Source organism: Spirosoma jeollabukense (genome assembly GCF_054777855.1).
Genome location: NZ_BAAHAD010000002.1, coordinates 461,372 through 576,714, shown reverse-complemented (window position 1 = coordinate 576,714; position 115,343 = coordinate 461,372). Strand labels below are relative to the sequence as shown.

Sequence of the window (115,343 nt, the reverse complement as noted above, 5' to 3'; positions counted from 1 at the left end):
TGAGCCCTGATACGGTTCTGAACACCTATGCATTTCGATACCCTTGCCCTCCGTGCGACGCACCAATCTGACCCTATGACCGGGGCAGTGGTGCCACCCATTCATTTATCAACTGCATTTGCCCGTAATGAAGCCAATGAGTTGCCCGCAGGCTACATTTACACCCGACCCAATAATCCAACTCGCGAAGCCCTGGAGAAAGCGCTGGCTACGCTTGAAGGGGGCGCCGTTGGGATGTCGTTCGGATCGGGACAGGCGGCTACGATGACGCTTTTTCAGGCCCTTCGGCCAGGTGACCATGTGTTGCTGTCAACCGATGCGTATTATGGCACGCCCGCCCTGCTCGAACAGGTATTTCACCCGTGGGGACTCACTTATACACGTGTAGATATGACCAACCTCGATGCGGTGCAGGCATCCATTCACGAAAATACGCGCGTAGTTTGGTGCGAAACACCGTCTAATCCCATGCTAACTATTACGGATTTGCTGACAGTAAGCCGGATAGCGCATGACGCCGGGGCGATTTGCGTGTGCGACAATACCTGGGCCACGCCCGTCCTACAACGTCCCCTCGAACTCAACTGCGACGTAGTGATGCACTCCGCCACAAAGTACCTCAGCGGCCATAGCGACGTACTGGGTGGTGCGCTGATTTTTAAGCACGATAATGAGTTTACGCAGCGGGTTCGTCAGTTGCAGAGTTTATCAGGAGCGGTACCGTCGCCTTTCGATTGCTGGCTGATCAGCCGGGGCCTTAAAACGCTGGGGATTCGGGTGCGGGCGCAGACGGCTACCGCGAAAGTGGTGGCGGAGTTCTTAAACGGGCACCCTGCTGTAGAGACAATCCACTATCCGGGATTGTCAAATCACCCCGACCGTGTTCTGATTCAGCAACAAATGAACGAACCGGGGGCCATGCTGTCGGTGCAGGTGAAGGGCGGAGCCAAGGAGGCATTACAGTTTATTGGTAAGCTGAAACTCTTTACGCGGGCCACTAGCCTGGGTGGCGTAGAAAGTCTGATTGAACACCGCGCCAGCGTCGAAGGGCCAAACTCCAACACGCCCCAGAATCTGTTACGTATGTCAATTGGTCTTGAGCACGCCGAGGACCTGATCGCCGATCTGGCGCAGGCACTGAGGTAACATTTTTGCTGTATTTTGTCGTGCGGACACAGGAAGCATTTTCGGACAGTAGCTATTTTTCCTTGTCGAAGATGCTTCCAGCGTCAGCATACAAACAAAGCTGTGCTCTCCATGGCTTTGTGTTTAAAATTTCTTTCTCGGCAAGACTGGCTTCATGGGCTTTAGGAACTGCATTGGCGGCTCTTCTGGCTTTTCATAGTTCCCGTACGAACGTAGCATGGTATAATGTGTTGACGAATCAGGGATTTTGACTGGCATGTTATCCAACGTGGCACGCCTGGTTGATTGACCCGCGTGATACCGATAAAATGAATTATTGGGCCGGGCGTTGGGCATTCGATCCGGCGAATCCACGCGGGGCGGAAAGACTTCCGGCACAGAATCCCGTCGAACAGACTGTGCTGGAACCTGCGCGTATCCTACGTTCGTGAGAAACAATAAACAAAGTAGCTGTTTCATAACAAAAAGGCCTAATAATGACTTGATGTAAAGACCCCATAAATTTCACACAGGTTGCATCGTTTCTGCCTGCTGCTCCCGGAAACTAAAGGCTAAACGCTGGGGTTTTCTAACCAAATTGACCTGAATACAATGAAAATTACCCTGATTGCTACCTCACCGCGCAAGAACAGTAATTCGCTGCGCTTTGTGAGCTACCTCCAGCACCTTCTGGCTGAGGAGGGCCAGCATGACGTTACGATACTAGATTTTGAGCAGTACGATGTTCCATTTGTTGGCCAGGGATCTGTAAAAAGAGAGACCCTGACCCCCTTTCAGGCCCAGTTGATCAGCGCCTGGGAAGCGGCCGATCTGGTACTTTTCGCGATGCCCGAATACAACTGGACAGCGCCACCACAGGCCACTAATCTGGTTCACCAATTGGGAGGCCCAGCCTTCAAACACCTGTTTGAGAACAAGGTATTCGCCATGGCGGGTATCTCGAACGGACGCGGTGGGCGGCAACCAGCGCTGGATATGACAACCGTGGTAAACAAACTGATTAGTTTCACCAACAGCTACTCTATTGTATCGCCGAAATTATACGAGTCGCACGAGACGGATAAAAATTTAGATGAACAGGGCCATTTTGTTGGTCACGAAGTATATGAACGTACCGCAAAGGCGTTTTTGCACTATACTTTAAACGTGACACAACGCTGGATGGCTTCGAGTTTAGTGGAGAAATAGGCCTGGTGCAACAGCTTTTCGTTATGTTCAACGACAAAAGGGTGCTTAATGAAGGCACCCTTTTGCCGTTGAACGAAGTATGTATAGAGTGCTAAACAGGCTGTTTTTACAGCAGGCTCTCTCCTTACAGAGACTATAGCCTTTCAGTAAATATATTGATGCAAGACAGTTTAAAGTATGATCATTGCATTTATCTTTAATTGTTGGTAGAACACAATCTGTATGTTAAAAAGATGATGCTTCATGTTCTTCTCTGCAACCCATCCACACGGTCCTATCAGGGCATAAAAGCAGCCTTTGTGGGCCTGTTGATCTTGCTTACTCGCAATTAACATCCCGATAGGATTAGGCTGCTACCAGTTTTTCAAGCGTAATTTACCTGATAAACCCAATCGGGTAATTTCACTTTGTGCATATCTTTTTATACCAATCGACAGCGATTACCTTCCATGAAGATTGCCATACAATTTCTTCTATTTAGTTGCGTATACATCTGTGGACAACGCAGTTATGCGCAAAAAGCCAATAAAGAGCGAGATAGTTTACTTCAAATTTTGCCCAAACTTCCCCAGGATTCTGTACGATTTGAAGCGTTATACACCATTGGGAATAGCTACAAAGCCACAAATGCCTACAAATCCCGCCTGTATGCGATGCAGGCCCTGCAACTAGCCCAGCAGTTACATATGGATGTTGCCGAAGCGGACGCCTACAACCTTATTAGTGCTACGTATCGAATTGAAAGCAATTACCCGTTGGCCAAAACGTATCTTCTGCGAGCCATTCCTATTTGGGATCAGATGAAAAAACCAAAAGGCTTAAGTCAGGGCTATAACAACCTCAGCAATATGCTGATTGAAGGAGAGAAAAATTATGATCTAGCCCTTGTCTACGCGAAGAAAGCCCTGGAAATCAACACGAAGGAAGGGCTAACGAAGTATATTCCTGAGACCTATAATCAAATTGGGCTGGTTTATAAAAACAAGGGCAACCTCCAGCAGGCTCGCTATTATTTTCTTGAAGCGGCACGACTGACGGAGAAAGGCCCGGCAGAGAAACAGGCCAATCTGAGCATGTTTTTCAATAATCTTTCGAAAGTAACGCTTGAGCAGGGACAGCCTAAAGAAGCGCTTGCCTGGGCGCAACGGGCCACAACGATTAACCAGCGCTTCGACAATCAGCTCTCCATGACCTACAGCCTGGAAAATACAGCTCGCGTCTATGCCAGCCTTGGCAAATTGAAGCAAGCTGAAGCGCTATTTACCCAGGCACTTACGCTGGCGAATCGGTTGAATGCACCCAAACGAGTGCTGGATATTTACAAGACGATGAGCGACAGCTATCAGCAGGCAGGCAAAACGAGCCAGGCGTTAGCTGCCTACCAGCGGTTTCATACACTCAGCGATTCCGTATTTACTGTTGAACGGGGCCACCAGTTAAATGAACTGCAAATTCAGTATGAGACGACAGAAAAAGAACAACATATAAATCAGCTCAACCGGGAGAGCGAACTTCACCAGCGGCAGATGATTTATCTGGGTAGCGGCAGTGGACTGCTCTTGCTGTTATTAGGCTTTTCGGGCTGGCAATATAGACGTATCCAGCGTAGCCGCACCCGGATCAGCCAACAGTCCGATAAGCTAGAGTTACTCATCAAAGAACTACACCATCGGGTAAAAAATAACCTGGCGCTCGTATCCGGCTTATTGAATCTGCAATCCTACCAGCCCTATAATGAACAAACACTTCAGGTGGTCAGGCAACGTATTGAAGCCATGTCGCTCATTCACCAACGGCTTTATCAGACTGATTTATTGACGCAGGTCAATATCTTCGATTACCTGACAGATCTAACGGAAAGTCTGCTACGTGCCTATGGTTTTCAGCCCAATGAGCTTGACCTGACTATCGCCATCAAGGTAGAATGGCTGGATGTAGATCAGGCAATACCGCTCGGTCTGATAGCGAACGAGGTTATTACAAACGCCCTGAAATACGCTTACCAGAAAATTGACCATACTCCCTCTTTACACATATCCCTGACGAACGAGACAGCCCTTCTGTTTGAAGTAACCGACAACGGCGCGGGGTTCGATCCGGCAACATGGCAGAAACCCAACGGCTCATTTGGCAAACAATTAATTAAAGCGCTGTCTGCCCAGCTAGGTGGCTCTTATGAGCTTGATACAGGGCCAACGGGCACTCATTTCCAGTTGCATATGCCCAAAATAGCCTAACTTGCACTACCTCTTTACTCTTAATCAAAAACATGCTTACAACCTCTACTGAGCCGACTTCTATTCTGATTGTCGAGGATGAAGCAATCCTGGCCCTGGATCTTTGCGTTCGTCTTGAAGCCGAAGGCTATACCATCGTTGGCACAGCTACGACAGGCCGGCAGGCGCTGGCCTTATACGAACAACAACCTGCCGATATAATCATTTGTGATATTAACCTGCGTGGCGATTGGACTGGCATTGACACCGCCCGAAAACTGAAAGCTCACCGGCCCGTACCGATTATCTACCTGTCGGCCTTAACTGACCGCATGACGCTTGACCTGGCTAAAGATACCAAACCGGCTGCCTACCTGACCAAACCCGTTACGACCGATAATTTGCGCATTGCCATTGAAATTGCCCTGAGCAACTTTGCGGAACTATCGTCAAAACCTAAAACTCCGGATATACAATCGATTCCACTCACGGCACGCGAGGGAGAAGCGATTCTTCAGGTGGGAGAATATATCTTCATAAAACAGAACTACCAGTTCGTTCGTCTGCACCAGGCCGAAGTGCTTTATGCTGAAGCGGAGGATAAGTACACTACGTTGGTGACGACCACGCGAAAATTCGTTCTACGGCTGTCTCTGGCGGTTTTGCTGCAACGGCTCATGGATATGACACTGGTTCGCGTGCATCGCTCATACGCTGTAAATTTAGGCCGGGTAGACTCGTTTAATGATTACGAAATACAGGTTCCCGGACAGACACTACCCCTTGGGCGAGTGTATAAAGATGATTTTCTACGTCACTTTCGTGTACGCTAATTATGTCCAGCAGGTCTTACACCCAAAAATCAGCAGTTAGCTACGTGTTTCCCGTCGTTCACGGCATTTTTTAATCCAGATGGTAACTATAGATTATCTTTGATATATATCAGTTCATAAAACCGTCTTCTCTATGACCCTACTTTACGAGCCTACCCCCCGTATCTGGAAGCTTCCCCAGGCTTGCGTACCCGTTTATTCGGTGGTTCTGCCAGCATACAGCTAGCGGCTACGGCTGTTAATCGACGGCCAGCCCGAATCATAGACAACACGTTAACCTTTTATCGTGAGCGGGTGATCTTCCGATCTAGCTCGCCACTGGTTTGGGAAGGTTGCTTGATCTGGTCCTTCACGATGGTGTTACGAATGCAGCTCATCGACAGAAAAGCGTGCGTTTGAGATTTTTCAGTACACCATTTTTCAGCTTACCCAAAGCCTGTTTCATTTTCATTGAGTATGAAAAAAATAGTACGTACGCTTTTTACTTTATTGATCGTCGGGCTAATGCTGTGCTCCGTACATCAATCGTTTGCCCAGCGAACGCAAATCAGAGGATTTGTGGATGTGCTTAGTTACTATCAGGGTGGAAAATTAAATTTCGGATTGGGTGAACAGGATTTGTTCATTACGTCCGAATTGAACGAGCGTTTATCATTTCTTGGCGAAACGGTTTTTAAATATTCCGCGGATTCGCCAACGCTGTTTGATATAAGTATCGAGCGGATAATTATGAAATATAACTACGCCGGAAACCACAGTGTATTGATTGGAAAGCATCATACACCTGTCAATTACTGGAATGATACGTATCACCACGGACGCGTATTTTTTCCAACCATTGAACGGCCACTGGTTTTTTCAGAAGGGATTATTCCACTCCATACAACCGGGGTAAGTTTACAGGGGCAAAACCTTGGAAATATTCGCTTTGGCTACGATCTGATGGTGGGCAACGGACTAGGCTCGGGTGATCTGGCAGATAATGATAAATTCAAATCCGTTACAGCAGCCATGCACATAAAACCAGTTGATGGTTTACGGCTTGGCGCTTCTTTTTATCATGATGTTATCTCAGGTGGATCGGTTCTCCATAATCACGCGGGCGGACCACCAATGATCATGTCTCAGGTAAATCAGAATCTGATTACGGGATCGGTAGCTTATTTCTCAAAAAAATATGAACTGCTGGTTGAAAGCACGATGGCGATGAGTAAATCGGATTCGCTGGGCATGCAGAATACGATGGCAACCTACGCGTATGCTGGCCTGAAAGTCACTGAAAAGCTCATACCGTATGTTCGATTTGATGACATTCAATACAAAAACAAGGAAGTATACTTTTCTAATAATAATGCCCAATCGTTCATTGGGGGCTTACGTTACGAGCTAAACTATCTGGCTGTTTTAAAACTTGAATACCAGTATACAAAACGACAGATGTCTACTGACACGGATAAAATAACTCTTCAATTAGCCATCGGTTTTTGAACAAAAGTAGTAGCATATGAATTGGATTTACCAACTTTCGATCGGTATAGCGGTAGCTCTTTTGTACGATGGATTTTCGCCAAAATCACAGGACGTTAATCTGGCGATTATCGGTAATGCGAAAGGAGTGCCAGCAGAGATGAACATAAATCAACTGAAGTCAACGATGAAAGGCGAAAAACTTCGCTGGCCCGATGGCAGTAAAGTTGTTATAGCGCTCATGAAAACGAATACGCCAATAGGGCAGAATACGAGCAAAAAGATTTACAATATGAGTTCTGATGAATTGAATAAATACTGGCTCGCCTTAGTGTTTCAGGGCAAGGCAGACGCCCCTAATTTTTTCAATTCTGAAAGTGAACTGGAAGAATTCGTGGCGCAGACAAAAGGATCCATTGGTGTTGTTAATCAGGTTTCGCCCACAAACAGAGCTATACTAATTGACGGAAAAAAGTTTTTATGACACACAGGTAGTATTCAGACTAATAAACTAGTTAATGTCAAAAATTACAGGCATAATACACGAGATTCTTCTTGTTCGGAAGGTATTGCCCGTACGTTTAACTGTCAAAACAAAAATATGGATGACAGTCATTACAATTGTGTTGCTGTTTTCATTCTTTGTTTTACTATATCTGCCGGCTATTCAGGAACGTAGCCTTTTAAGCAATTTCAACAAAGAGGTACAAAATCATGCCAACACAGTTGCCCTGGGTGTGAAGATCGCCATGACTGAACAAAATTTTGAAGGGGTGAAAACCGCGATGGATTTTGTTAAAAAAGATCCGCATCTAGAGTTCGTAAGTTTACTACAAATTGATACTACGTGGAACAAGAATCATTCAGCTTATAAAATAAATAAAACTATTTTTAAAACATTTCCAGAAAATAAAAAGGTAGACCTGAATGCGTTGTCGAATGATTTAAGAATTGTAAAACGAGCCTCATTTATGACCCCATTAATGAATGGCGAAATTTTGCTAGCTTCATCGACAGAAGAAATTATTGAGACCAAAAAACAAATACGTGTTACGTCCTTACTTTTTAGTCTTTTAGTTTTCACCGTTGGCATTGTTATTGGATTTGGCTTGGCGAAGAATATATCAGTACCCGTACTGGAACTAAGAGATGCGGCTACGAAAGTAGGTAACGGTGACCTTACTCAACGAGTTAATAGTAAATCGAGGGATGAAATTGGAGAGCTTGGTATTGCTTTTAATAAAATGGTTGCCGATTTATCCAAGGCCAGAAAGGAAGTAGAAGATCGCACAAGTGAATTGGTTTTAGAAAAGAAAAAATCCGATGAATTGCTCGAAGACCTGAAGAAAACCCTAGTTGACCTCAACGAAACACAGGAGCAACTGATAGGCCAGGAGAAACTGGCGTCTATAGGTCAGTTAACGAAAGGCCTCCTTGATCGACTTCTCAACCCACTGAATTATATCAATAACTTTTCTGCCGTATCAAAAGATTTTTTAATAGAAAGCAAAGAGCTGATCGATGTAGAAAAATACGTATCAGATGAGATTATTCATGATGATTTAATCCCATTGCTGAATATGACTGAAGCTAACGTCGACAAAATACTCGAGCATGGGACTAGTCTATCCCGTATAATCAGAAGTATGAGTAAACTATTAAAGGTTAAGTCAACTATTTTTATTGATACTAATATTAATACGTTCCTTGACAACCAGATTGTCAAATATTTACAGGAAATAAAGCAGAATAACGATGATTTTTCTGCACAAATAATTACTGATTTTGCGGCTAGAAATTGTACCGTTAAGATATTACCGACTGAGATGGGTTCTGTTATTCATAGTATGCTAAATAATGCGCTTTACTCATTGAAGGAAAAAGCATCGACAGATAAAACGTTTGTACCAAAGCTAACCCTAAAGACAACCTGCGGAGGAGATTATGTCGAATTAAGAATAGAAGACAATGGAAAGGGAATTCCGGCCAATGAAATGAAAAACCTTTTCCTGCCATTCTTCACGACAAAACCAACGTCGAAAGGTACGGGCTTGGGATTATATATGAGTCAGGATATTATTAAAGCCCATAAAGGGAGTATATCTGTGGATACGCAGGAAGGTCAGTATACTGCTTTTCTGATTCGCTTACCTACCGTTTAATAGATTTTTCCGGGTTCCTTTTGCCTGCTCCTACCTATAACTCAAAATTTCAATCCTGCGCTTTTTCTTACACACAAAAGTTAGTAGTTTGCTCCTCTTAAACAGTCGTTCACGGCGTATTTCTCCCAGTCTACTCAGACACGCAGTAGATTTGATTACGCTAAAGCAGCAATAGGTGAAGCCAGATTTAAACGGTCGAATCTGTATAGGCTTTCTGCTTCTATTCGCATTTAATTTTAATATACTCTTTTTTAACCAGTCCTACTTAGTGTAGGCCAAACCACTTAATTAGTTTAAAATGACAACTACAGAAGTTAGCTCCGTAGAACACAACGTGCACGTTATGCGTACCATTGTTGAAAACAATGATGCCAGAACATTTTCAAATTATCTTCCTTTAGTAGCGGAAGATTTTGTAGGACACACCCATTTTGTACCTGGCGATCTGCACGGCAACCAGGCATTGAGCGATTTTTTTTACGTGACAGAAGAAGTGGCCTTTCCCGATGGTTCGCATGTTATTCATAACTGTTTCGGCGAGGGAGATATGGTCACGCTGGAGCTTTCCTACGAAGGTACTTTTACGGGTCCACTGCCCGACGGAACGCCACCAAACGGCAAAAGAATCAAGTTTCAGTATAACATCATGTGCCGGTTTGCCAATGGTAAACTGGCCGAATTGTGGTGGTATCCCTACGACTCCTATACACTCATGAAGGAACTTGGCATGATTTAAAAATCAATAAATCATGAATTTCAAGCAAAAACTTCATTCGGGGGAAGTCGCCTATGGATTAACCTTAACCATTGGTAATCCGCAAATCGCAGAATTGGTCGGCAATCTTGGTTTCGATTGGATTTGGATCGAGACCGAACATACAACAATGGGTCTGGAGACCGTATTAGCCCAATTACAGGCAATTTCGGGCACTGGGACAAACGCTGTTGTGCGCGTAGATTGCAATGACCAGACAACCATCAAACGGATTCTGGACATTGGGCCGGATGGCATACTTATTCCATCTGTCAATAGTCGGGAAGATGCCGAGAAAGCCATAAAATTCATCAAATACCCTCCCCTGGGTGAACGAGGCATTGGGCTGGCTCGTGCTCAGGGATATGGCCTTAAGTTGGGCAGCTACATAAAATCGGCCAACGACGAAGTGGCAACGATTTTTATGATTGAGCACATTCTGGCGGTTCAAAACATCGAGGAAATTCTGCAGGTAGAAGGCGTGGATGGTATCATTATCGGAGCGCTGGATCTGGCCGGCAGTATGAATCTTCAAAATGATCTGTCAAATCCGTTGATTGAAGTTGAGGTTCAAAAGGTATTGCTGGCCTGTAAAAAAGCAGGTATTGCCTGTGGCGCCTTTGTAGGCGATCCTAATCAGGCCAAAGCACGAATTCAGGAAGGTTTTCGCTTATTGACGCTGGGCGCTGATGTGCTGCTACTGGCCTCTTCAGCGAAGAATGTTCTTGATTCAGTGAAAAAAACCTGATATGAACATCTCCCATTTAAACAGATTAAGATAAGGTATTTAATCCGTTTAAATGGGAGCGATCAAGCGAGTTGACATTAAAAAATGAGCATACAGAGGCTGCAAATTAGCTTTTATACCTCATTTCTGATTCGCTTATACGCACCCTTGCCTAACTCACACCCATTAGCTCGTTGTTTACTCCATCAAAATTGTTGTTCACGGCAAATACGCCCATTGAATGAAAGAAAACCATAGCTTTGACCAAAAGAAAGATCTAGTTTTAGTTAAGTGAATGAGCGCAGACATGCGCCTTAACCTTCCTCTTATGAAAACATCCAGTTACGTTTCCACTCACACGTTAAGTCCGCCATAGCCATATAGAATCTGCTGGCTAATTAATCCGGTTTATATTGACCGTGGGCATATTGTGTCCTCAGTATTTGAGTGCATCCAGCCCCCGCATTGCTCTTATTTATCCTTTTTTATCAAAACTACTCTCTTTACATGTCAAAGAAAATTCTGGCTATCCTATCAGAATACGGATATTGGGGAATCGAACTGGTGGGGCCACTGACAAAACTCGAAGAGGCCGGGTACACCGTCGAGTTTATGACACCCAAAGGGAAGAAAGCAGAAGCCTTACCGCCCAGTTACGATACGACGTATGTAGATCCTCCCCTGGGCATGTGCGTTACCACGCCCCTTGCCGCCGACATGGTGAAGGCGTTTGAGGCAACGAACCGGCTGGAAGAACGTAAGAATATGTCGGAAGTAATTCCCGAACGGCCTTATTTCTCAGCGTCTGATTTCCTTCGGAAATTCGAAAAATACTTCAGTGACCTGAAAATAGCGCAGGAAGATCTAACTACCGAATACGCAGCTTTATTGCTCGTTGGTGGTAGTGGCCCAATCATCGACATCGTTAACAATCAGCGGGTTCACGACATTATTCTGGCGTTTCATAAGAAAGACATGCCGATCGGTGCTATTTGCTACGGGGTGGCTCCATTGATTTTCGCGCGGGATTTCAACGAACGTCGATCAATTATTAAGGGCAAACACGTTACAGGGCACTGCATTGAGTATGACTACCACGACGGTACGGGCTTTTTGCACACAGACCTGAATATGGGGCCACCACCCTACGTACTGGAATACATGCTGTCGGACGCTGTCGGGCCGGAAGGCCAGTATCATGGTAATTTTGGCAAGGAGACGTCGGTCATTGTCGATTATCCATTCATTACCGCCCGGTCATTACAATGCTCGTTTGAATTTGGCGATCAGTTTGTTAATGTTTTAGATAACGGACTGAAACGATATGGCTGGTAAGACTGGTAATCAGAAGGTTATCGAGCAGTTCCTGGCCGACGGTATGGACCACATGTTCGGTAATCCCGGCACAGTGGAACAGGGGTTTCTGGATGCCGTAGCCGAATACCCCGACATGAAGTACATCCTGACACTTCAGGAGAGTGTCGCCGTGATGATGGCCGATGGCTATGCCCGGGCTACTCAACGCCCAACGCTGGTGCAGCTTCACAGCTCCCCCGGCATTGGCAATGCGGTCGGGGCATTGTACCAGGCGAAACGGGGTCATGCACCCCTGGTCGTGATTGGTTCTGACGCCGGGTTGCAGTACATGAACATGGATGCCCAAATGGCCAATGATTTAGTGGCGATGATGGCACCCGTGACGAAGTACGCAACGATGGTACAATCCTCTAAATCGTTGCTTCGTACGCTACGTCGGGCGATCAAAATAGCGGGTACAGCGCCAATGGGACCGGTTTATGTGTGCATGCCTATGGATGTTCTGGACGAGATAAACGATGAGCCGGTGGTGCCAACCAGCTTTCCATCAACACGGGTGGCTCCCACATCGGAAGACATTGACGAGGCCGCCCAAATGCTGCTGGAAGCCGAAACACCGGTCATTTTTGCGGGGGATGGTGTAGCGTATTCCGGGGCTAACGATGCGCTCACCAGAGTAGCCGAGTTGCTGGGGGCCGACGTGTACGGTGTCGATTTCGGCGATGTATTTATCGATACGACGCATCCACTTTATAAGGGCACAACGGGTCACATGTTTGGCTCATTCAGTTATCCATTGACCAGCAAAGCCGATACAAACCTCATCGTTGGAACCTACATGGTGCCAGAGGTTTTCCCGCGTCTTGAAGACATTTATAAGCCGGGTGCCAGGGTGATTCACTTTGACCTCAACGCCTACGAAATCGCCAAAAATCACCACGTCGATCTGGGTATCGTCAGCGATCCTAAACTATCCCTGGAAGCTTTGGCGAAAGCGATTGAAGCAAAACAGACGGATGCGCAAAAATCAGCCGCCGAAAGTCGGTTGAAGGCCGCTCAGGAGTCGAAACAAACGCCCCCGAACGTAGCACAGCCCGAAACACCGTCGGACGTAGTAAAACCGTTGCAGATGGCCCAGTTTGCCGATGTACTGGCCCAGAAAGTGCCTGCCGACGTCATTATCTTCGACGAAGCGCTAACCAGTTCGCCTGCCGTTCAGCATGCCATTCCTCCCCGTAAGCCCGGCTCTTATTTTACGACCCGTGGCGGCTCGTTGGGTGTGGGATTTCCGGGTGCTATTGGTGTCAAACTGGTGCATCCCGACAAAACGGTTATTGGTTTCTCCGGCGATGGCGGCAGCATGTACACCATACAGGCTCTTTGGTCGGCGGTGCGGCATAATACGGGAGCCAAGTTTGTCGTCTGCAACAACGGTTCCTATAAACTGCTGCAACTCAACATTGATGTGTACTGGAAGGAACGTAGCATCGACAGCCACAATTACCCATTGTCGTTCGATCTCTCCTTCCCTCCTACCCGCTTCGACCTGATGGCCCAGTCGATGGGCGTTGACGCGGTTCGTGTCGAACGTATCGAAGAAATCGGACCGGCCATTGACCGGATGCTGGCCGACGACAAGCCGTTTTTAATTGATCTCGTGCTGGAAGGGAATCACCAGTCCGATTGGGTGAAAACAAATTGCTCGCAATAGCAGACAAGTAGTACAAACACAACTTTCCTCTTTTTTAATCACATTAGATTACGAATCAAGATGTTAACGAACGAATCAATTCAGAAACTAGCCGACGCCTGGTATAAAAAATTAGATGTTCATGCTCCAATGGTCGAGGTATTGCCTATGCTCGCCGACAAAGAGCTGGAGATGGTTTTCCCCGAAGCAACGATTTATGGCTGGGCGGGTTTCGAAGGCTGGTTTCAGCGGGTCATCCGCATTTTCTTCGACGAAGTACACACCCTCAAAGAAGTAACCCCAACGATTGACGGGGATAAGGCGACGGTCAAGGTGATCGTAAAGTGGGAAGCCAGTGTCTGGAATGCACCGGAAGCCAACAGCAAACGTATCATTGCCGACGCGTATCAAACCTGGGAAATGGGCGTCATCGATGGTAAAACGGTGATTACGAAATACGTAGTGGATGATTTGAAGTACTACGAAGGATCAGCCACTTTATAAACTCCGAAGCGCCATGACAAACGTACCAGACACTAAGCTCGGAGCGATGTACAAAGCTCATATTCAGTTCATTCTGGACAAGAATATTGAGGCTCTGCTGGATCAATATACCGATGATGCCCTGCTCATCAGCAGCTTTATGAAGACCCCGCTTTACTACAAAGGCAAAGAGCAGATTCGCGAACATATGCAGGGAATTCTGGGAATCGACGGGCTTGAAACAGACATTGTATTCTGGGCCGAGACCGAAAATCCCGAAACGATCATGATAACCGAACAGATTACCATGACCACCGCCGACGGCGAAAGCCATATGCGCTTTGCTGATAGCTGGGTACTACGTGATGGTCGAATTGCCATCCACTTTGCCGGGATGGTACAACACCCCGACGGATCACTGGCTTAATCTTACTACTGGCTTATTCCATCCTCTTTATGAACCTCGACTTACTCGTTAATCAGACTCCTTGCCAGCACGACGTAGCACCTAACACGCTGTTGATCGATTTTCTACGCGATGACCTTGCCCTAACCGGCACAAAATGGGGATGCGGTTCGGGGATGTGCGGAACCTGTAATGTATTGGTTGACGGCAAGACGACTAAAAGCTGCCAGATGTTGGCCGTTGAGGCCGACGGCTCTTCGATCACGACTATCGAAGGATTGGCAACCGACGTATTGCACCCGATTCAGGCCGCTTTCCAGGAAAATTTTGCCGTTCAGAATGGTTTTTCGACACCCGGTCTTGTAATGGCTGCTGTCGAATTGCTGAATGAAAATCCGAATCCCACCGAAGAGGAAGTCAAACTGTGGCTACGAGGCAACCTATCTCGTGAAAGCGGTTACCAGCCGGTCGTTAATGCCATCCTGGATGCGGCTGATCGTATTAGCGGCATCGACAATGGACACGCCCCTACCCCCGCCAACGGCCAAGGCATCGGAGAACGGGTAACGCCAAGAAAGACGACGGAAATATTGAATGGCAATGCCCAGTATATTGGCGATATGACGCTGCCGGATATGGTCCACGCGGCCATTCTGCAAAGTCCGCACGGGCATGCGATCATTAAAAATATTGATACCTCGGAAGCCGAAACCATGCCCGGCGTCATTCGGGTGTTTACGGCCAAGGACACGGAGCAGATCATGCCGATGCCGGTTATCTGGGTTCCGCCTTACGCCGAAAGTCACTTTTTGCCGCATCCATCAGGCATTGTTCCGGGGTCGCACCGGGTGTTTGCCACCGATCGGGTTCGGTTTGCGGGCGATCAGTTAGCCGCCGTTGTAGCCGAAACACGTGAACAGGCGTATGCTGCCTTAGAGAAAATCAAGGTTGATTATGAAGCCTTACCGGTTGTGCTCGATCCAGAGGAAGCACTAAAAGATGGGGCTCCTCTCCTGCACGAAACCGCGCCGAATAACCGCCTGATTCATGCCATGTTTGGCGATAAGGAGGCTACCGAGAAAGCCATTGCTGAGGCTGAAGTCGTGGTGGAGCAACGGATTTATAACCAGCGAATGATGCAGAATACCCTCGAAGTGCGGGGAGCCTTAGCTGATTATAATGCCAAAACGGATCAATACACGTTGTGGGCGAATACACAGATTCCGTATCCGCACCGCTTGCTGATTTCGCTTTACGTGCTTGGCATTCCGTATAATAACCTACGGGTAATCATTCCCTACATGGGTGAGAGCAACGGCTGCAAGGGGAACCTCTATCCCGATACACCGCTGGTGCTCTGGATGGCGAAACAGCTAGGTCGCCCGGTAAAGTGGGTCGATACGCGCGAGGGTTTCGCCCGGAACACGGCCCAGTCCCGCGATCAGGTTCAGTATGGAACGATTGCCGGGTCACGGGATGGCAAAATTTCGGCGCTCATGTGCCGGGCCTACAGCAACGTAGGCGCTTATCCGGTCATCAACGCGCCGGGTCAGCCATTGCCACTTATCGGGAAAAGCATCACGGGTGCCTACGTAATTCCGCATCCGTGCTATGAGGTTGATGTGGTCTATACCAACAAGGTACCAACCGCGCCCATGCGGGGCTCAGGCCGGGCCGAAGCCATTTTCTTTATGGAACGCATGATCGAAATGTACGCCCGTGAGATCGGCATGGACTCCGCCGAAGTGCGCCGGATCAACATGGTCAAACCCGATCAGTTCCCCTTCGACAACGGGCTGGGCTGGACCTACGATTCGGGCACCTACGAAAATCTGTTGAATCTTGTCCTGGAAAAAGCGGGCTATACTGACCTGGCGGCCATGAAGCTGGAAGCTAGTCAGCGCGGCAAATGGCTCGGTATGGGCATTGGTTCTTACGTAGCCGCAGCAGGCGTTGGCCCTTCCGCCAAGATGGGCGCCGAAGGGCTGCTGAGCGGTACCTGGGGCAGTGCTTACATTCACGTAGCGCCCTCGGGAGAAGTCGCCATCACAACCGGCGCGCAACCCCACGGACAGTCACAGGATACGACCTTTGTGCAGATTGCCGCCGATACGTTGCAGATTCCGATGGAGTACATCACGCTGAAGCACTCCGATACGTCGAACCCGATCTACTACGGCCAGGCCAGCTACGGCAGCCGGTCGCTTAGTGTGGAAGGCGCTGCCGTTAAGCAGGGCTGTCTGGCGATTATCCAGAAAGCACGGGAGTTTGCAGCCTATCTGTTCAAAATGCCCATTGACCTGATCGAATACAAAGACGGAAAAGTCATTGGTACGCCAGCCCCCGAACAGGCCGTAATGCCGCTGCAAGTAGTGGCGCTGATGCTCTGGTTCGGCTGGGACTTGCCCGAAGGCATGGCGCCCGGTCTGGAAACGACCGCGTATTTCGACCCGAAAAACTTCAATTTCCCCTTCGGTACGCACGTTGCCATTGTTGAAGTCGACCAGGAAACCTACAACGTCGAACTCAAACGATACGTAGCCGGCAATGATTATGGGGTTGTGGTCAATCCGGGGGTTGTGGACGGCCAGACCTATGGTAACATTGTTCTGGGCGTTGGTCAGGCGCTTTCCGAAGAAGGTCGCTACGATCCGGAAACGGGTATGGTGTTAACGACAGACTTCGATACGTATGCGATTCCGAGAGCCGACTGGTTCCCGAACATCGAGCTGATTCGCACCGAAACGCCATCACCAACTAACATTCTGGGCGCTAAAGGGGCGGGTGATGTGAGCAATCCGGGTGTTGCCCCAACGATTGTGAACGCCATTATTAATGCCCTGTCAGACTTTGACGTCAAGCACATTGACATGCCTGTTACTCCCGAGAAACTCTGGGATATTGTTCATACTCATCAATTCGAAACGGTATAAAATCATGATCGGAACACAACTTACCTACGAAGCACCCGACACGCTGAAAGGTGTGCTTGACCTGATCGGCCGTCAAGGGTATCAGGTATTAACCGCCGACCAATCGCTGGTCAGCACCCTGAAAAAAGGAGCAGCGTCTCCTTTGGCACTGGTTAGTCTGCGCAAAGTGCCGGGCCTGGCCACTATAGGGAACGAGTCTGGCGAGTTACACATTGGTACGTCGACCTCCTATGCCAGCCTGCTCAAACACGATGCCATTAGCCAGTACCCCATTCTGGCGCAGGCATTAGCCACCATTCAGGACCCGCATCTCCGTCACAACTGCACCCTTGGGGGAGCACTGCACTACGGCGGTCATGCACACGCGGCCGTTCTCGCTGCGCTGATGGCGCTCGACGCCAAAGCCGTTGTGCTAAGTCGGGAAGATGATACGCGGCTGCCCATCCACTCTTTTAGTCAGTATGGCAAGCGAGTGGCGCTTCCGACGGGCAAACTGGTAACGGCCGTCGTCGTTCCGGCGGCTCAGCAAACTACGGGCTGCTACCTGGAAATAGAGCAATTGTCGGGCCGTCAACCAGCGCATGGCATAGCGGTAATACTACGTTCCTCGGAGCGGGGCGTGGAAGAAGCCCGGATCATCCTGGCCGGTTTCACCGAGCAACCTATCCAGTTGCAGCCGATAGAGACGTCGCTGAATGGTCGGCCACTGAACCTGGCGCGCATCGACGAAGCCGTTGAGATGATTGATGAAACGACGTTGCCCGTTACGGTCGGCAATGCTCCGCAAGGCTATTATTACCAGCTGGCCAAAGTGCTGATCCGACGTTCGTTAACTCAATTAAATAGTTAATTATTAGCAGTAATGATTAAATTAAAGTTACCTTCCTCTTTTTAATTAATAACTAATGGATACGAAAGCATTTTATGATTACCACCTGGTGTTGCTGGCCAACAAGGATGCGAACGAACTGGTAGAACACGACTACCACGACGATGCTGAAATGATTTTATTAGTGGCCGACGAGCCGATTCATATCAAAGGGAAAGAAGCGCTGAAAAAGCAACTGGGCGATTACATCGAGTACATCTATCGCGGCTTTATTTCGACGGAGAAACTAGCTACTACCGATGACAGTATTTTTCTGGAAGCGACGATTAATACAGCCAACGGTCCCGCGAAAGTGTATGACGCCCTTTACCTGAAAGATGGAAAAATCCTCCGCCATTACTCGGGCTTAAAATAGCCATTCAACCGCATCTAACTTCCTCATCCTTAACCAGTACCAGAATGAACCCAACTCCAGAAACGGCCAAGGCTACTATTACAAAAGTAGAAAAAGGGCCCTATACAGTCCATAGTTACCTTAGCCCGGAATGGGCTGAGATGGTTTGCTCCCAGATTATCGAAACACCCGCGTCATTAATGATTGTTGATGTTCAACTGCTCAGGGAACAGGCTCAGGCAGTTAAAGACTATGCCAATAGCCTCGGCAAACCAATAAACAAAGTGATCATCAGCCACGGTCACCCCGACCACTGGGCTGGGCTGGAGGTATTCAGCGACGTACCGAGCTATGCGCTGGCCGAATCGGTTAATGAAATAGCGAACTACGGGCAGGGTATGCTAGACAGCAAAAAACCCTATTTTGGCGATGCCGTTGCCGCCACCGTTACGGTGGTGCCACAACCGCTCACCGTTGAGAACGAAGTGTTTGATGGCCTGGAGTTAGTCTATCACAAAAATTTCGGGACGGACACTACCTTCTCGGTCATGATCGAACTGCCGCAACTGAACACGCTGATTGCGCAGGATCTGATCTACAACGGCGTATACCCTTACGTTGGCGACCGCAACTACATGACACAGCAGGTTTCGTTTGACACCTGGATCGCTATCCTGAAGGACGTAAAAGCGAAAGGCTACGAAACGATCTTTCCGGGCCACGGCCTGCCAACAGATTCCAGCATCTGCGACACGATGATTGAAACGCTGGAATTTGCAAAATCAGCGTATGCTGAAGCAACTGATGGGAATGACCTGAAGGAGCGAATCATGAAGAAATACCCTGACTACAAAGTTGTTGATATGCTCGACCTGTCAGCGTATATGCTTTATAGTAACCCATACGGGGCCTAGTCTATTTAACTAAAACAACATCTCAATCTATTATCTTTTTGCAAATCATGAGCAAGAACGTATTAATACTAGCGTCTAATGTAGGGCTTTGGGGCGAAGAATTACAGGCTCCCTGGGACGCCCTCAAAAAAGCAGGATTCAATGTTACCTTAGCCACACCTAAAGGAATTACTCCCCTGCCGCTGCAATTGAGCATGGATAAGGAGTTTGTGGACCCTATGCAGAACTACAATGTTAATCCGGCCGAAGTAGTTGATCGGATCAACGAAATTCTGGACACGGGCGAGTGGGACACCCCTATCAAAATTGAAGATGCCAAAATGGAGGATTACGATGCGCTGGTACTTGTAGGCGGTCCGGGATCTCCACTCGATATAGTTGGGAATGCGTTCGTTCATGATCTGTGCGTGAAAGCGTACAATCAGGATAAAATATTAGGGGCCTTATGCTATGCCGTAGGAGCTTTCGTTTGGGCGCGTGATGTCGATACGTTGCACCGCCCGATCATTTACGGCAAAAAAATTGTGGCTCACCCCCGCGCCTGGGATTTTACCGGCCCCCTCAATTACCCACTCGTTCGAACCACGCCCGAAAATGCAGGTACGGATCTGGTAACGCAGGGCTTTGTATTCCCCTTGCAAGTGATTGTTGAAGATGCTGTTGGCCCAATGGGCAAGGTGTATTCTGATCCAACCACCAACCGGGAGAAACCTCAGGTTATGTACGACCATCCGTTCGTAACGGCCCTGTCGGTTGAGTCGTCGATTGCGTTTGGCGATAAAATGGTAGAGGCTCTATCGGCCTAGTGGACGGGTTTGTGGACAGCGTGCAGAGACCTGCTTAAATCTTTAGCTAATACCCCAATGAAACTAAGTGGCAAAAAAATCGGAATACTTCTCGAAAGCGATTACTTCGAGAACGAGATTTTCTATTACAAGTACCGTTTCCCGGAGGAAGGTGCCGAACTCCATTTCCTGACCAGGCTTTGGGGGAATGATCGTATTACGTTCCTTGGGCACGAATACCGGGCTCCGATGGAGTGTTCGGAAAGTTTCGAGAATATGACCGATGAGGAACTGCGAAGTTACTCGGCCATTATTGTGCCGTCGGGTATGGTATCGGATCGGTTGCGGTACACGGAAGATGTTGAAAAAATTCCGCCCGCCACCGAATTCCTGAAACGCGTATTCGCCGAAAAATCGGTTTTGAAAGGCATCATTTGCCACGGCCTTTGGCTGGTAGCCCCCGCCACGGAACTGGTCAAGGGTCGGCCCTTGGTTTGCCACAATAACCTTATCGGCGATGCCAAAGCCTACGGCGCTGTCTACACCAATCAGGACGTAGTAGTCGACGGCGATCTGGTAACTGGCCGGTCGGGAGGACACGCCCATTTGTTCGCCAAAAAAATTATCGAGCTTTTATCCACGCCTAACTAACATGGCAGATCTGGTTTTTTCGCATATCGCGCTGTCCTGCAACGACATTGCCGTAACCGAGCAATTTTACACGACGCATTTTGGTTTCCAACGATCGCGGGCGATTCCACTTGGCGAAGGCAATGAAATCGTGTTTCTGAAAAACGGGCAGTCGGTTTATCTCGAACTGTTCAAGGCCGAAGGGAACCGGCCCGAGGGAACACCCGAGGCAGTAGCCGACGGCCCACATTACACGGGCGTCCGGCACATTGCCTTTCAGGTGACGGACGTAGATGCCACCGTGAGTGCCATGGGCGATGCAGCCAACACTACGTTGGGGCCACTGGATTTCAGCGATTTTATTCCGGGGTGGAAAACAGTTTGGGTGAAAGATCCCGATGGCAACATCGTGGAGATTAGCCAGGGCTACCACGACTAGACAAATAAGTAGTAAGTTAATAAGTAGTAAGCGTTTGATTGTCAACAAAATAACCATACTTACTACTTGGTAACTTGTGACTTACAACTTAACTCCCTCTAAACCGATTTTACACTCTAAATCAAAATAGCATTCATGGAAACCGATATTACAAGTGTTGCGCCGGGTGCCGATGGGCAATCTTCCGCCACGAAAACCGCCAACATGCGGATCGACTTCACATTTTCCGATACTATTTCGGGCTACGTTGTTGAATTTATCCCATCCGAAAAAGCATTCATCCTTGAAACGTCGGATGGTCGCAAATTCAAACTTTATCTGATTGCCTCTACTTATGCCCGCTCAGCGCGCAACCTGGACGAACCCTATCAGGATGCTACGGGCGTGATGTTTGAGATGCTTTCCCAAAAAGGCCAGTACGTTCATGCCTATGGTTCGTTCTATCCAGGTATCGATACGTCGGAACCGGTGTTTGAAGTCCAGTGGATGATCTTCCCGGGCCACCATCCGCTGGAGTATCGGCACGAAGGGCAGGATTGGTGGATTCACCAGATCAGCTCCATCGCATCGAGCTACCTCAAATGGCAGTTCAATTACCCTGAAGAGCCAATCGATTATAGCAAATACCGGACTATGCTTCACCTGGCCGGGGCCAAAAAAGGCGATTTCCTGCAAGAGACGGATACGATCTCGCGGATGATTTACGGCTTTGCCTCTGCCTACATGCTCACCGGCAACGATGCGTATCTGGAAGGAGCCGAAAAAGGCACCGAATACCTGCGTGAGCACATGCGGTTCTTCGATCAGGACGCCGACCTCATTTACTGGTACCACGGCCTGAAACTGGATGGCGCGAAGGAAACCAAGCTGCTTACCTCAGAATTTGGCGATGACTATTATTCCATCCCGATGTATGAGCAAATCTACGCGCTGGCTGGCCCTACGCAGACGTTCCGCATCACCGGCGACAAAAAAATTCTGTTCGACATCGAGAAGACCATCGACCTCTTCGAGATGTATTATAAAGACAAAGAACAGGAAGGGTATTTCTCACACATTGATCCCATTGGACTCGATCCACGCGATGAATCACTGGCTCACAACCGCGCCCGCAAAAACTGGAACTCGGTGGGTGACCACGCGCCTGCGTACCTGATCAACCTGTACCTGGCCACTGGTGAGAAGAAATACGCCGACTTCCTTGAGTATACCTTCGATACCATCACCAAGTATTTTCCTGATTACGAAAACAGTCCGTTTGTCCAGGAGAAATTCATGGAAGACTGGAGTAAAGACCAGACTTGGGGCTGGCAGCAAAACAGGGCCGTCGTGGGGCACAACCTCAAAATTGCCTGGAACCTGATGCGTATGCAGTCGCTGACACCCAAACAGGAATACCTGGATTTCGCCAAGAAAATTGCCGAACTCATGCCCGAAGCGGGCTCCGATCAGCAGCGCGGTGGCTGGTACGACGTAGTGGAACGGAAACCGATCCCCGGCAGCAAGCGTCACCAGTTCGTATGGCACGATCGCAAAGCGTGGTGGCAACAGGAACAGGCGATTCTGGCTTACATGATCCTGTATGGTCTTTTAGACGACAAAGAGTACGAAAAACAGGCGCGCGAAGCAGCTTCGTTCTATAACGCGTTCTTCCTCGATACGGACGATGGTGGCGTTTACTTTAACGTTTTCTCGAACGGAATGCCGTACCTGATGGGCAACGAGCGCTTCAAAGGCAGCCACTCGATGAGCGCCTACCACAGCACCGAGCTATGCTACCTGTCAACGGTGTATACGAACCTGCTGATCACCAAGAAGCCGACGTATTTCTACTTTAAGCCCTACCCCGATTCGTTCAAGGATAACATTCTGTACGTATCGCCGGACATTCTGCCTAAAGGCAGCATATACATCAGTGAGTGTTTCATTGACGATCAACCCTATACTGATTTCGATGCTCAGGCACTGACCGTAAAACTGCCTGATACCGACAAGCAGGTGCGTGTGAAAGTACTGATCACACCGGTGTAAATAGTTACTAAGTGGAAAGTCATTAAATTGTAAGTAGATAAGTCGTAGCTAGATTGGTTAATATCCAATTATAACTTACTCACTTACAACATACTCACCCACGACTTATCACTTAGTAACTTGACAACTTATCTAAACTCTACTACAGGTATGAACGTAACGTCCAGCACGGTTGACTCCATTATTCTTATTGAGGCATCCGGCAGTATTGATAGTAAAACTGCCCCTGAATTTGAGCGCACCGCCATGGCGGCCGTTCAGGGGCAGAAAGAAGTAATCATCGACTTAACGAACGTCGAATTCCTGTCGAGTGCCGGTCTGCGGGTTTTGCTGATGATCTATCGGCAGGTGAAAGCCAAGAGTGGAAAGGTGGTTCTGGTAGGCACGTCCGAAGAAATTCAGGACATCATGGCCAATACCGGATTTCTGTCCTTTTTCAGTACGGCCGACACTATGCAGGAAGGCATCGACATCCTTAAAGCCACCTAGTCATGACCGAATCGAACAGGATTGATTACTATCCTACTCACGAACACGAGGGTATTAAATTCCGTCGGGGGCATTCGCTGCCATTTGGGGCAACGATGGTCGCGAATGGCGTGAATTTCAGCATTTTTTCCAGTGCCGCTACGGCCTGTACCCTGGTTTTGTTTGAGCGGGGCGCCGATCAGCCGTTTGCTGAAATTCCATTTCCCGATGAATTTCGCATCGGGAACGTATACAGTATGACGGTATTTGAGCTGGATTACGAACGGCTTGAATACGGCTATCGGATGGATGGCCCGTTCGATCCGGGTCAGGGTTACCGGTTCGACAAATCGGTGATTCTCAGCGACCCTTACGCCAAAGTCATTGGCGGTCGGGATACGTGGCTAGCCAAACCGAACTGGGATAATGTATACCCTTATCGCTCCCGGTTGGCTTTCGAAGATTTCGACTGGGAAAACGACCATCCGCTCGAAACACCCGCCGAGGATTTGATTATCTATGAGATGCACGTTCGGGGGTTCACCCAACATCCCTCGTCGGCGGTGAAAAACCCCGGTACGTTCAGCGCTATTCGGGCGAAGATTCCGTACCTCAAAGAGCTGGGGATCAACTGCATCGAACTGCTCCCGATCTACGAATTCGACGAGTGGGAAAACAGTCGTCCAAGCCCCACAACGGGCGAAGTCCTGGTCAATTTCTGGGGCTACAGCACGGTGAACTTCTTCTCGCCTAAAGCGGGATATGCCGCCACCGGGAAGTTCGGTATGCAGGTCGATGAGCTGAAAACGCTCATTAAGGAACTGCACAAAAACGGCATTGAAGTGATGCTGGACGTGGTGTTCAACCACACCGCCGAAGGTGACCAGCGGGGACACACGATCTCGTTCCGGGGCATTGACAACAAGACGTATTACATGCTGACGCCGGAGGGCTATTATTTCAACTTCTCCGGAACGGGCAATACGTTGAATTGCAACAATCCCGTGGTACGTAACATGGTGCTCGACTGCCTACGTTACTGGGCGGCTGATTACCACATTGATGGGTTCCGCTTTGACCTGGCCTCAATTCTGGGCCGGTCGGCCGATGGCACTCCACTGAGCAATCCGCCTTTGCTGGAGTCGCTGGCCTATGACCCCATTCTGGCCAAGTGCAAACTGGTGGCCGAAGCCTGGGATGCGGGCGGTCTATATCAGGTCGGCTCGTTCCCCGCCTATGGACGTTGGGCTGAGTGGAACGGAAAATACCGGGACACGATGCGCAAATTCCTCAAAGGAGATCCCGGACTGGTGGGCGAAATGATTCAACGGCTCATCGGTTCGCCGGATATGTACAGTCAGCGTGGGCCAACCGCCAGCATCAATTTCATCACCTGCCACGATGGGTTCACGTTGTATGACATGTTTGCCTACAACAACAAGCACAACGAGGCAAATGGTGAAAACAACAACGACGGCGCCAACGACAATAACTCGTGGAACTGCGGCTGGGAAGGCGAAACGGACGATCCGGACATTAACTTCCTGCGGCACAAGCAGCTCAAAAATGCGCTTACCTTATTAATGGTCAGCCAGGGCGTGCCCATGATTCTGATGGGCGACGAAGTGGGCCGCACCCAGAAGGGCAACAACAATACGTACTGTCAGGACAATGAACTGAACTGGCTGGACTGGTCAGCGAAAGAGACCAACGCCGACATCTTCAACTTTGCCCGGCGCATCATCCGGTTCCGGCACGATCACCCTGTATTGCGTAGCCCCGTTCATTTTCGTTACTGGGACTACGCCGGCAGTGGCTACCCCGACATCAGTTTCCACGGCACCAAAGCCTGGAGCGTCGACCAGTCAGCCTCCAGCCGGGCGTTTGCGTTCCTGCTCGATGGCGATCACGCCAAAGAGGGCATTGTTAAAGACGTCATGGTCTATGTGGCCGTAAACATGTACTGGGAAGGACTCCATTTCGAAATCCCTGGCTTACCGGCCGAGAAAAAATGGTACCTGGTCAGTAATACGGATGTACCGGCCCCAAACGATAGCTTCGATGGCGGGAAGGAACCGCTGCTCGAAAATCAGCATGAATTTCTGGTTGGCGCCCGTAGTACGGTGGTGTTGATTGGTAAGTAACCCGAAAAATTTCACGTTAAAAACAAGTCTTAAAATGAGTTTTCACATACTCTCAGAAGCCAAAAAAATTGCCAAGATCACGTTGGTGGGCGAAATCGATTCGCTGTCGGCCCGTGAGTTTCAAAAGGAAATTGAGAAACTGGCAACCGGATCGCCAGATGAGCTGATTCTCTACGTTGAGAACCTCACCTTTATTTCGTCGGCAGGGCTGCGCGTCCTGATTTTCGCCAAGCAGAAAATGGGTACCAACCTGGCTATTTACATCGTCAAGCCCCAGGAATCGGTTCTGGAAACGCTCGAAAAAACGGGCCTTCAGCACAGCGTCAATATCGTGGATCAGTACCTTTAAGGCCGAACCATCTGGGTTCGGCCCGGTGGGAGCGTATTCGTCTGGCTGTGGCACAGTTAAAGAACGGTACTGATAATTAGCATTCACTGCTTCGGCAGTTGTCACCAAGCCACAGTTAAAGCGAATTAGCTCCCACTGCAGTAATCCGGGTTAGTATCCATTTTCAATCCTACTACGATGGAACGCAAAACGTTTCCGGGTACCCTCGATTCACTCGAGGGTATCCGGCAGGAGGTAAAAGAAGAGTCGCAGCGGGTTGGATTGTCTAAAAAGGCGACGTACAACCTTCTGTTGGCCATTGATGAAATTGCGACCAACATCATCATGCACGGCTATGAAGAAAATAACAAGTCGGGCGTGATTGACCTGCAGGTCGACCACAAGGACAATCAGATTGAGGTAGTTTTGGAAGACGACGCCCCCCCGTTCGATCCATTTCAGCATACATTACCCACGGAGGAATTCTTCAACAAGCCGCTTGAAGAACGACCTATTGGAGGCATGGGCATTCATTTGACCATCAATGCCGTTGATAAATTTCGTTACGAATTCGCGAACCACCGCAATCGAAATATCTTCGTTGTTAAGGTGGGGGACGCTTAATACCAGAGGGTTGTGACTTTGAGAAAACGATTCGGGAGGACGATATGACAGAAGTCTACAACAAGGTTACCTATACCAATCCCTTTCCCGGATTAAGGAGTTTTGAGCTTAAAGATTCGTATCTGTTCTTTGGGCGCGACAATCAGATTCGTGATTTGCGGGATCGGCTGACGAATTCCCGCTTTTTAGCTATCATCGGGTCGTCGGGTAGCGGCAAATCGTCGTTGGTCAAGGCGGGTCTTATTCCGCAATTGATCGAAAATCGGCTGATTGCCTCGGCTTTCAATACGTGGCAGATTGCCTTCTTCAATCCGGAGGCCACGCCAATCCGGAATATGGCCCGCGCCCTGCATCAGGCATTTAGTGCGCGGGATCATACGTTTGCAGCACACGTCTCGCCCGAATTCGTCGAGACGCTGCTGTTAACGGACCCTGAAGCACTCATGAACTGGTGCAAAGATGCTAACCTGCTGATTATCATTGATCAGTTTGAGGAGCTGTTTCGCTACCATCAGGCAGAGGATAATCGGGAGGAAGTCGCCCGGTTTATTGACCTGATGCTGGATTTCACCCGTAGACAGGAATACCCGGTTTACGTAGTCCTGACCATGCGCTCCGATTACCTGGATGACTGCACAGACTACGAGGGGCTAACGGAAGCCATCAACAAGGGCTATTACCTGCTCCCCAAAATGAATCAGGAGGAGATTCGACAGGCGATCACAACGCCCATTAACGTAATGGGCGCGCGCATTTCCCCTGACCTGACCGACCGGCTGCTCAAAGACTTGGGCAGCAAATCGGATCAACTGCCCATTCTGCAGCATGCGCTGATGCGTACGTGGAATTACTGGCTGTTCAACAAGAAAGGCGACGAGCCCATTGAGGTTTGCGATTATGAGGCCATTGGCACCATGCAGAAAGCCATTACGGTGCATGCCGAAGAAGTGTACGCCGATTTGCCGGGTGACAAAAGCCGACTCATCGCCGAGAAACTGTTTAAAGCGTTGCTCGTGCTGGGGTCAAGTAATTCGAGTGCCATTCAACCCATACCCGTTAGTACCCTTATTGAGCTGACAGGCATTGATCCTGATCAGCTTATCGACGTATTGAATCGATTTCGGGAGCCGGACGTAGCGTTTCTAACCCCGTCTACCACTATTCAAACGGAATTGGCACTCATTATCGATATTTCCCACGAACGGATTATGGTGCTGTGGGAACGGCTGCGGACCTGGGTGCGGGAAGAGACCGAATCGGCCAAATTCTACAAACAGATCAGCAATTCAGCGACCTTGTACCACGAAGGTAAAAGCGGCCTGTGGACCAATCCCGAATTGCAGATTGGCCTGAAATGGCTGGCAGAAAATCGCCCGACACAAGCCTGGGCCAATCGGTATGATCCCTACTTGGAACGGGCGATCAATTTTCTGGAATATAGCCGCGATCAGCATGATTTCGCCATTCAGAACAAAGAAGACCGCCAGCGAAAGGAACTGAAACGAGCGCGCAATTTTGCCATTTTCCTGGGCATCGGCGCTTTAATTTCCCTGATGTTTCTAATCATTTCAGCTGTGTTGCGAAAGCAGGCGCAGCAAAGTGAGGAAGAAGCCCTTGCCGAAAAACGGATTGCTCTGTTCGAGCGGGCACGCGCCGAGAACCAAACCCGCGAAGCCGTTACACAGAAGAAAATTGCCGAGCAGCAGGAGATCATCGCCGAGCAGCAAAAAGGGCTGACGGAAGAGCAGCGGGTCATTGCCGTACGGGAACAGCAAACGGCTGAAGAAAAGCGCCAGGAAGCGGAGGCCGCCCGCCAGATGGCCGTTAGCCAGAAGCAACGCGCCGAAGAAGCCCGTACCGAAGCAGAAGCCCAACGCCTGCAGGCCGAAGGAGCCCGAAAGAATGCACTCCAGCAACAGAATCGGGCAGAAATCGCCCAGAAAGATGCCGAAACGCAACGTAGTAAAGCCGTTACGTCACAGAAATTTGCCGAACAGCAACGTAGTAAAGCCATAGCCCGGACCATCGCAATTCAATCCTACCAGATGAATGAAACGGGTCAGGATGATCTGCCCGCATTATTAGCCCTGAAAGCCTATACATTAAACCTAAGAAACGGAGGCCAATCCGACAATCCAGACATTTTTAATGCCCTGGCGAAAGCCACGGACGCCCGGACAGTTCTGCGCGGGCACGCCGACGTAGTGCGCAACGTAGTGATGCAGCCTGGTGGTGAACAGATGGTGGCTTCCAGCAGTGATGATGGGACTGTGAAAGTATGGTCGTACGCTCATCCGGCAAAGTCCCCCATTACACTGAGTACGTCCAAGCGGAATACCGATGGCGTACGAAGTATTGCCTTTAGCAAAGATGGCAAAACGATTTACGGCGGCAGCGAAAAGGGCATGATGTACAGTTGGAACCCGGCCCAGTCGGACATGCCAACGGGGGCGGCTCAGGCGCACAATGTACCGATTCAGATGCTGCTGTTTACACTGGATCATTCGCAACTGATTTCGATCAGTAATGATGGACATATACGTACATGGCAGCCTTCAGCAATTGGATTGGCGCCGGTGCAGGATGTTATGACCAGGGCACCCATTTATTGCGCCAGCCTGACCAAAGACGGCAAGTACCTAATTTGCGGCTCCAACAACGGACGGGTGCTTCGGTACGAATTGGCCAGCCTCCGAAAAGAACCCAGTGTTTATACACGACGGGAGTTTGGCAACCGGGTGACGGCCCTGACGTTTAGTCCGGATGGCGATCGGCTGATCACCGGTACCCAGGCGGGTTTTGTGTATGCCTGGGGATTCAAAAACGATGAGCCTGACACATTCGGCAATCTACTGTCAGGTCGGCACACGTCTACGGTCAATGATCTGGCCTTTACCCCCAATGGAAAATTACTGGCCAGTTGCAGTGCCGACTGGTCCATTCATATCTGGGATTACAGCAGTCTGGCGCAGCAGCAACAGCCCATTGTCATCAGCGATTTCGACGCCTGGGTGATGGGGATTTGCTTCTCAAACGACAGCAAAAACCTGATTGCCTGCGGGGCCGACAAAACCGTTCGCATACGTAACGTGAACACCACCGATCTGTACGACGAGCTATCGAAAAAAGTGAAACGTAGCCTGACGGATGAGGAATGGACGAAGTATATCGGGAAAGATATACCATACGAAAAATGAGGAGTTGGGTTTGAGGAGCTAGTTTTTGAGAATTTATGCATACACGTTTCTACATACTGTTCATCGGTAGTCTGCTCGTTCGAACCCTGTTCGGTACGGTTGCCGTAGCGCAGGGAAATTGCGATGAATCGATCGCGATTCCGGAAGCCACGAAGCGATACGCTACCGGCAACTTCGATGACGTCTTTGCGTTACTGGCTCCCTGTACCGAAAAAGGATTCAGCGAAACCGGCCGCGTGCAGGCGCTGAAAATCCTGTCGATGACGTATCTGGCCATTGATTCGATGCAGCAGAGTTCGAAGTCCATCAGCCAGTTACTGGCTCTGAATCCCGCGTTTGAACCTGACTTCTCGGCCTCACCGCGCTATAAAGCCTTGTTTCGCTACGTTCGGGAGTCGCAGGAGCAGATCGTTCAGGTTACGTCGGTATCAAAAAAGGCGGAGAATATCCTGTACGTACCGGCTACGATCATGGTGCTGACCGGCAAAGACTTTGCCCAGCGCGGCTATCAGGATCTTGAGCAGGTTCTTCACGATTTGCCCGGCTTCGACGTGATGAAAGGAAACGGCGTTGGCTACTCCTATTTTTACCAGCGCGGCTATCGTTCCATTTCCAACGACCGGACGTTGATGCTCATTGACGGCGTGGAAGAGAATGACCTGGTCTCTAACCACATCCTCATTTCTCCGCAGTATGCGCTGTCGAACATCGAACGGGTGGAGGTCATTTACGGCCCGGCCTCAACGCTCTACGGAGCCAATGCCTTCGTGGGTGTCATTAACATCATCACCAAAAATTACCGTGACCAACCCGGCCCAAGCCGCCAGATTGGCGTAACCGCGCATGCCCGGGCGGGCGGTCTCAATACGCATTTTATGGATGGCGTGATCTGGGGACGTACCTCGGATGTGGCCTTCTCGATAACCGGGCGGGTATTTCATTCGGATGAGCGCGATCTGTCCGGGTATTCGCAGTGGAATTTCGACTCCCGAACCGCGGCCGATTACACCGGACAACTCGACATAACGGGCACCGACGCCAATGGCAATTACAGGGCGCAGAACTACCTCAACACCAGTAAACTGCTCACCCGCTACCCAAACAGCAATCTGTATAACGTTACGTATGCGCCCGGCACCAATACCGCGACGGCGCTGACGCTCACCCAACAGGGCGCTCAGAAAGCCGCCACGCTGGATAACAACCTGTTCGGCAATACGTTCAACGGGCAACCGGTGCGGTTCAGCAATACGAAAAACGACTGGATGATCCGGGCCAAACTGGAGTTCAAAGACCTGACGATTTCATTCCTGAACTGGAAAACAAACGAAGGCGCAACGCCCTGGTATACCAACAAAACTACCTTATCGACAGAAGGCAGTCCGCGCTGGATTACGCAAAACCGGGCGTTCTCCATTACGTATTCAAAGCCATTCAACGACAAGTTTCAGTTGGTAAATATTTCGTCGTATCTGCTGCACGAAATCAATGGCAATACCAACTTGGTCACCTACAACGGCTATTACAACAGCAAGCTAAGCTTCCTGGAACTGGCGAAAGATTCAATTCCGAAAGCAACAGCCATTTACCAGTATCGCTTGTCCAGCCAGCTCCGGAACGAACTTCGTCTGTTCTGGTCACCAGCCTACAATGTGGATGTAAGCAGCGGCATCGAGGTACGTAGTGGCCAGATTCAGGTCAACTACCTGAACTCGACAAGACCGTATGCTGACGAAACAGGATCTGTCGTCAGCAATGCGGCCCTGGGTGGCGGCAACAACTTCCGTACCACCGACATGGGCATTTATTCGCAGGTGACCTACCGCCCGACGAAAGACCTGAAACTGGTGGGTGGCGTGCGGGTCGATAACAACCGGGTTCGCTCGCACAACGGCTACGGAACGGTGGCCAATCCACGGTTTGCAGCGATCTACAATTACAGCAAGTTTATTTTCAAAGCCATTTACGCCGAAGCGTTTAAAGATGCGTCTTTTCTGCAGAAATACGGAACAACGGCCACCCGCACCCTGACGAATCCGGGCCTGAGCCCCGAGCGCGTAAAGAACCTGGACGTGAGTGCTTATTTTCAGGCCACCAAGCAGTTATCGGCCAACATTGTCGGCTATTATGCTACGTATAGTAACGCTGTTGGTGTAGCACAAGTACAGTTAGAAACGGGAGGAACAACGCAGCAGTTTCAGGCTCTGGGCCGACGCGAAATCTGGGGCATTCAGGGTGAAGCTACTTATAAAGCGACCCGCCTGAATGCCTGGATGAATTTCACGTATACTAACCCCGTCGATCAGGACACCGACCAGCGGCTCAGCGATGTGGCCGATTATATGGTCAACGCGGGTGGCGATTACCAGATCCTGCCGAAGTTACATCTCTACGTATCCGGAAATTATGTGAGTGCCCGCAAAACGGGCGCGGGCACATCGGGGAGCTTTAATCCGCAGCAGACTTTTCCGGCCTTTTTCGTGATGAACAGTAACCTGACGTATCATAATCTGGTAAGCGGCTTGAATCTGCAATTATCAGTCAATAATCTGCTCGACAATGACTACTCGGTGCCCGGTGTCCGGGAGGCCGACAATACCCTGTATACCAATATCTATCCGCAGGATCGCCGGTACGTTTCGTTCGGGATTTTTTACACCCTAACGCCCAAAGAATCAGTCCAGAAATAGTCATTAAGCCGACCGTTAGTCAGGTCGAATAGTATGGACAACCTTACGATATGGAAACACTTACAATGACGATGGACGCACATTTTCACCTTGAGCAGGTTCCTTTCTCAGATCTTGAATACGAGATTGGGTCGTTGCGTGTGCGTGCCTGGCGCAATGAACCAGCGGTCGATAAGACGTATTTCGACCGCCCGACGCTCATTGAATCGCTCGACAAAAAATCACAGCACTGGGTCATTACCAAAGATGACATCGTGGTGGCGGCCGCCCGGATGAGTTTCCACCCCACGATGGAAACGGTGCCTTATGCGCCCCTGCTGCCCGCTGAATGCTGGGGGCAGTTTACGAACAAAACCATTGCGTCCTTTAACCGGATGGTAGTTGATCCGCAGTATCGGGGCCAAGGGCTGGCCCATGCACTGGACCGGATCAGGGTCGAACATGCCATACAGTCGGGTCTGGACGTAATTGTGGGCGCCACGCAACTGGAATATCGGGTAGAGTCTCTGAAAAAAATAGGATTTACCTACCACTGCGAGCTGTATAATACACCCGAACGCCCACACTGGCCCTTGTTTTTTATGTCGTACGATTTAAAAAAGAACCTATAGCATGTTCCAGTTGAAACAGGTATATAAGCTAGTCAACATGCAGCCGGGCGAAGGTCGTACTGTACTGCTGTTTGTGCTGTATTCCCTGTTTATGGGCGTAGCGTCGGCGGTATTCTATACCTGTACTACGTCTCTGTTTCTTGTCAGTTTCACCCGTGCCCAGCTTCCATGGGCGTTTATTGCCGGCGGTTCTTTTGTTTATCTGCTCGGGTTACTGGTTCAGAAACTACGGCAGAAAGCGTCATTCACCCAAATGAACGCCTTCCTGATGTCGTTTTTAGTACTCTCGGTAGGTGGGCTGCTCCTAGCCAGCCTTGGGGCACCTAATAAATGGATTTACTTTACGCTGTTTATCTGGAACCGGGTGTTTGTCTTCGTCAATGGGGTTACATTCTGGTCTACCGCCGGGCGGGTTTTCAGCCTGGAGCAATCCAAACGCTTATTCGGCTTTATCAGCATGGGCGACGTTATTTCGTCGATTCTCAGCTATTTCTCCGTGCCCATTCTGCTACAGTTTATCCAAACGGATCAATTACTGTTCATCTCCTTGCTGTTCCTGCTGCTTTGCATGGGTATGTCGGTAATCACCAATCGGCGGTTTCGTGCTCAGCTATCGGTCGGAAAGGTAGAACAGAATACCGTAAAAGCGAGTCCTGTTACGACCCAGAAACGGGTCAACAAATCCTATTATTCGCTGCTCTACGTCTTGTCGTTGCTACCCGTTGCCGGGCTGGTCTACGTTGAATTTATGTTCACCGTGATGTCCAGAGCCAGTTTCCCCAGTAAAGACGTATTGGCTAGCTTTCTGGGTATCTTCTTTGGTATCTGTGCGGTCGTTGAGTTATTGATCAAAACATTTCTCTATAACAGGCTCATTACCAATTACTCCATTCGCGTTGGCATTGTCATGCTTCCGCTGTCGCTGCTATTTAGTTATAGCGTAGCCTCCCTATACGGCACCTTTTACGGGACAGCCTCGCTCTTTTTTGCCTTCATCGCGCTGAGTCGTTTTTTTATGAGTGCTGTCCGCAAATCGATTAGTGATCCTGCCTTTCAGGTCCTCTTCCAGCCAATTCCGACGGTCGAACGAGCGGCCTTGTCCAGTAGCATCGAAGGAGGCCCTAAAGCACTGGGCAACATTCTGCCCGGCCTGTTTCTGTTGCTCCTGAATAGTTTCAGCGTCATTACGATGGTTCACCTGAGCTATTTTTTCCTGCCACTCCTCGTGGTATGGGTGGTGGTGGCGTTTCGTATTCAAACGGCTTACGGAACGATTCTCAGCGAAACCGTTAGCCGTTCGGCAGCCCTCATTCGAAGTAAACTTGCGGGCAACCGACCCGACGTGATCGCGGTTGAGCAAAACGAAACCGCTTCTATCACAACGTCGGCGTCCTTTGACGCCATGGTCCGGCTGGCGGCTTCCAGGAACGTAAGCGATCGAATACAGGCAGCCAGAGAACTGGGTGGATCGGGGCGCTACTACGCGTATGTTCACTTGCTGAACCTGTTGCAGGAAGAAGAACACCCGGATGTCAAGAAAGCCGCCCTGCTGGCTGCCGGAGCCTTGGGAAAACCGGAACTCTGGCCATCCCTGCTTGACTATCTGGCTCAGGACTACTACCACAACACAGCCAAAGCGGCCCTGATACGGGTCGGCGAACCGATTATTCCAGCCCTGACCCGGTTTTTCAATCAAAGTGGCCAACTGACTAAAAATCAGGTATGTGTAGCGAACGTAGTAAGTGAAATTGGCGGTCCGGTTGCCCTGCGGTTTTTGCGACCCAGAATCAATTATCCGGTTCAGGTTGTTCGCGATGCCATTTTTGACGGTCTGAAACGCCTGCATCACCGGGTAACGAGCACCGAACGGCCAACGGTTATGTTGCAACTGGATGAACAGATTGCGCTGCTGGTCTGGCTGGCTGCGTCGCGGCTGGACCTGGCCCCCGCCTATGACAGAGCGTCGCCTATCGTGCAGGCGCTCAATCATGAAAAAGAGACTATCGTCCCTAAAGTATTTACGTTACTCATTATTCTTTACGGTAACACAGATTTTGAAGTCATTGGTGAGTTAATTACGCACAAAAACAGTGATATGACGGGCTATCTTATCGAACTGCTCAATACGGCCTTGCCTGCTGAGGTGAAAGATCGGATATTGCCACTTTTTGCCGAAATGCCCCTGAGTGAAAAGTTACGTCGCTGTTCGGTGAACTATCCGCAACAGCAATTGACGGTCGAGGAACGATTGCATGACATCATCAATAAAGATTTCAATAACGTATCGGCTGAATTAAAAGCGGTAGCGGTTCATGCTTTGCTGGACTGGCACGAAACCGATCCAACCGCTATTTTGGTGGCCAATGTGGCTTCGTCAAACGAGCTTCTGGCAGAAACAGCCTTTTACGTATTGCATAAGTTGAATCCCACCCGATTTGAGGAGTTATGTCGTGTCGTGGCGATCCAGCCCGATTCCATGCCATACCAACTGGCCAATCGAATGGCGGCAGGGATGGCAGACGAAGACTTGTTGCTCCATCAGAGAAAATTACTTTTGACTGATTCACCGCAAATTATATAACTAGAAGTCAATACTTATGTCATTTTGGCGCGTCATTTTCTGCTATATGCTACTCTGCCTGTTCGGCAGCTTGCTGGCGTATGCCCAGACTGACGAGCTTTCGGCTAGTGTTGGTACACCTCCAGCGAGAGTGTATCTGCCCAAAGACTACGATGCAAACAGTCAGAATTTCGCTTTCACGCAGGATCGTCGGGGCGTTTTATACGTGGCCAATTTTGCTGGTGTTTTAGAATATGACGGAATAAACTGGCGAACGATTTCTACCCGGAACACAACCAAAGTGTCAGCGTTACTAACGGCCCGGGATGGAACAGTTTATGTGGGCGGCAATGGTGAATTTGGGTTTCTGCGGGCTGACAGTACGGGTAAACTCGAATTTTCCAGTTTAAACCAGCGAATCAAAACCCGCTTTACAGAAATTCTCGCCATTCTGGAAACAAAGGAAGGAATCCACTTCATAAGTCGAAAAACGGTTTTCCTTTGGAATGGCAAGAACGTAGTGGAGTGGCCTTCGACCTCGGATATTATGTCGGCCTTCGGTGCCAATCAGGTGATCTACGTATTTCTACGTCAGCAGGGACTAAGCCGCTTTCATAACGGTAAATTCAGCCCTGTAGGACGTAGCAGTGATCTACCTACGATCTATGATATGCCAGCGATGCTGCCACTCGGCAGCGACAAACAACTGCTGATCACCAGCAACCAGGGGCTGTTTCAATTGACAGGCAACACGATCAGTGAGTTCCCGGCATCGGTCAATACGTATCTGGCCAAAAGTCAGGCGACAACGGGTGCAGTGCTCAGCGATGGCTCGTTAGCCATTGGTACGGTACGGGGTGGCCTTGTCATTTTATCCCCCACGGGCCAGCTCAAACAACTGATTACGGGCATCAGCGGATTGAATGATCAGTTAATCAATGGCATGTTTACCGGCCGCGACGGGAATCTATGGCTGGCGTTGAACAACGGCCTTGCCCAGGTAGAAATACCATCGCCCATCACGCTTTTCCACGAATCGACCCGGCTCTCCGGCGAAATCCTGGATATCCGTCGTGTCAATGGCATCGTTTACCTCGCGACGATCAATGGGTTGTTTCGAATCGACAACACGGCAATTCACCCGGTAGCAGGCCTGAATGTCAGTTGCTTCTCCTTAGCCGAGCGTGGTGGTTCTTTATATATAGCCACCAGCAAAGGCGTTTATCAGCTAAAAAACAACGTAGCACGAGCTATTACCGATAGTTATGCGCTCTGCATTACGGCCTCAGAAGTCAATCCTTCACGGCTTTACGTCGGTACGGAAAGTGGGTTGGGTGTGCTAACAGCCGGAACGTATCAATCCATTCCGGGCCTGAACGAGCGCATTTTTGGGATACTCGAAGAGACCAACGGAACGGTCTGGATGGAAACATCAACGGATGGTATTTATACATTCCAGCCTAAAACGAACCAGATCACCCACTACACCACTCAACAGGGCCTGCCGACGCTGCTCTATAACCGGATTGCCCGCACCAGTCAGGGGCTGCTTGTCTGTAATGAGAAAGGCATTTACCGATTCAATCCGCAACAGAATCGCTTTGCCCTTTACAACCCATTCGGGAGCAACACACCGGCAACCCACTACTGGCTTGACAATCTATTCGAAGACGCACACGGTGATATCTGGACCGTAAGCGGGGATAAAAAAGGCGTTACGCTTTACAAAAAACGTGGAGCGACCTTTACGCCAATCGTAACGCCCTTTCTGCCCCTCCTGAGTTCCCCCGTGAACGTAGTCTACCCGGATCAACAAAGTCTGGTCTGGTTTGGCCGGCGGGATGGCATCGTACGGTACGATGCGAAGGTCAACAAGTCATACAAGCTCCCGTTCCAGGCGCTGATTCGTAAAATTCAGGCGAAGGACGAAAAAGTGTTATTTAATGGCTATCTCTCAAAAGCCGAACAGGCCGATACGTCCACGACGGCCCGGCCCCAGATGGATTATCAGAATAACGACATCAGTTTTGAATTTTCAGCCGCCAGTTTTGCCGTTACCAATGCGCTCTCCTTTCAATACATGCTGGAAAATTACGACCAGGGCTGGTCGGAATGGACTACTGAAAACCGGAAAGAATACACCAACCTGCCACATAACACGTACCGGTTTCGCGTAAGAGCCCGAAATATTTACGGTACAATCAGTGAAGAAGCCGCTTACTCGTTTCGGATTTTGCCACCCTGGTACGAACGCTGGTGGGTCATAAGCCTGTTTGTGCTGGTTGCCGGACTGATTATTTACGGATTGATCCGCTGGCGGTTGCTCATACTGGTTAAGGAAAAAGAGACACTGGAGAACCTGATTCAGGAACGGACGGAGGAAGTGGTTGTGCAGAAGCTAGAGATGGAGAAGCAGTCGGAGGAGTTGGCGGTCAAGAATGATCAATTGAAAAAAATTGACCTGATCGTTCAGTCGATCAACGCCGAAATCGATTTCGCGAACCTCTTCCAGACTGTTGTCACCAAGTTTTCGGTCATCCGAAATATGGACAGTGCCAGCTTTCTGCTCTACGACAAACCCACCAAATCATTCAAGTTCAAAGCACTACGTGGAAATCTGGACCTGAAACACGTCGAGTCGGTCCAGTTGACCCAGGAGGAGGCCGAAAGCCGTTTCCTGACCCAAAGCGTAGAAGTTTACAAGGATATTTATTTGAAGAACGACGTAGTCTACAAACCGCTCAACAGCCCGATTGATGATTTGATTACGCCCAAGTCGCTGATTACGATTGTCATCGAGACCGACAACCACATTGAAGGATTTATTACCCTCGAAAACACGAATCGGGTCAATGCGTTCGATCAGCGGGACATCAGCATGATCTGTAATCTGAAGGAACACCTGATTGCCGCCTTCATTAAAACCCGGCTGCTGGAAGACCTGGAAACGACGCTGAATGATCTTAAAAATACACAGGACGAATTAATTCGTCAGGAGCGTCTGGCATCGGTCGGGCAGCTAACGAAGGGCATCGTGGATCGTATTCTGAACCCACTTAATTACGTTAATAATTTTTCTCAGACATCGGATGATTTAATCAATGAGCTCATCGATGTTATTGAAAGTCAGAAAGATGACATAAAACCTCAAACACTGCAGGAAGTCTCGGAGGAGTTAGCCGTGCTGAAAGTCAATCTGTCCAAGATTCAGGAGCATAGTAACAGCACCACCCGCATTCTGAAAGACATGCAGAAATTATTGAAAGAAAAATCAAGGGTTTTTCTGGAGACCGACGTCAACAATTTCATTGAAAACAAGGCCAAAACCGCCTTGCAGAACGCCAAAACCGAGTATAAAGATTTTTCAGTGAACCTTGTCATGGATCTGGAAAGCAAATCCATACGTGCCAAGCTGCTGCCCTATGAGTTTGGGCAGGTGATCGAGAATATTGTCAGTAATTCATTTTATACCTTATACGAAAAAAATAAATCGACCAAAGACTTTGTACCGGAATTCAGAATTGATACCACAGCCTCAAATGGTCATGTCGAAATCGTATTCCGGGACAATGGCAAAGGCATCCCTCAACGTGAAATCACTAAATTATTTAGTCCATTTTTCACCACTAAACCCACGTCGAAAGGTACTGGATTGGGGCTGTTTATGGCAAGGGATATTATTGAAACGCACAAAGGGAAAATTGAAATTCATTCGCAGGAAGGTGAGTTTACTGAGATTATGATGACTTTGCCTACTATAGCCAATTAGCTTACAGACCCGTTCAATCTTTTTAACAATTGCTTTATGAAATCGCCAAAAGGGGTAGCAGAACCCGACCATCTGAACGAGTCGCCCTCGGTAACCGACGCTGAGCTGATGGCGCTCCGCGAACGGGTGGCGCAACTGGATCGGTTAGCGGCAATTGGCCAGCTCACAGCGGGTATTTTGCACGAAATAAAAAATCCACTCACGTTTATCACCAACTATGCGCGGTTGTCGGTCGATCTTGTCGGCGAGATGGAAAGCATTACCGTAAAGCTACAGGCTCAGTTCGATCCTGAAGAGTTGCTCGAAGTGCTGGACATGTTGAAAGGAAACGTATCACGCATTCGGGAGAATGGGGCGCGGGCCGAGCGAATCATTAAGGGAATGCTCGCCCAAATTCGCTCTTCCGAATCAGTGCTGTTCGAGCAGACGGATCTGAACATATTGATTGAAGAGTTTTCGAAACTCGCCTATCAGGGTATGCGGGCGGGCGACAATCAGTTCAATGTTTCTCTGACGTTTCAACTGGACCCATCGATTGGGAGCATAAACATTGCGCCCTATGAATTTAATCGGGTCATCCTGAATCTGGTCCTAAACGCCTGCTATGCCGTAAACGAGCGCCGTAAAACGCAACCAGATACGTATAAGCCAACCATATTGATATCGTCGCACAAAGAAGCTGACGCCATCGAGATTAAAATCCGCGACAATGGCGACGGCATTTCAGAGGAGGTCAAGAAAAAACTATTTATGCCTTTTTTCACCACTAAACCGGTTGGTGTCGGTACCGGGCTGGGGCTTTCGCTCAGCCATGACATCATCAATGGCTTGCACAAAGGCCAACTAAACGTTGATTCGGAACCCGGTATTTTCACCGAATTCAGCATTCGACTACCACTCGATTAATCGCTATTTTAACCATATAAAACAGAAAAAACAGCATCTACAATTTTAAATTACTCAAACAATGTCCTTCAAAATTTTAAGTATAGATGACGAATCAGACATGGAAATGCTGATTACGCAACAGTTCAGACGGCAGATTCGGAATAAAGATTTCGAGTTCATTTTTGCCAATAATGGCGCAGAAGCTCTCGAAAAGCTGGATGAAATCAAAGACATCGGCTTAATCCTGTCCGACATCAACATGCCCGAGATGGACGGTCTGACGTTTCTGGGGAAGTTAAACGAAATGAATAACCCATACCTGAAAGCGATCATGGTTTCGGCGTACAACGATATGGACAATATCCGGACGGCCATGAACCGCGGAGCATTTGATTTCGTCACCAAACCCATCAACTTCAGTGATCTGGAAATTACAATCAACAAAACGATTGCCCACATCGAGATGATGATGCGCTCGCAGCGGGAGCATGACCAGTTGATTGCCATTCAGAACGACCTCAACATTGCCCAGGATATCCAGCAGGCTATGCTGCCCAAAACGAATCCGCCGTTTCCTGATCGGACGGATTTTGATCTGCATGCGTTCCTCAAAGCCGCCAAAATGGTGGGGGGCGATTTGTACGATTACTTCCTGATGGACGACAACCGGCTGTTTTTCATCATCGGAGACGTATCCGACAAAGGGGTGCCGGCTTCGTTGTTTATGGCTATCACGAAAACCATATTCAAAAGCCACTTTTCCAACAAAAATTGCGGTGCCATCCACGAAGAGGTATTCCGGATCAACTCCTTCTTAAGCGCGGATAACCAGTCGATGATGTTCGTAACGGCCTTCATCGGTATTCTGGATCTGACAACGGGCATTGTGGAATACATTGATGCGGGCCACGAACCTCCGCTGATTCTCCGCCAGGACAAGACAGTTGAGGTCCTGAAAAAGAAAGGAGGGCTGGCATTGTGCATTGATGGCGAGTACGAATACGTTTCCGCTACGTTCACGCTCCAACCGGGTGATACACTTTTTACCTACACCGATGGCGTGCCCGATGCCAATAACCTGGCTGGCGAACGCTTTGGTATGGAACGTATCAAGAAAATACTCCTCGAAGAGACATATGCCGCTAAGCCTCAACACGTTAATGAGACGATGCTTCAGCACCTTCAGGAGTTTATTGGGACAAATGCCCAGTTCGACGATATTACGGCGCTCACCTTGCATTATGCGGGTTAATGGTAGATTCTTCCTCTTTTTAAGCGTACCAGACGTATGGATACAGCTAACCACTTTCCGTTCCGTAGCACAGCGACGTTCGCCTGGCGTTCTGTCCTCTTTTTTGTACTTTATTCGTTAACGATCTGTGCCCTCTATGCCTGGGCTGGCTGGACATTTCTGGCCATGCCCTTTGTGCCCATTGCTGCCATTGGAACGGCCGTGGCCTTTTACATCGGGTTTAAAAACAACTCGTCGGCCAAACGACTCTGGGAAAGTCGGCGGGTGTGGGGCGAGCTGGTAAATGCCAGCCGGTCGTGGGGTGTGATGGTTATGGACTATGTAGGCAATATGGACGGGGCGCCATGCTGTTCACCCGACGAACTGTTCCGGACCCAGCAGATGCTTATTTACCGGCATGTGGCCTACCTGAATGCACTACGTATCCAGGTAGGCGGGCGCCACAATTGTTTTGATCCCTCAGACAGCGCCGAAGATCTGCGGGGGTTCCAGTCTCAGATGGACAAGGAACTGAGTATGTTCCTGCACGACGATGAAGTGGAGTATTTCATGGCCCGGCAGAACCCAGCGGCCCAGATTATCAGACGGCAGTCGGCTCAACTGCGTGAGCTTCGGATGGCGGGATTGATTACCGAGTTCTATCATTCGGATATGGAGCACATTCTAAGCGACTTATACGCGCAGCAGGGAGCTGCCGAGCGGCTGAAAGCACTCCCTTTTCTCCGTCAATATGCGTTCAACAGTTATCTATTTGTTTGTTTATTCATCAGCATACTTCCGTTCGGTCTGCTAACCGAAATGGCGAAATTAAGTAGTTGGCACATTTGGCTGACGGTTCCCTTTTACACGATTATTGCCTGGGTTTTTTATACGATGGAGCTCGTTAGCGACACCAGCGAAAACCCCTTCGAAAACAACATCAGCGACGTACCGATGAAAGCTATTTGCCGGAGCGTGGAAGTTGATCTGCGCGAGATGCTGGGCGAACCCAGCTTGCCCGAAAAGGTGCAGGCGGCTGAGAACATACTGACGCCTGTAAAGAAGTGAAAGTCAGGTAAAAAAGACGTAGCAGTTATTGAAAAATTCCCAGTGGAGACTTAACAGGTTTCCACTGGGAATTTTTATTTTCTGATGTATTCGCACACCCAGGGTTATATCGTGTTCTTAAAATCTTATGTATAGCTTACTTTCAGTTCTCCGATTTACTCTGTAAAAGTTGAATAATACAATTATTGACCCAACTATTGAAAGCGCTATCCAAAACCAACTACTAGTATCTAGCTTTAGCCTAAGCCCCAGATAAGCTGGCTGATGTTGACAATATATGGTAAGAACGATAAAGCCATTATTGATAAAATGGGCTAGAACAGGAACCCATAAGTTTCTTGACCAGAGGTATAAATAACCAAATAATCCCCCAAGCACGAGTCTTGGGAAAAAACCGTAAAATTGAAAATGAATTGCACTAAATAGAATGGCTGCTAACCAAATACCGGCATGAGCATTTCTCGTCCACTCGATCAACTTTCGCTGTATGACACCACGAAAGAATACTTCTTCACCAATTGAAGCAACAAATCCTATAACAAATAAAGCAATAACAAACTGGTCTACTGAATTAAAAGCTACTAACTGGTTCGTTAATAGTTCATTCTCCTGTTCCTTACGACGCATCCACTCTTCAACATCACTAAGTAGTTGAGGTAGCTCAAGGCGTTGATTCAAATCAATTATCAAGTCAGTGAATGGTATAATACTAATAACACTGGCCAGAACAATCCACAGTGATGAAACTGCTTTTAACGGTTGCTTTTGAAAGTCATCCCATTGTAGATGTTCAAAATAATACCAGTAAAACAAAGCGGGAACGAGATAACTAAATAAATGGCTAATGGCCTGAACGGAGAGCAAAAGGTACCATCCATTGGGAAGCTGAGAAACCTGTTGAATAAACGTAGATAGCTCCTTGATCTCCTTTATATTTCCTACTAAATAAACAGTCAACAAGGCTATGGCGGCTCCAACTGACATGCCCAAAAGTGCACAACCCAGAAAGAGCAGAATAGACCTTATCTTCTGCATAGGCAGCATGTAGCTAGTAGTGGGTTAATATCAAGCAATCTATTGATCAATGTACTTGATTTATTTCTGAATTCAGACTAGGTAAATTTATTACTTGGTAAGCAATTATTTCCGAGTGTCCTGCCAAATCAGATTTTCTTCTGATCGACTGGCAAAAAAGTCGTTGCATTTGCCGTCACCAGCGCCGGTAAAACCGCCATCGGGGAAACAAAGCACATGGCAATTTTCGTCATATAATGTGCTCGGTATATCACAACACCGTTGCGGAACGAAATAAACGGTTTGCCCTTTATATACGTAGCGATAAACCCTGGCCGGAGGATTCCAGACACCCTGTTTTTTAATTTGTTGAATCAGATTTACAACGCAACCGGGGGTATTTTTAGGGATGTCATTGCCTGTACAGCCTAATGCGATCAACCCCGTAAAGACAATGAATTTGAGCATGGCTTCCAGATAAAAAATATAAGAGTCTGTCCTAAACCCCTAAATCCCCTGAAGGGGACTTTTCTCACTCTCGAACAAAGTCCCCTTCAGGGGATTTAGGGGTTTAGGACAGACTCTTAGACTCTTTATGCTCCCCAAGCGTTGGAATTAGTGATTTTTTACTTCACCAACTCTTTCTGATACAAGCCGACCAACGTAGCAACCGCATAGTCGATTTCTTCGGCGGTGTTATATTTGCCAAACGAAAACCGAACGTAGCCACGATCTGCATCAAGTCCGGGCAGAGCGCCCAATACGTGCGAGCCAATGTTCGAGCCACTCGAACAGGCCGAGCCACCCGACGCCGAAATCCGGGCAATGTCTAAACTAAACAAGAGCATATCACTCATGTCAGACGCGGGCAGGCTGACATTCAGGACCGTATATAAACTATTTTCAACATCGGCGGAGTCGCCATTGAACTGAACGTCGGGCATAGTAGCGCGCAGTTGCTCAATCATTCGACGCTTGAGTCCCATGATATGCTGCCGATGGGCATCCATCTCGCGATAGGCAATTTCGAGCGCTTTCGCCAATCCAACGATGCCGTACACGTTTTCGGTACCGCCCCGCATGTTGCGTTCCTGCGCACCGCCATGCATGAAAGGATGAATTTTCACCTGGTCGGCATTGACATACAGGAAGCCAACGCCTTTGGGTCCGTGAAATTTGTGCCCCGAACCCACGATAAAATCGACGGGCAACTGTTGCAGATCGTGCCGAAAATGACCCATTGTCTGCACTGTATCGGAATGAAAAACAGCGTCGTAACTTCGGCACAACTCCCCTACCCGAGTCAAATTCAGCATGTTGCCAATTTCGTTGTTGCCATGCATCAGCGACACCAATGAGCGACCCTTGCCAGACATCTTGTTCTGGCGTAATAACTCTTCCAGATGGGCCAGATCAATGTGGCCTTTTTCGTCTATATTGACCAGACTTAACTGGATAATGCCCTGCTTTTCGAGATGCTGAAGTGTATGCAAAACCGCATGGTGCTCCAACGGCGACGTAATGGCGTGTTTGAGTCCGTACGTTTCAATGCTGCTCCGAATGGCCGTGTTATCGGCTTCGGTACCGCCCGATGTAAAAAATATCTCGGCCGGTGACGTATTGAGTAAAGAGGCTACCGTTTTACGCGCTTTTTCGATAGCTGAACGTACCGCACGGCCGTGGCTGTGAATGGAGGATGGATTACCAAACTGCTCAGTCATGAGTGGCAGCATAGCGTCCAGCACTTCAGGATCGAGTTTGGTAGTAGCGGCATTATCAAGGTAAACGGCGGCAGAACGTGTCATCAGTAGTCAGTGAATTAGTTGACAAAGGTACGGTGAATGGTTTAATGATGAAACACAATGCAAATTCGTGGCGTTCCTCTCCAACTACGACTAATTTAGCCCAATGAATTTCTCCCAGGCCGCGGGTCTTATTTACGCCGAATTATCCATCTGGATTCGCCTTGCGATACGTTACATACCTAAGATAGCCGTTGCGTTATTGCTGTTGGTTTTCTTCACGTTTCTGTCGCGCTGGGTAAGTCGGTGGATGGTTCGGGGGCTGGAGCGGGTCAGTAGCAATGTCTCGCTCATCAACCTGACAGCCGCCCTGATCCGGGTACTCGTTGTCGCGGTTGGGCTATTTGTGGCGCTGGGCGTATTGGGACTTGACAAAACGGTTACGTCCCTGCTGGCGGGGGCCGGCGTTATTGCGCTGGCGGTGGGGTTTGCCTTTCAGGATCTGACTACCAATTTTATTTCGGGAGCCATGATCGCGCTGGCCCGGCCTATCCAGGTGGGCGATACGGTCGAAACCAATGGCTACACCGGTAAAGTGCTGGATATCAAACTTCGGTCCATCGTTATCGATAATGGGCAGGGGCAAACGGTCGAAATCCCCAGCAAAGATGTATTCCAGAAACCGATCACCAACTACTCGCGCATCGGCCAGCGACGTATTGAAGTAACCGCCGGCATTTCCTACCTGGATAATTTAGAAACAGCCCAGCGTGTAGCCCTAGAAGCCGTTACTGACCTGCCATTTGTATTAACTCAGCCGGCTGTCGATTTTCACTACCGCAATTTTGGGGATGCGAACATTCAATTTGTGCTCTGGTTCTGGATAAAACCCGCCACCAGCCCGCAAGCAGCCCTGAGCGAAGCCATAATGGCGGTAAAAAAAGCTTTCGATGAGAACCATATTCTGATTGTCTTTGCCGCCCAAACGTTTGACCTGAAACAAAAACTAGTCGCTAGTCAAGCTCCCCCTACTGATGTGAAATAAATTTTTAAACACAGAGCCACAGAGAACACAGAGTTCATTACATAACATCGGTTTTAACCCTGTGTTCTCTGTGGCTCTGTGTTCAATACCTTTAAAAAACCTCGCCCAGATTCAGAAATAATCCCTGCGAGCCACCTATGCCAAAACCGTAGTCGATAGCCAGATTAAGGTTGGAATGTTTGTTAACTTTTATCCGCAAGCCAACGCCTGCACCGGGCAGAAGCCGACCGAGTTGATTTCCCCTCGGATAATCGCTGTACGTCTGTACGTTTGCAAAGACGACACCACCCAGCAACCCATTGTTGAGAAGCGCAGCACGGTATTCGGCTTCCAGATACACCAAATCCCGCCCCCGAAACCGGCCCTGCGTATAGCCCCGGCCCAGGTTCGAGTAGGTATCCCAGCCCGTACTGGGAAGATCCAAATAGGGGGCATTCCCACCAAACGTTAGCCAGTTCATACTCCAGAATGCCAGAATGTGTCGTGAATCGGGCGATAAGGGAACGTACTTTCGGAAATCGGCCACGAGCGATTTCCAGTTCTGATCGCTGCCTAACCAGGTCAGATTAGGCCGAAACACTACGTTCCCGAAAAAGCCGCTTTGTGGGTTATTGGAATTGCGCCGATTCGTGTATTGCACACTGAACGTTGGCCCCGACGATACCGATCGGATGGCTGTGCTGTAATTCTGAAAATCATCGTTCAGTTGGGGCGTACTGTTTTCCTCCCTGATATTCCAATGATAATCAAGTGCGTAGCCTATCCCGACCGAGAGATTAGGCGCTACCTGGCGCAAAACGGCCTGATATAACCGCAGATAGGAATACAATAGCCGATCATCGACGTTGGCCGGTGAATTACCACTTAGCCCAAAATTATCGGCTGAGTATTTGTAATACCGCCAGTCGCTCACAATGTTATAGCGGTTACCTTTTGTCCAGAGGTTCGTTACAACCGGAATAATAACCTGCTGATATTGCGTATACTGGGGCGTTGTAATTATCGTCGAAACATTCTGTTTCGGATCGGAACTGGTGTAGGCCAGATTGGCATTCAATCCCACGGCAAAGCCCGTTTGCAGCGCGTAGGCTAACTCAGGAAAAATAGACGGGTGAAAGCCTGCCTGCTGGCGCTCAACAGGTCGATGACCTTTCCTGTTGATAAACTCATAATAGACATCCCATATATCGGCGGACGAATCAGCGTGGGATTCCGTGAGTTGCCCATCAGTATGCAACCGAACCGAGTCGGTCTGTGCACTGACAGTCAACGGCTTGCCCAACATCCATAAAAAGCTGCCAATCAACACGTAATGAAACCTCACTTTGTTTGATTTGGCGCATATGATCAGCCGACCTGCCATATGTAGTAAAAAATAGCCCATACACCTAAACTTGGCTGACTAACCGATTCATGTATCATTCCGTTCAATGGCTGTGACAACCAACCGATCAGAATCCCTTATATCAGCGGCCCTAACTAAAAAAATAGATTACGTAATTAGGATACAAACAGCGTGCTTTTTACAAGCATTTGAAATCCTAATCAACTTTTAATAGCAGATAAATATGATTATCTTGATATAAAGTTGTCACTTGGTCAAACCTGTACCGTTATGAAACGTCTCCTGCTTATTAGTGCAACGCTGTTTTGTATCACAACTAGCTCATGGGCTCAACCAAAGCACCATACTCACTACCTGAGTATAGTGTATGTACCTACCACAACCGAGCCTCCTATCGGTTACAAATACCATGATGGTGTCGCCTTCTTAACGAACGGAAGTTATTTAAAAGGGCGCTTTCAATATAATTCAATATAATGGTAGAAAAACCTTTACGTATCGTGCCAGCAGCCAGGCACCGCGGCAACGAATTGGATTTTCAATGATCCGGCGGCTGGCGCTGGCCGGTTCCGATACGCTAGTTACGGATCGCACCGACTCCACCGTTTTCGAGCGCTTTGGCAATCAGTTGTTTTGACAGTTGGCTAATGGCTCTACTACGGTGCTGGACCGTGTATTTGCAGTCGATGAAGACCGCGGGGAAATAGGCCAGAAATTATACGTACTGGATGAAGCAAGCAATCTGCATAAGTTCACGTCGCTTCAAAAATTGAACAAATGGTTCTACGAATTCCGGGAACGATCGGGAAAACAGTTTCCAGATGTTTTTTTAAACCAGAGTGAGATTGTTAAAGCGGTGGCCAAACTCAATGATGAATAGCCTGTAAAAAAGAAATGCCCACCAATCCTGGTGGGCATTTCTTTTAACTGAAAATGGTACTCGGTTATTCCTTTTTATACTGCTGAATAATCTTGTACAACGCCTTCTGCTTTTCCAACTCCGGGAAGAACTCAAACAGTTGAACGTGGGCATCATAGTCGAGCGACAGAGCCGCTTCCAACTGAATCAGCGACTCGCGATAATGCCCGGCATGAATCAGGTAAATGGCTGACCGATAGTATAAATCAGCTTCTTCCGGCATGTCATTAATACCCGACTGTATGATATCGTTGGCGCGCAGAAAATCGCCCTGGTCGAACGGCACCAGCGACCATGTCAGATATACATCCGGGTTTTCGGCATCCACTTCGGCGGCTTTCTCGAACGCTTCTACGCTCGACAGTACGTTCCCGATTTTGTATTCGGTTTCGGCAACAGCCAGGTAATATTCACCGTTCTGGTCGTTGAGTTTAACGGCTTTCTGTAAAAATGGCAGGGCTTCATACCACTTGCCCGATTCACTCAAACAAACACCAATACCATACCAGGCTTCGTCCCACATGTTATCCAGTTTGATAGCCTCGCGGTATTCTTTGATGGCTTCGGGCAGGCGGTCCTGCTTTTCCAGACTGGCTCCAAGGTGACAGAACGTATCAGCGGTCGCTTCTTCATACTTCAACGTCTCGCGATAGCAGCTTTCTGCCTTCTCGAACAGCCCCAGATTCATGTAGGTATTGCCCAGATTGAAATGTGCCGAAGCAAAATCGCTCTTGATGATGACGGCGTAATCGTAAGCTTCGGCCGCTTCGGCATAGCGCGCTAACTTGCTGTAAGCGATACCGATATTATACCACGCATTGTAGGAATACGGGTCCGTATCAATCAGTTGCTGATAATAGGACAGGCTGTTTTCCAATTCACCCGTTACGTCCAGGCAGAAAGCCAGTTCGTATAGGGCGTTTTCATTGTTAATATTCAGCGCGATAGATTTCTTATACTGCGTAATGGCCTCGTCGTACTTGCCCCAGTTCTGATAGCTCTGGCCCAATTGAAATAGGATATCGTCCTTCTCTTCGGCGCGGTCGAGAAGTTCTTCCAGTACCTGAATGGACTCCTCATAGCGACCCGCCATGTTCAGTACCGACCCTTGCATAAAGGGCACATCAAGATCACCGGGGTTAAAGAGTGATGCCCTTTCAAGAAACTCCAGCGACTCATCGAACCGCTGAAAATTTGCCAGAATCTGGGCTTTGTCGAGCATTAGTTCCAACGCATACGGAAAGTTTTCCAGACCGGACTCGGCGGCTTTAAACGCCTTGTCTAAATCGCCTTTGTTGAGGTAATGCTCAACCATCTGCTCATAGACGTCCAGATCGAAAAAATGACTTTGTTGCTGATCCAGCATTTGCTCAAAACGCCGGATGGATTCTTTAATATCGCCTTCTCGTTCTTCGAACTCTTGCTCCATGCTAATGCCTTGAAAAATGTTAGGCGGATAGGGGCCGCGCCAACGGCGCGATTTATCCTTTGGCCATTCAATATAAATCCAAAAAAGCGAAACTCCAACCCCAAAGCCGAAAATTTACGCGCTTCTGGGGGAGGCCCTGAACGCGTCTGCCACACGTTGTAACGTCTCACTTAGCGGGCGGTACTGAAACCCAGACATCTGCCTGATACTTCCTCCATCGTATTGATAAACCGAACTCGCCGACCGGGCTGTTTCGCGCGTAATCAGTGGAGCCTTCCCCACAATCCACGCCCGAACGGCTTCCATCGGCCAGAGTAATCGAGTCAGTCCGGGCGAAATCCGCATCGTTGGCGGACGCTTGCCCAATACAGCCGCTACCTGTTCTAACAACGAACGATAGGGAATGGTGCCCCCGTTCAGGATGTAGCGGCTGGCGGTGGTATCAGACTGCATCAACTTGACCAAGGCGTCGGTCACATCGAGAACATCGACGTAGTTGACGTAACCAGCCGGATAAAATGGTTTTTCGTCATAGGCATACTTGATAAGTTGAAGGCTGCTTCGACTCCAGTCGCCCGCTCCCAGTACGATGGATGGGTTGACCATGACGGCGTTCAGCCCCTCGGCCACTCCCCGCCAGACTTCCAGTTCAGCCCAATATTTGGTCTTGGCGTAGGCAGAGTTATTTGGTGAGTCTTCCCATTTCTGATCTTCGTTAATAATAATCGGCTCCTTGGACTTCCCTCCTTTTTCGGCGGGTCGCCCGAGTGCCGCTACCGAGCTGATATAACCCAATTTCCGCACTTTTGCTTTCAGGCAGACATTCACTACGTTCGCCGTACCTTCTACATTGACTCGTTCCATCAGATCACGGTCTTTGGGCACAAACGAAACAATCGCAGCCGCATGAATCACATCTGAATTAGCCTGAATAGCCGCTTCAAGCGAGGGTATATCCAGCACATCGCCGGCATGCCAGGTGATACGTTCGGCTACATCAGCCAACATACCATACTCGTGTTGAGATCGGTGCAGCACCGAAACCGGATGCCCATCGGCTAGATACCGCCGGGCAATGTGTGAGCCAATAAAACCGGTGCCCCCCGTAATGAGGACCGGGTTATGGAATGATGAAGTCATTCAGAATACGTTCGAGTGTGAGGAAGCCGGGTGCCTGACGCGTGTGTAGATCGGCGAGGAGACGGAGGTAGTTGGGGTCAGAACCGATGGTCGTTCGTTTCATCAACTGACATAACCTTTTGAGATCCGATGCAAAACCATAGTCTGTCATATCAACATTTACTTGTTGAGCATTCCAGATTATAAATGTTTCGATGGCTTTATCAATCACTAATAAATAATGTTCAACGAGCCGATTCTTTTTAAAAATAATTTTATTTTCTATCAATACTGTGTCGAAATCATCAAAGTAAGTAGGCGTCCTTTTATCATTATCAACAAACCCAATCAATACAAAATTAGGCTGATTGATTAACCCAGCTTTCATCTCTTTCGCAACATTTGAAATACCAAATACATGATCAACTGGCTTTCGATCATTTACAAACAGGTTAACTATTGCTGTATCACCATAACATTCAGGTATTAGTCGGACATTAGGCATTCGGCTGATATTTTTCAAGATTATAAAATATATCAATACCGAAGTCCATTACCTCACGTAATTCATTATAGGTTAATACTCTGACTTTAGTCTCGTAGTTTTCATAATAAGTCACGTACACATTTAGTTGATCATCCGTAAGATTTTCAATGAGCGTTTGTAGTAAATATGGGCTGTGTGTCGTGACAAAAAATTGATTTTCTTCACTATTGATCATCCGGTACGTTAACTCCTGCGTGTAAGGTGGAAATGAGTGTACTTCAGGCTCTTCCAGTACAATTACAGAATTTGCATTTGACTCTATAGCTGCTAAGTAAAAAGCGTACCGCTGAAAGGTATCAGCAATGTTTGAGTAAGGATAATCATAGACGTAGCCATCGATCTGTTTCTGGACAGAAAACTTTCTATCTTTTTTCGAAAGAACCAGATTTAATCCGTTTGGTCTAAAAACTTCAGCTAAGTCTTTTCTTATTTCTTCATTATGATCAATAACGTTAAAGAGGTTCCGTCCATAGGGCGGGAGTAAATAATTTTGACCTATATCACTAATATTGCTAACTCCATTGAATTCGTAACGCTTAATAGGATTGTCACTGATAGGTGAAGAGTATCCGTAACTAAGTTTATTTCCGGATGAACCTCCAAATCTTAATATTTCTATATTTTGATATTTATCTTCTCTTGGATTATTATTTTTTACCCGCATTGATATTTTAGCGATGAAGGCTAGAACATCATCACCAATAGAGCCTTCTTCACCTGAAAAAATATTATTACTCCTACTTATTACTTGCCTAACTTCATTATTCCATTTTTCTCTTCCCGCATAGAAATAAAAAAAATTCGAAGGTGAATTATAACCAATTTCAGCAGAAATTTTATCAGTTTTAATATTCACTGCGGAAACAACGTCATCATCATAAAACAAATTTGACAAACTATTATATCTCACAAAATCATTCAATTCTGTTTCGTTAGTTCGGTAATCAGCCCCCAACAACCCCAATCCTTCCAGAATATTGGACTTCCCTACGTTTGGCTTGCCGATGAATACGTTCACGCGCTTGCAGTCGAGCCGCAGGTCTTTGATGGACTTGAAGTTTTTGATTTCAACCCAGTTTAGGAAATTATTCGTATTCGACGTAGTGTTCTCCATTATTCGTAAAAATTAACAACGATTCAGTACCTATTAATCAGACGCTGGCTTGTTTTTTCGGGCCAGCAATTCTATTAATCGCTCCTCACGCTGTTTATCAGCCTTTTCTCTTTGAGATAACAAATCATCAACATATTGTTTTAAAGCAGACAAAATTGCCGTCTCAATATCATCCCAAGGCTTTGGCTTTAGCAGAACCAATGGTTCGTCTGCCTGGACGTGTTGTACAGCTGCTAAATGATCAAGTATCAGCTTAGAATTGTTGTAAGGGTATTTTTCTTTGTAGAGTCCAATCATTTCAGACAGAGTGAAATGAGTTAGCAACTCGACTACGTCTCTAAAATCTTTTTCTGTTTTTCGGCCTACAATAGCGTCCAGTTTGTAAGCAGCAATATCATCAAGCGAAGCTAAACGCATCTCATGCTCGATATAGGGTGCTTTCAGAAAAGGAACCTTCCAATCATAAAAATCAATTTTGAGCTGTTGGTAAACCCACGTGAATCCGTATGCGGCTTCCTGTACTTTCATTATTCCCGGAAATTGTTCAACAAGTGTTTGCTCAACAAGTCGTTTGTCGAATGAGCGATCCGTAAAAAAGTCCGCATCTATAGAAATCCGATGACCCATAAATAGACTCAAGGCTGTACCGCCTACTAAACGAAAAGGCATCAGGTCAGGGTGATGGCACACATCCTGAATTAGCGCCCGTAAGCTGTCAGAGACGGTTTCAAGGTGTAGCATTTAAAATCAGTAGGGTGAAGTTGGAACAGCGCCGTCGCTAGATCTACCGCATTATCGGCCAGACAGTCAGCAGAAATCAACGTCTCTTTTACTGCATCACGACCGTAGAATGCAATGCTTTCTATCAAATCATCAAGCGTGCCAAGCTCAAATACACGACGTATCACAAACGACCGATACGTATCCGGGGACATCTTACTCTGATCGACATCCCAAAATAAATAATTAGAAAATTGTTTATGCCTTGGGAGATTTTCCATTAGTGTTGCATGTTGTGTAAAACAAGGCAGACCGTTGTATAAAGGCAACTCCCCCGTCTCTTTACGTAAACATAACAACGTTCGGCCCTGAATTGCTAATTTTGCGCAAATAAGTCGTCAGTCCGTAGTCGGTAGCGTTTATACCTATTGACTGTCACCTGACGACTAACGACTACTGAAATGTCCCTCGAAAACCCACAACGCTATACCGTCACGGCGGCACTGATCTACGCCAATGGACCGATTCACATCGGCCACATTGCTGGTTGTTACCTGCCCGCTGATATCTACGTACGCTACCTCCGTTCAACAGGCAAGGATGTCGCTTTCATCAGCGGCACCGATGAGCATGGCGTCCCAATCACGATTAAAGCCAAAAAAGAAGGCATTACGCCCAAAGAAGTTGTCGATAAATACTACGGTCAGATCAAACAGGCGTTCAGCGACTTCGGCATCTCGTTCGATATTTATTCGCGCACCTCAAACCAGATTCACCACGAAACATCGCAGGAATTTTTCACAAAACTTTACGAAAAAGGTGATTTTATTGAGGAGGTAACGGAACAGTATTACGATGAGGTCGCCGGACAGTTTCTGGCCGACCGCTACATCGTGGGCACCTGTCCCGTTTGTGGAAACCCCAATGCCTACGGCGACCAGTGTGAGCGCTGCGGCACGGCCCTTAGTCCTACTGAACTGATTGAGCCGCATTCGACACTGTCGGGTTCCAAGCCGGTTATGCGTTCGACCAAAAACTGGTTTTTGCCGCTGGATCGGATGCAGCCCGAGATTGAAAATTACGTTAACAGCCATCCCGAATGGAAAACGAACGTATTTGGGCAGTGCCAATCGTGGCTGAAAGAAGGGCTACGTCCCCGCGCCATGACCCGCGATCTGGACTGGGGCATTAAGGTTCCTCTGCCCGATGCTGAAGGCAAAGTGCTGTACGTCTGGTTCGACGCGCCCATTGGTTATATCTCCATGACCAAAGAATGGGCCGCCGAGCAAGGCCGCGATTGGGAACTATACTGGCGCGACGAGCACACCAAACTGGTGCATTTCATTGGCAAGGACAACATCGTCTTCCACTGCATCATCTTCCCGGCGATGCTGATGGCCGAGGGAAGTTTCATTCTGGCCGACAACGTACCCGCCAATGAATTTATGAACCTGGAAGGCGACAAAATCAGTACGTCGCGCAACTGGGCGGTCTGGCTCCACGAATATCTGGACGAGTTGCCGGGTAAGCAGGACGTGCTACGTTACGTGCTGGCGGCCAACGCGCCCGAAACGAAAGACAGTGAATTTACCTGGAAAGATTTTCAGGCCCGAAATAACTCTGAACTCGTTGGTATTCTGGGAAATTTCGTGAACCGGGCAGTTGTGCTAACGCATAAAATGGCCGACGGACACGTACCATTGCTCGACGAACTCACGGCCTACGATCAACAAGTGCTGGATGAACTGGCGCTGTTTCCTGACCGAATTGGGCAGTCAATTGCCAACTATAAATTCCGGGAAGCACTGGTAAGTTTGATGGATCTGGCTCGTCTAGGCAATAAATATCTGGCCGAAACGGAGCCGTGGAAAGTTATTAAAACCGATACGCAGCGAGCGCATACCATCCTGAATATCGCCTTACAGATTACGGCTAACCTGAGCATTGTTTGCGAACCATTTTTGCCGTTCACCGCCGAAAAACTACGGACTCAACTCAATATCACCGAGCACTTCAACTGGACGAACGCGGGCCGGGCTGACCTGTTGATTGAAGGCCACGTGCTGGGACAGGCCCCAGCCGGTCCTGGCGACTTGATGTTCGCCAAAATTGAAGACGACGAGATCAATAAACAGATTCAGAAATTATTGAATGCTAAACGAATGAATGAATTAGAAGTCAAGACTGTACCGGAACTACGTAGTGAAATTACGTACGACGATTTTGCCAAAATGGACATCCGTATCGGCACCATTACCGAAGCCGAACGTGTTCCGAAAAGTGATAAACTGCTAAAACTGAAAGTAGACGACGGTTTGGGTGGTCGGCAGATTCTGAGTGGCATTGCCAAGCACTTCGCTCCCGAAGAGATCATCGGCAAACAGGTGACTTTCCTGGCGAACCTGGCTCCTCGTAAAATGATGGGCTTCGAGTCGCAGGGCATGATTTTGATGGCTGAAGACCGGGATGGCAAACTGGCGCTTATCGCTCCCGGTGATTCTGTCTGGAACGGCGGAACGGTTTCCTAATAAAACCATACATACTAGTCAAACAAAGCCGGGCATTCCAAATGAATCGCCCGGCTTTGTTTGACTACTCCCTAATTGCGTGGTCGGTTGGCACATTTTGCCCCGACCATATTTTTTTGGCCGTCCAATCGGCCGCTGGTACCGACCAGAATGGGTTTGATACGGGTAAGCCCAACGGCAAAAACGCTACTGAACATAAGTACAGACTACCTGTAGAAATATAGGTTTCGCCAATGCCGGGCTGGTGTCCGCACAAGCCAATCTGCAGCCAGCCTTTCGCATCAAACGTAGCCGGTACGTCCATTGTCCGATGAATCACAGCGGTCAACGCCGAACGCACCTGCCCAGGTGATAATTCCGGCGGCAAGTTTCCCTGTAAAGCAATTTGAGCCAGTAACTGAAACGCGCCACACCGGTATGCCAGCGATCGCCCGAAAGCTGCAAATGAGCCATCAGGATTAATAAGTCGCTCCTGCACGATGGCGTACCGTTGGGCTCGCGTCAGCAAGCTTCCGTACAAGCTTTTTTCTGCCTTGCCAGCTTCCGTAAGCGTTTTTACTACGTCCAGCAACATGGGCTGGATAACGTAGCTGTTGTAATAATCCCAGTGAAAATCGGGGCCATCACCATACGCGCCGTCGCCTTTGTACCAGGCCAGATGCTGTTTAATGGCATAATCCATCCGCACTTCATCGCCTGAACCGGTATATTTTAACAAAGCCGCTTCGACCATCGCCGTGAATAATAACCAGTTGCTATAGCCCGGCTTAATCACCCGGCTCGACTGCAACGCTTTCACTACGTTGGCCTGTTCGGTTGTACTCAAGGCATGCCATAGCTTCGGCGAACGGACAAGGCCATGCGCCAGAAAAGCAGCATCCACCAACGGCTGCCCCCCTTTCGTAAAGTTCAGATAATCGGGCGATTGCGGATTAACACCATTGGCAATTGCCTGGCGGGATAAATCCAGATAACGCTGCCGTAAAAGGTCTTCCTCTACGTTATCGTCGGCGTTTAATTCCAGCCACGGAGCCAGCCCTGCCATCGTCCGGCCCAGGGCTTCCAGATGCGATACCGCCAGACGGCTAGCCTGTTGATCGGGAGCGCACTCAATGGGCATCGTGGCTTTTAACATATTCTGTGCCAGCGCCTTCAAAACGGGATCGGCAACTTTCAATAGCGTTTGAAGCCAGTACGCTCGCTCATCGTTCGCGACTTCACTACGTATAGCCGGTTGAGAAACCCGGCTGATTGCTTCGCTCGGATCAACGCGCAAGCTAACCGGCAATGCAGCAACCAATCGGGCAAATGTCCGCCGTTTCATGCTCATCTCACACGACGGGTTTCCAGCCTTTTTCATATTCCCGACTCCACAACTTCAGGGCTTCTTTGTCCTGAAGAATATGGCCATTTGTTGGGTCGGTGTGCAGAATAATGCCTGTACGTTGAGAGATGTTGGCCAGGTGGCACAGCAGGACCGACTTGTGTCCTTCGGCAATATCGGCATTGGGTTTAGCCGTTCCCCGAACGCTTTCCAGAAAATTAGTCAAGTGATAGGCATCTAAGCGTTCACCACCCGCGCTAACCGTATTGGTGGCGGCATTGGCGGGTTCGTCGTTTTTTACGTCTTTAATCAGCTTGCCGCCCAGATCCAAGATTTGATAGGCAGGACCACTTTCGGGAGCTGACAAAACGCCTTTATCGCCATAAATCGTAAAGCCTCGACCGCTTTTTTCGGGACCATATCCCTGACAGCTCAATCCTTCCCACGTAATGGTGGCTTTGTTGCCAAATTCAAACGAGGCCACCTGCGTATCGGGCGTTTGCCAGTCGTCGGTTGTGTAAGCATACCGGCCGCCCGACGAGGTGATTTTCGTTGGAAACTCCAGCCCCATCAACCAGCGGCAGCAGTCGATTTCATGGGTACCATTGTTGCAGGCTTCACCCGTGCCCCAGTTCCAGAACCAGTGCCAATTATAGGGCACTACGTTGTCCTGATAGCCTTTTCGGGGCGCTGGGCCTTGCCACAGATTCCAGTCCAGCGTCGCAGGCACTGCAATCGGTTTGCCGTTCCCAATAGATTTCCGGTTGTTGTAATACCAGGCGCGGGCAAAGTACGGCTTACCAATTGCCCCATCCCGAATATCTTTATGTGCCTGCTGGAGCGTTGGCCACGACCGGCGCTGGCTTCCCATCTGCACAATCCGCTTGTGTTTCCGGGCAGCTTCCAGCAGCCACTCGCCTTCCTGCGGATTATGGCCACAGGGTTTTTCAACATACACATGCTTGCCAGCCGAGCACGCCAGAATAGCCGCTGGGGCATGCCAGTGATCGGGGGTAGCGATGGCTACGGCATCAAGGTCTTTCTGTTCCAGCAGTTTACGAAGATCTTTAATAACCGTTGGTTTGCGCGTTTGCCCCGCTTTCTCAACGGCCTTTAAACCATTGGCAATAGCGCCGTCTTCTACGTCGCAGATGTAAGCAACCTCAGCACCGGGCAATTTCGAGAAGAGTCCTGCCAGCCAGCTTCCCCGCGACTGTGTGCCAATCAAGCCAATGATAACTTTTTCACTTGGCGCATTTCGCCCATAAATTGGAAAGGGTAAAATCTGCGTTGCGAGTCCGGCAACGGCGGTATTCTGAACAAACTGTCGGCGGTTCATGACGATGGTTATGCAGGTGATTAGTCAAGAAAGCGACAACGAGCGACATTTTTACTCAATTGGTTGTCTGGCTGATACAGGAAACGGCCCACCGCAGAGGCAGCCTGGAGCAAGCTATATGTTATCGTCGCCAAGACAAAAACTGAAACGTTCGTCTTAAAAACACTGTTACACTTCTGAACTCGCCATTATTAAGTTTCCCTGTGAACGAAGAACAAAAAAGCGGCCGAATTTTCGATCTGGCCATCCTCCGACGGCTCTATGCGTTTGTAAAGCCGTATCAGGCACGCTTTTATTCCCTGATCGGCATCATTTTGCTGTCGGCCTGTCTGGCGCCCCTGGCACCACTGCTCATCCGCTACACCATCGACAATGTCATTGCACAAGGGAATTACCAACAGCTCACACTGATGCTGGTCATCATGATTGGCGTGCTGGTAGTGCAGGCAATTGTGCAGTTTTCCAATACGTATCTGTCGGGATGGTTGGGCCAGTACGTCATTCGCGACATTCGGGTACAGTTATATCAAAAGATTCTTCATCTCCGGCTTAAGTTTTTCGATAATACGCCCATTGGCCGCCTGGTGACGCGCTCCATTTCGGATGTAGAAACCCTGGCCGACGTGTTCAGCGAAGGCATGGCCGCCATTGCGGGGGATATCCTGCAGTTGATCCTGATTATCGGTGTGATGTTTTATACCGACTGGAGACTAGCCGCTATCAGTCTGTCTACAATTCCGTTGATGCTGTTCAGTACATATGTCTTCAAAGAAAAGATCAAAAAATCGTTCAATGAAGTGCGTACGGCAGTCGCGAACTTGAATTCGTTTGTGCAGGAACACATCACCGGCATGAATATCGTCCAGATATTTGGCAGCGAAAAAATTGAAGCGGAGAAATTTCGGCTTATCAATGACGAGCATCGTCAGGCCAACATCCGTTCCATCTGGTATTATTCGGTTTATTACCCCGTTGCCGATATTATTTCGGCCGTTGCCGTTGGTTTAGTGGTCTGGTATGGCGCCAAGCAGATCGTCAATTCGGACGTTACGTTCGGTACTGTCACGGCGTTTGTCATGTTCATCAACCTCTTTTTCCGTCCTATCCGGATGCTGGCCGACCGGTTTAACACGCTTCAGATGGGCATCGTCAGCACCGACCGGATTCTGAAGCTGCTGGACAGTGACGAATTTACGGTTAACAACGGTACGTTCGCGCCAACGGCGATCAAAGGAGAAGTTGAATTTAAGAACGTTTGGTTTGCCTATAATAACGAAGATTGGGTGTTACGCGACATTTCCTTCAAAGCGAAAGCAGGCGAAACCGTTGCCTTCGTAGGGGCAACCGGCGCGGGCAAATCGTCCATTATTAACCTGTTGAGCCGGTTTTACGATATTAATAAAGGGGAAATCGAGATTGATGGGATTGATGTCCACAAGTACGAACTCGGCCACCTTCGCCGGAACATCGGTGTTGTCCTACAGGACGTTTTCCTATTCTCAGACACCATCGAGAACAACATTACGCTGGGCGACAAGAGCATTAGCCGGGAGACAATCGTTGAAGCGGCCAAACTGGTTGGCGTTCACGATTTTATTGAACGATTGCCGGGCGGATACGAGTACAACGTCATGGAACGTGGTTCAACGCTTTCGGTTGGACAGCGCCAGTTGATTTCCTTCGTACGGGCGATGGTGCAAAACCCCAAAATTATCGTTCTCGACGAAGCGACTTCATCGGTTGACACCGAAACCGAGGAAATGATTCAGGATGCAATCAGCAAACTCATGAAAGGACGTACTGCCGTCGTGATTGCCCACCGGCTATCAACCATCCAAAAAGCCAACAACATCATCGTCGTTGACAAAGGACGTATTGTTGAGCAAGGCAATCATGAAGAATTGCTTCAACAGGAAGGCTTCTATGCCAACCTCTACCGGATGCAATACAAGGAAGTGGTGTAATGGGTCAAAGCAGTGAGCGAAGGTTTTCTTCCTCGTCTTCAAGGCCAGCACCGGTAACTCCTTCGGTAATCACTTTATGTCCGGAAACATTGGGCTTTTCATTCATTGGGCCGGGGCCAGTGCCATCCAGAGCATAAGCAATCGAATCCGCTAAATTATCGGGAGCAAGTTTCGCCGGGGTATCTTCGGCTGGGTGTTCCTCTTTTTTGACAGATTCAGGATATTGCTCTCCAGCCTCCTGGTTGATTACTTCCTCATCGGCATTCGGATCGTTTTCCATGCCGGTTGGCACCGCACCGGCGGACCGACGATTTGAATCGCTGCTGGTCAATTCGCTGGGATCAGGGCTGAAATATCGCATAGGTATCGATGCGTTTGATTTCAGCTATAACTGATATTATGGCCAGGCTGTTTGCTGGGAACCTTTATTCTTCAGCAAATTTCTTTACCAGAATCTTGTCAATTCGGCTTTTATCCATATCCATGATCTCAAAACGATACGTATGCCAGACAAACGTTTCGCCCGTTTGAGGAATGTCTTTCAGAATGTGGAGCGCGAAACCACCCAACGTGTCAAAACCAGTCAGGTCACGTCGGGCTTGTGCCGTGATATTGATCGAGAAATACGATAAAAAATCTTCGAACGGCAATTGGGCATCAATCAAAAAGCTGCCGTCTTCGCGCTCCCGAATTTCATAATCGGAATGGATATCGTCGTTGATGTCGCCCACCAGTACGTCCAGAATATCATTAAGCGTAATCACGCCCAGCACACCACCATATTCGTCAACAATGACACCAACATATTGCCGGCGCTCCCGGAAACGCTCAAGTACCTGATAAGCTTTATTGTTTTCAGGAATGAAAAGCACGTCACGCTTCATGTCGTTCAGGCGCGCCAGCTCGGTATCCAGGTCTTTGCCTAAAAAATCTTTCGTATAAATTAAGCCCACAACTTCATCAACACCTCCATTACAGAGCGGATAAACGGAGTGCTTATGCTCCAGAATCCGGGCTTTATTTTCGGCGAGATCGTCCTCTAAATCAAGGTATACAATTTCCTGCCGGTTGGTCATCAGAGATGTTATTTTACGGTCGCCAAGCTGGAATACGTTCTGAACAATCTCCTGCTCAATTTCCTCAATGGCCCCCCCCGACGTACCTTCCTGAATTAAACTTTTAATTTCTTCTTCCGTTACGGCACTTTCGTTGGGCTTAACATTCAAGACTTTAAGCAACAAATCACTTGAAATTGTGAGTAAAGCGATGAAGGGAGAGGTCAGTTTGGACAGCACATTCATGGGCGCAGCCATGGTTTTGGCAATGCCCTCGGGATTTGAAAGCCCGATACGTTTGGGGACCAGTTCGCCAAACACGAGCGAGAAATAGGTCAGAAATAGCAGCACCAGCACTACGGCAACCGTGTGTGCGTAAGGACGTATCAGGTCAATCTGACCAACAAAGTTCTGGACATCGGTGGTTAACGTATCACCGGAAAAAATACCGAGCAAAATACCGATCAATGTGATGCCGATCTGTACGGTTGACAGAAATCGATTGGGCGAGTTGGATAAATCCAGTGCAGCCTGTGCCTGGCGGTCCCCATTCTTGGCAGCTGATTCTAACTTTGATTTACGGGATGAGACTAGAGCGATTTCTGACATGGAGAACACCCCGTTCAACAGTGTCAGGAGTACTATTATAAGAAGTTCCACAAAGGGATATGATTGGCCTGGTGCAAAAATAAAGAAACTGAACTTGTTTCTAATAGGTTCGTTCGTGCGCAGAACGTCAGTTTTGCTACTTTTACGCTTCGAAACACTCTTGTCCCGATGATTGTCTTCATTAACGACCGCCCTATAAAGCTCGTTGGCCCTAAAGCTGCTTCTCAATTAATTGCCCCAATAGGTCGTATTCCGGCTAATCGTCAGGCATACATCGACTATGATCATATTGTCGATGCCCGTCTGGAGGCACTAAAAGAAGATGCTTTACATGGTCACTTGCTGGTGCTCAACGCTACACCATCCTCCGTTGGAAAACTGCTTGCTTTACTTCAGAAAACCAATGCCAAGCCGCTGCTATCGGTTACGTTAGGGTGTCTTGATAAGGAAGCCTGCGAAGAAGCCATGAAAAAGCCATTCAAGATTATTAAAGCTGCGGGTGGCGTCGTCATTAAAGGCAACAAAATGCTGCTTATGTTCCGGCGGGGTGTTTGGGATTTACCAAAGGGTAAATTAGATGATGGCGAATCCTCGAGACAGGCCGCTGTTCGCGAGGTGCAGGAGGAAACCGGCGTCCGGGCAGCCCTGGGCGAACGTATTTGCACAACCTGGCATACCTACAACCTTAATGGAAACCGTATTCTGAAGCGTACCAAATGGTATCGGATGACGGTGCTGGATGATAGTCGTATGGCTCCTCAAACCGAAGAAGACATTGAAAAATTGGCCTGGTTAGATCAGAAAGAGACGAAGCTTGCCCTCACTAACTCGTTCAGCTCAATCCGATACGTCATTGATGCGGTCAATCAGCCGGTGAGTCAGTAGGCGATGCAACAGGATTCACGGCCGTACTGGTTAAGGCATAGGGGAGAAACGTATCGACAGGCTGTCCATACCGGTGAAGGTCGCGGATAATACTCGAGCTGATAGGGGCCAGATTAGGCGATGTAATCAGGAACACCGTTTCAACGTCTTCATATACGTAGCGGTTAACCTGTGAAATTCCATTTTCATATTCAAAGTCGGTGGTATTACGCAGGCCACGTAGCAGAAACGTTGCACCAATTTCCCGGGCTACGTTAGCCGTGAGGTCTTCGTAGCTCATAACCCGTACGGCAGGATGATGCTGAAAGGCACCTTCAATTAATTTGATCATCTGCTCCAGCGGAAAGTAGCGCTCTTTTCGGGCATTGCGCCCAATACCGATCACGACTTCGTCAAATAAGCGTAAGCCACGTAGTACAATATCTTCGTGGCCTTTCGTAAATGGATCAAATGAACCAGGAAACAGGGCAATACGCTTCATACGTTGGAATGAGTAAATAAGTGATTTGGCGAATTTCGGGACGAACCTACTCACACAATCACTAATTCGCTAATTCATTCGCTCATTAAACCGAGGCCGTACAAGCTTAAGTAGCGATGATCGGGAAGGTCGTTAAATTCAGCGGCCAGCGATAGGCCAGCGGGTGCATGTCCAAAAGAAAGGTGCGGAAGAAACCGCTTCAACTCCGTAAAGGCTTCAGCAAACGGAGTAATCTCTCCATAGAGGGCAATGTGTACGGTGTCGATACTCAGTTGCTGCTCGTCCAGCGCATACAAGACGTAGTAAACCAGGTCCTGCACATTTTTATACCCGAATCGATTGCAGTACTGTAGTTTGTGCGCTTTGCGGAATAGGATTGTAACATACTCGTCTTCAAAATAAAGATAGACTGAATCGGGCGTCAGTGTGTGGCGATCCAGCTCGGCGGTAGCCTGAAGCAGGGCACTAATTTGATGGACGTACCTTAACGGCTGAAGCGGATATACTTCCGAAAAATAATCAACGAGTTGGTGCTCTACATTAAAAACTGACAGAAAACCCTCAGTCTCATGGTCATACACCTGAGCAAACTCGTGAGCCGGTAGCGAACTTCCCCGCATGAAAGCCAGATAACTACCCGCGTATTCTTTCCGAAAAAGTGGTTTAGGTACCAGCGTAAACGAGGGCGAATTGACGCCAATACGTATCTCCTGCCAGGGTCCGGCGGCCAGTACGGCATGATTCCGGAAGACATCGGGCAATACACTCGTTAAGGGCCGCTCGGTCAGTAGGGATGGGAATGCATAATCCTCAAGACACAATGCCCGTCCAGCCGCATCCTGCACCAGCAACCGAAGGCGGTCCCGTCCAACTTCCAGACACAGCACCGATTTTTCAGTATGGGCAGGGTCGAACGAGTTGGAACGTATCGTTACGGTGGGCGCGAGGGTCACAGCGGTTTGCAAAGCTTTGGAAACTAACGGTTAACGTAAAAAAGGAGATCTGATCCTATAAAAAGCGGGCTGTCGCTAATTTAGCTGTAATTATGTTTGGCCAAGTACCCTCGTAGCTGAAACACATCGTCAAGCGACTGACAATATCGGAACAAGGCATGCACTTCTTCGGGTGGGTACTGCTTAATTTCCTCGAAACTCATCAGACGGACATCTTCAATTATCTGCCCATCAAGACTCATTTCGGGATCGATGCCCTGCCGTAGTGAACCACCCGTTGCCTGTACATTAAAAAACAGTTCCATGGCATGGAGGGGCGGTTGCATAAATTCGTTTACGAACAACATGGGGCCGATTTCAACTTCCAGACCTGTTTCTTCCATAAACTCCCGAATCAGTGCATCGGGCGCTGTTTCGCCAAATTGCGCGCCCCCTCCCGGTGGACACCAGAACGTATTCGTTGGCCCAATGCCCCGGTGTCTGACCATCAACAGACGGTCATCTTCGCGATACAGGCCGCAGACCCGAAGCCGCAGCCTGTTTCCATATAATTTCAGCACCTCTTCGCGGGGCTTGTCTACATCTACTACCTGCGTCACGATATTAAAAATGATAGAAAGACGCAAAGATAGGAATTAATGTATGAGGTATGATATAGGATGTATGTGGCATCGGTTACCAGTCATATATCCTACATCATACTTCCTATATCAATCAATACGGGCTGCCTGAAATGTAGCTCTCGAGAGAATCAATGCGTACTTTCTGATCCCGGATAATAGCGGTTACTACGTCATTAATGGAAATAATGCCAATCAGCTCCCCCCGCTCCATAACGGGCAAGTGACGAATGTGGCGATCCGACATAATAACCATACAATCTTCCAACGTTTGTTCGGGTTCAATCGTGATCACGTTCGCTGTCATAACATCAGCAATACGCGTATCGTCGGAGTGGCGATCTTTCAGGATTACCTTACGGGCATAGTCGCGTTCGGAGAAAATTCCGGTCAGTACCCCTTTATCGACAACTAACAAAGCCCCTATGTTCTTGTCAGCCATAACCCGGAGTCCTTCCAGCACAGTTTGATCGGACGAAACGCTGTACAGCGCATTAATAGATTTTCCCTGGAGTATTTGACGTATGTTCATTTGGCTGAAAGGATTAAGATGGTGGGTGAAAATAGGAAAAAAGGAGCAGGAAGGAAAGAAAAGTAGGGAAAGAAAGAAAATATAGTATAAATCCCTGTTGACACAGCTAACTTTTTTACCTTTTTTCTTTGCTGCTTTTTTTGTAATTTAGATGCATGAACGATACCCAAACGGCTGCCAGTTTGCTGGCCAAACGCTTCCCTTTTAAGCCTACACCCGGTCAGGAACAGTTTTTCGAACAAATAGGCACGTTCATCACCCCCCAAGAAATTGAACATTACCGCGATTGCTTTTTGCTACGCGGGTATGCCGGTACCGGTAAAACTACGCTGGTCGGAACCCTCATAAAAGTGCTGCCCCGCTTTGGGTATAAGTCGGTATTGCTGGCGCCCACTGGTCGGGCCGCCAAGGTTATGACTAATTACGCCAAGAAACCTGCGCAGACAATTCACCGAAAAATTTATCGTCAGGTAGCCGATCCCGAACCGGGATCGCTGGCTTTTCAGCGGCAGAAAAATTACCACGAAGACACGCTGTTCATTGTCGATGAGGCTTCCATGATTTCTGACGAAGCAGATTTCGGCGGCAAAGGTCTATTGACAGATTTGATTGACTACGTATTCGAGAATCCTGGCAACAAACTCTTACTAGTGGGCGACACGGCTCAGTTACCGCCCGTTGGCCGCGAATTGAGCCCGGCGCTGGATCGGGGCTTTCTCGCCAGTGCGTTCGATATGACCGTGTATGAGCAGGAGTTGACTGAAGTCATGCGGCAGGACGAAGAGTCCGGTATTCTTTACAACGCGACCGGCTTGCGGATGCTGCTCGGCGACAGTGCCCCCAAACTCGTCGGCTTCGATGCGCTGGTAAATGACCATTCAACCACGCCCTCTGCCGACGTACCCGACATCCGGTTAAATGTCCACTCGTTCAGCGACATTTATAAAATGCCGCTGACGAAACTGGAAGATGGGATTCGCTACGCCTACGACAAATACGGTCGTGAGAATACGGCTATTATTTGCCGCTCAAACAAAACGGCGGTGCAATACAATCAGTTCGTCCGGCGGATGATCGATCAGTGTGAGGAAGAGCTCGACACGGGCGATATGCTGATGATTGCCCGAAACAATTACACGATCCTGGATGAAGACTCCCCGGCTGGTTTTCTGGCGAATGGTGAATTTGCCGAAGTTCAGAAAATTCGCAACAAAGAGGAGATGCACGGGTTTCGATTCGCGACCGTTACGTTGCGCCTGATCGATTATGAGGAACAGCCCGATTTCGATGCTAAAATCATGCTCGATACGTTGCATACGCCGGTGCCGTCGCTAACCGCAGACCAGTACAAAGCCTTGTATGAGAGCGTAGCGAAGGATTATTTCTACATCAAAAGCAAGAAAGAACGCTCGGAAGCCATCCGTCGAGATCCTTATCTGAACGCATTGCAGGTCAAATTTGCCTACGCGCTCACCTGTCATAAGGCGCAGGGCGGACAGTGGAGCGCGGTATTCGTGGATCAGGGCTTTCTACCCGATGGGCAAGTGAATCAGGAATTTGTTCGCTGGCTTTATACCGCATTGACCCGTGCAACAGACGAAGCCTTTCTGATGAATTTCAATTCACAGTTTTTTGGCTAAACCCTACTAGCCTAAAATGGGTTAGGGTTTACAAAAGCAAAGCTATGTCTCTCGAATGGATTATGAGTGCCTGCATTGGCGTTGGCTTAGCCGCGTGCTGCGGGTTTCGTGTATTTGTACCGTTGCTCATCGCCAGTGTAGCCACTAAACTTGGCTTTGTTGGTACTATGGCTGGCTTTGAGTGGCTTAGTGAATGGCCCGCGCTGATTGGCCTTTCGGTGGCAACGATCTTCGAGATCGGCTCCTATTACATTCCCTGGCTCGACAATTTTCTGGATACCCTTGCCACACCAGCCTCCATTATGGCCGGTACGTTGGTTAGTACATCATTTTTTCACATCGACACGCCAGTGCTACAGTGGGGACTCGGTTTGATTCTGGGTGGCGGTTCGGCGGGGATTGTACAGGCGGGTACTAGTTTACTTCGAATGGGTTCTACCCTTACGACGGGCGGTGTCGCCAATCCGGTGGTAGCGACGGGCGAGAACATAGCATCCTTTGGTTTATCACTTTTCACTATCTTTTTGCCCCTGATTGCTATCGTCATTATCGGCCTTGTGATGCTCTTTATTATCGGACGATTGATAGCCCGCCGAAAAGTCTGGTTTACCCGGCCTACCAAACAGGGCGGTAATTCAATTAGCCAGATTCCTCGCAGCAGCAACGGTCGAATGTAGTAGTTTACGGGGATTACAACCTTTTATTTGCCATACAGGTCTAGCTCATACCTGGTTTCAAACATCATTACGTTTGGTGAGAAGCGACGATGAAAAAGGTCGTGTGGCTATTGAGTTGGTTGTTGTTCTGGATACTTTTACACCAGACCGTCCGGGCTTCGCACATTGCGGGCGGTAATATCGAATTTGTTGCTACCGACAAATCAGGCCTGTTTCAGTTAAGCCTGAATTTATATATCGACGACGCCAGCAAAAGCCCCGATGCAGTCATCGAACCCAGCATTATCCTGTCGGTCTTTCGGACTCGGAATGATCAATTAATGGGTGATTATACCCTGAAGCTTGTTCGAAAATTGTTGTTGGTATATGCCAATCCGGCCTGTGCCCGAACCCGCGGCCTGCAAACGTCCGAAGTACGGTATACGGCCCTCGTTCAACTTGATCCTAATCGTTTTAATGATCCGGCAGGTTACTACGTAGTTTGGGAGAAATGCTGTCGAAATAGCAACGTAGTTAATGTCAGAAATCCCGAATCCTCGGGTATGATCTATTACCTCTCCTTTCCGCCCCTGATTAAAAATGGGGCGCCATTCAGAAATTCATCCCCTGTTTTCCTGACGCCTAACGCCGAGTACATCTGCGTAAATAAGCCATTTTCATTAGCGTTTCGGGCCACCGATGCCGATGGTGATGAGCTGCGTTATTCGCTTACGACGCCTTACAACGACAATATTTACAAACCCGCTGGCTTCAATAATTCACCCAATTCGCCCCTATATCGGCTGCTTGTCTGGACGCCCGGCTTTACGGCTCAAAAGGCGATTACAGGTAACCCACCTTTGGGTATTGATCGCTCGTCGGGCGTATTGACCGTCAAACCCGACCGGTTGGGCTTATTCGTTTTCACCGTCCTGTGCGAAGAATACCGGCAGGGTGTAAAGATCGGCGAAGTCCGGCGCGATCACCAGATTTTGGTGGTCGACTGTGCGCCCAAAGTACCGCCCAAACCTACTCTCGTTGCGATTAACCCCGTCAGGCATTCACCCATCGAATTTTGTCAAGGGAGTACCGTACAGCTTCAAACAGACACCGACACTACGTATAATTATCAATGGCAACACGACGGCTATAACCTTCCCGGCGAAAATAAACCCATACTAAAAGCCCTTGAACCAGGCACTTACACAGTTATCAAGAGCTTTGCCATCATCTGCACCCGAGACTCCATTTCCGACCCGTTCAAGCTCATCCTGAAACCGTCCTCGCCTGCGAAAATCACGTCGCCGGATACGTTGTTTTGCCCTAGCCGCCCCCTTGTTCTTACGGCAAACCAACAGCCTGATTTTCGGTATCAATGGGATAGGGGCAGTACCAATATCGTCGGTGCGACAGATCCTACGTATACAGTGTCAGAACCCGGTTTGTATCGGTTGAAGATTTATAACACAACCACCGACTGCACTTCTCTCGATTCCGTCATGGTGCAGAAAGGACAATTACAGCAGGCAACGCTGACGGCAAATGGCAGTCAAACCCTGTGCGAAGGCAACGCCCTTCGGGTAACAACTGGCAGTGACACCACCCGACTTCAGTACGACTGGGTACGTAATGGAACGCCTTTCATCAATAGAAGCCCTTTTTTAGCAAAGGCAACCGCTGGCGATTATGCCGTTACGGTAACAGACACCACTCACTGTACCCTTACCTCAGCAACGGTGCATGTAAATCCTCGTCCGAAACCAGTACTGGATTCACTGCCACCATTTTGCGGCCCAACAGTTCCTGCATTGCCTCTAGCGGCATCACCACCGGGCGGTATATTTAGTGGGGATGGCGTGGTCAATAATCGCTTCGATCCAGCCACGGCCGGTGTTGGTAAACACCTCATTCAATACCACCTGACGAATTCGTTCGGCTGCGCGGGCGACACTAGCCGCTACGTTACTGTACTACGCCTACCCAGGGTTGATCTCGGTCCGGATCAACGCATACATGCAGGCAGCACCATAAAGCTGGATGGTCCGGTCGGCCCCGATTTCTCCTATCAGTGGGAACCCAACGCCGGGGCAACACAACAGAGCGACGCATCATCGCTAACGGTGCGGCCGGGCCAAACCACTACGTATCGATTAACGGTACTAACCGACGGTATTTGCCCTGTATCAGACGAAGTTTTGATTGACGTATTACCCGGCTTATTTGTGCCAACGGCATTTAGCCCAAATGACGACGGTGTGAATGACACCTGGACGTTTACCGGTATCGAAGCGTTTCCGCAGTGTAGTGTCCGCATTTACAACCGTTGGGGCGAATTGATTTTTCAGGAATCACCTTACAAAAAGCCCTGGGATGGCTCCTACCACGGCAAGCGCGTTGGTTCAGGTGTGTATCATTTTATTATCCGTCCAACACCAGATCAACCCGAACAGGAGGGTACGCTCATGGTTTTATAAATAGCCAAACCCCGGATGGTTCACCCAATTGGGCAATTCATCCGGGGTCAGCACAACCAAAATAATAGGAGCCTTTAGCTTACAGATTTGCCACGGTACGTTTTACAAAAGCCGTCAGGTCGGCACCAGTAAGCATGTTTTGGGAAAGCAGGGCCAGGTCATATACCTGTTTCACCAAGGATTTCTGGGCATCCGTATCCGCTTCGGCCAGTATTTTACCAACCAGTGGATGATTGGCATTGACTACTACGTTGTAACTGAGGGGGAAGTTGCCGTAGAACGATTGCTCGCCCGATAAGGCCGACATGTCTTTCATGCGACGCATAAACTCTGGTAACGTGATCGTAACGGGAAGTTCGTCAGTAGGTTGCGCCACTACACTTACATTGAGCAGTTTACTGTCTAATACCTGCTCAAACACTTCTTTGAGTTTCGTCTGATCGGCTTCCGACAAGACGCTTTCGTTGTTCAGCCCTTTGTCAATCAGTTTGTCGAGCGTATCGGCGTCGACCCGCTGGAACGTTACTTTATCAAGCTTTTGCTCCAGCGCATTGATGAAGTGCGCATCAATGACATTGTCCATTAATAACACATCATATCCACGACGAGTCGCCGACTCGATATAAGCATCCTGCTGTTTACGGTCGGTAGTGTAGAGCATCACCAGTTTTCCGTCTTTATCGGTCTGATTCGCCTGCACTTTCTCCCGATATCCATCGAGGGTAGCAAATTGGCCTTCCGTATTTTTGAGCAGGACGAAATTTTTGGCCTTTTCCCAAAACTTATCGTCACTCAGGATACCGTATTTGATAAATAAACCGATGTCATCGAACTTGTCTTCAAACCCTTTGCGGTCGGCGTTAAACAGATCGTTGAGCTTGTCGGCGACTTTACGGGTAATATAACCGTTGATTTTCTTAACATTGGAATCGGCTTGCAGGAAACTCCGCGACACGTTCAGCGGAATATCGGGCGAGTCGATCACCCCGTGAAGCATCATCAGGAAGTCGGGCACTACGTCTTTCACTTCATCCGTAATAAACACCTGACGGCTATAGAGTTGAATTTTTTCCCGTTGAAAACGGAGTTCGTTTTTGATACGGGGGAAATACAAAATACCGGTCAGATTGAACGGATAATCTACGTTCAAATGAATCCAGAAGAGAGGCTCCTCTCCCATCGGATACAATTCACGATAGAACGTTTTATAATCTTCATCTGTCAGGTCTGAAGGCGATTTCGTCCAGATGGGTGTCGTATTGTTAATTACCTGGCCATCGAACTCAACCGGAACTGGCAGGAATCGGGCGTATTTATCCAGGATGCCCCGCAACCGACCTTTGCTCAGAAACTCTTCGGAGTCGGGTGCGATATGCAGAATAATATCTGATCCGCGCTCAGCACGCTCGGCAGGTGTCAGTTCAAACTCAGTGGAGCCATCACACACCCAGCGTACGGATTCGGCACCTTCCCGGTAAGATTTCGTGACAATTTCAACTTTTTCGGCAACCATAAACGCCGAATAGAAACCTAAGCCAAAATGGCCAATGATCTGACCTTTATCGTCCGTTTTGTCTTTATATTTTTCCAGAAAATCCGTTGCGCCGGAGAACGCAATCTGGTTGATGTACTTCTTGATTTCATCGGCCGTCATACCAATACCGTTGTCACTAATGGTAATGGTCTTCGCTTCTTCATCCAGCGAAACCGTCACTTTCAGATCACCCAGTTCGCCCCCAAACTCACCAAAAGAGGCCAGCTGACGCAGTTTCTGCGTAGCATCAACGGCATTAGAGACTAATTCACGCAGGAAAATTTCGTGGTCGGAATACAGGAATTTCTTGATAATCGGGAAGATATTCTCGGTATGGATTGAAATCTGCCCTTTTTCGTTCTGTACGGCTTCCATAGTACGTTGTTAAATGGTTTATTGGATACGAGCAACGGTCTTCAAATCCTGTTCCAGTAACGGCCTGGCTGACAGATTGACAGATTGCTTACTTTATAGGTTCCTTGCCCCAACGATACGATATGGTTAAGGGTCTTTACAAAAAAATACAACTATGCCCTATTTTTATTATTGATTATAACCACTTTACTGAGTTGCCAAACTAAATCAAGCCTTAGTCTGGGCCCTGAGCGTACTGAGGATGCTTTTATCTCAGACAACTCTTTATTCGTTGATGAATGTGAATCGTATGTCCGGCTGGGTAATCAGGATTCAACTAGAAACAGCATTTTTTATAAGCCAACTACAGCGACACTGCTTATTCTACAACAGGTATTGACAACTATTTCTGTCTTAAAAAACTCCTCGGAGAGAGCTGTAACTATTCGATTTGCTGAAACAGGGAAGAAAGTCACGCTGCTTTGCGGCTGGTTAAACAAGCCAGAACCAATGAAATTGAAATTCTGGCGATCACGGCACGATGACAGAGTATCCTTCTGAATGAACAGGCAGCGAAAAAAGGTTGTTAGGAATTTGTATGATCACTCCTTCCTACACCGATATTACCCTTCCAGAACTTGGCCATCTCCGCGAGCAACCTAATACGGCCGTTGTTGATGTGCGTGACGAGTGGGAATTTGATGAATTTAACATTGGTGGGCTCAACATTCCGTTGCCCGATATACGTGCCCGAAAAGCGGAACTTCTGCCTTACACTACGTTGATTGTGATCTGTACAAATGGCGTCCGCAGCCGGGTGGCAGCCAAAGACTTGCTACGTCAGCCGGAGTTTCAGCAAAAAACTATTTACCACTTACACGGCGGCATTGTGGAAGCTGAAGATTAACTACGTCATTACCGTAAAGCCCGGCCTTGCGGCCTGCTTCTCGACATGAGGCAGGTTTATCTGCAGGATGTCGTGAACGTTTACACGAATCAGTTGACTTAACTGGTTCAATGGCAAATCATTACGTTCCAGTCCAAACGGTTCTTCGATCTCCTCGCCAATCATTTCCAGCCCTACCAGGACATAGGACGTCAGGAACACTGCCGGAACTGTCAGGTAGCCAAAAGCCGTGATAATTGTAAACGGCAGCAAGGCTACGTAGAGCATAATAAACAGCTTGATAAACAGCATATATGAAAATGGAATCGGCGTACTTTTGATACGTTCACAAACGCCACAAACATCCATCAGGGCCGTTAGATACTGATTTAGATTAATATGCTGCGATTCTGAAATATGCCCCTCCCGATATAGTATTTCGGTTTTTACCCAAAGCTGATTCGAGACACCGGCTGGTTTATGATCAAAATTACTCAGGTTGCGCCGTTCCCCTTCTTCAACAATATCCAGTTCATCCATTTTAGGCATATCGCGTAAATGATTTTTTAGGGCAAACGGGAAATTAGAAATAGCTTTCGCATAAAACTGTCGGCTGGTAACATCTCCCTCAGGCAAAACGGCATTGAAATAAATGGCCAGATTTCGACAGTTATTCACCAGAGATCCCCATGCCTGCCGACCTTCATAAAAGCGATCATAAGCCGTATTCGTCCGAAAAATGAGCAAGAGACTTAGGAGAATACCCATGGCTCCCAGGAAGGAATTGGGCGTATCTTTTAGTCGCAGATCGGTATAATGCATTTCGGCGATTGTAACGATCGACACGTAAATACCGACGACGGCCAATCGACGAACCAACGCTTTTGCTGTGGGACCAGTATGAAAATGCCAGATAGAGGGCAGTATGCCTTTATTTTTATAAATAATCATTCAATCCCTACGATGTGACATGTGAGAAACAACCTGACTTTCTTAACTACATCCAAGGCTAAACGGTTATTGTTCCAGCGAAAACACGTTGGGCTGGGCCGATTAAATAGATGGCCTGAAAGTGTCCATCCAGCTGCGGCTCGAATGAAACACGTAGATTGCCCCCAATGGTTTGGATACTTACGGGATTGGGCATACGTAGCTGCCGATGAGCCACTAAGGCCACCGCCGTTACGCCCGTGCCACAGGAGTAGGTTTCATCCTCAACACCCCGTTCATAGGTTCTGACAAAAACAGTATGGTCGTCTATTACCTGGGCAAAGTTGACATTCGTACCTGCAGGTTGAAACGCTTCGCTATACCGTATTGCCCGGCCTTCACCAACAACGTCGAGCGACTCCAGATCATCACTAAATTTGACAACGTGTGGTGATCCTGTATTGAGAAATGTCAGTGCGTCACGATCATCAATAGTCGTTACGTCCCCCATTTTCAGGGAGATTGTTTCTTCATCTACCAGAGCCGTATGTTCACCATCTGCGGCCAGGAAACGGGTTTTGCGACCAATTAAACCCAGATCATGGGCAAACCGGACAATGCAACGGCCGCCATTACCACACATACTTCCTACGGCGCCATCAGCGTTGAAATAGACCATCCGGAAGTCGTAGTCAGGATCGTTCTGGAGCAAAATCAGCCCATCAGCACCGATCCCAAACCGGCGGTGGCAAAGGCGCTCAATGAGTGCCTGATCTGAGGCCGGAAATGTCTCGTTTCGGTCATCGATCAATACGAAATCGTTGCCGGTACCTTGATATTTAAAGAAGTTAAATGTAGTCATCTGTCGTAAGTCATCAGTCATAAGTCACTATTCATTTTCGCCAGGCTGACGATCAGCGACTTACGACTCAATAAAAAAAGCCACCTCTTGAGGTAGCTTTTGATTTTTTGGCAGGCAGACACTTAAGCTGCTGCTACTGCTGCCTTTGGCTTGCGCTCTTTAACACGAGCTGCTTTACCCTGACGACCGCGCAGGTAGAATAAACGTGCCCGGCGAACTTTGCCCAGCCGTACGACTTCAACTTTGTCGATGTTCGGCGACAGGAGTGGGAAAATCCGCTCAACGCCGACGCCGTTTGATACTTTACGAACGGTGAATGTTTCGCCACCGGTGCTTGGATTCCGGCGTTGGATTACCGTACCCGTAAATATCTGAATGCGTTCCTTATTTCCTTCGCGGATTTTAACGTGTACGTTCACCGTATCACCGGCCCGGAATGTGGGCAACTCGGTGCGACGCTGCGCGTTGTCTGCCTCCACTAATTTGATTAAATCGCTCATGACCGTATATAAATCGCCAGATAACTATTTGCGAAATGAGCCGCAAAGATAGGAAAATTTCTTGGTAGCAGAAAATAGTTTTGTAAAATTACGCTGCGTAACTGACGCCAAATTCATGAAAATCCTAAACGTTGACCAAATTCGCGCACTTGACCAATCCACTATCCTGCACGAACCTATTGCCCCCATCAATTTAATGGAGCGCGCAGCGCTTGCTTTCGTTGACTGGTTTGTCGATCATTTTCCGGTTACAACACCGACTAAAGTCTTCTGTGGCCTAGGAAACAATGGGGGCGATGGGCTATCTATTGCCAGATTGCTGCTGGAACGCGAGTATCCGGTTGAGGTTCAGGTAGTACGTTATGCTCCCCGTGAGTCGGACGATTTCATGCACAACCACCGTCGGCTTAAACTCGTTACGGAGAACATTAAATACATTGAATTTTCGCGGGACATTCCGGCTTTGCGTCATAATGAAGTGGTTATTGATGCCATTCTTGGAACGGGCTTATCGCGCCCAACCGAAGGCATTGTTAAAGAGACAATTGCGGCCATCAACCGCGCTCCAGCAAGCGTGGTGTCGGTCGATATTGCGAGTGGCCTCTACACGGATCAACCCAACGGCCCTAATGACGTTATTATTGAACCAGACTATACCATTACATTTCAGTTGCCCAAATTGGCCTTCATGCTTCCCAAAAACGGGCGCTACGTTGGTAATTGGCAAATCGTAGATATCAGACTACACAAACGCTACATCGACCTGGCGCCAACGGCCTATTATTTCACTCAACCCGACGAAGCCAAATTACTACTCCACAAACGTGACCGGTATGCCAACAAAGGCACCTTTGGTCATGCTTTATTATATGCTGGCAGCTTCGGCAAAGTTGGGGCGGCTGTGTTGGCAGCCCGCGCCTGTTTACGATCGGGGGTGGGGCTGCTAACGGTTCAGGTGCCCCGTTGCGGGTACCTGGTTATGCAAACGGCGGTGCCCGAAGCCATGTGTCTCGCCGATGACCATCAAACCCTGCTAACGGGAGCTACGGAGATAAGCAGTCCAGCACCGGCCGACTTTACAACGATAGGAATCGGCCCCGGCATTGGTAAAGCGCCCGAAACACTGGCAATGCTTAAGAAATTGCTCCCCACGTTAAAAAAGCCGATTGTAGTTGATGCCGACGCGCTGAACCTTCTTTCCGAAAATCGTGAGTTATTGGGTCAACTTCCACCCAGCAGCATCCTGACACCACATCCTAAAGAATTTGAACGGCTTACCCAGAAATGGGATAACGATTATCAAAAGCTGGATATACTACGTGAATTCGCTAAGAAATATAAAATTATAGTTGTCTTAAAAGGGGCTTATTCAGCTATAGCTACGCCGGATGGCGATATACATTTTAACTCAACAGGAAACCCTGGTCTAAGCACTGGTGGCACCGGTGATGTATTGACGGGTATATTAACGGCCTTACTAGCACAGGGGTACGACTCCATTGAAGCTGCCGTACTGGGTGTTTTTGCCCACGGGCTGGCTGGCGATCGCGTAGCCGAACAGCGGGGCCCAATTGGTATGGTAGCATCTGACGTCATTGATGCGCTACGTTGGGATTAACGTCAGAAAATATCAAGATTTCTCAGCACTTCGTTACCGCAGAATACAAATGGCGTCTTATTCCTGCCTTCCGTTTAGAAGCTTACAACCCTTTTGGCAACAAACGGATCAGGTAATTATACGTATTGTTAAAATTCCGGGTTTTTGCGCTGTTCTGGCAACGAATGAAGACTCAAATTTGCACTATAGTTATAATCTTATCCCGCCATGAAACAAACAGCTCAACGAGATATGCGCACTAGCCGCCCCACCCGCAAAGCACCGGGTGCCTTTGATCAAACAACTGCCTTAGGAAGCCTGACAGTTGCTCTACTGTTTTACATTGTGTATCACTTCGTTTATCCGCTCCTCTCGAAAGGATTACTCTGGTAAGCCCGGTTATTTCATAAACTGATACGTAGCAAAAGCTGCCACGTAAGCCAGCGTCATCATATATACTAGCTGAACAGCAGGCCATTTCCAGCTTTTGGTTTCGCGTTGTGTAGCCGCCAGGGTACTCATACACATCATCGCAAACACGTAAAAAATTAGGAGCGACCAGGCCAGGGCGGGTGTATACATGGGACCGCCTGTCGCTGGATTCTTCTCCTGCCGAAGTCGTTCGCGAATGGTAACGTTTTCGTCGTCAGCCCCGGCGCCAATGCTATAGATCGTGGACATCGTGCCAACAAATACTTCGCGGGCGGCAAATGAACTCAGAAGCGCAATGCCAATTTTCCAGTCGTAGCCAAGTGGCCGAATTACCGGTTCGATAAAGTGCCCAAACTGTCCGGCATAAGACGATTCGAGCCGTTCGGATGCGACTCGATTTTCTAAGTCTTCTGCAGTAAGCGTCGTTGATTCCTGCCGAGCCCGAGTTTCAGCCTGATCCATGTCATTGCCGGGGCCGTAGCTGGCCAGTACCCACAGCACAATTGAAATTGCCAGAATCACCCGTCCAGCTTCCCAGACGAATGCCCGAACGCTTTCCCAAACCGTCAGTGCTACGTGGTTCCATCGAGGTAACTTAAACGTCGGTAGTTCCATAATAAAAAAACCGCGCTCTTTGGTCCGCAGAACGAGCTTCAATATATAGGCTGCCATTAACGCACTGATCAGGCCAAGTAAATAAAGCCCCATCAGCGCCAGTCCCTGCAAATTAAATACGCCCAGAACGCGCTGGCTTGGCACGACCAGGGCAATCAGAATAGTATAAATGGGCAAACGAGCCGAACAGCTCATGAGCGGTGTGACCAGGATGGTGATGAGCCGGTCGCGCCGGGTGCCGATACTGCGGGTTGCCATGATAGCTGGCACGGCACACGCTACTCCCGAAATAAGAGGCACAACACTACGTCCATTGAGCCCAAACTTTCGCATAATGCGGTCCATAATGACCATCACCCGCGACATGTACCCAGATTCTTCAAGCAGACCAACCAGCAAAAACAGGAACGCGATTTGTGGGATAAAAACGAGAATACCACCTATGCCAGCAAGAATTCCATCTGTCAACAAGTTTGTCAGGGGACCAGCGGGCAGGCTTTCTTTTAGTTGTCCGTTTAACCAGGCAACGCCCGCATCGATCGCATCCATAAACGGTTGGGCCCACGCAAAAATGGCTTGAAAAATCAGCAATAATATAAAGCCAAAAACGGCATAGCCCCAGATTGGATGCAGCAATACCTTGTCAAGTTTCTGGCTCCAGGTCGGTTGGCCAACCGGTCGCTTATCCGTAACGACCTCCTCTACGACGGTCGCAATGTATTTGTAACGTGCAATGGTTTCACCCGCCTGAAAAGTTGGTTCGCTAAATTTATATTTATTAATAATGGCATCCAGACCAAGCTGTTGCTGACGATTTAGGAACGTGAACCCATCGTGCTGAATGACGTATTGAAGGGCGAGGTAGTTATTGCCGAGTTGATACTGAGTCTTGGTATCCGTAATCAGACCAGCAGCTTCTTCGGCAGGGTCGAAAAACAATTTATTGGATAAGGTCGGGGCTTGAATCTGGCTAACAACCGCCTTTTTCAATTGATCGAGGCCTTCTCCAGTGCGGGCATTAATTCGCACCACGGGTACACCTAACCGCATCGCCAACCGCACGGCGTTAACCTCTTTTCGTTGCTGATGAGCCACATCGAGCATGTTCAGGGCTAGTATGACAGGAACTCCAAGATCCGCAACCTGTGTGAAGAGCAGGAGATTTCGATGGAGGTTCGAGGCATCGACAACCACTACAGTTACATCAGGATAATCTGGATGAGATGGATTGGCCAGAATATCGGTAACAAGTTGTTCATCTAAAGACTTGGGGTAAATCGAATAGATTCCGGGTAGATCAACAACGGTAGCAACTGTTTGGGGCTCAATTGGCCACGTTCCCGATTTCTTATCAACCGTAACGCCGGGAAAATTACCCGTCTTCTGGCGCAGCCCCGTTAGTTGATTGAACAGTGAGGATTTACCGGCATTCGGGTTGCCAACAAGGGCAATTATAGGAGATGATTTCAAGGCAGTTTACGGTTTACGCTTTACGGTTGCCGTCAACCATAAATCATAAACGCTTAATTATCAATCAGAATCGTTGACGCTTCAGACTTTCGCATCGCCAGGCAATAGCCCGCTACATTCAGGCAAATGGGATCACCGAGGGGAGCTCTGCTAAACAAACATACCTCAGCTCCTGGCAGGCAGCCCATTTCGAGGAGTTTAAGCGACATTAACTGATCGCTGAACGACTGAATAGTAGCTCGTTCACCAAGCTGTAAGTCAGCCACGCTACGCTTGTTACTAATACTGAGTGCCAAAATTCGTTATGGTTACTGCGTTTATTTAGATTCAATTTAATTAACGCAAGATTACAACTGAAAGTTTGTGTATGCAAATTTACAGTACTAAATCCCAAGCAAACCGCAGAATCGTGGTGGCAATGACCAGCAGAAAGAAAACCCGGATAAAGCGATTGCCCTTTAAAATAGCCAGTCTCGCGCCTAGAAACGCGCCAGAAAGGTTGGCCACAGCCATTGGGAAGGCAACCGCATAAAGGACTTTGCCTTCGCTTATGAAAAATAACGTGCTGGCCAGATTGGTGGCAGCATTGACCAGTTTGGCATGGGCACTCGCTTTAAGAAAATCAAAACCTATAAGCGCGATAAAGCCAAGTACAAGGAAGCTACCCGTGCCTGGCCCGAAAAAGCCATCATAAAAGCCAATCCCTGCCCCCATCGCCCACATGCGAATTCGCTGCTGGCGCGCTGATACGTATTGACTTGTTGCCTGTCCGAAATCTTTTTTGGTGAGGGTATAGATAAACACGGCAATGAGAATGACCAGCGCAAAGGGTTTCATAAAGCTGTTGGGCACGCGCGTAAGCGTCCAGGAACCCAGCCACGACGCACTAAATGCCATTGCCATCATGGGCGCAATGAACTTCCCAACAACGGCTACGTGTCGGCTGTATTGAAACGCACCCATTAGACTTCCTGACAAAGAAGGAATTTTGGTAGAGCCGATCAGTGTCGGAACAGGATACTGGGGTAATGTAAACAGAATGGCAGGTGTCTGAATCAAGCCGCCCCCACCAATAATCGCATCAATAAAACCAGCCAATAAAGAAAAACCGCAGAGGGTCAGAATAGTTGAATAATCCATCAATAAAACCAGAAAACTGTACAAATCCAGACAGAGGCATAGTCTTGCGGACGAACAGAACGCAAAACTATTTCTTTTTCACGTCGGCATTGCACTGTAAATTTGCAGAATTAAAAGACAGAGCATGGCAGAATCAGTACGACAGATGGGCGCGTTGATGCGGAAGGAGTTTCTGCTGGAGTGGCGGCAACGCTACGCGCTTAATGGCATGCTGTTGTACATCGTTGGGGCGGTGTTTGTGTGTTACCTGAGTTTCAACGCCCGCCGTGGTCAGTTGACGCCCATTGTCTGGAATACACTGTTTTGGATTATTCTGCTGTTTACCGCCATCAACGCCATCGCCAAAAGTTTTGTGCAGGAACGCGCCGGGCGGCAGCTGTACTATTACACACTGGCCAGTCCGCAGCAGATCATTATCTCAAAAATTCTATACAACACGGCACTGATGCTCGTGCTCGCTTTGCTGGGGTTTAGTGTGTATGCCTTTGTGCTGGGAAATCCCGTTAACGACGTACCGTTATACCTTTTGACCTTAGTACTAGGAGCGATTGGGTTTGCGGCTTCACTAACGCTGGTGTCAGGCATCGCTAGCAAAGCTGAGAATCCGGCGACGCTGATGGCTGTTCTGAGTTTTCCGATCATTCTGCCATTGTTGTTGATGTTGTTAAAAATCTCGAAAAACGCACTCGACGGTCTCGACCGAAGTGTAAGCTGGGATGAGATGGGGACGGTTCTGGCCATCGACGCTATTGTATTGACGTTATCATGGCTACTTTTTCCGTTTTTATGGCGGAGTTAACGTTACACGGACGGGCTGCTGCTGCGCGAGGCCGCTTAGGCGGTGGGAGTCCGCACTATTTACCTGTATAAGCGGGTTTCCACCCGCATTACATTATGAACAAAAACTGGTGGAAGGCCCTTTCGGTCTTGATTTTAGCTTACGTAATCTTAAAAGGATTACTCGGTATAGTGCCTCGTATGCCTATCTTGAACGAGAGCATTCGGAATGTTTATTTCCACGTTCCATTATGGTTTGGTATGATCATTTTGCTGTTAACTTCAGCCATTTTCTCCATCAAGTATCTTCGAAATGGCCGTATTGACGACGACGTAGTGGCCGTTGAATTTGCAAACACCGCGATTCTATTTGGCATTTTGGGTTGTGCAACAGGCTCTTTATGGGCCAACTTCACCTGGGGTGAACCCTGGCCAAATGATCCCAAACTAAACAGCGTAGCCGTGGGTATGCTGCTGTACCTTGCCTACCTGATTCTGCGCGGTTCGTTCGACGACGAGCAACGTCGTGCCCGTATTTCAGCCGTCTATAACATCTTTGCCTTCGCCGTCTTTATTCCGCTGATTTTTATTGTTCCTCGCCTAAACCCATCGTTGCACCCCGGCAATGGTGGTAATCCTGCGTTTGGCCAATATGATATGGATAATAAGATGCGGATGGTCTTTTATCCGGCTGTTATCGGCTTCACTTTATTGGGCGTTTGGATCACTGAGCTACGCGTCCGTGTTCGTCGGTTAAAAATTGTATTGGATGACTAAACTCATGCCTTAATCCCGGAATGATTCACCCCGTTTTTGCGTTAATTTTGTACTTTCATTTACTTACATGAAACTGCCTTCTTTATTTAAATTTCCATTAGCGGCTCTTGTTCTTCTCAGTCATAATTTACTGGCTCAACAACCCGTTTCCAATGGCGTTGAAATGGCCGACCGGCTTCGGGCTGATGGCAAGATCTGGGTGGTCGTCGCTGTTATTGCAGCCGTGTTTACAGGCATTATCGTTTACCTCATCCGACTTGACAGCCAGATTGGGAAACTTGAAAAAGAAGTTAAGAACCAGACAAGACATAAAACCCATGACGTTGGCTAACCCTGTTTTACTTCCTTTAACTGATCATCGCTAAATCATGAAAATCTCCCACATTTTAGGTATTGTCGTCATCGCCTTGGCCATTGGTATCATCGTATCAACAGCGGGTGACGCCAGTTCGTACGTTACCTTCAAGCAGGCAACTGAGCTGGCCAAAGATGGCGATGACAAAATGATCCACGTTGTTGGTAAGGTTCAGAAAGACGCTAAGGGTCGGATTACCGATATGCTTTATAATCCGGCTATTGACCCGAACCACTTCGAGTTCACCCTGGTGGACAATGACAATCACGCACAGAAGGTCGTTTATAACAGTCCCAAGCCACAGGATTTCGAACGGTCGGAGCAAATTGTGATCATTGGTGCCATGCAGGGCGATCATTTTCAGTGCAACAAGATCCTGCTAAAATGTCCATCTAAATACCAGGACGGCAAGCTGGAAACGACCGAACACGAAGCCAAAACCGCCCAATTATGAGTGTACAGGATATAGAAAAGGCCGCTAAAGAATTACCTGTCGACGAATTGGACGGTCTAGTAACCCGCCTTTTTGACTTTTTTAATGACCGATGGGATAAGCAAATAGAATCCGACGCGAAAGCAGGTCGATTAGATAATTTGTTGAGTGAAGCCAGAGAAGAAATTCGTAAGGGCAATACAAAGCCCTTATGAATCACCACACAACAACAAAATTTTGGAAACGTTATTACAGTTTATCTGAGGCAATTCAAGAATTAGCTGATAAGAATTTCGACCTTTTAAAAGCTGATTCACTGCATCCTTCACTACATCCTTCACTACATTTTAAAGAAATAAGTGGCAAAGATAATTTGTGGGCTGCTCGTGTAGGTGATCATTTCCGTGCGTTGGCCATACGTGAAGACAACGAATTATATTGGTTTTGGATAGGCTCTCACTCAGAATACGATAGAATAATTAGTCAATGATACATACCACAGTCGGGCAACTCGGCCATTTTTTTGTTATCCTGTCGTTCGTTACAGCCCTTGTTGCAACGGTCGCTTATTTTTTGTCGGCCCTGGGTCGAACTAGCCAGGTTCAGGCAGTGGCGGTTGAAGAACCTCAGTTAGCTTACGCAGGTGAATCGAGTTTTGGGGGCAAGACGACGAAGCATAAAGCGAAATCCCCTGTTGAAACGGCTGAACCTGCTGCCCGCGACGACTGGCGGACGCTGGCACGCTGGGCGTTCTACCTGCATGGAGCAGCCGTAGTTGGTGTGGTCGCATCGCTGTTCTATATCGTTTACAATCACTACTTCGAATATCATTACGCCTGGAGCCATTCGTCGCGGGCGTTGCCGGTTCAGTACATGATTTCGTGTTTCTGGGAAGGTCAGGAAGGCTCGTTTTTGCTATGGCTCTTCTGGAATGCTTTGTTGGGCGCGATTCTGATACGTACCAGTGGGAAGCAGTGGGAAGCGCCCATGATGGCGGTTTTTGCGCTGGTACAGGCTTTTCTGGCCTCCATGATTCTGGGCGTCGTTTTCGGCGATACGTTCAAACTGGGCTCGTCGCCTTTTTTGTTGTTGACCGAAGCCATGCCCGACGCGCCAATCTTTACCGCTGATCCAAACTTCGTACCTCAGGATGGCAACGGGCTAAATCCTTTACTCCAGAATTACTGGATGGTTATTCACCCACCAACCTTGTTTCTGGGTTTCGCCTTGACGCTGGTGCCTTTTGCCTACTGCGTGGCGGGTCTATGGCGTAACCAACCGTACGAATGGATTCGTCCCGCCTTACCCTGGACGCTTTTTGGGGCCATGATTCTGGGTATCGGCATTATGATGGGTGGCTATTGGGCCTACGAAACCCTTAATTTTGGCGGCTACTGGAACTGGGACCCCGTCGAAAATGCGGTGTATGTTCCGTGGCTCGTGATGGTTGGCGCCCTGCATACGATGCTAATCGCCAAGCGCAGTTCAACAGGACTAAAAACGGCTATCATTCTGTCTATCAGCACGTTCCTGTTGATTCTCTATTCAACCTTCCTGACACGTAGTGGTATTCTCGGCAATGCGTCGGTTCACTCGTTTACAGATTTGGGCTTATCAGGTCAGTTGCTGGTGTACCTGCTGGTATTCGTCGTTTTAGCTGTATTGCTGGCCGCCACTAAGTGGAAACATATCCCGAGCGATGAGGAAGAAGCGTCGGTCTATACCAAAGAATTCTGGTTGTTTATTGGTGCCACAATTCTCTGTCTGGCTGCTTTCCAGGTCATTGCGACAACCTCTATTCCTGTCTACAATAAGATTCTGGAATCGTTCGGCAAAGTATCAAACCTCGCCATGCCAACCGACGCAATGGCCCATTTTGGCAAATTCCAGACCTGGTTCTTTGTCGCCATTGCTCTACTAACTGGCCTTGGGCAGTTTATGTGGTGGCGCAAAATCGAGAATAAAAAATGGGATGCGCTCATCACGCCCGGTATCATCACGCTACTCATCAGCGCAGCCATCATAGCGTTTGGGGGTGTTAAGAACCCGGTTTATATGGCCTTATTAGTGGCATCAATTTTTGCGCTGATAACAAACGGGACGATTTTGCTGGGTATCATTCGGGGCAATTACCGGCTGTCGGGGGGAGCAATCGCCCACTTAGGTATGGCCCTTATGCTGATTGGCATCCTGTATTCGTCGGGCTATTCACGGGTCATCTCGCTGAATAACAGCGGGCTTATGATTTCCAAAGGCGACGACTTCACGAAGAACAATAATAAGGAAAACAAAGAAAACGTACTGCTCTGGCTTAATCAACCGGAGCGAATGGATAAATACCAGCTCACCTACCGAGGTCAGTATGTTGAGGTCCGGGGCATGCCAGGCTACACAGCCCGTGAGAACGTGGACGTAATCGAAGGCGATTTTCACGGCGTTGCCCAGCGCGATATCGAGCAAAACGGTAAGGTGTATTTCAAGAAAGGCGACACGCTGGCGCTCTATCCCGAAAATGTGCATTACTCGGTCGAATACCGGGAGCCCAGTGGTCAGATTTTCACCCTCTATCCCCGGATTCAGGTTAACAAGCGCATGGGCGTCGTGCTGTCGCCTGACATTAGCCATTCGATGCCCCGTGATGTGTATACCTACATTGCTACGGCTCCCGACCCATCGGCAGAAACGCAGTGGGAGAAAACCGAAACGTTTTCTGTAGCCATTAAAGACACCTTTTTCCTGAACGACTACGTAGCGATTCTGGATGACGTAGTACGGACAAACGAGGTGGAAGGCATGGAAGTAGGGCCGGGCGACGCGGCTGTTCGGGCAAAGGTTCGTGTCCTCGACAAAAACGGCGAGCATATCCTGAGCCCCGCTTTTGTGATTAAAAATCGCATGGTAGCCCATCCGGCGGAATTGAGCGATGAGCTGGGTATACGTATTCAGCTGAATGAAATTGACCCTCGAACGGGAAAATTTACGTTCGCTGTCAATCGGACACAGCGTGATTATATCGTCATGAAAGCGTTTGAAAAACCACTCATCAACATTCTCTGGATCGGTACGCTGATTGTGGTGCTTGGTTTTGCCATTGCTACCATTCGCCGGTATCGGGAATTCAGAAAAATGAGGGATAAAAGCGTAGCTTAATTTTTACAAGGCTATCGGAGCATACGCATTTCCGGGTAGCCATAACGAATGCGCATAGTACTTCGCCAGACCGACTTCGGAGCCGGTCTGGCGTTCTAGTTTAGACAAAAAATGAAACTTTCTGAAACGCTTCTTCTGGCGGCAGCGGCCGGATTTCTGATTCTCTGGATTGCCGAATACCAGCGCACGACGTTCATGGATAGCTATTGGCTGTTAATGTTATGTCTGGCTTTTCTGCTGGCGTTTCAGTATGTTCGCAATAAACGTCTCGAACGCGAAAAAGCCGTCTCGCCCACTATCAAGCAAATGGTGGAAAATCGGAAGAAAAAGAAAAAATAGGTTTACGGTATTTGGTGTATAACACGCGTTGCAGGTACCGAATACCGTAAGCCGAATACCGTAAACCATAAACCTATTTGGAACCATACGTCCTTTTATTCGGTGCTCTACTTGCCCTTGTTCTGGCTGGTTTTTTCTCAGCCGTCGAGATGGCCTACGTATCAGTCAACCGGCTCTATTTTGAACTTCACAGCAAACAAGGACCACTAAGCGAGAAATTAGTATCCGGTTTTCTCAAGAATCCGATATTGTTTGTAGGGACTACCCTGACGGGGAACACACTGTTTCTGGTTCTATACACCGTTTTTGGTGTAACCGTCCTGAATCCTCTGCTAATCGCCCTATTACCAGACAATTGGGCCGGGTATGAATCGGTATTTATTGCCCTCGAAACCCTGATTCTGACGGTTATCTTTCTGCCCCTGGCTGATTATATTCCCAAAAGTCTGGCCCTTATTCATCCCGACCGGTTTTTGGAAGCCCTGGCCGTTCCGCTTTGGGTTATTTACAAAACCATTGCGCCCATCGTTCGGATGCTGGTTGGTATAGCGCGTTTTTTCATCCGCTACGTATTAGGGAAGCGAAATCCTGAAATCCGACCGGTTTTCGGCCTGACAGATCTCAATCACTACCTCCAGCAACTGAACCAGAAATCAGATACAAAAGAAAAGGAAGTCGAGGTCGACACGCAGATTTTCAACAACGCCATTGAGTTTCGCGACGTGCGGGTTCGCGATTGCTTGGTGCCTCGAACGGAAATTACGGCCATTGAAGTAGATGATACGGTCGAGGAGCTGAGGCAGGCGTTTCAGGACAGCGGCCACTCCAAAATCGTTGTGTATCGGGATACCATTGATGATGTTATAGGCTATTGCCACGCGCTCGCCCTGTTCAAAAAACCAGCCACTGTTGAGGAAATAATTACGCCAATTATCACCGTTCCCGAAACCATGCCTGCTCAGGATTTATTACTACGTTTTCTGTCCGAGCGCAAGAGCCTGGCGTTGGTCGTGGATGAATTTGGTGGTACGGCGGGCATAGTGAGCGTGGAAGACATGGTCGAAAAGATTTTTGGGGAGATTCAGGATGAATATGATACCAATGAAGACTGGGTTGAACAACAACTGGACGAAAACACCTGGCTCCTGAGCGCCCGTCATGAAATTGACGATCTGAACATAACCTACGGCTGGAACATACCCAAAGGCGATTATGATACGCTGGGTGGCTTAATCCTTGAAACCCACGAAGATGTTCCTGAGGTTGGCGAAGTAATTGAATTTTCGCCCTTTACCTTCACCGTCGTCTCGATGGACGGCACTCGGATTGACACCGTAAAAGTACATCTGGACCGAAGCCGGGAATAGATATTAAATCTTTCCACTTTTTATTGACGAAGCCGCTTTATTGGCCAGCTCAATGATCATCGGCAACAGATGACCGAAGCGGGCATCCTGACTGTGTCCCTGCTTCCAGCGAGCGTATATCTGCTGGGCAATCACGGCGTTTTTGTAGAGGCCAAACACGTAGTAGAACAAAATACTGGTCAAATCGCGACCACTACGTTCAGCATAACGAGCCACAACCTCTTGTCGGGTTAAATTTCCGGGAAGCCATGTTAGATTAAAGTTTTTGTAAGCCGGACTATCCGTCGCTTCCGACCAGTAGGCCAGCGTTGCGCCCAAATCCATAAGCGGGTCGCCCACCGTTGCCATCTCCCAATCCAGCACCCCTTTAATAACCGGTGTCGGCTCACCAGTGGTTGGATCAGGAGCCAGCAATACGTTGTCGAATTTATAATCGTTGTGCAGAAAAGCCGGAGCCTGCTCAGCAGAATAGTTTTGCTGTAGCCAGTCGCCCACGTGGTCCATGTCAGGAATTTTATCCGTTTCAGCGGTTCGATAGCGCCTGTTCCAGCCTTCAACCTGTCGCTGAACGTATCCCTCCGGTTTCCCCAGTTGAATCAGTCCACTTGTCTGAATATCTAACCCATGAATGGCAACCAGATTATCAACCAATGCCTCAGACAGCTGGCGCATCAAGGCAGGAGCTAACTTTAGTGTTGGTGCCATTGACGCCCTTAAAATAATGCCCGGCACCCGCTCCATTATGTAAAAGGGTACGCCCAACACGTCGGTCGATCCGCAGTAAACGATAGGATCAGGAATTTTTTCGTACTGCCCTCTGAGCAGCGATAACACCCGAAATTCACGGCCCATATCGTGTCCGCCTTTGATGTTCGCACCAGCCGGTGGCCGACGTAGCACATACTCTCCGGCAGCAGTTTTGAGCCAATACGTCAGGTTCGAGAAGCCGCCCGCAAACTGCCGGACCTCCAGCACCAACCCCACAGCAGGAACCTGTTCGGCCAAATACTCATTCAGACGAGTCAGATCAAGTTCTTCTCCCGTTCGCACGGGACGGGGAGTGTCGGAAGCGATCATAAAAGGTAATTTTGATGGACCATCCTGTTATAAGACAGAATTATTGAACACAGAGGCACGGAGGTCACAAAGAATTAGACCTCTGTGTTCTCTGTGCCTCTGTGTTCAACTCTTAATCACTTGTTTTTTCGAGTTCCGGTAATGTCCAAGCTTTAGTACGTCCTGATGTTTCTTCCCGTATTTTCTTTACCTCCTCAGCCTTCACGAAGGGTTTGAAGCTCCGCCGTTTTAAGACTTCCGGTGGTATGCCAGCGGGACGGGGGCCAGGCGGTGGCGGACTAGGCGGAAAATTGCCCGTGTACCCAAACTCGTAACGGATATAACTCAGGACGGAGGCTATCCACGCATCGTCCTGAGCACTCATGGACGGCATCACATCCGGGTACGATTTATCATCAACTGGACCAGACAACCCATGAAGCAGAATTCGGATCAGCACGTCTTTATCACCAACGATACGTTTTGAGCCGAACAAGGGAGGAGCCACCATGCTGCTTCCGCCAACGGCCAGGCCTTTCCCATCGGGGCCGTGACACGTAGCGCAGAGCGTTTTGAACGTATTGGCACCGGCTATAACACTATTTCGATCGGCCGCTTCAAGGCGGCCAAGGCGTGATCCATAGGTCTTGACGTCATCGTTTTTCAACAGGCTTTTCTGAGCACTTACCAGCATTTCGTTCGTCGCGCTCTGTCCTATAATCTCTTCCGAAAGGGTTTTTGCTTTAGCTGACTTACTGGTGTGTAATGAAAGAATAAGCTGGGTACGAACATCATAATTCGGATCATCCTTCAATTCACGAAACTTGTCGATCACTTGCTCATCGTCCGATTTTACGTAACGTTCACCAATCCAGATCGCCGACCGCCGAACCTGCGGATCTTCGTCTTTCATGGCCGCAAACACCATATCTTTATCAATAGCATCCAACCCTTCCAGCGTCCACAGGGCATGGAGTCGACCGAGGGCCGAAGGTTTCTTGGCCAGCGATCCCTGTTGTCCCAAAGCAATCTGTTTCAGCACCGGAACGACCGATTGATCGCCCAGAATAACGAGTTGCTTTTGAGCATTATCGCGCCACCAGCCATTCGGGTGATCCAGGTAGGTAACCAGTTTCGCGCTAGGTTCATCGAGCATGTGCGGCATCGGTCCCGGCTTCATGCCATCATGCACCAGTCGATAAATGCGCCCGTGCTGCACGTTTTTATCCAGGCCCAACCGCTGAATCTGTGGCCGGAGGTAACTGCCTTTGGGCGTCCACTGCGACTCCTGGATGATACCCCGGTTCATATCGACAATGTACAGACAGCCATCCGGGCCGGTATATGTATTGACAGGCCGGAAATTCATATCGGTCGACGCAATGAACTCCTGTTGTTTGTAGGCATTCTCCAGCCGCAGTTTTCCGTTTGTATTAATGACTTTGGCGCGTCGAATAATTCGGGCGACGGGCTCGCCAATCAGATAATCGCCCACCAGATCAGCCGGGAGTTTGTCGCCCCGAAAAATGGATTGCCCATTGCTGGCCGTGAAATGATTCAGCGTACTGTCGGCAAGTCGCAACCGGTTCAGACCACCCTGAATATCAGGCGTTTTTATAATGGGCCAGACGGCATTAAATTCCTCGTTATACTGATCGGGGAACTCAAGACCACCATATACCGGATTGATCTGAAAGCCGGATGCCGGAATTTCGCCACCCGCTCTGGAGAAAAATAAACGACCGTAATTATCATGCGTCAATCCCCACTGCCCGTTCGAGCCGCTGGGCATCGAATCGACCTTTAACAGGCCATTTTTATACCGGAACCGAACAGGGTCAACCGTTACGTAAATCCAGTTATCGAGGTTCCAGTCCAGACCACTACGTTGGTGTTCAAGGTTGCCAGGCGACTTTTTACCGACCTGATAGACAGCCTTTTTCGCATCGGCTACGCCGTCGCCGTTGGTATCCTTATAGCTGTAGATATCATACGTATCGGTTTCATTCACCAGCAGTTCATGATCGACGCACAAAATCATGCGGGGTAGGAGCAGTTTATCGATAAATACCGAACTCTTGTCCATTTTCCCATCCCCGTTGGTGTCTTCGAGCAACATAACCCGGCTCACAGGATCATGCTCGTTGGAACCATCCACGTCCTGCATGTACGTGTCCATCTCGGCCACATACATTTTAGCATTACCATCCCAGGCAATTGCCACCGGTTCTCTAATCATAGGATCGCTGGCGACCAGCTCAATATGGTAGCCTTTAGGTACCCGGAATGATTTCAAACTCTGCTCGGGACTTAATTGAGCCGGTGAGGGATTTGCCGTAAAAGCGGGGACGGTATCGGCCTGTGCCATATTATGCTGAGCCGTTTCCTGCCCAATACCGGGGGACGACTTCTGGGCAACCCGACAAGTAACGACCGACATCGAGAGCGCAAGCAGCCCCAGCATCCAGTGCTTATTTTTCATACGTGAGAATCGTTTAGGATGAGACTAAAAGATAGCTTGGGTCAACTCTTACCTACGGATCGAAGGTTCATTTCAAAAAATGATTTTAAGCTTCATTTGAGTAATAAGAATACATGGATTCGCTTTAACAATAGCTCTTAGCCAGTCACCGAACTACGGAAGCAAACCACTACGTTGCCTACATGACACGTTCTGAAATCAAAATCCTTTTTCAACGATTTGCCGATGTCAGAGTCGGCGTTATTGGCGACTTTGCCGTAGATCTTTATTTTGACCTGCAAACCGAAACCGGTGAACGGTCGCTGGAAACGCATCTGGATGTGTTTTGGGGCAGCCGTCCGCGAGCTTCGTTAGGAGCCGCCGGGAACGTAGTACAAAACCTGGCAGCGCTGGGCGTTTCCAACATTCAGGTAGTGGGCTGCATTGGCCATGATCTGTTCGGCCGGGAGATGCAGTATTTATTCAACTCATTGGGCGTGAACACCCAACACCTTCGCCTTGTTAGCGAGGGTTGGGACACCTGTTTATATACCAAGCCGAATCAGGCGGGTCAGGAAGCAAACCGGATTGATTTTGGCACAGGCAATAAACTTTCTGATACGCTTTTTGAAGACCTGCTCACTGATCTGGAACAGGCGCTAAGCGAGCTGGACGTATTGATTATCAACCAGCAGTTTCCGAACCCTTTACTTTCCGAAAAGCGTATAAATAGTCTCAATGCGTTGATTGCTCGCTTTCCAACCGTTCAGGTCGTGGCCGATATGCGCGACGTTGGTATGCACATTCGTGGGGCTACGTTGAAAGTGAACACGGCCGAACTAGGACACTTTCTTGGCATTCCCGTTCCCGATGACCCTGGCCTTGGCTGGTGCATTGAGCAGGCAAAGACCTTCCGGGACCATAGCGGTACGCCACTGCTGATCACCCGGGGCCATGCGGGAATTTTTTATCTGGATAAGAACGAAACCCAAACCGTCGATGGGTTGCCGCTACAGGGCGAACTCGATACGGTTGGTGCGGGCGATACGGTTGTGGCAACCTGGTCGGCCTGTTTGGGGGCAGGTGCTACTCCTATTCAAGCGCTGGAGATAGCTAATCTTGCGGCTGCCGTTACGGTCCAGAAAATTGCCCAGACCGGAACGGCCAGCCTATCCGAAATCCTTGATCTGCATCATACATTCGTCGCTCATGACTAACGAAATCCTCGAACAGCATCGCCAGGAATTACATACACACCTCACCCAGGAGCTACTCCCTTTCTGGATGACCCGTACCGCCGATCAGGTTCATGGCGGCTATATTACCCATTTTGATCAATTCGGCAATGACTCGGGCGAAGACGAGAAATCACTTATTGCCCAAACCCGCTCGATTTATACCTATGCCTCGTCGCATCGGGCAGGCTATGGCGATGGAGCTCTGGCCGACCTGGCCCGTCACGGCGTCGATTATCTGATTGATCGGATGTGGGACAACGAGCACGGTGGTTTTTATTGGATGACAAACCGCAAAGGTGCGGTGCTGAACGACCAGAAAATCGTGTATGGACAAAGCTTTGCCATTTACTGCCTGAGCGAATATACGCTTGCTACGGGTGATCCGCGCGGACTTGAGTACGCACAGAAAGTGTTCGATCTCTTGCAGAAATACGCGGCCGATACGTGCTACGGTGGCTATTTTGAGATGTTTCATCGCGATTGGACGTTAAAAGGACCGGGCTCGGCGGGGGGAGATCGCAAAACGCTCGACGCCCACATGCACCTGATGGAAGCGTTCACTACGTTATACGAATGCTCTGGTCAGGCCATTCATCGCCGAAAATTACAGGAAATTATTGACCTGCTGGTTGGCAAAATCATGCACCCAATCTACGGAACGGGTGTTCCCCAATTCTGGGCCGACTGGCGGGTAGCGCCCCAAATCAAATTCGATGTCATCTGGGGGTGGGATCGTTTCACCGAAGACGGCGTTAAACGGGAAGCCGAAGATAATACCAGCTATGGCCATAACGCCGAGTTTGCCTGGCTATTACTTCATGCGCTTGACATACTCGGAACGTCGCCGGAAACGTATCGCTATGCTCTGCAAAAGCCCCTTTCTCACGCGCTGACCTATGGAATCGACTGGGCCTATGGCGGTATTTATGTGGAAGGTTCGCACGGTGGCGTCGTCTATGACCGCGAAAAGGAGTTCTGGCAGCAAGCTGAAATTCTTATCGGCCTCCTGGACGCCTACCTACTTTTCGGCGATGATACGTACTGGAAAGCCTACGAAGCCGTTCACCGCTTTGTGATGGATAACATGGTGAACCACCCCGTGGGCGAATGGTGGCCGCTGATGACCCGGCAGGGTGTCCCGATCTGGACGCATATGAGCCATTCCTGGAAAATCAATTACCACACTGTACGCTCGATGGTGCAATCGATTAAACGGCTGGACAAGCTGCTGGAGAAAGGAGAGTTACAATAAAGTAAATGCTGGCACGGGTTTGAACTCGCTGAACCCGCGCCAGAACCTATTCAACTGCTGCCTGAGCGGCCATCATTTGCCGGAATTGCCGCAGTTCGCGGGCTTTCTGCTTAACATCCAGGCCGTACTTTTTCAGAATACTGATCGCTAAATTTTGCTTGTGAACCTCGTCGGCACCGTCCCAGATGCGGGCACCGCGCTCATGGCGATACATGGCAGACAGGACTGTATCGTCTGTGACACCAAGTGCGCCGTGTACCTGAATCGCCCGGTCCAGCACGCGAAGAAAAGCATTGGCTACATAGAACTTGATGGCTGACACCGCATCGCGGACGTTACTTACACCAACCGTGTCGATCATGTAGGCCGTGTTAAGTACGTAGAGCCGACAGGCGTCAATTTCGGCACGGCTTTCGGCAATAAAGTCCTGAATGAACTGTTTTTCGCCCAGCATGACGCCGTCCTCGATCTCGCGCGTAGCAGCCCGTTTGCACATAAGATCCATTGCTTTTTCGGCATTGCCAATCCAGCGCATACAGTGGTGCACACGCCCCGGTCCGAGCCGTTCCTGCGCCAATCGGAAACCCAGGCCTTCGCCCGCAATGACGTTCGATACTGGCACCCGGCAATTAGTATAGGTAACTTCGGCATGACTGAACCAGCCTTCGCCCGCTTCGCCAAAAACGGGAATGTTTCGTTCGATGGTAAAGCCCGGCGTATCGGTTGGAACAATGATCATGCTGGCGCGTTGATGAGGTGCCGCATCGGGATTGGTCACTGCCATCACGACGGCAAACGCAGCGCCGTCGGCCGACGAGGTAAACCATTTGCGGCCGTTAATAACGTAGTGATCCCCCGCGCCGGCGATCCCATCACGGACGGCCAGCGTACTCATCCGGGTTGGGTTCGAGCCTGCAAAGTCAGGTTCAGTCATTGAGAAGCAGGAACGGATTTCACCCGCCATCAGCGGTTTCAGATACCGTTCTTTCAACTCATCTGACGCGAATTTGTGAAGCAGTTCCGTATTGCCGATGTCCGGCGCCTGACAGCCAAATACGTAGTGACCAAAGAACGGCGCGTGAGCCAGTGCTTCGCTGATCTGGCCAAATTCACAGAGTGTAAGTCCATGACCACCTTCCTTTTCGGATAAATGTAATCCCCACAAACCGGCGGCTTTGACTTTTTCGCGTTTTTGATCGAGAAGCGGAATCAGCGTACTAAGGTTGTTATGCGAGAAACCGTCTTCCAGCGGAATCAACTCTGTTTCGACAAATTCGCGAACTCGTGCCAGCAACGGCCTGATACGTTCGGTAGTGAAAATCGTTTCCATACTTTCCTCCTATAAAGCAGGCAAATTATGGCATTTTTCGCTACTAAAATAGAGACAGTAGTTATTGTAGCAATGCTGACATAATCAGAACTTTCTCTTCGTCAAATTAGCTTTCTTCCAACCGCTGGTTGTATTCGGGCATATGAAATGACCAAACCGACTCTATTCATTCAAAAATTGTTGGTAAACAATCTGGATGAATACAATCGATTTGGACAGCCTTAAGCGTTACTTGTCACTTATTATCGGTTTTGCCGGTATAAAAAAGTCAGCTGGTGCGTCCCAGAACCGTTCCTGATCGTTGTGGGTATTATCTGTTTGAACAGTCATCGTACCCGTACGATATGTATCTCCAGTTTTTTGGCCATTAGTTGTCTCAGTAGCCCCAATTCGCAAATTTGTTGAATTAGTAAGGTTTACCCGGCCAGACCCTCTGGTTGTTACGCTAAACTGATTACCGGCATTCCAGACGACATACTGACCTGTATACCCGCTTCCGTCTTTATATCCCCGCACATTTGCGTTTGTGTAGTACCGAAAATAACCAAACTGGATATTAGACGTCCCCCCAACCGCAACTCTATTAGTACGCTTCTCTGCAGTCAGGCCCATATTGACCCCTATAAGTAATCGGGTACTGGAATTATTGGTAATAACGGGCGCAAAATAAGTTTGGGTCCCTACCACATTATCAATTGTATAAGTAATAGTCCCTGTAGGATTAGTTACGGTCTGATAAATACCGGCCATAGCTTCGCCCCCATTGTTTTGACCCTCAACATTGGTAAAACCAACAATAAGGCTACTTAGATTCGTATATACCTTCTGTGCACTACTGCCTGCTGGTACCGACCCAACTACGGTACCATTTACACTAACATTAACATCGTTGATCAGCTGGTTTTCCCACACAATGGTGACGGTGTTAGTAGCAGCGGGTACAACCATCGTTACCGTAATATCGGCACTTCCTCCGTTCGAACTAACCGTAACATACCCGGTATATGTACCAGCCGCTAATCCCATTCGGCTCCCTGTAATGGTAATGGTACCTCCATTGGAACCACTTGCTGGCGAAACGCTAATCCAGCTCTGATCTCGGCTAACAGTCCAGGTTAACGTTCCCGTCCCCGTATTGGAAACTGTCAATGTGCCTTGCGTAGAGGTGCTACCCAAACTGACAGAGGTTGTACTTACGCTTAGCTTTGGTTGCGATGTTGCTGTTGGTATCGACATGGTTACCGGCACCGTTGTACTGCCCCCGTTGGAGTTTATGGTAAAGCTGCCGGCATACGAACCACTTGTTATACCTGTTCGATTAACATTAACAGTCACGGTACCCGCATTCGTACCACTTCCGGGCGACACCGTCAACCAATTATTATTACTTGCGGCCGTCCAGTTTAATGGCTGGGCCCCTTGGTTTGATACAGAAACGGTGAGTTGCGTTGCTGTCGTACCAAAATCCAGGCTGGTTGGGCTAAGCCCCAGCACGGCTGGCGCTGCCGTTACCTGCATGGTTACCGGCACATCTACAGTTCCACCATTGGAGCTGACTGTAACGTTACCCGTATACGTCCCTGCTGTTAAACCAGATCGGTTTACAGATACCGAGAAATTGGGAGCGGTAGGATCATTTTGTCCGGAAAGTGTAATCCAGCTTTTATTTGTAGTAGCACTCCAGCGCAAGATACCTTCGCCTTTATTGACCACATTGAGTTGATTCTGGGTGGATGACTGCCCAAAATCAAGTGCTGTTGGCGAAATAGATACTACTGGACTTCCCACACTCATTGTCACCTGAATCGTTCGCTGTCCCCCATTTGAGGTAATCGTAATCAAACCCGTCTGATTTCCTGATTCTATCCCTTTTTTATCGACACTAACCTCAATTGCCGTTTCATTCGTACCACTGGTTGGCGATATAGTGATCCAGTCCTTGTTTGCGGTTGCCGACCATGTTAGTGTCCCCTCGCCACTATTCTGGACGACAAACGTTTGATAAGTGCTGGAGTTAAATGACAACTGTCCTACATTATCTTTAGTCGTAAGTTGCGGTGGAGCAAGATCTTTGGGTTTGTTACAACTCCATACCAGCGCCAGCAGGCTGCTGAATAAAATCAAAATTCGTTTTTGGTGCGGAAACATATACATAGTGGTTTTCAAAGTTTTACGTAATAGTTAGCAATTTTTCAACATGCGAAACTATCCGTAATAGTTGCTGGCCGCAACGAGGAAAACCCCCTATTTATGCCCAATAAAAACGAGTATTTTACGTTAAAATCACCGTTAGTTTTATATATAAACTCTACCTACTTAACACCTCACTCCTCCCCTGCAACCCACCCGTATGCACAGCGACAACCGTTGCGCCATCAGGAAAATAGCCTTTACGCGCTAAATCATAAATACCGAAAAGCATTTTGCCAGTATAAACCTGCTCCAGCAGCACCCCCGTTTTCTGCTCGAACGATCGGATGAAATTTAGCAGGTCGGGCGTGGTTTTGGCATAGCCACCAAAATGATACGTAGTGATTGGCAGCCATCTTTTAGAATGAGCGGCTTCAGCAATTTTGAGCACCATAAACCCCAGTACCTGCGTCTTATTAAATACTGACCGGGCTAGTCCGGTAACCGTTCCTCCCGTGCCAACCGGGCAGCAGACGTAGTCGGGTATATAGCCTAGCTGCGTTATTATTTCGGGAAGGATTTCAGCCGTGCTCCGAATAGCCAGCTCGTTGGTCCCACCTTCGGGAACGACGTAGCAAGGACCGAATTGCGCGAATAAAGTATCGATAAAATCCGGTGCTTCTTTCCGTCGATAGTCATTTCGGGAGATAAAATGCAAATGCATACCACATGACTCGCAGAAGGCCAATGTCCGATTTCGGGGTAACAGGGCGAGTTCTTCCCCCCTTACAACGCCAATAGTTTGAAAACCAAATACCTTTCCGGCCGCAGCCGTTGCATACAGATGATTTGAATAAGCGCCCCCAAACGTCAGTAACGTAGTAAAGCCCTGATCCTGAGCGGCCAGAAGGTTATATTTGAGTTTCCGCCACTTATTCCCTGACACCTGCGGATGCAGTAAATCATCCCGTTTCAGAAACAATCGGATTGGTACGACTTCCGGAAACGGGTTATCAAGCCGTTGAACCGGCGAATTACCCATCAATTCGGCTAGCTGTCGGTCAAGTTCGTTCATTATCCGTACTTTTGCTGATTAATTACAAACCTATACGATTTTCAAAACGGGATAGGTTTTTTGGCAGAAAAACAGTGGCAGAAACGGAAGACGAATTTTCAGAGGACGAGGAATTATACGAACACCATCGCATTGTGGTGGATAAAGGCCAGAGCCTATTACGGATTGACCGCTTCCTGATGGATCGGCTACAAAACGCTACCCGCACTAAACTTCAGGCAGCTATTGATGCCGAATCGGTGCGGGTGAACGATAAGCCGACCAAAGCCAGCTACAAAATCAAGCCGTCAGATGTGATCACCGTTTCGCTGGCGCATCCACCCCGCGAGACCGACATAAAGCCCGAAAATATTCCGCTGAATATTGTCTTCGAGGACGACGACTTGCTGGTCATCAATAAGCCCGCTGGTATGGTTGTTCATCCCGCTCATGGCAACTGGGACGGTACGCTGGTGAATGCGCTGGTGTATCATTTCCAGAATCTACCCACCTCGCGCAACGGCGAAATCAGACCGGGGCTGGTGCATCGAATTGACAAAGACACATCTGGACTTATGGTGATTGCCAAAACCGAGTTCGCCATGACGCACCTGGCCCGGCAATTTTACGAACACACCATCGAACGTACGTATAACGCACTCGTCTGGGGAATTCCCAACCCGCCCGATGGCACCATTACCGGTTATATTGGTCGCTCGGTAAAAGATCGTAAAGTGCAGGTGATTTACGACGATGAAAGCAAGGGAAAATGGTCCGTCACGCACTATAAAACGCTGGAAGATTTGCGCTACGTAGCCCTCATGCAATGCAATCTGGAAACGGGTCGTACCCACCAGATTCGCGCGCATTTCAAGCACATTGGCCATCCGTTATTCAATGATGCTATGTATGGTGGCGACCGGATTTTGCGCGGCAATTCCGTAGGCAGCTACAAAGCTTTTGTCGAGAACGCCTTTAAAGTACTCCCCCGTCAGGCCCTGCATGCCAAATCGCTTGGATTTTCTCATCCGCGCACCCGGGAGTGGCTCCAATTTGATTCCTTACTACCCGATGATTTTCAGGCCGCACTATCTAAATGGCAGAAGATAATAGTGAAGGATGATGAATAATGCACAATTATCTACTAATTTCCTGCCAATGACCATTTTTCATTACACATTATCCATTCATCAGATATGATTTCAATTCGTCCCGGAACCCTTCAAGACATACCAGAAGCCTTCGATTTAGTTATGGAACTGGCTATTTACGAACGAGCAGCCGATCAGGTTACCAACACCGTCGAACAAATGGCGCTTGACGGCTTTGGCCCGAATCCACTGTTCGGCATGATCATGGCCGAGGATTCCGACAGTCAGAAAATTGTGGGTATGGCTCTGTACTTTTTCCGGTATTCAACCTGGAAGGGCAAACGACTCTACCTGGAAGACATTATTGTTACAGAAGCATTCCGGGGCTACGGTGTAGGAAAATTACTTTTGGATGCCACCATCGATATGGCCCACGAAACGCAGTGTACCGGTATGATGTGGCAAGTTCTCGATTGGAACGAACCTGCCATTGGCTTCTATCGCCAGTTTGGTACTCGCTTCGATGACGGCTGGACGAATTGTCATTTGGACTTTTAAGCATGGAGCAGAATGGTACGGGCACAGGGTAAAATAGTGCACCTGCAATTTATGCCCTTTGCCCTTTGCCTTCTGCCCTTCGCTCAAAAACTCTATCTTTGCGCTTTCGAGACTAGTTACCAAGCATGACGGAACGTCAACATAAAGCTCTCCGGATCACTGGATGGGTGTTTTTGAGTATATTTCTACTAGCCCTGGTGGGCGGTGGTATTGCCTATTCTAAACGCGAAAGCCTCCTGAAGACGACGCTCGCGAAGGCCATCCGCAAGGCAAAACGCGATTATAACCTTGATGTTCGCATTGGTTCAGCCAAATTTACGGGGCTAAGTTCGGTAGCGTTTACGGATATTTCAGTCGTTCCAGCCGACCGTGACAGCCTGGCACGCATCCAGCGGGTGGAGGTAGCCGTGCGATTCTGGCCGTTGCTGGCCGGCAAGGTTGGTCTGTCGGGCATGACGCTCGAAAACGGTTTGATTCAGGTTGTCAAACGAGACTCGTTGACGAACATTGACTTTCTGATTCATCGCAAAAAGAGTGATTCACTACGTACTGAAACCGAAACTACTAATCGGCGCACTGATCTGTCAGACGTAACGGAGAATCTGATTGACAACATATTATCCAAAATTCCCGATGATCTGAACATTCAGAATCTGGAATTTCGGGGGATGGATGATAACGACACAATCAGCCTGCTTACGCAAACGGCGCTTATCAAGAATGAAAATGTTACGTCGACCCTGAAGTTAAATGGCAACCTGGCTACCTGGCACGTAACGGGCACCGCCGATCCTGCCGACCGCGAATATGATCTGGCACTTTATGCCGAGGATCAGAATGGACGGCCCAAACCTGTTGAACTGCCCTACATCCAGAAAAAATATAACCTTAAACTACAGGTCGATACGCTCCGGGCCGAACTCCGGGACGTTGATCGCTCGGGTAGCGAATTTCGACTTGAAGGCGCTGGTTCGGTGCGAAATCTACGTATTAACCACCCCGCCATTGCCCGTACTGACGTACTGGTGCAGCGGGCGGCTATGGATGCAAACCTGTTCGTCGGTGAAAATTATGTTGGTATTGATAGTTCGTCAACCCTGCATCTTGGTACGGTTAGCGCCCGGCCCTTTGTGAAATACACGCTCACACCGGCCAAACTCTATGAGGTGCAGCTCCATACTGACCTTATGGATGCCCAATCCCTTTTCAATTCGTTTCCGCAAGGGCTGTTTGAGTCGCTGGAAGGTATGCAGGTGGCCGGTAAACTTAAATACGATCTGGCGTTTCAGTTAGACACAGCCCTGCCCGATTCCGTAAAATTCAACTCTGGTCTAACGGCCGACGGCTTTAAGGTGCTAAAGATGGGAAAGACGGATTTCGCAGCCATCAACCATCCGTTCGTGTACACGCCCTATGAGAAAGGCAAACCTGTTCGGGATATTATCGTTGGCCCTAAAAATCCGGATTATACCCCACTGGACCAGATTTCACCCGACCTGCGTAATGCGCTATTAACGTCGGAAGATTATAACTTCTTCACACACAAGGGCTTCAACGAAAAGGCCTTCCGCGTGTCCATCGCGACCAATTTCAAGGAAAAATCGTTCAAGCGGGGGGCCAGCACCATTTCGATGCAGTTGGTTAAAAACGCCTTCCTGAATCGAAATAAGACACTCTCCCGCAAGGTCGAAGAAATTCTAATTGTCTGGTTGATCGAAAATCAGCACATCGTCCCGAAAGAACGGATGTATGAAGTCTATCTGAACATTATTGAATGGGGACGTAACATTTATGGCATCGGCGAAGCTGCCCGCTATTATTTTGCCAAAACTCCTGCCGAATTAAGCCTTGGCGAAAGTATCTTTCTGGCCTTTGTCGTGCCCCGTCCCAAAGCGGCTCTAAACTGGTTCGTACCTGGTGGTGGCCTTCAGGTACGCAATGTGCGGGGTTATTTTAAGCTGATTGGCCGGATCATGGCCAAGCGTGGTTTAACAGCTCCCGATTCCGGTGCGTATGGCTTCTACGACGTGCGGGTACGGGAAGGATTACGTAGACCGGTGATTGCTGTGGATTCGCTATTTCAGGGCGATAGCCTGATGACCGACCCGATTGAAATCGATGGTGATGATGAAGACGAAGGTGGCACAGGTATCGGCAATTTCTTCCGGAAATTATTCAAGGGCAGAAATAATGTACAGGAGAAACGTCCCGACAATGACCAACCGGCTGCCCAGCCTGCCGACCGTATTGATGCTCCCACTATCGAACCGGCCCCAGCTGATACCGTCAAAAGCCGCAAGCAGCTTCGCCAGGAACGGCGGGAACAAAAGCGAAGGGAAAAGGAAGCTAAAAAGGCGTTGGAAGCTAATACGCAGTAAAACAATTAATTATGAAAGCATTTATTCGACTACTGCTGATTGTGGTCGTGATTGGAGGGGTTGTTCTTTACGTTGTTTCAAAGCAAAACAATACATCGCTTAGTCCTCAAACAATCGACCTTGCCGTTGACTGCTCGGACCTGGACAACGTAGTGGTTGCTTCCTCCGTGAATGTATCGGTGCGGAATCGATCGTTACGTTCCCATAGCGACATATCCGTTAAACTGACGGCTTATGATAAATCAGGAAACATCCTGAAAGAGAAATATACGACGTTCTCCCGGACACTTTTGCCTAGTAGCTTCTTTGACAAACCGGTTGCCTTACCAGCCGGAACCAAACGCTGTGATTGCCAAATCGTCAGTTCGCACCCTAATTGATACGCGTACGTTACCGCTCCGTGATCGTTACAGCTTTGCGCAGATGTGTATCCTTTTCGAGTTGATCAAGCATAAAAGCGGCTACGTCAGCACGGCTGATGCGAGGGAAAGCAAATGCTGAAAAGGGCAGGTGTTCTCCAACTTTGTATTTCCCCGTAATGGGGCCGTTCGTTAGGCTGGTGGGGCGAACGATCAGCCAGTCGAGATTGCTCTGTTGAACGGTCTGTTCCTGCTTTTCTTTTTCAGCCATAACGCTGCTCAGGAGTGTATTCATTAATACTTTGCCAATTATATTCATTTCCTGGTAGCTGCTTCCGACCCCCATTGACGATACAACCACCAATCTTCGAACACCAACGTGCTGCATGGCATCAATCAAATTGACCGTGCCATCAGCCACAGGATGATCTTTTTGACCGGGTTTACTGCCAAGCGAACAAATAACAGCATCCTGCCGACGAACCGCTGCCACCAGGGTCTCGGGCTTTAATACGTCACCAGTGAGTACTGTCAGATTGGGGTGTTGAATGGATAGCTTAGCCGGATTACGCACAAAGGCCGTCACGTAATGTCCCCGCTCAAGGGCCTGCTCAACGGTTTGTTTTCCAGTTCCGCCTGTGGCTCCTAAGACTAAAAGTTGCATAAAAAATGGCTGATTTGGGTACACACATAACCCAAAGCCAGCCATTAAGTTCACAGTAGGCGCTTTCAGTCCAGCAAATCCGGTCGTCTGATCCGGGTCCGTTCAAGCGCCTGTTCATGCCGCCACTCATCAATTTTAGCTTCGTGACCCGACAACAGAATATCCGGTACACGGTGGCCTTCAAATTCAGCGGGACGGGTGTATACGGGTGGAGCGAGTAAATTGTCCTGAAACGAGTCAGTCAAAGCCGATGTTTCATCATTCAATACGCCTGGTAACAAACGAATAATGGCATCGGAAAGCACTGCCGCAGCTAATTCTCCTCCCGATAATACGTAATCGCCAATGCTGATTTCCTTTGTGATAAATAATTCCCGAGCCCGCTCATCAACGCCTTTGTAATGACCGCAAAGAATAATCAAGTTCTGACGTAGCGATAATGCATTCGTCGTTTGCTGGTTCAAGCGAGTACCGTCGGGCGTCATATAGATCACCTCGTCGTACGTACGTTCGGCCTGCAACGACCGGATACAGCGGGCAATCGGTTCGATCTGCATCACCATACCCGCCCCACCTCCAAATGCATAATCGTCTACCCGACGGTGTTTATCGGCCGTATAGTCACGCAGATCGTGCACCGCAACTTCTACGTAGCCACCCAGTTGTGCTCGTTGCAGAATCGAATGGGCAAAAAAACTGTCGAGCAACCGGGGCAGGCAAGTAATAATATCAATCCTCATCGGTGTCGTCGCCGTCGATTTCCGGTTTATCCTTGCTGTCCTCTTCCATGTAAATTGCCAGCAAACCGTCGGGCAGGGCTACGTTCAACTTTTGGTTGGCGCGGTCAACTGTTCTCACGATGTCACTGTTAATTGGAATCAGTACTTCTTTCCCTAGATAATCCATTGCGATCAGATCCTGTGCATTCATGGCATAAACGCCACGCACGATACCTAATTCACCGGCTTCGGCATCCACAATCTGATACCCAACGATTTCGTGGAAATAAAAGCGGGTTTCGTCCGTAATGGGTTCCAATTCGTCTAGTGGCAGGAACGCTCCGCAGTTGATGAGCCGTTCGGCCTGCTCAACAGTATCTACATCCTCAAAGGCGATAATAGCACGGCTACCCTTTACAATAGCGATGGACTCAATAAAATACGGAATCAACTCCCCCCGCACTTCCAGCAATACCGATTCCAGATCGGCGTATTCAGCTGGGTTGTCAACGTCCAAAAAAAGCACTAGCTCACCACTAACGCCATGCGTTTTGGTGATATGGCCGAGTTGGTAACAATCATCTTTAGTCATACGTAACGCGGCTGGAAAGCCGCCCGGAATGCGGCCCTTTACCGTTATGTCGGCCGACCGCGTTAGTTACAAAAAGAGCCTGTCCAGAAACGAACAGGCTCTTTTTCAAGAAATTTTGTAAAACCTATTCTGCCGCTGCAACATCCGTTGCGGGCTTCTCTTCAGCAGGAGTTTCTGTAGCCGCAGCAACAGGAGCTTCTTCAGTTACGGGTGCCTCTGCTGCCGGAGCTTCAGCGACTGGCGCAGGGGTTTCGTCAACTACCGGAGCTTCTACAGGTGCAGCAACTTCGGCTACTGGTGTTTCGTCAACCGGCGCTTCGTCAACTGCTGGAGCAGCTTCTTCAGCAACAGGCGCTTCTACTACTGGCTCTTCTACCTTGTTTTTCTTGGCAATGGCTTCGGCACGAGCTTCGTTTACCTTTTTCTCAGCATCTAAACGAGAAGCGCGAGCCTGCTCTTTCGTCTGAGTTTTGGTATCGGCAGCACCGGCTTTCCGGCCTTCTTTTTCGCCTTTCCAGGCCGCGTATTTATCGTCGGCCTGTTCCTGCGAGATGGCCCCTTTATTGACGCCTACCTGCAAGTGTTTGCGATACATGATGCCTTCGTGCGACAATACCGAACGAGCGGTATCCGTCGGCTGAGCACCAACCATGAGCCAATAAACGGCCCGTTCTGATTTCAATACGACCGTAGAAGGGTCGGTGTTGGGGTTGTATGAACCGATTTTTTCGATAAACCGGCCATCGCGTGGGGAAGTTGATTCTGCCACTACGATGTCATACATCGCCATTTTCTTGCGTCCGCGACGCGCTAAACGAATCTTAACACTCATTTGTGCTTGGTTGGTTTTGATGGGAGACGCATCCCCCCTGTAAAACGTGGCCGCAAAGGTACAAAAAAAGTTTGAGGTTTGTAGTGAAACGTTTGAAGTTCTATTGCTATACTTCAGATTTTTCACTACAAACCTCAAACCAATCAAAAAACCGTCACGATACGAATCTATAAGCCGGGTTCTGTCCTCCAATTCATGCCGTTCAGCACGTATCAAATGGCTTATCATTTATCTGGGATGGTCGTCACCGGCCACCTCGTTCGACCTACCCGCGTCGGCATCCAGACCGTTCCCGGCTGGGATTGTTCTGGAACGGAAACGAGCCGCTCCACGTCCGACGCTTATTTGGTCTTTCAGCCCCTAAGGTTTATCCTGCCCCGCCGGTCGCCCGTCGGGCGGTAGGCTCTTACCCCACCTTTTCACCCTTACCCGATTTAGTGAAGAGTGTAGAGTAAAAAGTGATGAATAAACAGGACGTTATTCTTAACTCTTAATTCTACACTCTTCACTAAATCAGGCGGTATATTCTCTGTGACACTGGCTGTCGAACGGCCGTTCCCAGCCGTCCGCCTTCCCGTTAGGAAGTAGGGTGCCCTATGCTGCCCGGACTTTCCTCGCCCGATTACTCAGACGCGATAAGCCGATTCGTATCGCTCAGGGACTACAAAGGTACTATCCTTATCCTAAAGCCCCGAATAAAAATTCGGGGCTTTCAATAGCTAAGTCCTTCGGTACGAAAAAAACTCCCGGTACCCGTAGATTTCACTACGTACCGGGAGTCTATATTTTATCAATTGATAGCTACGTGGCCATCAAACTGATTTACTTCGGATTCTTAGTTGGTGCACTGCTGCTGGATGGTGGATTGTACACAATTTCGTTGTCTGGTACGTCCCAGTAATCCAGGTAGCCATACGTAATGGTGGCGTTCGTGCTAACCACACCCGTCCGGCTCAGGGCCACGGCACCCTTCCGACCGTTTTCCAGCAATCCCCAGCGACGGGCATCGTAGAAAGACAACGCCCGGAATAACAGGCCAATACGACGCTCCCGACGGAGTTCTTCTTTAGCAGCATCTAACGACAGGCCCGTTCCGGCAACGGCCGTTAAACCCGCTCCCTGCACCTTCCGTACTTCGTCGATCAGGGCAAGACCATCTTCAATTTTACCCGTGTTTATCAATGCTTCCGCTTTCATCAACTGGTTTTCTTCGTAGGAACTCGCCAGGTATAGTTCGTAACCACCCGCGTTCGTATTTGAATACGTAATAACGGATGCGGTTCCCTCGGAGCCAGCCGCCCCCCGGTTGATCAGATCATAGCGCGTGAAAAATGAATTGCCGCGCGAGGTTTCACCGATATAGGGAGCGGTTCGTTTGCGGAAGTTATTCGTAAAACGCAGATCGCCCGTCTTGAAGTCCTGAATGAGACGCTCCGTAATTTTATACGTATTGTTGGCACCCGTTGTTTTCGCCGAGACCGTGCCGCTGGTTGGCGACAAGAAATCACCATTTGTATTGGACCGGCCTGTAAAGACAAGATCAGCCGCCTGAACTCCGTTAGTTGTCAAGGTTAGAATATCAGCCCACTGAGCAGCCGTCATCGCACTGACACGCGTGTTCACCAGAAGATTACGGGCTTTCATCGTGTTGATAGTGCGTTGCCACATGGCGGGTGTTAATACGCCCCCTTTTCCAACCCGGTTGAAGTTTGGAATGAGTCCTTCCATCATTGCAGTATAATCGGCATTAACGGTTAAGCCAGCAAGGATTGTCGACGCTGCGTCAAAATTCTTGTTCGCTTCAGTGATCATAGCCTCTTTGGATACGTAGTTACCGTTTGTACCATTCAGGGCTTCACCGTTTGCCTTGTCATTAATAATTCCAGCGTAATACATTGAACCAATCCGGGAGTACGCATAGCCTTTCCACCAATAGGCCCAGGCTTTCAAAACACCTTTTTTCGTATCCGCTGCGCCTGAGAAGGTTACAGCATCAATATTAGTCAGGATGGTATTAGCCGCATTGTTCATGTTGTACATGTACGCCCACTCATAATAGGTCGAATTCTGAAAACCCGTCGAATTAACGTTAGCGGTAATCCGGATGAAATCGATCTGCTTATTCGGCGAGTTCGGGTTGAGCAGTACGGTACCATCGTCGAGCGTGATCTGGTTTGGCGCACCGATCTGGTTGATAAAAACGTTGGCAATATCCGTTCCAATTACATCACCCATCAGTTCATGATTACCAATCGCCCCGGACCAGAAATAGCCTGGAACGCCATCGTAGTATTTTACGTCTTTGAAACCAGTTATATAAAACCCTTCGCCAAACGAAACGAGTCCGGTCTCGGTTTTCAGGGCTGGCGACGAGGGCTGGTTGGGGTTCTGAACGTCCAGTTGTTCTTTACAGGATGCCATAAACCCGGAGAAGGCCAGGGTTAAAGCAAGTATTTTTATCTTATTCATGAGGTCAGTTTTTTGATATGGGTTCCTTAAAATCCAAAGTTCAGCGAAGCCTGATACGACTTAAAGTTTGGCATCGTGCTGTGATCTGTTCCTCTATCCCAGGCCGAGTTCGACGTTCCTGAACTGATTTCTGGATCAAACCCGGTGTATTTGGTTGCCGTCCAGATGTTACGTCCCGACAGAACAAGCTGAAGGCGCTTGACAGCCGGAATCTTGAACAGTTTGGCAAAATCGACACCTACTGAAATATTCCGCAGACGCAGGAACGAAGCATCTTCGTAGAAGTAATCTTTGGTGCCGTTGGCCGTCCGCTGGGCATAAATACCGCGGTAGAAAGCCGTCCAGGCACCCGTATTTCCGTCGATAGTGAACGGATTGGCGTAATCGGCGTGGATACCGTCGCGGTACATCCATTCTTTTGTCTGGTTGTAGAGGTGGTTACCATTCACCCAATCAAGCTGAATGCCGAATGTGAGGAAATTTTTGAAGGTTATATCGTTAATGAACGACATGTTAAACTTCGGGTTTGGATCACCAAAACTGAACTTGTCGGCCGTGAAATAAGGCTGTTTGGTTGTTTTGTTAACCACAAATCCATTGCTGGCAACGGTATAGCCTTCCTGATCGGCCTGTGGAATAAAGAAATTGCCGTTAGGATCGCGCTCATCGACACTGTGCAGGTTTTTGTACCCATACAACTGACCAATTTTTTCGCCTGCTTTCAGTACGTAGTTCGTGCTTCCGGCGTTGGACGTAACGATGATTGGCGCATCGCCCCGAACAGCAATTATTTTAGAGGATTGCTTACCGAAATTGACGGTCGTGTTCCATTTGAGGTTCGTGCTGTGGTAAACCGTCGAGTTTAACGACATCTGAAGCCCGTTTGAACCCAGGGTAAAGGCGTTGTCAGTTAGTTTTCCTAAACCGACCGAAGGTGCTACGTCGACCTGATAGATGGCATCTTTCGTTTTCCGATCCCAGTAGGTCGCCGACAAGGCAATGGCATTTAACCAGCTGCTCCCCTTGAATAAACTGAACACCATGTCGGTGCCAATTTCTAACTCTTCCGACACCTCTACACCAAGAGCTGGATTGCTCTGCTGGTTTGCATAATAGAAGGCGGTTGTGTTACCCACCGTTGATGGTGTGATGGTTACGTAGCGGTCAAACGGCTGGGGCTGTATACCGGCCTGCCCATAAGCTGCCCGTAGCTTTAGTTCTGGCAGGAAGTTGTTTATCGGGCTATTTTCCCAGAACTTCAAAGACGACAGACGCAGGTAGGCATCACCACGAGGGAAGGTAAAGGGCTTTGAGCCCTGACCAAATGCCGATGAATAATCGCTCCGGACCCCCCCCGAGATACCCGCAAATTCGCCAATTTCAAAGCGTTGGTTCACCAGATATCCATACGTAATGAATGGCTCTACGTAATCGCGATACACGCGCCATGACGTTGTGTTGGCGGCATTATAAGGCGCATAAGCAGCGGGAAGCCCAAGTGCATCGCTGGTATATTCTTTCACCTTACTATTGCGCCAGTCAAATAAAGCCTGCGTTGTCGATTTGATGGGAATATTCAGGTGAAAATCTTCTTTAAAATCGAAGGTCGCCGTTGCCGTAGCCAGGAAGTTCTGGAACATCTTGCTATTCACATACTTCACTAACTCACCAGTATTAGTCGTGTTGTTGAGCGAAATATAATTGGTCGTGCCTTGTGTTAACCAATATTTGTTGTTTGCATTATTTGCCTGGTTGGCATATTCCAGATCACGGTTCTGCGTCTGGAAGTTCAGTCCGTATTTCAAATCCAGGTCAACAAACTTCGGAAACTTGTAATTAAGGTTCAGGTTCTGGATAATGTCGACCTTATTGTCATTGTTCCGCGTGTACGCCTGCCGATAAGACGGATTGTTTGCATTAATACCAATCGTCTGGTTCATATTATACGGAATTGAACCATCCGTGGTTGTCAGATCAAAATCAGCTAAAGGATAGGCATTCAACAAACTGAATAGAATGGTCCGATCACTGGTTTTCAGCGTGCTTTTGGTGTAGGCTAACTGCGTGATCGAACGTAGTGTAAGCCCTTTCGCTAATTGCGCGCCAATATTGGCCGATAAGTTGCTCCGATCGAAGTAGCCATTATCCCGAATGTTACTTTCCTGATGGCTGTTCGAAACCGAAATGCCAAAGTCTGCTCGCTGACTTCCACCGGTGATCGCAATACTGTTATTGGTCGTATTAGCGGGCTTGAAGAAGTAATTGAAGTGATCGTGATATTGCAGGTTAGCATCGTATGGTTTGCTGTTTGTTGCAGTTGGGTCGGTCGAATTATACTGTACGTTCTCCGAATAAATCCCATTGACCGCATCGTATACAATTGGCTTTCCTGACGACCCAATAATGTTGTTGCTGGCATCCGTAGCAAACGCGTGATATTTCGCTTTGCTCAACCCGCCATTGTTCAGGTACGTATTGACCGCGATACTGGAGGAGAAGTCGATGTTTAACTGTCCGTTCTTCCCTTTTTTGGTAAACAGCTGAATGACCCCATTGGCCCCCTGCGCTCCGTAAATGGTAGCCGCAGCCGCACCCTGTACGACTTCAACTCGTTCAATTGAGTTTAAGTCAATGGTTTGCAGGCTGGTCGCCCCCATCTGAATCCCATCGATCAGGATCATCGGTTGTGTACCGCGGTTGATGGTGTTGATACCACGTAGCAGAATGTTTACGTCGGCACCCGGTGTACCGCTCCGGCTGGTAATCTGCGCACCCGGAATTTTACCAATCAGGGCCTGATCGACAGAAGCAGACGGCGTTTGCGGTAAATCTTTTCCAGAAACGGATTCGACCGAAATCGCAATTTTCCGCTTGTCCGTGGCCACCCCAACACCCGTTACCACAATTTCAGAGAGTTGCTTGGCGTCGGTTTCTAATTTAACGTCTACGACCGAATTAGCGCCAATAGCTATTTCTTTCGTCGCCATACCGATAAAGGAGTACACTAGCGTAGCTTTTGCAGGGACGGCAATAGAATAACTACCATTCCCGTCTGTGACCGCTCCCACTGTAGTACCTTTTACAACGACCGATACGCCCGGAAGCGCGCCACCATCTTCAACAGAAGTTACCTTACCCGTAATTTTTCGTTCCTGAGCCCAGGTAAAGGCACAGGTTAAGCACACCAACAGGAGGCTCAACAGTAAATTTTTCCTCATCACAGACTAGCTTAGGTTAAAATACTCAGCAAAGGTAGATTTCGGAGATTTCAATTCAAAGTTGTATATTAAAAATATTATACTTTTGCGTATGCCGTTATTTAAACAACACTCAAAATATAATTTCTCTTATTAATAGAAATTGCTATTTAATATGGAATTTCTCATTTTTTATAAAATTATAGACGCCATTAAACATACCATAAGCAATATATCAAGTTAAGCGGTGAGTTTTTTATCAATATCTCTCATCTAAATAATACAATTCTTACAGTATACTAATAAAATTATTAAAAATTAAATATTAAGTATAAATGCTCACAAACAGCTTATATTCGTTACTAACCAAAGAATAAATGGTATTTTAATTATATTTTAACATAAAATTTAACCAGCAACTACCCATAACCATATTTATATTTGCATAATATCTTTTTGGCTATATTATTCTCAATAAAAGATTCCCTATTGGTAAGACTTAGAGAGGTGAGATTTAGTATCTATTCGATCATTTGATACATACCCAACCTGTTAGACTATGCATGATTAGTGCTACAAAAAAGAAGGCCATGACGTAGCGTCATGGCCTTCTCTGCTTATAGGTTTTTCTGGATTACTGAAACCCGTCCACTTTTACATCAATTCGACCGCGGGCATTCACTACAGCCAGCAATGCTGTAGGCGTTAGATAAACCTGATCGGGGCGAATTTCGTCAATGCGCCCATTGATCACGACACCTTTGGCCAACTGGTTATTTTTGAGTCGTTCCTGAAGCAGCTTTTGCATGTCGGCCAACTGCGAACCGATTGGGATGGTAAGCTGCTTTTCAAGGGTTCGGGCAAACGTACCCTTCAGCAGCCAACTGGCCGACTGCTGAAGTATATTCTTTGTATCCAGGTCATATTTAAGATCTTTCAACGAAATTGTCTGATCCTTAGCATCATAGTACGGACGACCGCTCAGGTAGATGTCGCCACTAATGGTTCCTTTCAGCCCGGCCTTAATAATTAGATTATCATTCTGACCATACATATCCATGCTTGTAATGGTGATGTTATACCGCTTATCGCTGAATGAAAACGATTTCCCAACAAACTCCTCAGCCGCTAGCCGCGCGGCTTCCTGATAACTGGCTTCACTGAGCAGGCCAATCTGAAAATCATCTTTCACCTGCGAAACGACCGTCAGATCAGGCAGCGAAACAGCGGGCTGCACGGTTGGTTTGGCACCGGTAGCCGTAAGGGCGTAGCCTTCAATGCCTACAGTTGCCCGAATAACGCGTCCTTCAAATCGTAAAGGTGTAATGAGTACTCGCTTGGGTACCACCTGTAGATACGTTCGGTATTTTTCCGAAATTAGATACGGTTCACGCAGCGTATTCCAGGCCTTCAGAACGGGGGTTCGAAGGTCTATATTCCGGTGTACCTGCTGGTCAATGGCTTTGGTAACCGTACCCATGTTTTTGTCGATCATACGACTGACAAAATTCGTGATCGGAATATTGATACCCACAAAACTCACCGTTGGGCGACGAACCCAACCGTAGCCATCAGCCTGTGTCTGGGTATTTACAGACCAGTCTCGCTCAAGATCAAATTTCGTTTTGAAGCGAAGGTCGATGTCAAATTCGGTTTCTTTATACTGCGTGAATCCCAGCACCGACACGCCCGCCTTTACCCAGATACGTAGCGGCACCGTGAAGTGGAACAGGCTATCCTCCGCATTGACGATGATGGTGCCTCGTTTCCAGACTTTCGTCATGAAATTGTCATGATTATTATCGTCTAGACTATTATCCTCGTAAATCAGTCCATTGAGCTGTGCGTTAATTTGGCGCTCTACGTCGCCCAGTGCAATAGACACGGGCACATGAACAGTAGACAGAAATCGCTCATTTCGTACTTCCATTACGGTGGTATTATAGGCCTCTTTCGGAGCTTTCGGATTTAAACGGTTGCCGGATGGCTGACAAGATAGATTCAAACAGACCGATACACCAAGAAGCCACAGATATGCACAAAACTTTTTGGCATATCGCCATGTACCTCCGCGTATCTGGATGTTCCAACGAAACTTACTTAATTGTGACCTTCGTGGCACCATAGCCGAATTTCTGTTTCTGAGCGTCTTCAAAGAATTTAACGTTCGGGTGTTGCCCTAACCGTTTATGCAACTCCGTACGTAGCGCACCGCTACCTACACCGTGAATAAACGTAATATCGCTCATCCCATTGGCAATGGCGCTTTCGAGCATTTTCTCGAACGTATCAAGCTGGAGTTTCAGTAAGTCGCCCGGCGTTCGGCCGCCAGTGCCATTGGGCAATAAGGCTTCTATGTGCAAATCCACTACCGAAGACGGCCGCTCGACCGAAACACCCGCTACGTCGGAATTTGGTTTGAACATCTCAGCTTTCAAATCGTCAGCACTAATTCGTTTTGGTTGAGCCTGAGCCGCGCGGTTGCTATTGGGTGCCGACGCTTGCGGCTGGTCGTTTGTCTCGGCATCCAGCTGCGTCAGAAAACCCGGCTGGCTTAATACCGGAACCGTTGTTTTGTTCTTGAAGAACGTAGTGGCCCGTGCCTTAAATCGCTTGACCATCGGTGCCCGCAAGGAGGATTTTCCGGAGCGGAACCACAAGCCCTGGACCACGAACGTCGGCCATTCTTCAAATTTGGCATGCGCGTAGAGGTCGTTCATTTTCTGCTGCGATTTAGGCTTCAACACGCCACTATGAATCCCAGTGAACTGTATTCCTCCACTGGCAGCCGCCGACTCTTCACCCAGTACATAAGGAAATTCCCAGTCCGTATTATTGATCAGATGCAACGTGTATTCGCGGTCATTGACCGGCACAAACGCCAGATAAATCCCTTGATTTGATAAAATGGCAGGTGCCGACGGTGCTACCGTTTTTTGGGGAGCAAAGTTACTGGTCTTCAGCAGGCGTTCACTCTCCAACGGCGAAACCGGCACCAGTTCGGAGCGCATGACCGGAATGCGGAAACCATCTTCAATTTCAATTTCAATCATGTTGCCGGGCAAAAAGCGCGACACAACTCCCTGTTCTTTTGCCCGAAGTAACCGGACTTTATCACCAATATTCATACTAGTCGATGGTAGTTAGTCAGTAGTCGGTAGTGGTTGGTCATCGTTTTTTCTTATGGACTGATGACTAACCACTACCGACTCCAAAAGTATAACGGATCTGACCAAAATACGTCCCATTAATTTTTAAATCATTTAGCCTACATTTTGACTTTACTACGTAAGCGCGTTGACTTCATACCAACTATATCAGCCATTAACCATCAATTTCATGTGGATTGTATTTGCCTTATTAGCCGCCGTTTCAGCCGCCATCGTCGTTACGCTTTCAAAAATAGGTGTCAAAAACGTCGATTCCAGCGTAGCCTTTGCCATTCAGTCCGTCCTGATATTGCTCGTCT

Annotated in this window: 99 protein-coding genes and 1 other RNA gene (1 of these 100 cut by a window edge); 60 read left to right on the top strand and 40 right to left on the bottom strand. The window is 48.6% G+C overall.

Annotation, left to right across the window (positions count from 1 at the left end; genetic code table 11):
* The first annotated feature begins 27 nt into the window (after positions 1-27).
* Positions 28-1,146: a trans-sulfuration enzyme family protein gene (locus tag ACYVEA_RS10775; protein ID WP_461113430.1), complete on the top strand. Its 1,119-nt coding sequence runs from the start codon at positions 28-30 to the stop codon at positions 1,144-1,146.
* 123 nt (positions 1,147-1,269) lie between these two features.
* On the opposite strand, the gene ACYVEA_RS10770 is transcribed toward ACYVEA_RS10775, so the two are convergent.
* Positions 1,270-1,605, bottom strand: a complete 336-nt coding sequence (locus tag ACYVEA_RS10770) for a hypothetical protein (RefSeq protein WP_461113429.1) — start codon at positions 1,603-1,605, stop codon at positions 1,270-1,272.
* A 132-nt stretch (positions 1,606-1,737) separates the two neighbouring features.
* Here ACYVEA_RS10770 and ACYVEA_RS10765 point away from each other — a divergent pair, with 132 nt between their 5' ends.
* The 32 genes from ACYVEA_RS10765 to ACYVEA_RS10610 all read left to right on the top strand — a co-directional run bounded on the left by ACYVEA_RS10765 (position 1,738) and on the right by ACYVEA_RS10610 (position 42,922).
* Positions 1,738-2,334 carry an NAD(P)H-dependent oxidoreductase gene (locus ACYVEA_RS10765; RefSeq protein WP_461113428.1) on the top strand — a complete coding sequence of 199 codons (597 nt, stop codon included), beginning with the start codon at positions 1,738-1,740 and terminating at the stop codon, positions 2,332-2,334.
* A gap of 449 nt (positions 2,335-2,783) precedes the next feature.
* Complete coding sequence (locus tag ACYVEA_RS10760) at positions 2,784-4,571, top strand: tetratricopeptide repeat-containing sensor histidine kinase (protein WP_461113427.1); 1,788 nt, start codon at positions 2,784-2,786, stop codon at positions 4,569-4,571.
* A gap of 32 nt (positions 4,572-4,603) precedes the next feature.
* A complete protein-coding gene (locus tag ACYVEA_RS10755) occupies positions 4,604-5,383 on the top strand; it encodes a response regulator (RefSeq protein ID WP_461113426.1) in 780 nt (259 codons plus the stop codon).
* 456 nt (positions 5,384-5,839) lie between these two features.
* Complete coding sequence (locus ACYVEA_RS10750; RefSeq protein WP_461113425.1) at positions 5,840-6,871, top strand: hypothetical protein; 1,032 nt, start codon at positions 5,840-5,842, stop codon at positions 6,869-6,871.
* A gap of 16 nt (positions 6,872-6,887) precedes the next feature.
* Positions 6,888-7,334 carry a hypothetical protein gene (locus tag ACYVEA_RS10745; protein ID WP_461113424.1) on the top strand — a complete coding sequence of 149 codons (447 nt, stop codon included), beginning with the start codon at positions 6,888-6,890 and terminating at the stop codon, positions 7,332-7,334.
* Positions 7,335-7,368: 34 nt separating this feature from the next.
* Positions 7,369-9,012 (top strand): sensor histidine kinase, encoded by a 1,644-nt coding sequence (locus ACYVEA_RS10740; protein WP_461113423.1) that lies wholly within the window; start codon positions 7,369-7,371, stop codon positions 9,010-9,012.
* Between the two features lie 298 nt (positions 9,013-9,310).
* Positions 9,311-9,748, top strand: coding sequence for an ester cyclase (locus ACYVEA_RS10735; protein ID WP_461113422.1), 438 nt, complete (start codon positions 9,311-9,313; stop codon positions 9,746-9,748).
* A 13-nt stretch (positions 9,749-9,761) separates the two neighbouring features.
* Positions 9,762-10,514, top strand: a complete 753-nt coding sequence (locus ACYVEA_RS10730; RefSeq protein WP_461113421.1) for an HpcH/HpaI aldolase family protein — start codon at positions 9,762-9,764, stop codon at positions 10,512-10,514.
* A 486-nt stretch (positions 10,515-11,000) separates the two neighbouring features.
* Positions 11,001-11,828 (top strand): type 1 glutamine amidotransferase domain-containing protein, encoded by an 828-nt coding sequence (locus ACYVEA_RS10725; RefSeq protein ID WP_461113420.1) that lies wholly within the window; start codon positions 11,001-11,003, stop codon positions 11,826-11,828.
* Positions 11,818-13,521 carry a thiamine pyrophosphate-binding protein gene (locus ACYVEA_RS10720; RefSeq protein ID WP_461113419.1) on the top strand — a complete coding sequence of 568 codons (1,704 nt, stop codon included), beginning with the start codon at positions 11,818-11,820 and terminating at the stop codon, positions 13,519-13,521. Before ACYVEA_RS10725 ends, ACYVEA_RS10720 begins: the two co-directional genes overlap by 11 nt.
* Positions 13,522-13,581: 60 nt before the next feature.
* Positions 13,582-14,004: a hypothetical protein gene (locus ACYVEA_RS10715; protein WP_461113418.1), complete on the top strand. Its 423-nt coding sequence runs from the start codon at positions 13,582-13,584 to the stop codon at positions 14,002-14,004.
* 13 nt (positions 14,005-14,017) lie between these two features.
* Entirely contained in the window at positions 14,018-14,410 is a 393-nt protein-coding gene (locus tag ACYVEA_RS10710) for a nuclear transport factor 2 family protein (protein WP_461113417.1), read from the top strand.
* Between the two features lie 29 nt (positions 14,411-14,439).
* A complete protein-coding gene (locus ACYVEA_RS10705; protein ID WP_461113416.1) occupies positions 14,440-17,322 on the top strand; it encodes a molybdopterin-dependent oxidoreductase in 2,883 nt (960 codons plus the stop codon).
* Positions 17,323-17,326: 4 nt separating this feature from the next.
* Positions 17,327-18,172, top strand: a complete 846-nt coding sequence (locus ACYVEA_RS10700; protein ID WP_461113415.1) for an FAD binding domain-containing protein — start codon at positions 17,327-17,329, stop codon at positions 18,170-18,172.
* A gap of 55 nt (positions 18,173-18,227) precedes the next feature.
* A complete protein-coding gene (locus tag ACYVEA_RS10695) occupies positions 18,228-18,566 on the top strand; it encodes a nuclear transport factor 2-like protein (RefSeq protein WP_461113414.1) in 339 nt (112 codons plus the stop codon).
* A gap of 44 nt (positions 18,567-18,610) precedes the next feature.
* Positions 18,611-19,459, top strand: coding sequence for an MBL fold metallo-hydrolase (locus tag ACYVEA_RS10690; RefSeq protein ID WP_461113413.1), 849 nt, complete (start codon positions 18,611-18,613; stop codon positions 19,457-19,459).
* 47 nt (positions 19,460-19,506) lie between these two features.
* Positions 19,507-20,265, top strand: coding sequence for a type 1 glutamine amidotransferase domain-containing protein (locus ACYVEA_RS10685; RefSeq protein ID WP_461113412.1), 759 nt, complete (start codon positions 19,507-19,509; stop codon positions 20,263-20,265).
* 57 nt (positions 20,266-20,322) lie between these two features.
* Positions 20,323-20,895, top strand: coding sequence for a DJ-1/PfpI family protein (locus ACYVEA_RS10680; RefSeq protein ID WP_461113411.1), 573 nt, complete (start codon positions 20,323-20,325; stop codon positions 20,893-20,895).
* Position 20,896: 1 nt separating this feature from the next.
* Positions 20,897-21,313 carry a VOC family protein gene (locus ACYVEA_RS10675; protein ID WP_461113410.1) on the top strand — a complete coding sequence of 139 codons (417 nt, stop codon included), beginning with the start codon at positions 20,897-20,899 and terminating at the stop codon, positions 21,311-21,313.
* A 135-nt stretch (positions 21,314-21,448) separates the two neighbouring features.
* Positions 21,449-23,344 carry an AGE family epimerase/isomerase gene (locus tag ACYVEA_RS10670; RefSeq protein ID WP_461113409.1) on the top strand — a complete coding sequence of 632 codons (1,896 nt, stop codon included), beginning with the start codon at positions 21,449-21,451 and terminating at the stop codon, positions 23,342-23,344.
* 150 nt (positions 23,345-23,494) lie between these two features.
* On the top strand, positions 23,495-23,833 hold the full coding sequence (locus ACYVEA_RS10665) for an STAS domain-containing protein (RefSeq protein ID WP_461113408.1): 339 nt from the start codon (positions 23,495-23,497) through the stop codon (positions 23,831-23,833).
* A gap of 2 nt (positions 23,834-23,835) precedes the next feature.
* Entirely contained in the window at positions 23,836-25,956 is a 2,121-nt protein-coding gene (gene glgX / locus ACYVEA_RS10660) for a glycogen debranching protein GlgX (protein WP_461113407.1), read from the top strand.
* Positions 25,957-25,990: 34 nt separating this feature from the next.
* Positions 25,991-26,305: an STAS domain-containing protein gene (locus tag ACYVEA_RS10655; RefSeq protein WP_093823383.1), complete on the top strand. Its 315-nt coding sequence runs from the start codon at positions 25,991-25,993 to the stop codon at positions 26,303-26,305.
* A gap of 177 nt (positions 26,306-26,482) precedes the next feature.
* The gene (locus ACYVEA_RS10650; RefSeq protein WP_461113406.1) at positions 26,483-26,908 is read left to right on the top strand and encodes an ATP-binding protein; all 426 of its coding nucleotides are present in this window, start codon (positions 26,483-26,485) and stop codon (positions 26,906-26,908) included.
* 44 nt (positions 26,909-26,952) lie between these two features.
* Positions 26,953-30,105 carry a WD40 repeat domain-containing protein gene (locus tag ACYVEA_RS10645; protein ID WP_461113405.1) on the top strand — a complete coding sequence of 1,051 codons (3,153 nt, stop codon included), beginning with the start codon at positions 26,953-26,955 and terminating at the stop codon, positions 30,103-30,105.
* Positions 30,106-30,140: 35 nt separating this feature from the next.
* Positions 30,141-32,795, top strand: coding sequence for a TonB-dependent receptor plug domain-containing protein (locus ACYVEA_RS10640; protein ID WP_461113404.1), 2,655 nt, complete (start codon positions 30,141-30,143; stop codon positions 32,793-32,795).
* Positions 32,796-32,845: 50 nt separating this feature from the next.
* Complete coding sequence (locus ACYVEA_RS10635) at positions 32,846-33,406, top strand: GNAT family N-acetyltransferase (RefSeq protein WP_461113403.1); 561 nt, start codon at positions 32,846-32,848, stop codon at positions 33,404-33,406.
* Position 33,407: 1 nt separating this feature from the next.
* Positions 33,408-35,987, top strand: coding sequence for a HEAT repeat domain-containing protein (locus tag ACYVEA_RS10630; protein WP_461113402.1), 2,580 nt, complete (start codon positions 33,408-33,410; stop codon positions 35,985-35,987).
* Between the two features lie 46 nt (positions 35,988-36,033).
* Positions 36,034-39,735, top strand: coding sequence for a sensor histidine kinase (locus tag ACYVEA_RS10625; RefSeq protein WP_461113401.1), 3,702 nt, complete (start codon positions 36,034-36,036; stop codon positions 39,733-39,735).
* 36 nt (positions 39,736-39,771) lie between these two features.
* Entirely contained in the window at positions 39,772-40,641 is an 870-nt protein-coding gene (locus ACYVEA_RS10620; protein WP_093823396.1) for a sensor histidine kinase, read from the top strand.
* A 61-nt stretch (positions 40,642-40,702) separates the two neighbouring features.
* Entirely contained in the window at positions 40,703-41,875 is a 1,173-nt protein-coding gene (locus ACYVEA_RS10615) for a SpoIIE family protein phosphatase (protein ID WP_461113400.1), read from the top strand.
* Between the two features lie 36 nt (positions 41,876-41,911).
* Positions 41,912-42,922, top strand: coding sequence for a bestrophin family protein (locus ACYVEA_RS10610; protein ID WP_461113399.1), 1,011 nt, complete (start codon positions 41,912-41,914; stop codon positions 42,920-42,922).
* Positions 42,923-43,039: 117 nt separating this feature from the next.
* On the opposite strand, the gene ACYVEA_RS10605 is transcribed toward ACYVEA_RS10610, so the two are convergent.
* From ACYVEA_RS10605 to ACYVEA_RS10595, 3 genes are all read right to left on the bottom strand, one after another.
* Entirely contained in the window at positions 43,040-43,966 is a 927-nt protein-coding gene (locus ACYVEA_RS10605) for a lysostaphin resistance A-like protein (RefSeq protein ID WP_461113398.1), read from the bottom strand.
* Positions 43,967-44,062: 96 nt separating this feature from the next.
* Positions 44,063-44,404, bottom strand: a complete 342-nt coding sequence (locus tag ACYVEA_RS10600; RefSeq protein WP_461113397.1) for a DUF6970 domain-containing protein — start codon at positions 44,402-44,404, stop codon at positions 44,063-44,065.
* A gap of 158 nt (positions 44,405-44,562) precedes the next feature.
* On the bottom strand, positions 44,563-45,741 hold the full coding sequence (locus ACYVEA_RS10595) for a cysteine desulfurase family protein (protein WP_461113396.1): 1,179 nt from the start codon (positions 45,739-45,741) through the stop codon (positions 44,563-44,565).
* Positions 45,742-45,844: 103 nt separating this feature from the next.
* Between ACYVEA_RS10595 and ACYVEA_RS10590 the strand changes: the two genes are divergently transcribed.
* On the top strand, positions 45,845-46,723 hold the full coding sequence (locus ACYVEA_RS10590) for a mechanosensitive ion channel family protein (protein ID WP_461113395.1): 879 nt from the start codon (positions 45,845-45,847) through the stop codon (positions 46,721-46,723).
* A 91-nt stretch (positions 46,724-46,814) separates the two neighbouring features.
* On the opposite strand, the gene ACYVEA_RS10585 is transcribed toward ACYVEA_RS10590, so the two are convergent.
* The gene (locus ACYVEA_RS10585) at positions 46,815-48,047 is read right to left on the bottom strand and encodes a hypothetical protein (protein WP_461113394.1); all 1,233 of its coding nucleotides are present in this window, start codon (positions 48,045-48,047) and stop codon (positions 46,815-46,817) included.
* 682 nt (positions 48,048-48,729) lie between these two features.
* Between ACYVEA_RS10585 and ACYVEA_RS10580 the strand changes: the two genes are divergently transcribed.
* Entirely contained in the window at positions 48,730-48,948 is a 219-nt protein-coding gene (locus tag ACYVEA_RS10580) for a hypothetical protein (protein ID WP_461113393.1), read from the top strand.
* A 64-nt stretch (positions 48,949-49,012) separates the two neighbouring features.
* Here the strand turns inward: ACYVEA_RS10580 and ACYVEA_RS10575 are convergent, their stop codons facing one another.
* The 6 genes from ACYVEA_RS10575 to ACYVEA_RS10550 form a co-directional block, all read right to left on the bottom strand.
* Positions 49,013-50,416, bottom strand: coding sequence for a tetratricopeptide repeat protein (locus tag ACYVEA_RS10575; protein ID WP_093823409.1), 1,404 nt, complete (start codon positions 50,414-50,416; stop codon positions 49,013-49,015).
* 114 nt (positions 50,417-50,530) lie between these two features.
* Positions 50,531-51,556 carry an NAD-dependent epimerase/dehydratase family protein gene (locus tag ACYVEA_RS10570; RefSeq protein WP_461113392.1) on the bottom strand — a complete coding sequence of 342 codons (1,026 nt, stop codon included), beginning with the start codon at positions 51,554-51,556 and terminating at the stop codon, positions 50,531-50,533.
* Positions 51,537-52,040 (bottom strand): hypothetical protein, encoded by a 504-nt coding sequence (locus ACYVEA_RS10565; RefSeq protein ID WP_461113391.1) that lies wholly within the window; start codon positions 52,038-52,040, stop codon positions 51,537-51,539. The genes ACYVEA_RS10570 and ACYVEA_RS10565 overlap by 20 nt, the downstream gene beginning before the upstream one ends.
* Positions 52,033-53,196, bottom strand: coding sequence for an AAA family ATPase (locus ACYVEA_RS10560; protein ID WP_461113390.1), 1,164 nt, complete (start codon positions 53,194-53,196; stop codon positions 52,033-52,035). The genes ACYVEA_RS10565 and ACYVEA_RS10560 overlap by 8 nt, the downstream gene beginning before the upstream one ends.
* 33 nt (positions 53,197-53,229) lie before the next feature.
* Entirely contained in the window at positions 53,230-53,937 is a 708-nt protein-coding gene (locus ACYVEA_RS10555; protein ID WP_461113389.1) for a nucleotidyl transferase AbiEii/AbiGii toxin family protein, read from the bottom strand.
* Complete coding sequence (locus ACYVEA_RS10550) at positions 53,895-54,197, bottom strand: DUF6922 domain-containing protein (RefSeq protein WP_461113388.1); 303 nt, start codon at positions 54,195-54,197, stop codon at positions 53,895-53,897. The genes ACYVEA_RS10555 and ACYVEA_RS10550 overlap by 43 nt, the downstream gene beginning before the upstream one ends.
* Before the next feature lie 180 nt (positions 54,198-54,377).
* Between ACYVEA_RS10550 and metG the strand changes: the two genes are divergently transcribed.
* Positions 54,378-56,444 (top strand): methionine--tRNA ligase, encoded by a 2,067-nt coding sequence (metG, locus tag ACYVEA_RS10545; RefSeq protein ID WP_461113387.1) that lies wholly within the window; start codon positions 54,378-54,380, stop codon positions 56,442-56,444.
* Positions 56,445-56,508: 64 nt separating this feature from the next.
* Here metG and ACYVEA_RS10540 read toward each other — a convergent pair whose 3' ends face one another.
* The gene (locus ACYVEA_RS10540; RefSeq protein WP_461113386.1) at positions 56,509-57,768 is read right to left on the bottom strand and encodes a DUF2264 domain-containing protein; all 1,260 of its coding nucleotides are present in this window, start codon (positions 57,766-57,768) and stop codon (positions 56,509-56,511) included.
* A gap of 7 nt (positions 57,769-57,775) precedes the next feature.
* Complete coding sequence (locus ACYVEA_RS10535) at positions 57,776-59,107, bottom strand: Gfo/Idh/MocA family protein (RefSeq protein ID WP_461113385.1); 1,332 nt, start codon at positions 59,105-59,107, stop codon at positions 57,776-57,778.
* Between the two features lie 203 nt (positions 59,108-59,310).
* On the opposite strand from ACYVEA_RS10535, the gene ACYVEA_RS10530 reads away from it, so the two are divergent.
* Positions 59,311-61,071, top strand: coding sequence for an ABC transporter ATP-binding protein (locus ACYVEA_RS10530; protein WP_461113384.1), 1,761 nt, complete (start codon positions 59,311-59,313; stop codon positions 61,069-61,071).
* Between the two features lie 4 nt (positions 61,072-61,075).
* On the opposite strand, the gene ACYVEA_RS10525 is transcribed toward ACYVEA_RS10530, so the two are convergent.
* Together ACYVEA_RS10525 and ACYVEA_RS10520 are read right to left on the bottom strand one after the other, a co-directional pair.
* Positions 61,076-61,432, bottom strand: a complete 357-nt coding sequence (locus ACYVEA_RS10525) for a hypothetical protein (RefSeq protein ID WP_461113383.1) — start codon at positions 61,430-61,432, stop codon at positions 61,076-61,078.
* A 64-nt stretch (positions 61,433-61,496) separates the two neighbouring features.
* Positions 61,497-62,786 (bottom strand): hemolysin family protein, encoded by a 1,290-nt coding sequence (locus ACYVEA_RS10520; RefSeq protein WP_461113382.1) that lies wholly within the window; start codon positions 62,784-62,786, stop codon positions 61,497-61,499.
* 117 nt (positions 62,787-62,903) lie between these two features.
* On the opposite strand from ACYVEA_RS10520, the gene ACYVEA_RS10515 reads away from it, so the two are divergent.
* Positions 62,904-63,620: an NUDIX hydrolase gene (locus ACYVEA_RS10515; protein WP_461113381.1), complete on the top strand. Its 717-nt coding sequence runs from the start codon at positions 62,904-62,906 to the stop codon at positions 63,618-63,620.
* Here the strand turns inward: ACYVEA_RS10515 and coaD are convergent.
* From coaD to ACYVEA_RS10495, 4 genes are all read right to left on the bottom strand, one after another.
* Complete coding sequence (coaD, locus tag ACYVEA_RS10510) at positions 63,598-64,101, bottom strand: pantetheine-phosphate adenylyltransferase (protein WP_461113380.1); 504 nt, start codon at positions 64,099-64,101, stop codon at positions 63,598-63,600. The genes ACYVEA_RS10515 and coaD overlap by 23 nt on opposite strands.
* A gap of 74 nt (positions 64,102-64,175) precedes the next feature.
* On the bottom strand, positions 64,176-65,066 hold the full coding sequence (locus ACYVEA_RS10505; RefSeq protein ID WP_461113379.1) for a DUF3822 family protein: 891 nt from the start codon (positions 65,064-65,066) through the stop codon (positions 64,176-64,178).
* Between the two features lie 68 nt (positions 65,067-65,134).
* A complete protein-coding gene (locus tag ACYVEA_RS10500) occupies positions 65,135-65,653 on the bottom strand; it encodes an NUDIX domain-containing protein (RefSeq protein ID WP_461114069.1) in 519 nt (172 codons plus the stop codon).
* A 115-nt stretch (positions 65,654-65,768) separates the two neighbouring features.
* A complete protein-coding gene (locus tag ACYVEA_RS10495; RefSeq protein ID WP_461113378.1) occupies positions 65,769-66,206 on the bottom strand; it encodes a CBS domain-containing protein in 438 nt (145 codons plus the stop codon).
* Positions 66,207-66,361: 155 nt separating this feature from the next.
* Here ACYVEA_RS10495 and ACYVEA_RS10490 point away from each other — a divergent pair, with 155 nt between their 5' ends.
* From ACYVEA_RS10490 to ACYVEA_RS10480, 3 genes are all read left to right on the top strand, one after another.
* A complete protein-coding gene (locus ACYVEA_RS10490) occupies positions 66,362-67,846 on the top strand; it encodes an ATP-dependent DNA helicase (RefSeq protein ID WP_461113377.1) in 1,485 nt (494 codons plus the stop codon).
* Positions 67,847-67,890: 44 nt separating this feature from the next.
* Complete coding sequence (locus ACYVEA_RS10485) at positions 67,891-68,523, top strand: DUF4126 domain-containing protein (protein WP_461113376.1); 633 nt, start codon at positions 67,891-67,893, stop codon at positions 68,521-68,523.
* Positions 68,524-68,612: 89 nt separating this feature from the next.
* Positions 68,613-70,976: a gliding motility-associated C-terminal domain-containing protein gene (locus ACYVEA_RS10480; RefSeq protein ID WP_461113375.1), complete on the top strand. Its 2,364-nt coding sequence runs from the start codon at positions 68,613-68,615 to the stop codon at positions 70,974-70,976.
* Between the two features lie 79 nt (positions 70,977-71,055).
* Here ACYVEA_RS10480 and htpG read toward each other — a convergent pair whose 3' ends face one another.
* Entirely contained in the window at positions 71,056-72,885 is a 1,830-nt protein-coding gene (htpG, locus tag ACYVEA_RS10475) for a molecular chaperone HtpG (RefSeq protein ID WP_461113374.1), read from the bottom strand.
* Between the two features lie 577 nt (positions 72,886-73,462).
* On the opposite strand from htpG, the gene ACYVEA_RS10470 reads away from it, so the two are divergent.
* Positions 73,463-73,771 carry a rhodanese-like domain-containing protein gene (locus ACYVEA_RS10470; RefSeq protein WP_461113373.1) on the top strand — a complete coding sequence of 103 codons (309 nt, stop codon included), beginning with the start codon at positions 73,463-73,465 and terminating at the stop codon, positions 73,769-73,771.
* Here the strand turns inward: ACYVEA_RS10470 and ACYVEA_RS10465 are convergent, their stop codons facing one another.
* From ACYVEA_RS10465 to rplS, 3 genes are all read right to left on the bottom strand, one after another.
* Complete coding sequence (locus ACYVEA_RS10465) at positions 73,772-74,701, bottom strand: bestrophin family protein (RefSeq protein ID WP_461113372.1); 930 nt, start codon at positions 74,699-74,701, stop codon at positions 73,772-73,774. It abuts the gene before it with no gap.
* Positions 74,702-74,759: 58 nt separating this feature from the next.
* Positions 74,760-75,542, bottom strand: a complete 783-nt coding sequence (dapF, locus tag ACYVEA_RS10460) for a diaminopimelate epimerase (RefSeq protein WP_461113371.1) — start codon at positions 75,540-75,542, stop codon at positions 74,760-74,762.
* Positions 75,543-75,664: 122 nt separating this feature from the next.
* Positions 75,665-76,042 (bottom strand): 50S ribosomal protein L19, encoded by a 378-nt coding sequence (gene rplS, locus ACYVEA_RS10455; RefSeq protein ID WP_461113370.1) that lies wholly within the window; start codon positions 76,040-76,042, stop codon positions 75,665-75,667.
* Between the two features lie 115 nt (positions 76,043-76,157).
* On the opposite strand from rplS, the gene ACYVEA_RS10450 reads away from it, so the two are divergent.
* Positions 76,158-77,660, top strand: a complete 1,503-nt coding sequence (locus tag ACYVEA_RS10450; RefSeq protein ID WP_461113369.1) for an NAD(P)H-hydrate dehydratase — start codon at positions 76,158-76,160, stop codon at positions 77,658-77,660.
* Positions 77,661-77,867: 207 nt separating this feature from the next.
* Entirely contained in the window at positions 77,868-78,032 is a 165-nt protein-coding gene (locus tag ACYVEA_RS10445) for a hypothetical protein (RefSeq protein WP_461113368.1), read from the top strand.
* A gap of 6 nt (positions 78,033-78,038) precedes the next feature.
* Here ACYVEA_RS10445 and feoB read toward each other — a convergent pair whose 3' ends face one another.
* From feoB to ACYVEA_RS10430, 3 genes are all read right to left on the bottom strand, one after another.
* Positions 78,039-80,156 carry a ferrous iron transport protein B gene (gene feoB / locus ACYVEA_RS10440; protein ID WP_461113367.1) on the bottom strand — a complete coding sequence of 706 codons (2,118 nt, stop codon included), beginning with the start codon at positions 80,154-80,156 and terminating at the stop codon, positions 78,039-78,041.
* 53 nt (positions 80,157-80,209) lie between these two features.
* A complete protein-coding gene (locus ACYVEA_RS10435; RefSeq protein ID WP_461113366.1) occupies positions 80,210-80,452 on the bottom strand; it encodes a FeoA family protein in 243 nt (80 codons plus the stop codon).
* A gap of 79 nt (positions 80,453-80,531) precedes the next feature.
* Positions 80,532-81,296 (bottom strand): sulfite exporter TauE/SafE family protein, encoded by a 765-nt coding sequence (locus ACYVEA_RS10430; protein ID WP_461113365.1) that lies wholly within the window; start codon positions 81,294-81,296, stop codon positions 80,532-80,534.
* Between the two features lie 124 nt (positions 81,297-81,420).
* On the opposite strand from ACYVEA_RS10430, the gene ACYVEA_RS10425 reads away from it, so the two are divergent.
* The 9 genes from ACYVEA_RS10425 to ACYVEA_RS10385 all read left to right on the top strand — a co-directional run bounded on the left by ACYVEA_RS10425 (position 81,421) and on the right by ACYVEA_RS10385 (position 88,494).
* Positions 81,421-82,095: a heme exporter protein CcmB gene (locus tag ACYVEA_RS10425; protein WP_093823463.1), complete on the top strand. Its 675-nt coding sequence runs from the start codon at positions 81,421-81,423 to the stop codon at positions 82,093-82,095.
* 95 nt (positions 82,096-82,190) lie between these two features.
* Positions 82,191-82,850 (top strand): cytochrome c biogenesis protein CcsA, encoded by a 660-nt coding sequence (gene ccsA / locus ACYVEA_RS10420; RefSeq protein WP_461113364.1) that lies wholly within the window; start codon positions 82,191-82,193, stop codon positions 82,848-82,850.
* A 67-nt stretch (positions 82,851-82,917) separates the two neighbouring features.
* Positions 82,918-83,181: a CcmD family protein gene (locus ACYVEA_RS10415; RefSeq protein ID WP_461113363.1), complete on the top strand. Its 264-nt coding sequence runs from the start codon at positions 82,918-82,920 to the stop codon at positions 83,179-83,181.
* 37 nt (positions 83,182-83,218) lie between these two features.
* A complete protein-coding gene (locus ACYVEA_RS10410) occupies positions 83,219-83,659 on the top strand; it encodes a cytochrome c maturation protein CcmE domain-containing protein (protein ID WP_461113362.1) in 441 nt (146 codons plus the stop codon).
* Positions 83,656-83,853: a hypothetical protein gene (locus tag ACYVEA_RS10405; RefSeq protein WP_093823471.1), complete on the top strand. Its 198-nt coding sequence runs from the start codon at positions 83,656-83,658 to the stop codon at positions 83,851-83,853. Before ACYVEA_RS10410 ends, ACYVEA_RS10405 begins: the two co-directional genes overlap by 4 nt.
* Positions 83,850-84,128, top strand: coding sequence for a hypothetical protein (locus ACYVEA_RS10400; protein WP_461113361.1), 279 nt, complete (start codon positions 83,850-83,852; stop codon positions 84,126-84,128). The genes ACYVEA_RS10405 and ACYVEA_RS10400 overlap by 4 nt, the downstream gene beginning before the upstream one ends.
* Complete coding sequence (gene ccsA / locus ACYVEA_RS10395) at positions 84,125-86,788, top strand: cytochrome c biogenesis protein CcsA (protein ID WP_461113360.1); 2,664 nt, start codon at positions 84,125-84,127, stop codon at positions 86,786-86,788. The genes ACYVEA_RS10400 and ccsA (ACYVEA_RS10395) overlap by 4 nt, the downstream gene beginning before the upstream one ends.
* A 111-nt stretch (positions 86,789-86,899) precedes the next feature.
* On the top strand, positions 86,900-87,127 hold the full coding sequence (locus tag ACYVEA_RS10390) for a hypothetical protein (RefSeq protein WP_461113359.1): 228 nt from the start codon (positions 86,900-86,902) through the stop codon (positions 87,125-87,127).
* A 77-nt stretch (positions 87,128-87,204) separates the two neighbouring features.
* Positions 87,205-88,494, top strand: coding sequence for a hemolysin family protein (locus ACYVEA_RS10385; RefSeq protein WP_461113358.1), 1,290 nt, complete (start codon positions 87,205-87,207; stop codon positions 88,492-88,494).
* A gap of 3 nt (positions 88,495-88,497) precedes the next feature.
* On the opposite strand, the gene ACYVEA_RS10380 is transcribed toward ACYVEA_RS10385, so the two are convergent.
* Both ACYVEA_RS10380 and ACYVEA_RS10375 read right to left on the bottom strand, forming a co-directional pair.
* Positions 88,498-89,571 (bottom strand): phosphotransferase family protein, encoded by a 1,074-nt coding sequence (locus ACYVEA_RS10380; RefSeq protein ID WP_461113357.1) that lies wholly within the window; start codon positions 89,569-89,571, stop codon positions 88,498-88,500.
* 112 nt (positions 89,572-89,683) lie between these two features.
* Positions 89,684-92,032, bottom strand: coding sequence for a DUF7133 domain-containing protein (locus tag ACYVEA_RS10375; RefSeq protein ID WP_461113356.1), 2,349 nt, complete (start codon positions 92,030-92,032; stop codon positions 89,684-89,686).
* Between the two features lie 182 nt (positions 92,033-92,214).
* On the opposite strand from ACYVEA_RS10375, the gene ACYVEA_RS10370 reads away from it, so the two are divergent.
* Together ACYVEA_RS10370 and ACYVEA_RS10365 are read left to right on the top strand one after the other, a co-directional pair.
* Complete coding sequence (locus ACYVEA_RS10370; RefSeq protein ID WP_461113355.1) at positions 92,215-93,228, top strand: bifunctional heptose 7-phosphate kinase/heptose 1-phosphate adenyltransferase; 1,014 nt, start codon at positions 92,215-92,217, stop codon at positions 93,226-93,228.
* Positions 93,221-94,501, top strand: coding sequence for an AGE family epimerase/isomerase (locus ACYVEA_RS10365; protein WP_461113354.1), 1,281 nt, complete (start codon positions 93,221-93,223; stop codon positions 94,499-94,501). The genes ACYVEA_RS10370 and ACYVEA_RS10365 overlap by 8 nt, the downstream gene beginning before the upstream one ends.
* A gap of 46 nt (positions 94,502-94,547) precedes the next feature.
* Here ACYVEA_RS10365 and ACYVEA_RS10360 read toward each other — a convergent pair whose 3' ends face one another.
* From ACYVEA_RS10360 to ACYVEA_RS10350, 3 genes are all read right to left on the bottom strand, one after another.
* Positions 94,548-95,831, bottom strand: a complete 1,284-nt coding sequence (locus ACYVEA_RS10360) for an acyl-CoA dehydrogenase family protein (RefSeq protein ID WP_461113353.1) — start codon at positions 95,829-95,831, stop codon at positions 94,548-94,550.
* 228 nt (positions 95,832-96,059) lie between these two features.
* On the bottom strand, positions 96,060-97,997 hold the full coding sequence (locus ACYVEA_RS10355; protein WP_461113352.1) for a beta strand repeat-containing protein: 1,938 nt from the start codon (positions 97,995-97,997) through the stop codon (positions 96,060-96,062).
* Positions 97,998-98,139: 142 nt separating this feature from the next.
* A complete protein-coding gene (locus ACYVEA_RS10350; protein ID WP_461113351.1) occupies positions 98,140-99,036 on the bottom strand; it encodes a 1-aminocyclopropane-1-carboxylate deaminase/D-cysteine desulfhydrase in 897 nt (298 codons plus the stop codon).
* A 74-nt stretch (positions 99,037-99,110) separates the two neighbouring features.
* Between ACYVEA_RS10350 and ACYVEA_RS10345 the strand changes: the two genes are divergently transcribed.
* The 4 genes from ACYVEA_RS10345 to ACYVEA_RS10330 all read left to right on the top strand — a co-directional run bounded on the left by ACYVEA_RS10345 (position 99,111) and on the right by ACYVEA_RS10330 (position 103,422).
* Positions 99,111-100,145: an RluA family pseudouridine synthase gene (locus tag ACYVEA_RS10345; protein WP_461113350.1), complete on the top strand. Its 1,035-nt coding sequence runs from the start codon at positions 99,111-99,113 to the stop codon at positions 100,143-100,145.
* A 66-nt stretch (positions 100,146-100,211) separates the two neighbouring features.
* Positions 100,212-100,664, top strand: coding sequence for a GNAT family N-acetyltransferase (locus tag ACYVEA_RS10340; protein WP_093823495.1), 453 nt, complete (start codon positions 100,212-100,214; stop codon positions 100,662-100,664).
* A 125-nt stretch (positions 100,665-100,789) separates the two neighbouring features.
* Entirely contained in the window at positions 100,790-103,042 is a 2,253-nt protein-coding gene (locus tag ACYVEA_RS10335; RefSeq protein WP_461113349.1) for a transglycosylase domain-containing protein, read from the top strand.
* 11 nt (positions 103,043-103,053) lie between these two features.
* Complete coding sequence (locus ACYVEA_RS10330) at positions 103,054-103,422, top strand: hypothetical protein (RefSeq protein ID WP_461113348.1); 369 nt, start codon at positions 103,054-103,056, stop codon at positions 103,420-103,422.
* 10 nt (positions 103,423-103,432) lie between these two features.
* Here ACYVEA_RS10330 and ACYVEA_RS10325 read toward each other — a convergent pair whose 3' ends face one another.
* From ACYVEA_RS10325 to ACYVEA_RS10285, 9 genes are all read right to left on the bottom strand, one after another.
* Positions 103,433-104,065: an NAD(P)-dependent oxidoreductase gene (locus tag ACYVEA_RS10325; protein ID WP_461113347.1), complete on the bottom strand. Its 633-nt coding sequence runs from the start codon at positions 104,063-104,065 to the stop codon at positions 103,433-103,435.
* A 65-nt stretch (positions 104,066-104,130) separates the two neighbouring features.
* On the bottom strand, positions 104,131-104,805 hold the full coding sequence (trmD, locus tag ACYVEA_RS10320) for a tRNA (guanosine(37)-N1)-methyltransferase TrmD (protein WP_461113346.1): 675 nt from the start codon (positions 104,803-104,805) through the stop codon (positions 104,131-104,133).
* Positions 104,795-105,376: a ribosome maturation factor RimM gene (gene rimM / locus ACYVEA_RS10315; protein ID WP_461113345.1), complete on the bottom strand. Its 582-nt coding sequence runs from the start codon at positions 105,374-105,376 to the stop codon at positions 104,795-104,797. Before rimM ends, trmD begins: the two co-directional genes overlap by 11 nt.
* Before the next feature lie 124 nt (positions 105,377-105,500).
* A complete protein-coding gene (locus ACYVEA_RS10310) occupies positions 105,501-106,208 on the bottom strand; it encodes a 30S ribosomal protein S16 (protein WP_461113344.1) in 708 nt (235 codons plus the stop codon).
* Between the two features lie 154 nt (positions 106,209-106,362).
* Positions 106,363-106,860, bottom strand: an RNA gene (gene rnpB, locus ACYVEA_RS10305) — RNase P RNA component class A.
* A gap of 170 nt (positions 106,861-107,030) precedes the next feature.
* Positions 107,031-108,677, bottom strand: coding sequence for a RagB/SusD family nutrient uptake outer membrane protein (locus ACYVEA_RS10300; RefSeq protein ID WP_461113343.1), 1,647 nt, complete (start codon positions 108,675-108,677; stop codon positions 107,031-107,033).
* Between the two features lie 26 nt (positions 108,678-108,703).
* Positions 108,704-111,895: a SusC/RagA family TonB-linked outer membrane protein gene (locus tag ACYVEA_RS10295; protein WP_461113342.1), complete on the bottom strand. Its 3,192-nt coding sequence runs from the start codon at positions 111,893-111,895 to the stop codon at positions 108,704-108,706.
* A 613-nt stretch (positions 111,896-112,508) separates the two neighbouring features.
* The gene (locus ACYVEA_RS10290; protein WP_461113341.1) at positions 112,509-113,804 is read right to left on the bottom strand and encodes a DUF4403 family protein; all 1,296 of its coding nucleotides are present in this window, start codon (positions 113,802-113,804) and stop codon (positions 112,509-112,511) included.
* Positions 113,805-113,970: 166 nt separating this feature from the next.
* The gene (locus ACYVEA_RS10285) at positions 113,971-115,002 is read right to left on the bottom strand and encodes a Smr/MutS family protein (protein ID WP_461113340.1); all 1,032 of its coding nucleotides are present in this window, start codon (positions 115,000-115,002) and stop codon (positions 113,971-113,973) included.
* A 211-nt stretch (positions 115,003-115,213) separates the two neighbouring features.
* On the opposite strand from ACYVEA_RS10285, the gene ACYVEA_RS10280 reads away from it, so the two are divergent.
* Positions 115,214-115,343, top strand: the 5' end (the start) of a protein-coding gene (locus tag ACYVEA_RS10280; protein WP_461113339.1) for an EamA family transporter. 293 nt of this gene lie beyond the right edge of the window; 130 of the gene's 423 nt are visible here — the first part of the coding sequence; its start codon is at positions 115,214-115,216; its stop codon lies off the right edge, out of view.

Bases quoted from the DNA above. Each gene is read 5' to 3' on its own strand.
- ACYVEA_RS10775 (WP_461113430.1), top strand. From the start codon at position 28: ATGCATTTCGATACCCTTGCCCTCCGTGCGACGCACCAATCTGACCCT.
- ACYVEA_RS10770 (WP_461113429.1), bottom strand. From the start codon at position 1,605: ATGAAACAGCTACTTTGTTTATTGTTTCTCACGAACGTAGGATACGCG.
- ACYVEA_RS10765 (WP_461113428.1), top strand. From the start codon at position 1,738: ATGAAAATTACCCTGATTGCTACCTCACCGCGCAAGAACAGTAATTCG.
- ACYVEA_RS10760 (WP_461113427.1), top strand. From the start codon at position 2,784: ATGAAGATTGCCATACAATTTCTTCTATTTAGTTGCGTATACATCTGT.
- ACYVEA_RS10755 (WP_461113426.1), top strand. From the start codon at position 4,604: ATGCTTACAACCTCTACTGAGCCGACTTCTATTCTGATTGTCGAGGAT.
- ACYVEA_RS10750 (WP_461113425.1), top strand. From the start codon at position 5,840: ATGAAAAAAATAGTACGTACGCTTTTTACTTTATTGATCGTCGGGCTA.
- ACYVEA_RS10745 (WP_461113424.1), top strand. From the start codon at position 6,888: ATGAATTGGATTTACCAACTTTCGATCGGTATAGCGGTAGCTCTTTTG.
- ACYVEA_RS10740 (WP_461113423.1), top strand. From the start codon at position 7,369: ATGTCAAAAATTACAGGCATAATACACGAGATTCTTCTTGTTCGGAAG.
- ACYVEA_RS10735 (WP_461113422.1), top strand. From the start codon at position 9,311: ATGACAACTACAGAAGTTAGCTCCGTAGAACACAACGTGCACGTTATG.
- ACYVEA_RS10730 (WP_461113421.1), top strand. From the start codon at position 9,762: ATGAATTTCAAGCAAAAACTTCATTCGGGGGAAGTCGCCTATGGATTA.
- ACYVEA_RS10725 (WP_461113420.1), top strand. From the start codon at position 11,001: ATGTCAAAGAAAATTCTGGCTATCCTATCAGAATACGGATATTGGGGA.
- ACYVEA_RS10720 (WP_461113419.1), top strand. From the start codon at position 11,818: ATGGCTGGTAAGACTGGTAATCAGAAGGTTATCGAGCAGTTCCTGGCC.
- ACYVEA_RS10715 (WP_461113418.1), top strand. From the start codon at position 13,582: ATGTTAACGAACGAATCAATTCAGAAACTAGCCGACGCCTGGTATAAA.
- ACYVEA_RS10710 (WP_461113417.1), top strand. From the start codon at position 14,018: ATGACAAACGTACCAGACACTAAGCTCGGAGCGATGTACAAAGCTCAT.
- ACYVEA_RS10705 (WP_461113416.1), top strand. From the start codon at position 14,440: ATGAACCTCGACTTACTCGTTAATCAGACTCCTTGCCAGCACGACGTA.
- ACYVEA_RS10700 (WP_461113415.1), top strand. From the start codon at position 17,327: ATGATCGGAACACAACTTACCTACGAAGCACCCGACACGCTGAAAGGT.
- ACYVEA_RS10695 (WP_461113414.1), top strand. From the start codon at position 18,228: ATGGATACGAAAGCATTTTATGATTACCACCTGGTGTTGCTGGCCAAC.
- ACYVEA_RS10690 (WP_461113413.1), top strand. From the start codon at position 18,611: ATGAACCCAACTCCAGAAACGGCCAAGGCTACTATTACAAAAGTAGAA.
- ACYVEA_RS10685 (WP_461113412.1), top strand. From the start codon at position 19,507: ATGAGCAAGAACGTATTAATACTAGCGTCTAATGTAGGGCTTTGGGGC.
- ACYVEA_RS10680 (WP_461113411.1), top strand. From the start codon at position 20,323: ATGAAACTAAGTGGCAAAAAAATCGGAATACTTCTCGAAAGCGATTAC.
- ACYVEA_RS10675 (WP_461113410.1), top strand. From the start codon at position 20,897: ATGGCAGATCTGGTTTTTTCGCATATCGCGCTGTCCTGCAACGACATT.
- ACYVEA_RS10670 (WP_461113409.1), top strand. From the start codon at position 21,449: ATGGAAACCGATATTACAAGTGTTGCGCCGGGTGCCGATGGGCAATCT.
- ACYVEA_RS10665 (WP_461113408.1), top strand. From the start codon at position 23,495: ATGAACGTAACGTCCAGCACGGTTGACTCCATTATTCTTATTGAGGCA.
- glgX (WP_461113407.1), top strand. From the start codon at position 23,836: ATGACCGAATCGAACAGGATTGATTACTATCCTACTCACGAACACGAG.
- ACYVEA_RS10655 (WP_093823383.1), top strand. From the start codon at position 25,991: ATGAGTTTTCACATACTCTCAGAAGCCAAAAAAATTGCCAAGATCACG.
- ACYVEA_RS10650 (WP_461113406.1), top strand. From the start codon at position 26,483: ATGGAACGCAAAACGTTTCCGGGTACCCTCGATTCACTCGAGGGTATC.
- ACYVEA_RS10645 (WP_461113405.1), top strand. From the start codon at position 26,953: ATGACAGAAGTCTACAACAAGGTTACCTATACCAATCCCTTTCCCGGA.
- ACYVEA_RS10640 (WP_461113404.1), top strand. From the start codon at position 30,141: ATGCATACACGTTTCTACATACTGTTCATCGGTAGTCTGCTCGTTCGA.
- ACYVEA_RS10635 (WP_461113403.1), top strand. From the start codon at position 32,846: ATGGAAACACTTACAATGACGATGGACGCACATTTTCACCTTGAGCAG.
- ACYVEA_RS10630 (WP_461113402.1), top strand. From the start codon at position 33,408: ATGTTCCAGTTGAAACAGGTATATAAGCTAGTCAACATGCAGCCGGGC.
- ACYVEA_RS10625 (WP_461113401.1), top strand. From the start codon at position 36,034: ATGCTACTCTGCCTGTTCGGCAGCTTGCTGGCGTATGCCCAGACTGAC.
- ACYVEA_RS10620 (WP_093823396.1), top strand. From the start codon at position 39,772: ATGAAATCGCCAAAAGGGGTAGCAGAACCCGACCATCTGAACGAGTCG.
- ACYVEA_RS10615 (WP_461113400.1), top strand. From the start codon at position 40,703: ATGTCCTTCAAAATTTTAAGTATAGATGACGAATCAGACATGGAAATG.
- ACYVEA_RS10610 (WP_461113399.1), top strand. From the start codon at position 41,912: ATGGATACAGCTAACCACTTTCCGTTCCGTAGCACAGCGACGTTCGCC.
- ACYVEA_RS10605 (WP_461113398.1), bottom strand. From the start codon at position 43,966: ATGCTGCCTATGCAGAAGATAAGGTCTATTCTGCTCTTTCTGGGTTGT.
- ACYVEA_RS10600 (WP_461113397.1), bottom strand. From the start codon at position 44,404: ATGCTCAAATTCATTGTCTTTACGGGGTTGATCGCATTAGGCTGTACA.
- ACYVEA_RS10595 (WP_461113396.1), bottom strand. From the start codon at position 45,741: ATGACACGTTCTGCCGCCGTTTACCTTGATAATGCCGCTACTACCAAA.
- ACYVEA_RS10590 (WP_461113395.1), top strand. From the start codon at position 45,845: ATGAATTTCTCCCAGGCCGCGGGTCTTATTTACGCCGAATTATCCATC.
- ACYVEA_RS10575 (WP_093823409.1), bottom strand. From the start codon at position 50,416: ATGGAGCAAGAGTTCGAAGAACGAGAAGGCGATATTAAAGAATCCATC.
- ACYVEA_RS10570 (WP_461113392.1), bottom strand. From the start codon at position 51,556: ATGACTTCATCATTCCATAACCCGGTCCTCATTACGGGGGGCACCGGT.
- ACYVEA_RS10565 (WP_461113391.1), bottom strand. From the start codon at position 52,040: ATGCCTAATGTCCGACTAATACCTGAATGTTATGGTGATACAGCAATA.
- ACYVEA_RS10560 (WP_461113390.1), bottom strand. From the start codon at position 53,196: ATGGAGAACACTACGTCGAATACGAATAATTTCCTAAACTGGGTTGAA.
- ACYVEA_RS10555 (WP_461113389.1), bottom strand. From the start codon at position 53,937: ATGCTACACCTTGAAACCGTCTCTGACAGCTTACGGGCGCTAATTCAG.
- ACYVEA_RS10550 (WP_461113388.1), bottom strand. From the start codon at position 54,197: ATGGAAAATCTCCCAAGGCATAAACAATTTTCTAATTATTTATTTTGG.
- metG (WP_461113387.1), top strand. From the start codon at position 54,378: ATGTCCCTCGAAAACCCACAACGCTATACCGTCACGGCGGCACTGATC.
- ACYVEA_RS10540 (WP_461113386.1), bottom strand. From the start codon at position 57,768: ATGAAACGGCGGACATTTGCCCGATTGGTTGCTGCATTGCCGGTTAGC.
- ACYVEA_RS10535 (WP_461113385.1), bottom strand. From the start codon at position 59,107: ATGAACCGCCGACAGTTTGTTCAGAATACCGCCGTTGCCGGACTCGCA.
- ACYVEA_RS10525 (WP_461113383.1), bottom strand. From the start codon at position 61,432: ATGCGATATTTCAGCCCTGATCCCAGCGAATTGACCAGCAGCGATTCA.
- ACYVEA_RS10515 (WP_461113381.1), top strand. From the start codon at position 62,904: ATGATTGTCTTCATTAACGACCGCCCTATAAAGCTCGTTGGCCCTAAA.
- coaD (WP_461113380.1), bottom strand. From the start codon at position 64,101: ATGAAGCGTATTGCCCTGTTTCCTGGTTCATTTGATCCATTTACGAAA.
- ACYVEA_RS10495 (WP_461113378.1), bottom strand. From the start codon at position 66,206: ATGAACATACGTCAAATACTCCAGGGAAAATCTATTAATGCGCTGTAC.
- ACYVEA_RS10490 (WP_461113377.1), top strand. From the start codon at position 66,362: ATGAACGATACCCAAACGGCTGCCAGTTTGCTGGCCAAACGCTTCCCT.
- ACYVEA_RS10485 (WP_461113376.1), top strand. From the start codon at position 67,891: ATGTCTCTCGAATGGATTATGAGTGCCTGCATTGGCGTTGGCTTAGCC.
- ACYVEA_RS10480 (WP_461113375.1), top strand. From the start codon at position 68,613: ATGAAAAAGGTCGTGTGGCTATTGAGTTGGTTGTTGTTCTGGATACTT.
- htpG (WP_461113374.1), bottom strand. From the start codon at position 72,885: ATGGAAGCCGTACAGAACGAAAAAGGGCAGATTTCAATCCATACCGAG.
- ACYVEA_RS10470 (WP_461113373.1), top strand. From the start codon at position 73,463: ATGATCACTCCTTCCTACACCGATATTACCCTTCCAGAACTTGGCCAT.
- ACYVEA_RS10465 (WP_461113372.1), bottom strand. From the start codon at position 74,701: ATGATTATTTATAAAAATAAAGGCATACTGCCCTCTATCTGGCATTTT.
- dapF (WP_461113371.1), bottom strand. From the start codon at position 75,542: ATGACTACATTTAACTTCTTTAAATATCAAGGTACCGGCAACGATTTC.
- rplS (WP_461113370.1), bottom strand. From the start codon at position 76,042: ATGAGCGATTTAATCAAATTAGTGGAGGCAGACAACGCGCAGCGTCGC.
- ACYVEA_RS10450 (WP_461113369.1), top strand. From the start codon at position 76,158: ATGAAAATCCTAAACGTTGACCAAATTCGCGCACTTGACCAATCCACT.
- ACYVEA_RS10445 (WP_461113368.1), top strand. From the start codon at position 77,868: ATGAAACAAACAGCTCAACGAGATATGCGCACTAGCCGCCCCACCCGC.
- ACYVEA_RS10430 (WP_461113365.1), bottom strand. From the start codon at position 81,296: ATGGATTATTCAACTATTCTGACCCTCTGCGGTTTTTCTTTATTGGCT.
- ACYVEA_RS10425 (WP_093823463.1), top strand. From the start codon at position 81,421: ATGGCAGAATCAGTACGACAGATGGGCGCGTTGATGCGGAAGGAGTTT.
- ccsA (WP_461113364.1), top strand. From the start codon at position 82,191: ATGAACAAAAACTGGTGGAAGGCCCTTTCGGTCTTGATTTTAGCTTAC.
- ACYVEA_RS10415 (WP_461113363.1), top strand. From the start codon at position 82,918: ATGAAACTGCCTTCTTTATTTAAATTTCCATTAGCGGCTCTTGTTCTT.
- ACYVEA_RS10410 (WP_461113362.1), top strand. From the start codon at position 83,219: ATGAAAATCTCCCACATTTTAGGTATTGTCGTCATCGCCTTGGCCATT.
- ACYVEA_RS10405 (WP_093823471.1), top strand. From the start codon at position 83,656: ATGAGTGTACAGGATATAGAAAAGGCCGCTAAAGAATTACCTGTCGAC.
- ACYVEA_RS10400 (WP_461113361.1), top strand. From the start codon at position 83,850: ATGAATCACCACACAACAACAAAATTTTGGAAACGTTATTACAGTTTA.
- ccsA (WP_461113360.1), top strand. From the start codon at position 84,125: ATGATACATACCACAGTCGGGCAACTCGGCCATTTTTTTGTTATCCTG.
- ACYVEA_RS10390 (WP_461113359.1), top strand. From the start codon at position 86,900: ATGAAACTTTCTGAAACGCTTCTTCTGGCGGCAGCGGCCGGATTTCTG.
- ACYVEA_RS10380 (WP_461113357.1), bottom strand. From the start codon at position 89,571: ATGATCGCTTCCGACACTCCCCGTCCCGTGCGAACGGGAGAAGAACTT.
- ACYVEA_RS10375 (WP_461113356.1), bottom strand. From the start codon at position 92,032: ATGAAAAATAAGCACTGGATGCTGGGGCTGCTTGCGCTCTCGATGTCG.
- ACYVEA_RS10370 (WP_461113355.1), top strand. From the start codon at position 92,215: ATGACACGTTCTGAAATCAAAATCCTTTTTCAACGATTTGCCGATGTC.
- ACYVEA_RS10365 (WP_461113354.1), top strand. From the start codon at position 93,221: ATGACTAACGAAATCCTCGAACAGCATCGCCAGGAATTACATACACAC.
- ACYVEA_RS10360 (WP_461113353.1), bottom strand. From the start codon at position 95,831: ATGGAAACGATTTTCACTACCGAACGTATCAGGCCGTTGCTGGCACGA.
- ACYVEA_RS10350 (WP_461113351.1), bottom strand. From the start codon at position 99,036: ATGAACGAACTTGACCGACAGCTAGCCGAATTGATGGGTAATTCGCCG.
- ACYVEA_RS10340 (WP_093823495.1), top strand. From the start codon at position 100,212: ATGATTTCAATTCGTCCCGGAACCCTTCAAGACATACCAGAAGCCTTC.
- ACYVEA_RS10335 (WP_461113349.1), top strand. From the start codon at position 100,790: ATGACGGAACGTCAACATAAAGCTCTCCGGATCACTGGATGGGTGTTT.
- ACYVEA_RS10330 (WP_461113348.1), top strand. From the start codon at position 103,054: ATGAAAGCATTTATTCGACTACTGCTGATTGTGGTCGTGATTGGAGGG.
- ACYVEA_RS10325 (WP_461113347.1), bottom strand. From the start codon at position 104,065: ATGCAACTTTTAGTCTTAGGAGCCACAGGCGGAACTGGAAAACAAACC.
- trmD (WP_461113346.1), bottom strand. From the start codon at position 104,805: ATGAGGATTGATATTATTACTTGCCTGCCCCGGTTGCTCGACAGTTTT.
- rimM (WP_461113345.1), bottom strand. From the start codon at position 105,376: ATGACTAAAGATGATTGTTACCAACTCGGCCATATCACCAAAACGCAT.
- ACYVEA_RS10310 (WP_461113344.1), bottom strand. From the start codon at position 106,208: ATGAGTGTTAAGATTCGTTTAGCGCGTCGCGGACGCAAGAAAATGGCG.
- ACYVEA_RS10300 (WP_461113343.1), bottom strand. From the start codon at position 108,677: ATGAATAAGATAAAAATACTTGCTTTAACCCTGGCCTTCTCCGGGTTT.
- ACYVEA_RS10295 (WP_461113342.1), bottom strand. From the start codon at position 111,895: ATGAGGAAAAATTTACTGTTGAGCCTCCTGTTGGTGTGCTTAACCTGT.
- ACYVEA_RS10290 (WP_461113341.1), bottom strand. From the start codon at position 113,804: ATGGAAGTACGAAATGAGCGATTTCTGTCTACTGTTCATGTGCCCGTG.
- ACYVEA_RS10285 (WP_461113340.1), bottom strand. From the start codon at position 115,002: ATGAATATTGGTGATAAAGTCCGGTTACTTCGGGCAAAAGAACAGGGA.